The 115,343-nt window shown below is 48.8% G+C and carries 106 protein-coding genes and 1 other RNA gene (1 of these 107 running past the window's edge); 51 read left to right on the top strand and 56 right to left on the bottom strand.

The window, feature by feature from the left end:
• The 4 genes from argA to radC all read right to left on the bottom strand — a co-directional run.
• A protein-coding gene (gene argA / locus L2713_RS16780) for an amino-acid N-acetyltransferase (RefSeq protein WP_248968650.1) crosses the window boundary here: on the bottom strand, positions 1–884 show its 5' portion. It extends 436 nt beyond the left edge of the window; only the first 884 of its 1,320 coding nucleotides appear in the window; the start codon lies at positions 882–884; the stop codon falls past the left edge of the window.
• Positions 885–1,208: 324 nt separating this feature from the next.
• Positions 1,209–1,382: a 50S ribosomal protein L33 gene (rpmG, locus tag L2713_RS16775; RefSeq protein WP_006079871.1), complete on the bottom strand. Its 174-nt coding sequence runs from the start codon at positions 1,380–1,382 to the stop codon at positions 1,209–1,211.
• Between the two features lie 6 nt (positions 1,383–1,388).
• Positions 1,389–1,625 carry a 50S ribosomal protein L28 gene (gene rpmB / locus L2713_RS16770; protein ID WP_006079870.1) on the bottom strand — a complete coding sequence of 79 codons (237 nt, stop codon included), beginning with the start codon at positions 1,623–1,625 and terminating at the stop codon, positions 1,389–1,391.
• Positions 1,626–1,747: 122 nt separating this feature from the next.
• Complete coding sequence (gene radC, locus L2713_RS16765; RefSeq protein WP_011624904.1) at positions 1,748–2,425, bottom strand: RadC family protein; 678 nt, start codon at positions 2,423–2,425, stop codon at positions 1,748–1,750.
• 121 nt (positions 2,426–2,546) lie between these two features.
• Here radC and coaBC point away from each other — a divergent pair, with 121 nt between their 5' ends.
• The 5 genes from coaBC to folE all read left to right on the top strand — a co-directional run bounded on the left by coaBC (position 2,547) and on the right by folE (position 8,155).
• Positions 2,547–3,764, top strand: a complete 1,218-nt coding sequence (gene coaBC, locus L2713_RS16760; RefSeq protein WP_248968669.1) for a bifunctional phosphopantothenoylcysteine decarboxylase/phosphopantothenate--cysteine ligase CoaBC — start codon at positions 2,547–2,549, stop codon at positions 3,762–3,764.
• Entirely contained in the window at positions 3,765–4,223 is a 459-nt protein-coding gene (gene dut / locus L2713_RS16755; RefSeq protein ID WP_011624324.1) for a dUTP diphosphatase, read from the top strand. It begins immediately after the preceding gene.
• A gap of 30 nt (positions 4,224–4,253) precedes the next feature.
• On the top strand, positions 4,254–4,847 hold the full coding sequence (slmA, locus tag L2713_RS16750; protein ID WP_011073926.1) for a nucleoid occlusion factor SlmA: 594 nt from the start codon (positions 4,254–4,256) through the stop codon (positions 4,845–4,847).
• Positions 4,848–4,982: 135 nt separating this feature from the next.
• Complete coding sequence (locus tag L2713_RS16745; RefSeq protein WP_248968649.1) at positions 4,983–6,971, top strand: alpha/beta hydrolase family protein; 1,989 nt, start codon at positions 4,983–4,985, stop codon at positions 6,969–6,971.
• A gap of 533 nt (positions 6,972–7,504) precedes the next feature.
• A complete protein-coding gene (gene folE, locus L2713_RS16740) occupies positions 7,505–8,155 on the top strand; it encodes a GTP cyclohydrolase I FolE (RefSeq protein WP_248968648.1) in 651 nt (216 codons plus the stop codon).
• Positions 8,156–8,249: 94 nt separating this feature from the next.
• On the opposite strand, the gene pyrE is transcribed toward folE, so the two are convergent.
• Entirely contained in the window at positions 8,250–8,897 is a 648-nt protein-coding gene (gene pyrE, locus L2713_RS16735) for an orotate phosphoribosyltransferase (RefSeq protein ID WP_011624328.1), read from the bottom strand.
• Between the two features lie 96 nt (positions 8,898–8,993).
• The gene (gene rph / locus L2713_RS16730; RefSeq protein ID WP_011624329.1) at positions 8,994–9,707 is read right to left on the bottom strand and encodes a ribonuclease PH; all 714 of its coding nucleotides are present in this window, start codon (positions 9,705–9,707) and stop codon (positions 8,994–8,996) included.
• A 213-nt stretch (positions 9,708–9,920) separates the two neighbouring features.
• Here rph and L2713_RS16725 point away from each other — a divergent pair, with 213 nt between their 5' ends.
• Positions 9,921–10,784: a YicC/YloC family endoribonuclease gene (locus L2713_RS16725; RefSeq protein WP_248968647.1), complete on the top strand. Its 864-nt coding sequence runs from the start codon at positions 9,921–9,923 to the stop codon at positions 10,782–10,784.
• Positions 10,785–10,842: 58 nt separating this feature from the next.
• On the opposite strand, the gene yjjG is transcribed toward L2713_RS16725, so the two are convergent.
• Positions 10,843–11,559, bottom strand: a complete 717-nt coding sequence (gene yjjG, locus L2713_RS16720) for a pyrimidine 5'-nucleotidase (RefSeq protein ID WP_248968646.1) — start codon at positions 11,557–11,559, stop codon at positions 10,843–10,845.
• Positions 11,560–11,917: 358 nt separating this feature from the next.
• Between yjjG and L2713_RS16715 the strand changes: the two genes are divergently transcribed.
• Positions 11,918–12,814, top strand: a complete 897-nt coding sequence (locus tag L2713_RS16715; RefSeq protein WP_248968645.1) for a LysR family transcriptional regulator — start codon at positions 11,918–11,920, stop codon at positions 12,812–12,814.
• A gap of 103 nt (positions 12,815–12,917) precedes the next feature.
• The gene (locus L2713_RS16710; protein ID WP_248968644.1) at positions 12,918–13,394 is read left to right on the top strand and encodes a PD-(D/E)XK nuclease superfamily protein; all 477 of its coding nucleotides are present in this window, start codon (positions 12,918–12,920) and stop codon (positions 13,392–13,394) included.
• Positions 13,395–13,429: 35 nt separating this feature from the next.
• Here L2713_RS16710 and L2713_RS16705 read toward each other — a convergent pair whose 3' ends face one another.
• The 3 genes from L2713_RS16705 to L2713_RS16695 form a co-directional block, all read right to left on the bottom strand.
• Positions 13,430–15,385 (bottom strand): DUF2075 domain-containing protein, encoded by a 1,956-nt coding sequence (locus L2713_RS16705; protein WP_248968643.1) that lies wholly within the window; start codon positions 15,383–15,385, stop codon positions 13,430–13,432.
• On the bottom strand, positions 15,382–15,612 hold the full coding sequence (locus L2713_RS16700; RefSeq protein ID WP_011624886.1) for a helix-turn-helix domain-containing protein: 231 nt from the start codon (positions 15,610–15,612) through the stop codon (positions 15,382–15,384). Before L2713_RS16700 ends, L2713_RS16705 begins: the two co-directional genes overlap by 4 nt.
• Before the next feature lie 119 nt (positions 15,613–15,731).
• Positions 15,732–16,889: a Fic family protein gene (locus L2713_RS16695; protein ID WP_248968642.1), complete on the bottom strand. Its 1,158-nt coding sequence runs from the start codon at positions 16,887–16,889 to the stop codon at positions 15,732–15,734.
• A 304-nt stretch (positions 16,890–17,193) separates the two neighbouring features.
• Between L2713_RS16695 and L2713_RS16690 the strand changes: the two genes are divergently transcribed.
• On the top strand, positions 17,194–17,997 hold the full coding sequence (locus tag L2713_RS16690) for a sulfotransferase family protein (RefSeq protein ID WP_248968641.1): 804 nt from the start codon (positions 17,194–17,196) through the stop codon (positions 17,995–17,997).
• A gap of 19 nt (positions 17,998–18,016) precedes the next feature.
• Here L2713_RS16690 and L2713_RS16685 read toward each other — a convergent pair whose 3' ends face one another.
• The 4 genes from L2713_RS16685 to L2713_RS16670 form a co-directional block, all read right to left on the bottom strand.
• Entirely contained in the window at positions 18,017–19,441 is a 1,425-nt protein-coding gene (locus L2713_RS16685; protein ID WP_248968640.1) for an MFS transporter, read from the bottom strand.
• 99 nt (positions 19,442–19,540) lie between these two features.
• Positions 19,541–20,605: an aminoglycoside phosphotransferase family protein gene (locus tag L2713_RS16680; protein ID WP_248968639.1), complete on the bottom strand. Its 1,065-nt coding sequence runs from the start codon at positions 20,603–20,605 to the stop codon at positions 19,541–19,543.
• Complete coding sequence (locus tag L2713_RS16675; RefSeq protein ID WP_248968638.1) at positions 20,589–21,470, bottom strand: nucleotidyltransferase family protein; 882 nt, start codon at positions 21,468–21,470, stop codon at positions 20,589–20,591. The genes L2713_RS16680 and L2713_RS16675 overlap by 17 nt, the downstream gene beginning before the upstream one ends.
• Positions 21,471–21,615: 145 nt before the next feature.
• Positions 21,616–23,112: a hypothetical protein gene (locus L2713_RS16670; protein ID WP_248968637.1), complete on the bottom strand. Its 1,497-nt coding sequence runs from the start codon at positions 23,110–23,112 to the stop codon at positions 21,616–21,618.
• 373 nt (positions 23,113–23,485) lie between these two features.
• Here L2713_RS16670 and gmk point away from each other — a divergent pair, with 373 nt between their 5' ends.
• From gmk to L2713_RS16625, 9 genes are all read left to right on the top strand, one after another.
• A complete protein-coding gene (gmk, locus tag L2713_RS16665) occupies positions 23,486–24,109 on the top strand; it encodes a guanylate kinase (protein ID WP_248968636.1) in 624 nt (207 codons plus the stop codon).
• Positions 24,110–24,167: 58 nt separating this feature from the next.
• On the top strand, positions 24,168–24,446 hold the full coding sequence (rpoZ, locus tag L2713_RS16660) for a DNA-directed RNA polymerase subunit omega (protein ID WP_007651394.1): 279 nt from the start codon (positions 24,168–24,170) through the stop codon (positions 24,444–24,446).
• A gap of 43 nt (positions 24,447–24,489) precedes the next feature.
• Positions 24,490–26,592 (top strand): bifunctional GTP diphosphokinase/guanosine-3',5'-bis pyrophosphate 3'-pyrophosphohydrolase, encoded by a 2,103-nt coding sequence (spoT, locus tag L2713_RS16655; RefSeq protein WP_011624879.1) that lies wholly within the window; start codon positions 24,490–24,492, stop codon positions 26,590–26,592.
• A gap of 22 nt (positions 26,593–26,614) precedes the next feature.
• Entirely contained in the window at positions 26,615–26,998 is a 384-nt protein-coding gene (locus tag L2713_RS16650; protein WP_011718553.1) for a RidA family protein, read from the top strand.
• 232 nt (positions 26,999–27,230) lie between these two features.
• On the top strand, positions 27,231–28,895 hold the full coding sequence (locus L2713_RS16645; RefSeq protein WP_248968635.1) for an AMP-binding protein: 1,665 nt from the start codon (positions 27,231–27,233) through the stop codon (positions 28,893–28,895).
• Between the two features lie 169 nt (positions 28,896–29,064).
• Entirely contained in the window at positions 29,065–30,015 is a 951-nt protein-coding gene (locus L2713_RS16640) for a calcium/sodium antiporter (RefSeq protein WP_248968634.1), read from the top strand.
• A 176-nt stretch (positions 30,016–30,191) separates the two neighbouring features.
• Positions 30,192–30,881, top strand: a complete 690-nt coding sequence (locus L2713_RS16635) for a hypothetical protein (protein ID WP_248968633.1) — start codon at positions 30,192–30,194, stop codon at positions 30,879–30,881.
• 98 nt (positions 30,882–30,979) lie between these two features.
• Positions 30,980–32,059 carry a sensor histidine kinase gene (locus L2713_RS16630; protein ID WP_248968632.1) on the top strand — a complete coding sequence of 360 codons (1,080 nt, stop codon included), beginning with the start codon at positions 30,980–30,982 and terminating at the stop codon, positions 32,057–32,059.
• Positions 32,059–32,655, top strand: a complete 597-nt coding sequence (locus L2713_RS16625; protein ID WP_248968631.1) for a response regulator transcription factor — start codon at positions 32,059–32,061, stop codon at positions 32,653–32,655. The genes L2713_RS16630 and L2713_RS16625 overlap by 1 nt, the downstream gene beginning before the upstream one ends.
• Position 32,656: 1 nt before the next feature.
• On the opposite strand, the gene L2713_RS16620 is transcribed toward L2713_RS16625, so the two are convergent.
• Positions 32,657–33,778: a DUF1963 domain-containing protein gene (locus L2713_RS16620; RefSeq protein WP_248968630.1), complete on the bottom strand. Its 1,122-nt coding sequence runs from the start codon at positions 33,776–33,778 to the stop codon at positions 32,657–32,659.
• A gap of 217 nt (positions 33,779–33,995) precedes the next feature.
• Here L2713_RS16620 and L2713_RS16615 point away from each other — a divergent pair, with 217 nt between their 5' ends.
• From L2713_RS16615 to yihG (L2713_RS16605), 3 genes are all read left to right on the top strand, one after another.
• A complete protein-coding gene (locus L2713_RS16615) occupies positions 33,996–35,522 on the top strand; it encodes a YifB family Mg chelatase-like AAA ATPase (RefSeq protein WP_248968629.1) in 1,527 nt (508 codons plus the stop codon).
• Positions 35,523–35,888: 366 nt separating this feature from the next.
• On the top strand, positions 35,889–36,791 hold the full coding sequence (gene yihG, locus L2713_RS16610) for a 1-acylglycerol-3-phosphate O-acyltransferase, YihG family (protein ID WP_089066754.1): 903 nt from the start codon (positions 35,889–35,891) through the stop codon (positions 36,789–36,791).
• A gap of 7 nt (positions 36,792–36,798) precedes the next feature.
• Complete coding sequence (gene yihG / locus L2713_RS16605; protein WP_248968628.1) at positions 36,799–37,740, top strand: 1-acylglycerol-3-phosphate O-acyltransferase, YihG family; 942 nt, start codon at positions 36,799–36,801, stop codon at positions 37,738–37,740.
• Positions 37,741–37,772: 32 nt separating this feature from the next.
• Here yihG (L2713_RS16605) and L2713_RS16600 read toward each other — a convergent pair whose 3' ends face one another.
• A complete protein-coding gene (locus tag L2713_RS16600; protein ID WP_248968627.1) occupies positions 37,773–38,246 on the bottom strand; it encodes a 2-thiouracil desulfurase family protein in 474 nt (157 codons plus the stop codon).
• 331 nt (positions 38,247–38,577) lie between these two features.
• Between L2713_RS16600 and L2713_RS16595 the strand changes: the two genes are divergently transcribed.
• The 6 genes from L2713_RS16595 (at position 38,578) to L2713_RS16570 (ending at position 50,491) form a co-directional block, all read left to right on the top strand.
• Entirely contained in the window at positions 38,578–39,366 is a 789-nt protein-coding gene (locus L2713_RS16595) for a GntR family transcriptional regulator (RefSeq protein ID WP_109287226.1), read from the top strand.
• A 66-nt stretch (positions 39,367–39,432) separates the two neighbouring features.
• Positions 39,433–40,311 (top strand): methylisocitrate lyase, encoded by an 879-nt coding sequence (gene prpB, locus L2713_RS16590; protein ID WP_011624869.1) that lies wholly within the window; start codon positions 39,433–39,435, stop codon positions 40,309–40,311.
• Positions 40,312–40,544: 233 nt separating this feature from the next.
• Positions 40,545–41,672: a bifunctional 2-methylcitrate synthase/citrate synthase gene (gene prpC, locus L2713_RS16585; RefSeq protein ID WP_248968626.1), complete on the top strand. Its 1,128-nt coding sequence runs from the start codon at positions 40,545–40,547 to the stop codon at positions 41,670–41,672.
• Positions 41,673–41,810: 138 nt separating this feature from the next.
• Entirely contained in the window at positions 41,811–44,414 is a 2,604-nt protein-coding gene (gene acnD, locus L2713_RS16580; RefSeq protein WP_248968625.1) for a Fe/S-dependent 2-methylisocitrate dehydratase AcnD, read from the top strand.
• An 86-nt stretch (positions 44,415–44,500) separates the two neighbouring features.
• Positions 44,501–45,694: a 2-methylaconitate cis-trans isomerase PrpF gene (gene prpF / locus L2713_RS16575; protein ID WP_248968624.1), complete on the top strand. Its 1,194-nt coding sequence runs from the start codon at positions 44,501–44,503 to the stop codon at positions 45,692–45,694.
• Between the two features lie 279 nt (positions 45,695–45,973).
• Entirely contained in the window at positions 45,974–50,491 is a 4,518-nt protein-coding gene (locus tag L2713_RS16570; RefSeq protein ID WP_248968623.1) for an EAL domain-containing protein, read from the top strand.
• A 59-nt stretch (positions 50,492–50,550) separates the two neighbouring features.
• Here L2713_RS16570 and L2713_RS16565 read toward each other — a convergent pair whose 3' ends face one another.
• Both L2713_RS16565 and L2713_RS16560 read right to left on the bottom strand, forming a co-directional pair.
• Positions 50,551–51,642 (bottom strand): branched-chain amino acid aminotransferase, encoded by a 1,092-nt coding sequence (locus L2713_RS16565; protein ID WP_011624359.1) that lies wholly within the window; start codon positions 51,640–51,642, stop codon positions 50,551–50,553.
• A 156-nt stretch (positions 51,643–51,798) separates the two neighbouring features.
• Positions 51,799–52,614, bottom strand: a complete 816-nt coding sequence (locus L2713_RS16560) for a DUF1223 domain-containing protein (protein ID WP_248968622.1) — start codon at positions 52,612–52,614, stop codon at positions 51,799–51,801.
• Positions 52,615–52,684: 70 nt separating this feature from the next.
• Between L2713_RS16560 and L2713_RS16555 the strand changes: the two genes are divergently transcribed.
• Both L2713_RS16555 and L2713_RS16550 read left to right on the top strand, forming a co-directional pair.
• The gene (locus L2713_RS16555) at positions 52,685–52,951 is read left to right on the top strand and encodes a Rho-binding antiterminator (RefSeq protein ID WP_248968621.1); all 267 of its coding nucleotides are present in this window, start codon (positions 52,685–52,687) and stop codon (positions 52,949–52,951) included.
• A gap of 17 nt (positions 52,952–52,968) precedes the next feature.
• A complete protein-coding gene (locus L2713_RS16550) occupies positions 52,969–53,304 on the top strand; it encodes a hypothetical protein (RefSeq protein WP_248968620.1) in 336 nt (111 codons plus the stop codon).
• A 126-nt stretch (positions 53,305–53,430) separates the two neighbouring features.
• Here L2713_RS16550 and L2713_RS16545 read toward each other — a convergent pair whose 3' ends face one another.
• Together L2713_RS16545 and L2713_RS16540 are read right to left on the bottom strand one after the other, a co-directional pair.
• A complete protein-coding gene (locus L2713_RS16545) occupies positions 53,431–53,787 on the bottom strand; it encodes a RidA family protein (protein ID WP_037413739.1) in 357 nt (118 codons plus the stop codon).
• A gap of 56 nt (positions 53,788–53,843) precedes the next feature.
• The gene (locus L2713_RS16540) at positions 53,844–55,349 is read right to left on the bottom strand and encodes a Na+/H+ antiporter NhaC family protein (protein ID WP_248968619.1); all 1,506 of its coding nucleotides are present in this window, start codon (positions 55,347–55,349) and stop codon (positions 53,844–53,846) included.
• Between the two features lie 179 nt (positions 55,350–55,528).
• On the opposite strand from L2713_RS16540, the gene L2713_RS16535 reads away from it, so the two are divergent.
• Entirely contained in the window at positions 55,529–55,750 is a 222-nt protein-coding gene (locus L2713_RS16535) for a cell division protein ZapB (RefSeq protein ID WP_089066742.1), read from the top strand.
• On the opposite strand, the gene L2713_RS16530 is transcribed toward L2713_RS16535, so the two are convergent.
• From L2713_RS16530 to L2713_RS16500, 7 genes are all read right to left on the bottom strand, one after another.
• Positions 55,747–55,959, bottom strand: a complete 213-nt coding sequence (locus L2713_RS16530) for a DUF1107 domain-containing protein (RefSeq protein WP_011624366.1) — start codon at positions 55,957–55,959, stop codon at positions 55,747–55,749. The two genes, L2713_RS16535 and L2713_RS16530, sit on opposite strands and share 4 nt — an antisense overlap.
• Before the next feature lie 450 nt (positions 55,960–56,409).
• The gene (locus L2713_RS16525; protein WP_011718574.1) at positions 56,410–57,021 is read right to left on the bottom strand and encodes a thiol:disulfide interchange protein DsbA/DsbL; all 612 of its coding nucleotides are present in this window, start codon (positions 57,019–57,021) and stop codon (positions 56,410–56,412) included.
• Between the two features lie 127 nt (positions 57,022–57,148).
• Positions 57,149–58,186, bottom strand: coding sequence for a serine/threonine protein kinase (locus tag L2713_RS16520; protein ID WP_248968618.1), 1,038 nt, complete (start codon positions 58,184–58,186; stop codon positions 57,149–57,151).
• A 10-nt stretch (positions 58,187–58,196) separates the two neighbouring features.
• Complete coding sequence (locus tag L2713_RS16515; protein ID WP_248968617.1) at positions 58,197–58,490, bottom strand: DUF3630 family protein; 294 nt, start codon at positions 58,488–58,490, stop codon at positions 58,197–58,199.
• Positions 58,491–58,501: 11 nt separating this feature from the next.
• Positions 58,502–59,956, bottom strand: a complete 1,455-nt coding sequence (locus L2713_RS16510) for a protein adenylyltransferase SelO (protein ID WP_248968616.1) — start codon at positions 59,954–59,956, stop codon at positions 58,502–58,504.
• Positions 59,957–59,967: 11 nt separating this feature from the next.
• Positions 59,968–60,318, bottom strand: coding sequence for a hypothetical protein (locus L2713_RS16505; RefSeq protein WP_248968615.1), 351 nt, complete (start codon positions 60,316–60,318; stop codon positions 59,968–59,970).
• A 177-nt stretch (positions 60,319–60,495) separates the two neighbouring features.
• The gene (locus L2713_RS16500; protein WP_248968614.1) at positions 60,496–61,410 is read right to left on the bottom strand and encodes a hypothetical protein; all 915 of its coding nucleotides are present in this window, start codon (positions 61,408–61,410) and stop codon (positions 60,496–60,498) included.
• A 250-nt stretch (positions 61,411–61,660) separates the two neighbouring features.
• On the opposite strand from L2713_RS16500, the gene L2713_RS16495 reads away from it, so the two are divergent.
• The 4 genes from L2713_RS16495 to L2713_RS16480 all read left to right on the top strand — a co-directional run bounded on the left by L2713_RS16495 (position 61,661) and on the right by L2713_RS16480 (position 64,234).
• The gene (locus tag L2713_RS16495) at positions 61,661–62,020 is read left to right on the top strand and encodes a DsrE/DsrF/TusD sulfur relay family protein (protein ID WP_011624373.1); all 360 of its coding nucleotides are present in this window, start codon (positions 61,661–61,663) and stop codon (positions 62,018–62,020) included.
• A gap of 104 nt (positions 62,021–62,124) precedes the next feature.
• Positions 62,125–62,526 (top strand): nitrous oxide-stimulated promoter family protein, encoded by a 402-nt coding sequence (locus tag L2713_RS16490; protein WP_248968613.1) that lies wholly within the window; start codon positions 62,125–62,127, stop codon positions 62,524–62,526.
• Positions 62,527–62,581: 55 nt separating this feature from the next.
• On the top strand, positions 62,582–63,514 hold the full coding sequence (locus L2713_RS16485; RefSeq protein WP_248968612.1) for a hypothetical protein: 933 nt from the start codon (positions 62,582–62,584) through the stop codon (positions 63,512–63,514).
• A 138-nt stretch (positions 63,515–63,652) separates the two neighbouring features.
• The gene (locus L2713_RS16480) at positions 63,653–64,234 is read left to right on the top strand and encodes a YSC84-related protein (RefSeq protein ID WP_011624854.1); all 582 of its coding nucleotides are present in this window, start codon (positions 63,653–63,655) and stop codon (positions 64,232–64,234) included.
• Positions 64,235–64,312: 78 nt separating this feature from the next.
• On the opposite strand, the gene L2713_RS16475 is transcribed toward L2713_RS16480, so the two are convergent.
• The 6 genes from L2713_RS16475 to L2713_RS16450 form a co-directional block, all read right to left on the bottom strand.
• Entirely contained in the window at positions 64,313–64,915 is a 603-nt protein-coding gene (locus L2713_RS16475; protein ID WP_380823576.1) for a hypothetical protein, read from the bottom strand.
• Between the two features lie 88 nt (positions 64,916–65,003).
• Positions 65,004–66,041: an acyltransferase family protein gene (locus tag L2713_RS16470; protein WP_248968611.1), complete on the bottom strand. Its 1,038-nt coding sequence runs from the start codon at positions 66,039–66,041 to the stop codon at positions 65,004–65,006.
• A gap of 1 nt (position 66,042) precedes the next feature.
• Positions 66,043–67,440, bottom strand: coding sequence for a hypothetical protein (locus L2713_RS16465; RefSeq protein ID WP_248968610.1), 1,398 nt, complete (start codon positions 67,438–67,440; stop codon positions 66,043–66,045).
• A gap of 178 nt (positions 67,441–67,618) precedes the next feature.
• Entirely contained in the window at positions 67,619–67,969 is a 351-nt protein-coding gene (locus L2713_RS16460; RefSeq protein ID WP_248968609.1) for a YkvA family protein, read from the bottom strand.
• 31 nt (positions 67,970–68,000) lie between these two features.
• Entirely contained in the window at positions 68,001–68,759 is a 759-nt protein-coding gene (locus L2713_RS16455; RefSeq protein WP_248968608.1) for a helix-turn-helix transcriptional regulator, read from the bottom strand.
• 17 nt (positions 68,760–68,776) lie between these two features.
• Positions 68,777–69,325, bottom strand: a complete 549-nt coding sequence (locus L2713_RS16450) for a YbhB/YbcL family Raf kinase inhibitor-like protein (protein WP_248968607.1) — start codon at positions 69,323–69,325, stop codon at positions 68,777–68,779.
• A gap of 739 nt (positions 69,326–70,064) precedes the next feature.
• Here L2713_RS16450 and speFL point away from each other — a divergent pair.
• The 4 genes from speFL (at position 70,065) to L2713_RS16435 (ending at position 75,339) form a co-directional block, all read left to right on the top strand.
• A complete protein-coding gene (gene speFL / locus L2713_RS20575; protein WP_374897525.1) occupies positions 70,065–70,181 on the top strand; it encodes a leader peptide SpeFL in 117 nt (38 codons plus the stop codon).
• Positions 70,182–70,492: 311 nt separating this feature from the next.
• Positions 70,493–72,655, top strand: coding sequence for an ornithine decarboxylase SpeF (gene speF, locus L2713_RS16445; protein ID WP_248968606.1), 2,163 nt, complete (start codon positions 70,493–70,495; stop codon positions 72,653–72,655).
• 85 nt (positions 72,656–72,740) lie between these two features.
• Entirely contained in the window at positions 72,741–74,060 is a 1,320-nt protein-coding gene (potE, locus tag L2713_RS16440; protein ID WP_248968605.1) for a putrescine-ornithine antiporter, read from the top strand.
• A gap of 124 nt (positions 74,061–74,184) precedes the next feature.
• The gene (locus tag L2713_RS16435) at positions 74,185–75,339 is read left to right on the top strand and encodes a porin (protein ID WP_248968604.1); all 1,155 of its coding nucleotides are present in this window, start codon (positions 74,185–74,187) and stop codon (positions 75,337–75,339) included.
• Between the two features lie 204 nt (positions 75,340–75,543).
• On the opposite strand, the gene L2713_RS16430 is transcribed toward L2713_RS16435, so the two are convergent.
• Together L2713_RS16430 and L2713_RS16425 are read right to left on the bottom strand one after the other, a co-directional pair.
• On the bottom strand, positions 75,544–77,889 hold the full coding sequence (locus L2713_RS16430) for a YgiQ family radical SAM protein (RefSeq protein WP_248968603.1): 2,346 nt from the start codon (positions 77,887–77,889) through the stop codon (positions 75,544–75,546).
• Between the two features lie 212 nt (positions 77,890–78,101).
• Positions 78,102–78,500, bottom strand: coding sequence for an MAPEG family protein (locus L2713_RS16425; RefSeq protein ID WP_109287273.1), 399 nt, complete (start codon positions 78,498–78,500; stop codon positions 78,102–78,104).
• Positions 78,501–78,655: 155 nt separating this feature from the next.
• Here L2713_RS16425 and L2713_RS16420 point away from each other — a divergent pair, with 155 nt between their 5' ends.
• The 3 genes from L2713_RS16420 to L2713_RS16410 all read left to right on the top strand — a co-directional run bounded on the left by L2713_RS16420 (position 78,656) and on the right by L2713_RS16410 (position 82,329).
• Positions 78,656–79,876, top strand: coding sequence for a threonine/serine exporter family protein (locus L2713_RS16420; RefSeq protein WP_011624395.1), 1,221 nt, complete (start codon positions 78,656–78,658; stop codon positions 79,874–79,876).
• A 173-nt stretch (positions 79,877–80,049) separates the two neighbouring features.
• Complete coding sequence (locus L2713_RS16415; protein WP_248968602.1) at positions 80,050–81,690, top strand: BamA/TamA family outer membrane protein; 1,641 nt, start codon at positions 80,050–80,052, stop codon at positions 81,688–81,690.
• Between the two features lie 132 nt (positions 81,691–81,822).
• Positions 81,823–82,329, top strand: a complete 507-nt coding sequence (locus tag L2713_RS16410) for a hypothetical protein (protein ID WP_248968601.1) — start codon at positions 81,823–81,825, stop codon at positions 82,327–82,329.
• A gap of 133 nt (positions 82,330–82,462) precedes the next feature.
• Here the strand turns inward: L2713_RS16410 and rnpB are convergent.
• Both rnpB and rsmI read right to left on the bottom strand, forming a co-directional pair.
• An RNA gene (rnpB, locus tag L2713_RS16405) (RNase P RNA component class A) lies at positions 82,463–82,816 on the bottom strand.
• 64 nt (positions 82,817–82,880) lie between these two features.
• Complete coding sequence (rsmI, locus tag L2713_RS16400; RefSeq protein WP_126512126.1) at positions 82,881–83,726, bottom strand: 16S rRNA (cytidine(1402)-2'-O)-methyltransferase; 846 nt, start codon at positions 83,724–83,726, stop codon at positions 82,881–82,883.
• 88 nt (positions 83,727–83,814) lie between these two features.
• Between rsmI and L2713_RS16395 the strand changes: the two genes are divergently transcribed.
• The 4 genes from L2713_RS16395 (at position 83,815) to dolP (ending at position 87,287) form a co-directional block, all read left to right on the top strand.
• Complete coding sequence (locus L2713_RS16395) at positions 83,815–85,701, top strand: penicillin-binding protein activator (RefSeq protein ID WP_248968600.1); 1,887 nt, start codon at positions 83,815–83,817, stop codon at positions 85,699–85,701.
• Positions 85,698–86,024 carry a YraN family protein gene (locus L2713_RS16390; RefSeq protein ID WP_248968599.1) on the top strand — a complete coding sequence of 109 codons (327 nt, stop codon included), beginning with the start codon at positions 85,698–85,700 and terminating at the stop codon, positions 86,022–86,024. Before L2713_RS16395 ends, L2713_RS16390 begins: the two co-directional genes overlap by 4 nt.
• 106 nt (positions 86,025–86,130) lie before the next feature.
• Positions 86,131–86,724 (top strand): phosphoheptose isomerase, encoded by a 594-nt coding sequence (locus L2713_RS16385; RefSeq protein WP_011070670.1) that lies wholly within the window; start codon positions 86,131–86,133, stop codon positions 86,722–86,724.
• Positions 86,721–87,287, top strand: coding sequence for a division/outer membrane stress-associated lipid-binding lipoprotein (gene dolP, locus L2713_RS16380; RefSeq protein WP_011624409.1), 567 nt, complete (start codon positions 86,721–86,723; stop codon positions 87,285–87,287). The genes L2713_RS16385 and dolP overlap by 4 nt, the downstream gene beginning before the upstream one ends.
• Positions 87,288–87,305: 18 nt before the next feature.
• Here the strand turns inward: dolP and L2713_RS16375 are convergent, their stop codons facing one another.
• On the bottom strand, positions 87,306–88,226 hold the full coding sequence (locus tag L2713_RS16375; protein WP_248968598.1) for a DMT family transporter: 921 nt from the start codon (positions 88,224–88,226) through the stop codon (positions 87,306–87,308).
• A 120-nt stretch (positions 88,227–88,346) separates the two neighbouring features.
• Between L2713_RS16375 and L2713_RS16370 the strand changes: the two genes are divergently transcribed.
• Positions 88,347–89,219 (top strand): LysR substrate-binding domain-containing protein, encoded by an 873-nt coding sequence (locus tag L2713_RS16370; protein WP_011624411.1) that lies wholly within the window; start codon positions 88,347–88,349, stop codon positions 89,217–89,219.
• Positions 89,220–89,315: 96 nt separating this feature from the next.
• Here L2713_RS16370 and trpS read toward each other — a convergent pair whose 3' ends face one another.
• Genes trpS through rpe form a run of 3 tightly spaced genes read right to left on the bottom strand, consistent with a single transcriptional unit; the run spans position 89,316 to position 91,711 of the window.
• A complete protein-coding gene (gene trpS / locus L2713_RS16365) occupies positions 89,316–90,314 on the bottom strand; it encodes a tryptophan--tRNA ligase (protein ID WP_011624823.1) in 999 nt (332 codons plus the stop codon).
• Positions 90,315–90,350: 36 nt separating this feature from the next.
• Entirely contained in the window at positions 90,351–91,034 is a 684-nt protein-coding gene (locus L2713_RS16360) for a phosphoglycolate phosphatase (protein ID WP_109287262.1), read from the bottom strand.
• A complete protein-coding gene (gene rpe / locus L2713_RS16355) occupies positions 91,034–91,711 on the bottom strand; it encodes a ribulose-phosphate 3-epimerase (protein WP_011624821.1) in 678 nt (225 codons plus the stop codon). The genes L2713_RS16360 and rpe overlap by 1 nt, the downstream gene beginning before the upstream one ends.
• 262 nt (positions 91,712–91,973) lie before the next feature.
• Here rpe and L2713_RS16350 point away from each other — a divergent pair, with 262 nt between their 5' ends.
• Both L2713_RS16350 and L2713_RS16345 read left to right on the top strand, forming a co-directional pair.
• Positions 91,974–92,339 (top strand): hypothetical protein, encoded by a 366-nt coding sequence (locus L2713_RS16350; protein ID WP_011624415.1) that lies wholly within the window; start codon positions 91,974–91,976, stop codon positions 92,337–92,339.
• Positions 92,339–92,524 (top strand): DUF2970 domain-containing protein, encoded by a 186-nt coding sequence (locus L2713_RS16345; protein ID WP_011624416.1) that lies wholly within the window; start codon positions 92,339–92,341, stop codon positions 92,522–92,524. Before L2713_RS16350 ends, L2713_RS16345 begins: the two co-directional genes overlap by 1 nt.
• Positions 92,525–92,548: 24 nt before the next feature.
• Here the strand turns inward: L2713_RS16345 and L2713_RS16340 are convergent, their stop codons facing one another.
• From L2713_RS16340 to L2713_RS16300, 9 genes are all read right to left on the bottom strand, one after another.
• Positions 92,549–93,388, bottom strand: coding sequence for a Dam family site-specific DNA-(adenine-N6)-methyltransferase (locus L2713_RS16340; RefSeq protein WP_011624417.1), 840 nt, complete (start codon positions 93,386–93,388; stop codon positions 92,549–92,551).
• A gap of 48 nt (positions 93,389–93,436) precedes the next feature.
• Entirely contained in the window at positions 93,437–94,852 is a 1,416-nt protein-coding gene (locus L2713_RS16335) for an AAA family ATPase (RefSeq protein ID WP_248968597.1), read from the bottom strand.
• Positions 94,853–94,870: 18 nt separating this feature from the next.
• Positions 94,871–95,950: a 3-dehydroquinate synthase gene (gene aroB / locus L2713_RS16330; protein ID WP_248968596.1), complete on the bottom strand. Its 1,080-nt coding sequence runs from the start codon at positions 95,948–95,950 to the stop codon at positions 94,871–94,873.
• A gap of 5 nt (positions 95,951–95,955) precedes the next feature.
• On the bottom strand, positions 95,956–96,471 hold the full coding sequence (gene aroK, locus L2713_RS16325) for a shikimate kinase AroK (protein ID WP_011624420.1): 516 nt from the start codon (positions 96,469–96,471) through the stop codon (positions 95,956–95,958).
• 219 nt (positions 96,472–96,690) lie between these two features.
• Complete coding sequence (locus tag L2713_RS16320) at positions 96,691–98,745, bottom strand: type IV pilus secretin PilQ (protein WP_248968595.1); 2,055 nt, start codon at positions 98,743–98,745, stop codon at positions 96,691–96,693.
• A 21-nt stretch (positions 98,746–98,766) separates the two neighbouring features.
• Positions 98,767–99,282 (bottom strand): pilus assembly protein PilP, encoded by a 516-nt coding sequence (locus tag L2713_RS16315; RefSeq protein ID WP_011718625.1) that lies wholly within the window; start codon positions 99,280–99,282, stop codon positions 98,767–98,769.
• Complete coding sequence (locus L2713_RS16310) at positions 99,282–99,908, bottom strand: type IV pilus inner membrane component PilO (RefSeq protein WP_248968594.1); 627 nt, start codon at positions 99,906–99,908, stop codon at positions 99,282–99,284. Before L2713_RS16310 ends, L2713_RS16315 begins: the two co-directional genes overlap by 1 nt.
• Positions 99,905–100,489 (bottom strand): PilN domain-containing protein, encoded by a 585-nt coding sequence (locus L2713_RS16305; RefSeq protein WP_086904089.1) that lies wholly within the window; start codon positions 100,487–100,489, stop codon positions 99,905–99,907. The genes L2713_RS16310 and L2713_RS16305 overlap by 4 nt, the downstream gene beginning before the upstream one ends.
• On the bottom strand, positions 100,477–101,556 hold the full coding sequence (locus tag L2713_RS16300) for a pilus assembly protein PilM (protein ID WP_086904088.1): 1,080 nt from the start codon (positions 101,554–101,556) through the stop codon (positions 100,477–100,479). The genes L2713_RS16305 and L2713_RS16300 overlap by 13 nt, the downstream gene beginning before the upstream one ends.
• A 191-nt stretch (positions 101,557–101,747) precedes the next feature.
• On the opposite strand from L2713_RS16300, the gene L2713_RS16295 reads away from it, so the two are divergent.
• Positions 101,748–104,267 (top strand): penicillin-binding protein 1A, encoded by a 2,520-nt coding sequence (locus L2713_RS16295; protein ID WP_248968593.1) that lies wholly within the window; start codon positions 101,748–101,750, stop codon positions 104,265–104,267.
• 61 nt (positions 104,268–104,328) lie between these two features.
• Here the strand turns inward: L2713_RS16295 and argH are convergent, their stop codons facing one another.
• The 5 genes from argH to argC all read right to left on the bottom strand — a co-directional run bounded on the left by argH (position 104,329) and on the right by argC (position 109,776).
• The gene (gene argH, locus L2713_RS16290; protein WP_086904086.1) at positions 104,329–105,696 is read right to left on the bottom strand and encodes an argininosuccinate lyase; all 1,368 of its coding nucleotides are present in this window, start codon (positions 105,694–105,696) and stop codon (positions 104,329–104,331) included.
• An 83-nt stretch (positions 105,697–105,779) separates the two neighbouring features.
• A complete protein-coding gene (locus tag L2713_RS16285; protein ID WP_248968592.1) occupies positions 105,780–107,003 on the bottom strand; it encodes an argininosuccinate synthase in 1,224 nt (407 codons plus the stop codon).
• 60 nt (positions 107,004–107,063) lie between these two features.
• A complete protein-coding gene (locus L2713_RS16280; RefSeq protein ID WP_011624429.1) occupies positions 107,064–107,969 on the bottom strand; it encodes an ornithine carbamoyltransferase in 906 nt (301 codons plus the stop codon).
• 12 nt (positions 107,970–107,981) lie between these two features.
• Positions 107,982–108,764, bottom strand: coding sequence for an acetylglutamate kinase (gene argB / locus L2713_RS16275; RefSeq protein WP_011624812.1), 783 nt, complete (start codon positions 108,762–108,764; stop codon positions 107,982–107,984).
• A gap of 31 nt (positions 108,765–108,795) precedes the next feature.
• Positions 108,796–109,776, bottom strand: a complete 981-nt coding sequence (gene argC / locus L2713_RS16270) for an N-acetyl-gamma-glutamyl-phosphate reductase (protein ID WP_011624431.1) — start codon at positions 109,774–109,776, stop codon at positions 108,796–108,798.
• Positions 109,777–110,440: 664 nt separating this feature from the next.
• On the opposite strand from argC, the gene ppc reads away from it, so the two are divergent.
• On the top strand, positions 110,441–113,110 hold the full coding sequence (gene ppc / locus L2713_RS16265) for a phosphoenolpyruvate carboxylase (protein ID WP_248968591.1): 2,670 nt from the start codon (positions 110,441–110,443) through the stop codon (positions 113,108–113,110).
• Positions 113,110–113,655 (top strand): YceB family lipoprotein, encoded by a 546-nt coding sequence (locus tag L2713_RS16260; RefSeq protein ID WP_086904083.1) that lies wholly within the window; start codon positions 113,110–113,112, stop codon positions 113,653–113,655. The genes ppc and L2713_RS16260 overlap by 1 nt, the downstream gene beginning before the upstream one ends.
• A 98-nt stretch (positions 113,656–113,753) precedes the next feature.
• Here L2713_RS16260 and L2713_RS16255 read toward each other — a convergent pair whose 3' ends face one another.
• Positions 113,754–115,028 (bottom strand): CinA family nicotinamide mononucleotide deamidase-related protein, encoded by a 1,275-nt coding sequence (locus tag L2713_RS16255; RefSeq protein ID WP_248968590.1) that lies wholly within the window; start codon positions 115,026–115,028, stop codon positions 113,754–113,756.
• Positions 115,029–115,343 lie beyond the last annotated feature (315 nt).

Below are 115,343 nucleotides of genomic sequence, written 5' to 3'. Positions count from 1 at the left end.
AGACGCTCAGCGCTTTCAGTCACGATTTGCGTGCCTATGCCTTCACGGGAGAACAACTCCTGCAGCAAGGCACCGTCATCGAGGTAACTGACCAAATGACAACGGGGCACACCATTGCGGCATGCATCAATACTCGCCTTGAGGAAGGCCATAGTACCAATACAGGCCGAACCTTGCTCAGCGAGCTTCGTCAGAATGTTTTGCGCATCATTTGGCATTAATTCGGCAATCACATCGCCATTGCGATCGAGGATGCCGTTTTGCGAACTAAAGCCGATCATCTTGTCGGCCTTAAGCTTAATCGCAACCTGAGTGGCAATCTCTTCGGCCGTGAGGTTAAAGCTTTCGCCAGTAACGGATGCGGCAATCGGCCCCATCAACACGATACAGTGATTATCGAGCTGACGCTTAAGCCCTTGTGTATCGATACGGCGTACTTTACCGCTTAAACAAAAATCCACCCCGTTGTCGACACCAAGAGGCTGGGCGATCACAAAGTTACCGCTGACTAAGTTAATTTGCGCGCCTTGCATCGGCGTATTACTTAGACTCATCGATAAACGTGCGGTGATATCAAACTGCAATGCACCCGCAACCTGCTTAATCACTTTGAGTGAGTCTTCATCGGTGATACGTACACCTTCGTGGTAGGCGGGTTCAATCCCATTGGCCGCTAATGCCGCATCGATTTGCGGCCTCGCGCCATACACTAACACCACTTTAATGCCTAAACTGTGTAACAGGGCCACGTCATTTAATATGCCGCGAAATTGATTTTGTGCTAAAGCCTCGCCACCCAACATCACCACAAAGGTTTTCCCTCTATGGGCATTGACGTAAGGGGCAGAATGACGAAATCCATCAACCAGTTCAGTGGTACGCACGCGTTGTTTACACCTCATATTTGAGCTGGCAAAGCCGATATGGCACACCAGGAATGAATGACTAAATCACGCGTATAGTATTGCATTTTAATTCACCAATAAAGAATTTATTCTCATTAAAATGCAGTTTTAATACAATAAAGTGCTTATATTTTCAAAAAATTGCATTTTTGATAAATGATCACATTTTTTTAACCAAATGCGATTTCGCAGCACTGGCCGAGTATGGGACAGATTTATCTCAACTTGATGACGAGAAGCCGGAAAAAGACCAAAAAAAAAGCCCCTTAGATAAGGGGCTTTTCTCGAAACACTAAACAAGGATTACTTGATTTTTGCTTCTTTGTAGATAACGTGCTGACGAATAACTGGATCAAATTTTTTGATTTCCATTTTTTCTGGCATGTTACGCTTGTTTTTTTCAGTTGTGTAGAAGTGACCAGTTTTAGCTGTAGAAACTAATTTGATCTTCTCACGATTACCTTTAGCTTTAGCCATGATCTATTACACCTTCTCGCCACGGGCACGAAGTTCAGCAACAACAACTTCAATACCTTTCTTATCGATCAGACGGATACCTTTAGTAGATACACGTAACTGTACGAAACGTTTTTCTTCTTCTAACCAGAAACGGTGGTTTTGCAGGTTAGGTAAAAAACGACGACGGGTCGCGTTTTTTGCGTGCGAACGGTTGTTACCAACCATCGGCTTCTTGCCAGTAACTTGGCATACTCTTGACATGTCAGTCTTCTCCAAAAAACAATTTTAACGCTCGAGCATTAATGTACCTCGTATGGCCGTCGCCCGAGGCACAAAGAGGGCGCATTTTATACACGATCATAGAGGTAAGATCAAGCGTTAGATTAATTAATCCAGCCTCGTTCCGCGAAGGAAACTATCTCTCGATCACCAACAACCATATGGTCCAGTAAGGATACGTCTATGGTTGCTAACGCATTTTTTAATCGCTCAGTTATTCGTCTGTCAGCCTGACTGGGCTCGGCAATACCAGACGGATGATTGTGACACACTATGACGGCAGCAGCCTTTTTCTCCAGCACTAGGCTCACCACTTCACGTGGATACACCGAAGCTGAATCTATTGTTCCGCGGAATAATTCGACGAATTGAATCACTCTATGCTGGCTATCCAGCAGCAAAATTGCGAACACTTCATAGGAGCGGTCAGCTAATTGTCTCATTAAATAATCCCGAGTTAAATCGGGATTTGTCAAAACCTGACCTCTCTGCAGGTTTTCTTGTGCCACACGCCTCGCTAATTCAGCCGCGGCTTGAAGCTGGGCGTATTTTACAGGTCCCACGCCCGGAAGTCGACACACCTGATGCTTTGGTGCGCAAAGTAAGCTTCTTAATCCACCAAATTCATGGATCAGTGAGCGTGCAAGGTCGACCGCATTCAATCCACTCAACCCATTTCGCAGTAAAACGGCCAGTAATTCTGCATCCGAGAGATGGGCGGCGCCTTTTACTAATAATTTATCCCGTGGGCCTTCACCCTCGGGCCAATCCTTAATCGCCATACGACCTCCCTGTCAGCGCGAATTTTTACTTTAGACAAGTATGGACGAGATTTTTTGAACTGGGACAGTCACGCCAATTAGTCGCTTTGTGGTATGGTTGGCAACATTATTTCAATCTCGGATGATGTCTGTGAGCCTGATAACGAAAAACGTCCTACTGGGTATTGGTGGCGGCATTGCGGCCTACAAAAGTGCGGATTTAGTGCGCCGCTTAAAAGAACGCGGCTTTGATGTGCGTGTGGTGATGAGCCAGAGCGCCATGGAATTTATTACCCCACTCACTCTGCAAGCCTTATCAGGCCATCCCGTGGCATCAAGTTTACTCGATCCCGCTGCCGAAGCGGCAATGGGTCATATCGAGCTGGCGCGCTGGGCGGATTTAGTAATTATCGCCCCTGCCACCGCGAATTTGCTGGCACGTATTAATGCGGGCATGGCGGATGAGCTTATCACCACCACTTGCCTTGCGACCGAAGCGCCGATAGCCCTGTGCCCCGCGATGAATCAGCAGATGTATCGCAATGCGGCCACTCAAGCCAATTTAACCAGTTTACAAGGCCGTGGTTATACCCTGTGGGGCCCCGCCAGTGGCAGCCAAGCCTGCGGCGAAGTCGGCCCCGGCCGTATGCTCGAACCGCTTGAGATTGCCGAGCTGGCAACAGACTTTTTTGCAACAAAAGATGTCTCCTCACAGCCCCTAGCAGGCCAGTCGGTGCTCATTACCGCAGGGCCAACCCGCGAAGCAATTGATCCAGTGCGTTATATCTCTAATCACAGCTCAGGCAAGATGGGATTCGCCTTAGCGAAAGCCGCCGCCGAGATGGGCGCCGCTGTGACCTTGGTCGCAGGACCAGTAAATTTAGCCACGCCAGAAGGGGTGACGCGAATCAATGTTGAATCGGCGCAAAACATGCTCGATGTTGTGATGGATAATGTTGATAAAAAAGATATTTTTATCGGCTGCGCGGCGGTTGCCGACTATCGCGTCAGCGATATTGCGGACTGTAAGATCAAAAAGTCCGCCGAAGAAATGCAACTTGCGCTGGTGAGGAATCCTGATATCTTAGCGACGGTCGCAAGCTTGGCAAACCGTCCTTTTGTGGTGGGATTTGCCGCCGAAACCCATGATGTAGAAGCCTACGCCCGCGATAAACTCAAACGTAAAAATTTGAATATGATCGCCGCAAACGATGTATCCGTTGCTGGTCTTGGCTTTAATGCCGATGCCAATGCCCTGCGTGTATTCTGGCCGCAGGGTAGTCAAGATTTGCCTGCTACCGATAAGCTCACGTTGGCTCGGCAATTACTTTCGTTGATAGTGAAAGAAAAAACAAAATAAATGAAAACACCGATTGAATTAAAGATCCTCGATTCCCGTATTGGCTCTGAATTTCCCCTGCCCGCCTACGCCACACCAGGCAGCGCGGGAATGGATCTTCGTGCCATGATAGATACCACAATGACGATAGCCCCGGGTGAGACTCAGTTAATCCCTACTGGCATCGCCATCCACGTGGCAGACCCAGGCCTTGCCGCCGTGATCCTGCCCCGTTCAGGCCTTGGCCATAAACACGGTATCGTACTCGGAAATCTGGTTGGGCTTATCGATTCAGATTATCAAGGTCCCTTGATGGTCTCTTGCTGGAACCGCAGCGATACCCCATTCACTTTAGAAATTGGTGATCGTCTCGCACAACTGGTGTTTGTTCCTGTGGTACAAGCACAATTCAAACTCGTTGATGAGTTCGACAGCTCAGATCGTGGTGAAGGTGGATTTGGCCATTCTGGCACTAAATAACCAGCATCGATATTGAGCAAGGATACTGCAATGGCTGTAAGCCCAAAAATTAATCGTCGTGAACACATACTGCAATGCCTAGCGCAAATGCTAGAAACCAGCCCAGGACAACGTATTACCACCGCGAAACTCGCCTCTGAGGTCGGTGTATCGGAAGCGGCACTCTATCGCCACTTTCCGAGTAAGGCGCGAATGTTTGAAGGGTTAATTGAGTTTATTGAAGAGTCATTACTCTCCCGCATCAACATCATCATGGACGATGAAAAAGACACCATGAAACGTTGCCAATTAGTGCTACAACTGCTGTTGATTTTCGCCGAGCGCAACCCTGGGATCTCTCGGGTACTCAATGGCGATGCACTCTTAGGTGAAAACGAGCGTCTACGCAGTCGTATCAGCACCCTATTTGCTAAAATTGAAACCCAACTCAAGCAAATCCTGCGGGAAAAAACCCTGCGTGAAGGCAAAGGCTTTAATTTAGATGAGGCTATTTTAGCTAATTTGCTGTTAGCCTTCGCCGAAGGGCGAATTGCTCAATTTGTGCGTAGTGAGTTTAAACTAAAACCGACACAACACTTCGATGAACAGTGGCGCTTTATTCAGCATCAGCTGTTACAAAGCTAATGATTTTTCAATACAAAGGACGGTAATCACCGTCCTTTCTTTTATCCCCTACTCCTTGTATCGGTATTTCTTTTGTTTTAATCTCGAGTAAACATTTACAAAACAAAAACCACAATAATATTACAAGGATGTCAGATGAAATCTTTGCCATTTGCTGCATTGGCCGTAATTTGCTTGCCTATTATACCTTTCAGCACATTAGCGGCCGAAACCTCGGCGACAAATGCCCTGTCACAATCCCAATTATTCAGTCGCGGTAACGAGTACTCTAACGTAAAAATCTCGCCTACCGGCAAATACTTAAGTGCAATCACCAGCGTGGAAGGCAAGAATGTCCTCTTAGTACTCGATGCCCAAACCAAAAAATTGCTTAACGCAATTCGCTTCCCGAGCAACGCGCAGGTAGGCACCTATGAATGGGCTAATAGCGAGCGCATTGTACTGGCAAAAGAATATCTTAAGGGCTGGACCGATGTACCCCAATACTACGGCGAATTAATGGCGGTCAACGCCGATGGTTCTCGCAAGGCGTACCTATTCGGCTATAACAGCGGCGAGCAACAAACCGGCTCGAATATCAAGAAAAACACCCCAATGCGCGCCACCGCCTTTATTCTCGATCCTCTGCCTGATGACGAGCGTTATATGCTGGTCAATGCGATTCCTTGGAATAATGAATCGAACTTAAACTTTGAACTGCTACAGGATGTCTACCGCGTAGATCTATTTAACGGCACGCGTAAGCGGATTACAGGCTCTCCCATTGGCCGAGCACGCTTTATGACTGACCATGAGGGTGAAGTCCGCTTTGTGGCTGGGGAAGATGGCAAAAACATTACTAAAGTCTTTTACCGCAAAGATGGCGAATGGGTAAACACCGACAAACTCAACCTTGGCTTAAGTGATTTTACGCCTATCTCCTTCGCCGATAATAAAAATAGCATTTATGCCGCAGGCCGCGTGGGTAATGAAACCTTAGGTGTCTATCGCATCAATCTCGAAACAGGCGATAAAGCGGAAATCATTCAAGATGAAGTAGTCGATCCGAGCAACTTCTGGATCAATGGCACAAACAAACAGCTCTATGCCGTTGAGTTTGAAAATGGCTACCCCAGTTATGCCTTTGTCGATAGCAACGATAACCATGCCAAACTGCTTAAGGATTTACTCGCGGCCCTGCCGGGGCATCAAGTGCAAATCGTCAGCGAAACCCGTAATGGCGAACAATTGGTGGTGATTGCATTTAACGATCGCAATCCAGGTGATTACTATTTGTTCGATACGAAAAAGCTCAAGCTAGAGTATCTAGCAGCCGCCCGTAAATGGCTCGACCCAGAAAAAATGGCAGAGGTTAAACCTATTAGCTTCACCAACCGCGATGGCCAGAAAATCCATGGCTACTTAACCTTACCCAATGGAAAAGAAGCCAAAAATTTACCTCTGGTCGTCAATCCCCATGGTGGCCCCCATGGTGTTCGTGACTGGTGGGGGTTTGACTCACAAAACCAACTACTTGCTCAAAATGGTATGGCGGTGTTGCAGGTAAATTTCCGTGGCTCAGGGGGTTATGGCGAGCGTTTCGAGCAAGCTGGCTATCAAAAATGGGGCTCGGATATTCAGCACGATATTATCGATGCTACTCAATATGTGATTGACCAAGGCTTTGCCGATAAGGAACGGGTGTGTATCGCAGGGGGTAGCTTTGGCGGCTATAGCGCACTACAAAGCGCCGTATTGGCGCCCGATATGTTTAAATGCGCGGTTGGGTTTGCTGGTGTGTATGATCTGGAGTTGATGTTTGATGAAGGTGACGTCGCCAGAACACGTTCAGGCACAAGCTATCTTAAGGACGTACTTGGCCAAGATAAAGCCATCCTAAAAGCCATGTCTCCCTCTGAGAACGTAGCTAAATTAAAAGCGAACCTCTTACTGGTGCACGGCGGTGACGATGAGCGAGCGCCGATTGAGCAGCTTGAATCACTCGAAAAAGCCCTCAAGGCCCATAATTATCCCTATCAAAAACTGGTGATGGATAACGAAGGCCATGGTTTTTATGATGATAGCCATAGAGCCAAGTATTACGATCAGATGCTTAGCTTCTTAAAAACCAACCTGAAACTTTAGTACTCACTAAAATAACTAGGGCGTGTTGACGTTTCGAGATTAAATTTTGTTCGTTCAGGCAATCACGTGCTCGCGAAACGAGGAATGATGTGTAGTTATTCTACTCAAATGACGAGTGACAAAGAGCAAGGGCTTGCCAGACGAACCCTTCGGGCAGCATTTGGCTGGCTTTTCTGCCGCGTTATCGTCCGTTTATGTAGAATAACTACACTGCACGGACTTTGCCTTGCATACAAGCCAGCCACATTGCTGCAAAAATAACCCTGAAACGTCGACACGCCCTATTCTCTTCATCAAGATAATGATGTTTTAGCGCCTCAAGGAGCCGATAATCGATAAGGACTATCGGCTTTTTCATCTTCAGCGTGAGCGTTTTTTGGTATGAATTATCCGCAATTCGCGCTATTCTCCCCCACCTTGTTCTTACCCAGATAAGAACCAGTCGATTTGTACCTGAGTTCACCCATTGTATAAACTCAGTTTAGGGTGCTAGGTTTTCAGTGATAGCCGCTACTGTAGTAGTGGAGGATAAGATGGCATTAAGTGAAGCAGCAGTAAAAGTACAAGCCGCCCTACAAGAACGCGGACTTGAAACCCCCATGCTCCCCAATGTGTTTACGCCTGAAGAGCGTAAGGACAAGATTGAATTCCATATGAGGGAAATCCTGACGCTAATGTCACTGGATCTTTCCGACGACAGTCTTGCCGATACTCCACGCCGCATTGCCAAAATGTATGTCGACGAAATTTTCTCCGGCTTAGACTATGAGAACTTCCCGAAGATCACTGTCATTGATAACAAAATGGGCTTCGATGAGATGGTGCGCGTGCAGGACATCAGCCTGACCAGTACCTGTGAGCACCACTTAGTCACTATCGATGGCACAGCAACAATCGCTTATATCCCACGTAAAAAAATTATCGGTTTATCAAAGATTAACCGCATAGTACGTTTCTTCTCCCAGCGTCCACAGGTGCAAGAGCGTTTAACTCAGCAAGTGTTAGTTGCCTTGCAAACGCTGCTCGAAACCAAAGACGTGGCCGTAAAAATGGATGCGGTGCATTACTGCGTCAAATCCCGCGGCGTGATGGACTCCACCAGCTCCACCACGACCACCGCCCTAGGGGGGATTTTTAAATCTAACCCCGCCACCCGTGCCGAGTTTTTAAATCAATCCAAATAAGCTGTTAGATTTAATCAATGCATAAAAAAACGCTGCCATTCTTGATGAATCGCAGCGTTTTTGTTTTAGCGGTTTATAACCCACTTAAGCCTTATTAGGCCTCGATGCCATACTGCTCGCGGTACTGGCTTACCGCTGCCAATTGCGCTTCCATACCCGGTTTTTCTGACAGATAGCTGATCAGATCCGCAAGTTTGATGATCGCCACAATACCGCAGCCAAAATCACGCTCAACCTCTTGAATGGCCGACAGTTCGCCCTTGCCCTTCTCTTGTCTATCCAGCGCGATTAATACGCCTGCCAGCTGTGCCTGATGGGCCTCGATGATTTCCATCGACTCACGAATCGCCGTACCTGCGGTGATCACATCGTCCACCAGCATTACCCGACCTTTAAGCTCGCTACCGACTAAGCTGCCGCCTTCACCGTGATCTTTTTTCTCTTTACGGTTAAAGCAGTAGGGAATATCGATATCATGGTGTTCGCACAAGGCCACCGCAGTCGTGGTCGCAATCGGAATACCTTTGTAGGCAGGGCCAAACAGCAGATCGTACTCTATGCCTGAATCCACTAACGCCGCCGCATAAAAACGTCCTAAACGCGCAAGGTCTCGTCCAGTATTGAATAAACCCGCATTAAAGAAATAAGGACTGATACGGCCCGATTTAAGGGTAAACTCACCGAATCGCAGTACCTGACGCTCTAGGGCAAATTCAATAAACTCACGTTGATAGGCTTTCACAATCTCTCCTTACGACTTTAACGTTCTATTTTTATTGGGTTATAGCAATATTGATTTAATAAAAAGCCCCATAACGGGGCTTCTTATCAACAACAATTAATTTAATGCGGCTTTCTGCACATCGACGATTTCACGAATACTGTTCTTCGCCAATCCGAGTAGCTCAATCAATTCTTCATGGCTAAACGGCTCACCTTCGGCCGTACCTTGGATTTCAATAATCTTACCGGTTTCCGTCATGACTACGTTCATATCGGTTTCGGCCGCGCTGTCTTCCACATATTCGAGATCGCTGATGGCTTCACCGTTGTAGATACCTACGCTGACCGCTGCAATCAAAAACTTCAGCGGGTTAGACTTGATAATGCCCTTACCACGGGCCCAGTTCAGTGCATCCACAAGAGCCACACAGGCACCTGTGATAGATGCGGTGCGAGTACCGCCATCGGCTTGGATCACATCACAATCGATAACGATAGTGTTTTCACCAAGGGCTTTCATATCGACGCAAGCACGCAGCGCACGGCCAATCAGACGCTGGATCTCTTGAGTACGGCCAGATTGCTTGCCGCGAGCCGCTTCACGGTCCATACGGCTGTGGGTTGAACGTGGCAACATACCGTATTCCGCCGTCACCCAGCCTTGCCCCTGACCTTTAAGGAAACGTGGCACACCCTCAGTAAAACTGGCGGTACAAAGCACTTTGGTTTCGCCAAACTCAACTAACACAGAACCTTCGGCATGGGCCGTAAACTGGCGAGTGATAGTGATGGGACGTGTTTGTGCTGGCGTTCTGTTACTTGGACGCATGCGAGATTCCTGTATTCTGAGTCATTGACCGATTTTGGCTGCATATTATAGGGATTTGTGCCTGAGGATGCCATGCCTAGGGCAATTCTCTGGCAAACTCCGCCATTTACAATGCAAGCTTCCCCTTCGCAGTATACTGTATGCCTTTAATCCTAAAGCCATTGACTCTATAATCGCCTATCAATATGACGATTCAACCATTAGGACAATCCCATGATCCAAAGCATGACAGCCTACGCTCGCATCGAGCACAAAGCACAATGGGGCACTGCCTCTTGGGAAATTCGCTCAGTCAACCAGCGTTATCTCGAAACTTACCTACGTCTGCCAGAACAATTCCGCAGCTTCGAACCCGTACTGCGCGACCGTCTGCGTAAACGCCTAAGCCGCGGTAAAGTCGAGGTCAATTTACGCTACGAGCTAGCCGACAACAGCAATAATGAACTCAAATTAAACCAAGGGTTAGCTAAGCAGTTGCTCGATGCTGCCAGCTGGTTAAAACAAGAAGCCGGCCAAGGCGAAGTCAGCCTAACTGACATTTTACGCTGGCCAGGCGTGCTCTCAAGTTCAGAGCAAGATATGGATGCCATTGGCGCCGAGCTATTAACGGCTTTCGATTTAGCGATAGACCAGTTTATCGAAGCCCGTGGCCGCGAAGGTGCTGCGATTAAAGACATGCTGTCAAGCCGTTTAGAAGGCGTCGAAGAACAAATCGCTATCGTGCGCGAGCACATGCCTAAAGTGATGGAATATCAGCGCGATAAACTCACTAACCGCCTTGCTGAAATCAAAGGCGAACTCGACCCGGCCCGCATCGAGCAGGAGATGATCCTGTTAGCACAAAAACAAGATGTGGCCGAAGAGATGGACAGACTCGAAGCCCATGTCACCGAAGCGCGCCGCATCCTCAAAAAAGGTGGCAGCGAAGGCCGTCGCTTAGATTTTATGATGCAGGAATTTAACCGCGAATCTAACACCCTCGCCTCAAAATCCATCAGCACCGAAATCACCGCCGCCGCCGTCGAACTTAAAGTACTCATCGAACAAATGCGCGAGCAGATCCAAAACGTTGAATAATGTTGCTTGTGTTATCTAAAACCAAAAGCCCTTTTTAAGGGCTTTTGGTTTTTGGAGGCTAACCGAGTAATGGCATGAGTTTCTGCTGTAACTCATGGTGGGAGGCGACTTGAAAGTGCGGGCGAATACCTGCGGGGACAGCGTGTCCATGGACGTTATACCAACAGGTGTGGAATCCCGCGTTGATGCCGCCTTGAATATCTGAATGTGGGTTATCGCCCACCATCAACACTTGTTCGCGCGCTGGCTGGCCCATCAACTCGAGGGCATATTCAAAGATACCGACATCGGGTTTAGCCATGCCCACTTTTTCTGAAATCACTAAAATATCAAAATGATGCTGTAAACCAGTACGCTCTAAACGCACTGTTTGCAACTCGGTAAAACCATTGGTGATGATCCCCATTTTGGCTTTTCCCTGCAGCGCGGCCAGTAATTCTCGGGCGCCGGGCAAAGGCGCACAAATCTCGGCCATCGCCGTTAAAAATGCACTGTTTAAGGTTTGCGGTGTCAGCGCAAGCTTTGCCGCCCATGGCTCGAAACGTATGGTTTGCAGTTCGGCGGCGCTGATCTTGCCATCCTGATACGCAACCCATAACGGCTTGTTTACACTTTGATATTCTTCGAAATCGGCCCGAGTAAAATCGACGCCAAAGCCTGAAAACATTCGCTTAAGCCCTTCGAAAGCATCGAAATAAAAGAGAGTTTCATCTGCATCGAAAAGCACCCAAGTATAGGGTAAAGCGGCAGCATGATTCGGGATTAAAGATGACATACGACTCCTAACAACACACTAAAGGCACGGCTTAATCCGTCAAGACAAGCAGCACAGTACTATACAACACCCAAAATCTAACGCGAAGGCACACGAAAAACAGAGCATAGTTAGCAAGTCTATCTGCCAATAATGCTTTAGCGCCTTCAACTCCAAGGGAATAGGTTTTTAGTTGCAAAATAGTCTACTATCTTGGTTTAAGATTGATAATACCGCATACATGAAACCCATTGTTGAGCATATCTCAACAGTAATTAGATTAGGCACCTGTTTCCAGAGAGGAGCTCCAAAACGGGTTATCATCGCCGCTGATCGGCCTGAGCATAAAAACTCACAGCCACAACATTGGAGCCCTTTAATGGATCATTTTTCTGCCCTGCCCATTTTTGTCACTGTAGTGGAATGCGGTAGCTTTTCCGCCGCAGGACAAAAACTTGGGCTGAGCAAATCGGCCATCAGCAAGCGTATTACGCAACTGGAGCAACACTTAGGAATTCAACTATTACAACGTACCACTCGCAGTTTGAGCCTGACGGATGCTGGCGCGCGCTATTTCGAATATATTCGCCCCGCAGTGCTGCTTACCCAAGAAGGATTGGATGCAATCTCCGAGCTGCAGCAAACGCCTAAAGGCAATCTGCGAATTTCCGTGCCTATGGTGTTTGGCCGCTTGTATATTGCACCTTTAATCGCTGAGTTTTTAAAACGTTACCCCGATATTCAGCTGCAAATGCAAATGGATGATAAGACCACTGATTTAATCGCAGGCGGCTTCGATCTGGCCATTCGAATTGGCGAGCTTCCCGACTCCAACCTTATCGCCCGCAAAATTGCCCCTTGTTTGAGCGTGATTTGCGCGTCACCCGCATATCTAGCTCAGCACGGTTTACCCATAGTTCCTAACGAGCTAACTCAACACAACTGCTTGTTTTACAGTTACTTTCAAGACGGTGTGGAATGGAGCTTCCACAGTCCCAATGGCATGCAACGCATCCAACCCAAAGGCAACTATCAAGTGAATAATAGCGATGCCATTCATCGAGCCTGTCTCGATGGTCTTGGCATCGCCAACCTACCACGCTTTATTGTTGAGCCCGATCTACAGGCAGGGCGCTTACAAACGATACTGACTGACTTTCCACTCCCCGAACACGGTATTTATGCCGTATATCCGCAGCGAAAATACCTCCCAACCAAAGTGACGGTTTTGATTGAGTTTTTAATGGAGAAGTTGGCGAGTGGCAAGTTTGGATAAATTTCAAAGTGATAGAACAATTTTGAGTAGTTGATCTAACTGATTGAAAATCAGCCACTCTCAATGCTAGATTAAAGGGCGATTTAATAACCAAGGATGGAGAATGAACCAAGAATCACTTTTTGAAGATTTACCTGAAGTAGACTCAGGTAAATATGAAGCAAGCATGTTATCCAATCAGAAATTTTGTGATCAAGTAGAACAATCCCTTGTAGCGCTAGGCTTCCGTGAAGCACAAGGTGTTCCATCTCAAAACGAGTTCCTTAAAAGTGCGCCTTATACAGATATGTATGGTGGAATTCGAAAGGCAGCCTTCTTAGTACAACATCAAACACTAGGAGCTGTCCGAATTGAAGCTCACAAGCAAGAGCAAAGCGGTTCTGTCGATCAAAAATTTCCTTTTTTCCTAGAGTCTCTTCGCCTCGCGCCAGAGTACAATTTAGTCATTTTACTAGGTGGGAAAGGCTATAAACAAAAAGCTTTTGACTGGATAAAAACTGCTGCAAGAAATATTCAAGACAAACAAATCAAGGTCTTTAGCGACCTTGATGAATTTATTAGTTTTTTCGTTTCAAAATAACCCAAAGGGTCGAACAATTCCGACCCTTTCTTTTACTAAACCACACCAATCCCGCAATCTATCAAATACTTATAAGTATTATCATAAAAATTGGGATTTCGAGTCTCATCTGATTTATCGCCTTTAGGAACGAATATCACCATGCCCTGACGAGCCCGCGTCAACAATACGCGATAAGCATTTTCAAGGTATTTTTGCCGAACTAATTGGCTTCGTTTTTGCCATTTTGTTCCTACAAACTGCCAATGCTCAAATGCTTGAGCATTGAAACGGTAATCTGCATCCCAAGCCACAACACACCAGTCTAGCTCTAGTCCTTGTACATCAAATTCAGTAGCAACATCCTCTAAAAATTCGGCAGAACGAATATCTTCAGCACCACTTAAAAACCACTTAGCAGGGTCTATCTCGTTCTTAACGAAAATACCCTCAGCTTTAAGCCTAATGCCGTTAGAAGAAGCAAGCAGCCCCATAGACTCATTGGCTCGTTTGTGAAGATTAACCCAAGCTTTAGCTTTAGCTATATCCCGAGTGACTTTGATAGGGTAGACATGCTCTAGATCTTTATAAATGCTAAGAGCAAGCCCGCATTGCCCAGCAACCAAGTAATGAATAAAACTGGACAAATTTTCAGCACGGAAAGACCGCATGGATGTGGCAAGATGTAAGTTAGGTAAGACATTCGCCCTTGAAACCGCATTCAGATCTACCCCTAGCGAAACATACTCACCGGACAATAAAGCAGTGGAAAAATAGACATCCCAATCTAAGAACTTGGCCTTAAGCGCATCCAACCAACCAGCTAGCCCTGCCTCACCTTTATTAATCTCCTGTCCACCACCAACTAGCGCAATAATAAACGCCCAGTCTTGACGACGGTCCATTACTTCGATGAAAAATTCAGGCTCTGATTTATCAAAGTCGACAATACCTCGCTTACGACGCATAAAATCGCTTGCCTGCTCTTTATCCCACGCCCGTTGAGCCTCATCAAATATGGCCACTTTTTCAGGCGGCACGCCACCATGCAGGTATTCATCTCTAAAGCGATGGATATTTTGAATAAATGATTCAGTCTCCTTTCTAGTTGCGCTGATAGAATCACCAGTTCTAGAAGATCTATCCCTAGCCAAGGCTTCCTGTAATACCGCCACCAAGGGGCCATTACCACTGAGGAAAACAGAATACTCATTCTCTTCCCTGTTTGCGTGAATACTCGCAATATTAAGCCCTACAAGGGTTTTACCCGCTCCCGGAACGCCGGTAACGAAACAAATTATTTTTCGCTTATTGATCCGAGCATCGTGAATTAAATGAAGTAATTGCTGGCTCGTTTGCCCAAGATTTTGTGTATCCGCTTCACTACGAGCAATATCTTCGACATCGTGCGACGCATATAGCGCTTGTGCCGCTTCGATAATGGTTGGCGTCGGCAAATAACCTGAATCAGCCCACAAGTTTGGATCAAAAGGAGCTTGATTCAACCGCTCAGCGATTAGGCGCATTCTTGAAAACAATTCACAGGGCGAAATACACAAGGTCGAAGCAACATTATCGCCTGCGAATACTGGATTTTCCGATTGGCTGGTCGCTTTGGTGGCGACCAGCAGAGGAATTAGATATTTATCATGGCTACCACGATGAAAGTTCTTTAAATCTAAGGCATATCCATGAGTTTGCCTTATATCCGCAGCGGTAAATGCTGTTGCGCCCACTTTAAACTCTACTACAAAAACAATCCCTTTAAATATCATCACGACATCGGCACGTCGTCCCATTCGTGGGATCATAAACTCGATGAAAATATGCCCTTCTTGCTCAACACTCTCGGTCAAGGAGCGTTTGAGAACTTCAATTTCAGTCAACCAAGCGCGGGTTTGTGAATGCAATAAATGCTGAGTATGGAAACGTGATATCTGTCCGGTAATCGCATCGGGCTCTGCTGATAGAAAATCTTTAAAACTCGCCGAATAAAATGCTCGCTGAGTCATAATGATCCCTCAACGGTAAAATCTAGAAGTTGTTTCGCGGGAATATCTAAGGCTTTAGCGAGCTTGAATATATTAATCAAACTCACATTACGCTGACCACGTTCAATACCGCTGACATAGGTTCTGTCCATGTCAGCTTTTAATGCGAGCTGCTCCTGCGAAAACGATCTCTCAAGTCGCAAACTTTTTAGATGAGTACCAAATGAGGTAAGCAAATGATCTTCCATGAATAATCCTGCTAAGAGTTTTCATGATGATCTTTACTTGTAGACAATACGTCTACGGACTATGAGTCACATTCAATATCTAGCACATAATGATTTGGACATAACATCACACAGAGTAATCACTCACAAAATGCAAAATGATTATTGGCGCTGAATCCATCTACTGCTCTATTCGGCAATAAGTACCTTGTACTTCGGCCGCCGGCGTCGGCTTTCACTAAAAAGCCTTGCTCGACCATTTGCGCAAGGTGACGGGTGGCGGTGGCGCGGCTCACCTTAGCGACCTTTTGATACTGGCTACTATTCATCCCTAATTCAAAATCGCCATCTAACATCCGATTGAGCACTTTGGCTTGCTCTTGGCTCAATAAGGATTGATCGAAATTTTGCCAATACTGCGTTTTCCGCAGAGTCTTGTTCACCTCTGCCATCGCATTGAGTAAGCAATTATTGAGGGTTTCAAAAAACCATACTAACCAAGGAGTAATATCGACATCGCCCCTTTGAGTGGACTCTAAAATGTCATAGTAGGCTTGGCGACGGGCCAGAATACTGACCGACATAGCGTAAAAACAAATCGAGCGTTTTTCCGCTTGCGCCAAAGCTAAATCAGTCAATAAACGCGTAATGCGCCCATTACCATCATCAAGCGGATGCAGAGTTACAAACCAAAGGTGAGTTATCGCCGCACGGATAAGCGGATCTATACCCAGATCTTGCCTTGATGCATTAAACCATTCGATAAACTGTGAGAGTTCAGCGTCCAAAGTGGCTCGAGAGGGGGCCTCAAAATGCACCCTTGGTTTATCAATCCGGCCTGAGACAACTTGCATAGGCGTATCGCCACGTAGCGCTCCACCAATAACGGGGTTAAACAGCGTATCACCCTGGGGAAATAACTGTTTATGCCAACCTAATATCCGCTCAAGGGTTAACTCTGTATCTAAATTTATTAAGGCATCGAGCATAATGTCGGCCAAGCCATCGGTTTGTGCCGTGGTCGGATACGGTTTGTCTTCGGACACACCGAGTTTCTTAGCCAAGGATGAGCGCACCGAAGCCGCATTGAGCTTTTCACCTTCAATGGCACTGGAGTGGATAATGTTAGCGAGTAAGGTGTCGAGTGCAGCCGCTGACGTTAACAGGCTGTCGTCGTGACTTAGCATTTGCTTGCCAAGCAGCTGGCCCTGATTGAAATAAACCTGACGCAGCAAGGCATCAATGCTGCTGGTATTCCAATGAAACTTAGGCCAATCGGCTTGCTGCCAAATCCACATATCTTACCCCACGAGTCAAATAACAAGCCTATTCTACTCACACAATGAGGCGATTAACAAACCTATTCGCCTCACTAAATGAGCCAAATAATACAAGTAATCGCCTCACCTTGCCCAACTGCTTCTAGCATAAAGGAATTTATGCTGTTGATTGCCTCTACAACGCAATACCGACGCAACGCCAGCTTTGCGCTGCCAAAACCTGTGCACTGCGATATACTGCCAACGTTGATAAAACGCTAATGTTAAACCCCAATTTACCTACCCATCGCGACCACGCTGACAAGAATGCCGAGCCAAATCCATGCCTGATAACGCAACTATTGCCACCCTTCCCGATTCTCAAGGGCATAACCATAGTGAAGATGTGCAGCTCAATCAGCCACAGTGCGATTCGACTAAATCAAATGACACTAGGCCAAGTACAATCGAGCCGAGTGCAGTTAAGCATGAGTCGGTGATTGCCGAGCAAAAACATAAGGTTATTTTTATTGGTTTGCCCCGCACTGGGACGACGAGCGTGAGCGTGGCCTTATTGGAGCAAGGCTTAAAAGTGGCGCATATGGCGTTTACCAAAGAAGCCTTTATGCAGGCGGATGCGATTTCCGATGCGCCTTGTTTTAGCGATTTCAAACAGTTGGATGGATTATTCCCCAAAGCCAAGTTTGTCTATCTTGACCGAGAGCTAGAGTCTTGGGTGCCGTCGATGCAGATGTTACTCAGTCGAATGCTGCCACATTTAGATGCACAAACCGGCCGATTCCACCCGATTATGAAACGCAGTTTTCGACATAGCTTTGGCGTAGGTGTAGTTGAAAACCCGCAAGATGCACAACATCTTATCGATTGTTATCTGCGCCATAAACAAAGCGTGTTCGACTATTTTGCCGGCCGAGATGACTTCTTATCAGTCGATGTGAGTCAGCAAGGCGTCCTCGGCCAGCTATTAGCATTTATCGGATTAGCCAACGCCGAAAACCAACAGAACTTTCCTAAGCTCAATGTCGGCCGCAATGTCGCCAGTTGGGATGAATATAAACATCCGAATAAGATCAGCGCTAATGCCTCGGGGCCGGAAAAACGTAAGTTCTTCGATTATAAGCTTTAAAACTCAACGGTTGGGAAAGCTAGTCAGGGGTATTTCGGCGTTTTACCACAGTTAACCAGTCGAGACTCACGCCCGAAATCGCGTTAAAACCGCGGATACGGAAGATAAGTTGCAGCAACTGCGGCCTAGGCCTGACTTTAGGTTCGACCGAGCGCGGAATAAACCACAGCGTCACGAATGCGCGCAGTATGGTCGACACCAAAAACACCACAAAAATCGGGCTACTGAGCCAGGTATTCCAACCCGACCAGACTAAAAAGTCCGCCGCATGGGAGGCTATCGTTCCACCGACCATGGCCCCCACAAACACCAACCCAGCGCTGAGTGACGCTTGCAGCGCCGCGTAGGTGGCAAAATCACTGCGAAAGGGACGAATATCATAAAGGTAATTGGCGGTACTTAAGGTAAAGCCGCTCCACGCTAGGCCCGAGAACGCCTGAATGAGGAGAATATACAGATAGTTATCGGAAAACAGCCATAACAACGGCAAGCTTGGGATCATGCAACTGGTAATAATCATCACCAAACGATTGCCGAATTGATCGCTAAATCGTCCCCAAAACTTCAGCGTCACAAACTGGGTGGCTATCGATGCCACACTGGCTAGCACAAATTCAATGTAGCTAAACTTCAAGTCTTCCAGCATATATACGGCGAAAAACGGCGCCGAGATGGCTACCATCGCCTGCATACTGGCCACAAATAGGCTGTATTGGCGGAAGGTTTTATCCTTCCATGCTCCGCGAAAATTGCGGATAGTTTGGATAAATACGCCCCGCTGCTTGGCTTCGCGCGGATCCGGGTCGTGCATTTGCAATAACAACCAAGCCGAGACAAAACGTCCCATAGCCGCTATCGAAAACAACAAGGTAAAGCCTAGCCAGGCCATTTGCAGCGAATCAGTAAGGGTAAGAATGCCACCGCCCACAAAAAATACACTTAAGGATGCGCCCATGGTTAAGCGGGTACGCGCCGCAAAGAAGGCGCCACGGCGACGTTCGGGCACGATAGACCCCATCCAAGCGCGCCAATGGGGTTGGATAAGATTAATAAACCCATGGTATCCCACGGCGAGCGCGATAAATATCCATACCGCATGTTCGGGACGGAAGGCCGCTAACGCGCCCATTCCCAATACCACCAACGCCTGCAAAGCTGCGCAGTAGACGATAAAACTACGGCGGGAAAAGTGACTCGCTAACCAGACCGAAACCAGCTGCGACATCGCCCCAAAAAGCTGTGGCAAACCGGTAACAAAGCCCATTTGTGCAAGACTGGCACCGAGAAAAATTGCGTAGGCATTGAAAAAGTTATCGCTCGTCGCCGTCATCATTGACGAAGCCACGGCTTCCTGCTGCGAGCGACGCAGGGTGCATCTTAACCAGAGATTTCTAGCGCTACGGCGCGAACACGTTAATGCAGAGGGAGCTTCGAGGGTGCCCATTCCAAGCCAAATCCATATGAGACTAAAGGGTTTTGATGTTGCAATTATGTCGTATATAAGCCAAAAACAAAACGCCCCAAATGGGGCGTTTGATTAAAGCTAAAAGCAAGCCTTTAACTCGGCTTCTTGATCTAACAGACTTTGATACAAGGTAAATTGATTCGCAGCCCTATCCAAATTGTGGCCTTCACGGTGCACATGGAAATACACGTCGCCATTGAGATAATCCGTTAAAAAACGCACGCCGATCATCAGGCAAATCACTCGCGCCCCGAGCCAGAGGCTACGTTTTTCAACCTCAGTTAACACCTCGCCCAACTCACTCAAATAACCACGACAAATGGCGGCAAAGATTGATTGGCGCACTTTAACATTATCAAGGGCGGTCGAATCTTCGGCTTCGGGCGAACAGAAGGTACGCACCATATCGCCAAAGTCATACATCAAATGCCCTTTCATGCACGTATCGAGGTCGATAATTGCCATGCTCGACATGTCGCGCTTATCAAACAGCATATTGTTGATTTTAGTGTCGTTATGGCAAATACGCAGTGGGAGCTGTGGCGAAATCTCGGCCAGCGCATCTAATAAACTCTGCTGTGACAGGGCGTAATCGACCCAGTTACGGCATAAATCCAACCGCTTGGCTTTATCCTGTTGCACCGCTTGGCGCAGCATTTCCATCCGTCCCGGCAAATGGTGGAACTGCGGGATCACATCCTCAAGCTGAGTTGCATCGAAATCACTCAAGGCACAGGCAAAATGACCAAAGGCCTTAGCCGCCATTTCGGCTTCGGCTTCAGACTTCACCACTTCGATACTTAAACTGTGGGGCAAGTAACTGATGGCACGCCAAAATCCCTGCTCACCTAAGTCGATCGCCAGCTCCCCCTCTTGGGTAAGGCACGGACTCACCACTTGAAGACCATATTGCTGTTGTAATGCCTTAGCGCATAAATGATGGCTTATCTTATCGGCATTACTTACCAATGCCTGCGGCGTCTTAAACACTTGGGTGTTAATACGTTGCAGCACTAATTCACCCGAGGGCCAACGCACTAACAAGGTATCGTTAATATGACCATTCCCTAACGCTGAGATTTTTGCCTCGTCAGCTTCAATTCCAAAATGAGGCAACACTGACTGCCTAATGAGTTTTATCACTCAATAACTCCATTAATTTTTGCTTTACCCAGACAGTATCCTGCGGATAGGTCACACCGAGCCAAGGTTCGCTGGCCACATCGACAAACACGGGCACACCTTGCTCAATTCCCGCCTGAACCACTGCGGGCAAATAGCATTCAGATTTAGGCAATTGGCCTTGCTGTTCGATAAATTCGATTAATTCACGTTTAATAACATCAAATATGCTTGGCGAGAAGCCCCAACAGGTCATAGAGACCAGCGACTGCGAAGGAAGAGGTGCCAATCCCTCAGGACCTTCACCGATAAAACCATGATCTTGGGCTTGAATATTCAACCATTCGGCGACTGAGAGCAGTTGCCCCTGCTCCACTTGGCATAAGCCACGATTCACGCCACCGTGCTCGGACAAAGTCAGCTCAATCGGATAAGCCACCATCATCCAATCATGGGGCCTTGCGGTTAATCCCTTCGCTAAAGAAGCAAAGGCGCTGTCGCCGTAAAAATCATCGGCATTGATCACCGCCATTGGCCCATTAACACAATCGCGGGCACACCACAGGGCATGAGCCGTTCCCCAAGGCTTTAAACGATGGCTCACATCCGCAAGCTGCGCTTCGGCGGGCAAATCGGTGAGCGACTGATAACAGAAGTGATACTCGAAGTCCGCCGGCAAAAAGCGTATCAACAGCTCGCGGAGTTCCGCTTCCAATTCGGGGCGGATAACCAGCACGGCACGCTTAAATCCGCTGCGGATCGCCGACTGTATCGATAACACCAACATGGGTTCGCCCGCAGGACCGAGGGAGGCCAATTGCTTATCGCCGCCAAAACGACTACCTAGCCCTGCCGCCATAATGACTAAGGTCAAATCTGTATTCATGTGGGATTAGTGTTCAGTTCGTATTAAAGATATTTTCCCGAACCTCGCCGCAATCGGCTATACGAGCGCATTTAAAACAAGATTGGAGAAAAAGAGGAGCAAAAGTGTAATCTACCCCTCTAGTCCTGACTAGAATTTTATCGATTTAACGGGCTAAATAATTACCAAAATTGCGATTAGGCTCTAAAACCGCTTGGCTGCCCTTGAGGCTGAACTTGTAACCACATAAACCGATGCTGCCACGGCGAGCCAGATCTGTGATGATATTGGCCGTATCCAACGGTGTGAAACGCGCCTCCGTTGCCGAATCGGCAAGCAAATCGACGCTGATAGTGCGATACTCAGTGCCATTATTAAACACCAGCGCGCTACAACTCTTATCGCCCTTGGCCGTGGCAATCGACCACAGCTGTTGCGGCTTACCACGTTCACCTAACCAGCGAATAATTAACACATCTTGCTCTAACGCCACCGAAAAACCATCGGGCATATCCAAGGTCACACGATCGCTTGCAGCAATAGGCGCAGAGGGCACGACAGGAGCAGCTTCTTCAGCCTGCGACTCATCGCTATTAGGCCATAATCCCCATACCAGTAAGACTAACAACACAGCGCCCACCCCACCGCCGACGGGCAACCAATAACGGCGCTCAAGCTTAGGTAAAGAGGGCAACTTAACAAAACGTCGATAGGGAGCAAAAAACTCGGCAACGCCTCTAAACAACTCAGTCATTGAGCCCGACTCTTTCGCCTCGGCGCGGCGACGACGCACTTCTTCAGCATGCTCAGTATCGTTAAAGGCCGAGGTATCTTCATCGGGGTCGAAACGCCATACCGGCTCATCACTGTGCTCGGCAGGGTCGAGCGGTGCCCGCTTAAACTCCGCGCCCTGTAAATCGACTTGGGCTAAATCCACATCGGCGATATCGATGCGGGTTTGTTCGACTCGACTCTGATTGGCAGGACGAAAATCGGCGTGGCCCTCGAGTAACGCATCTTGCACGACAAAGTCTGCAGGATTTTGCGTCATTTTAGTTAACGCATCGAAACGTAGTTCATCTTGGCGCAAGGCATCCAACTCGGCGTCCACAACGGGGGAAGCACTCGTTGGTTCAGTATGAGAATAGGTTTCAGCCTCTGTCGATACCGGAATATCCGGCGCAGCATGGGAGACACTGGCATTTTGTGCCGCTGCGGCCCTTGGCGTTAATACGGGCTCGACTCGGCGACGGGGAACGGCCTGCGAGGTTGGGATATCTAGAGCTGGACCATAATAGCCCAAACGATACTCCACTAAGGTGGGAGAAGTTAAACGCGTGCCCCAAAAGGTCGCACCAGCGCCCAAGACCAGCCCAAGAATGGCGACTACGGGCGGCGCAGCCACTATATACAGCGCCAGTAAAATCAGTAGCGGCAGAATAAAGACTGCAACCAAGGCCTTAGGCTTAGCCGCATCATTTAAACGGCGCAGCGCAGTAAGGGCGAGCAAAGGTAAGCCCACCAACGCTAAAAGATACATTAAAAAGTTCGCCCCAAACGCGGCGACAGCCAGTGAAATGCCCAAATACACACCAACACTGATGGCCACAAAGCGGGGACGGGAATCACGCCCATGAAGGCAGAAAAGAGATTTTAACAGCACGACCCTTCCTTTATAGTGAAATAATCCTAGCGCACACGACTCTCAATGTCGCATAGGCACGAGCGTAACGAATTTAGCCGCAATTGTCAGTGCAATAAGACGCTAGATAAGCAAAAATGCTGATTATATCCATCTAAAGCTAAATCAGGCTTAATTGTCAGGCTCAGCAAGGCTTAGGGACGCAGAGATTTTCAGTATCCGATCTTGGAGTCACAGTAAACCGTAAAAATGCACCAGCGGCAGCGCTAACTGTCGCAAAACATAAATAGACAACAATTGCGGGCTAACAAGCCCTAGCGTTTTTAAGGTCAAAATCTGTATAATGCTCGGCTTTCTGGGCCCTTCTTGCGTTAACCAACTGGATATTTTGCTCATGACCGCACGCGGAAATTTATTTATTGTTTCAGCCCCGAGTGGTGCTGGTAAATCCTCGCTGATTTCGGCGCTGCTGAAAGACAAACCCGCCGACATGCAGGTTTCAGTGTCGCACACTACCCGTGCGCCTCGCCCTGGCGAAGTGAATGGTCAGCACTACCATTTTGTTAATGTTGAAGAATTTAAAGAGCTGATCGAGCAAAATGCCTTTTTCGAGTGGGCCGAAGTGTTCGGTAACTACTATGGCACTTCGCGCCACGTCATTGAGCACACTTTGACTCAAGGTATCGATGTTTTCCTCGATATCGACTGGCAAGGCGCCCAGCAAGTCAAAGCCGTGATGCCAGAGGCCATTGGTGTATTTATTCTACCGCCCTCACGGGATGAGCTAGAACGTCGCCTCACTGGCCGTGGCCAAGACAGTCAGGAAGTTATCGCCAGCCGTATGGCACAGGCGGTTTCTGAAATGTCGCACTATAAAGAATATGATTTTATTATCGTCAATGACGATTTTGACACAGCACTGGCCGATCTGCGGGCGATCATTCGCAGCCAACGCTTAACGGGTGCTAGTCAGATCCACGCGCAAAATGATATGCTTAACGATCTGTTGGCAGGCTAACTGCCATAGTGTACAATTTTGCGTCATTTTTTCCCTAGATAAACTGGAGTTTCAACACATGGCTCGCGTAACTGTAGAAGACGCCGTAGAACAAATCGGCAACCGTTTTGATATGATCCTGGTTGCGGCGCGTCGTGCTCGCCAAATCGCCGTGCAGGGTAAAGACCCTATGGTTGAAGAGATGAACGACAAGCCAACGGTTATCGCCCTGCGTGAAATCGAACTAGGTTTAGTGAATGCTCACACTTTAGATGCCGATGAGCGTCAAACCGTGCGTGAGCGCGAAGCTGCTGAAATCGCAGCGGTTGCCGCCATCGCTGAAGGCCGTTCACTATAAGTCTAATTGAGTCACACCTGTTTGGGTAAAGGAGAGCTGCCACTTGTATCTGTTTGAAGGTCTAAAGGAGTCTGCTTCCGGTTACTTAGAACCCGAACAGGTAGAATTGCTCAAGCAGGCGTACCAAGTTGCGCGTGATGCCCATGAAGGGCAAATGCGCACCAGCGGCGAACCTTATATTACCCATCCGGTTGCGGTTGCCCGCATCCTCGCCGAGATGCGTCTCGATCACGAGACGCTGATGGCTGCTTTGCTGCACGACACCATCGAAGATACCTATGTCACCAAAGAGGACTTAGCCGAACAATTTGGCGAAGCCGTGGCAGAGTTGGTTGAAGGGGTGTCTAAGCTCGACAAGCTGAAATTTCGCGATAAAAAAGAAGCCCAAGCGGAAAACTTCCGTAAAATGATGATGGCGATGACGCAGGATATCCGCGTTATTCTCATCAAGCTTGCCGACCGCACCCACAACATGCGTACCTTAGGTGCACTGCGCCCCGATAAACGCCGCCGCATTGCCCGCGAAACCTTAGAGATTTACGCGCCGATTGCCAACCGACTCGGTATTCACAATATCAAGACGGAGTTAGAGGATTTAGGCTTCCAAGCATATTATCCGATGCGCTATCGGGTGTTAAAGGAAGTGGTCAAAGCTGCCCGGGGTAACCGCAAAGAACTCATTCAAGGCATTGAAGCTGCGGTATTAACTCGCCTAAACGATGCGGGCATTAAAGGCAAAGTGAAAGGCCGCGAGAAAAACCTCTACTCCATCTACAACAAGATGCAGAGCAAGGAACTGCAGTTCCAAGAGGTAATGGATATCTACGCCTTTCGCGTCATCGTTGACTCCATCGATACTTGCTACCGCGTGCTCGGTGCCATGCACGGCCTGTATAAACCGCGTCCGGGTCGCTTTAAAGATTATATCGCTATCCCAAAAGCCAACGGTTATCAGTCGCTACATACCTCATTATTCGGCCCACACGGCGTGCCCGTCGAGATCCAAATTCGTACCGAAGATATGGATCAAATGGCCGACAAAGGGGTTGCGGCCCACTGGGCTTATAAAGGCGGCGCCGATGGTCAAGGCACTACCACGCAAGTGCGTGCCCGTAAGTGGATGCAAAGCTTGCTGGAACTGCAACAGAGCGCCAGCACCTCGTTCGAATTCGTTGAAAACGTTAAAACCGAACTCTTCCCCGAAGAGATTTACGTCTTTACCCCCGAAGGTCGCATTTTAGAATTACCGGTTAACGCCACCGCCGTCGACTTTGCCTATGAAGTCCACACCGATGTGGGCAATACCTGTGTCGGCGCCCGCGTTAACCGCCAAGCTTATCCGTTAAGCCAGCCCTTAATCTCCGGCCAAACCGTTGAGATCATTACCGCCAAAGGCGCGCGTCCGAATGCCGCTTGGCTTAACTTTGTGGTGACGGGTAAAGCCCGCGCCAAAATCCGCCAAGTGCTTAAGAGCCTAAAAGCAGACGATGCTATCGCCCTTGGCCGCCGTTTGCTTAACCATGCGCTGGGTAAAACCAAACTCGATAGCATTCCTGCCGAGCAGATTGATAAAGTCGTGCGCGATACCAAGCACGCCAATTTAAATTCCTTACTCGCCGACATCGGCCTTGGCAATGCCATGAGCATAGTCATCGCCCAACGTTTGATTGGCGATAATTTAGAGAATCAAGAGAGCCGCGATTCTCACCTGATGCCAATCCGTGGCGCCGAAGGCATGTTAGTAACCTTCGCTAACTGCTGCCGCCCCATCCCAGGTGATGCGGTGATAGCCCACGTGAGCCAAGGTAAAGGCCTAGTCGTCCACATGGAAAACTGCGCTAACATTCGCGGTTACCAAGGCGAGCCAGATAAATACATTCCCGTACAGTGGGACAATGTCGAAGGCGTCGAATATCAAGCCAATCTGCGGGTGGAAATTGTTAACCACCAAGGCGCGCTGGCGAAGATCACCTCGATTATCGCCGCCGAAGGTTCGAACATTCACAACCTTAGCACCGAAGAGCGCGATGGCCGCGTTTACTTGATTAACCTGCGAATTTCGGTGAAGGACAGGATCCATTTAGCTAACGTGATGCGCCGTATCCGGGTACTGCCCGAGGTGTTGCGTACATCCCGTAATCGTTGATCATTACTTTAGAGAGAGCGTCATGGCAGAAAAAATCATTATCGCGACCGAAAACGCCCCAGCGGCAATTGGCACTTATTCTCAAGCGGTTAAAGTCGGCAGCACAGTGTATTTATCCGGCCAAATCCCACTGGTGCCAAGCACAATGCAAATCGTGAGCGATGATTTTGAGGCGCAAGTTGTGCAAGTGTTTGAAAACTTAACGGCCGTTTGTACCGCAGCTGGCGGCACGATCAACGATATCGTTAAGCTCAATATCTTCCTAACGGACTTAAGCCACTTCGCAAAAGTGAATGAAATCATGAGCCGTTACTTCAGCCAACCTTATCCTGCTCGCGCCGCTATCGGTGTGAAGCAGCTGCCTAAGGATGCACAAGTCGAAATGGACGGCGTGATGGAGCTGTAAGCTTCCACCGATTTTACGAGGCGCTTAGGCGCCTTTTTTATTGCCTAATACGCCCACTGCTCCTGCTCTGACCTGTGATTAAGTTCATTTTCATTTCATACTCAAACGATAGGCTAGTCCGCCAATTTTAAGATTTTACAATCTTGCAAACTATTTGCGTGGCCTCACAAAACTCGCCATACTGGGCACCTATGTTGGGGTTAAAATAACAATAAAGAACAGGGAATTGCCTATGGATAATGCGATTAAGACGCCAGTTGAAATGTTGGCGCACTGGGCGAATACACGTGGGGATGAGATCTATTTGCGCCAGCCCATCAAGGGTCAATACCTTGATTTCACGTGGAATGAAGTGCAAGAAAAAGTGCAGCAACTCGCGGGTGCACTGCGCCATTTAGGCTTAGAGCCGGGCGATAAGATTGCCGTGCTCTCTAAAAACTGCGCCGAATGGTTTATTACCGACCTCGCCTTGATGCACGGCGGCTATATCAGCGTTCCCATCTACCCCACCGCCAATACAGATACTATCCGCTATGTGTTGCAACATAGTGGTGCCAAAGCGATTTTCCTCGGCAAGCTCGACCACTGGGCCGATCAAGAAGCCAGCGTTGGCGGCGAATTACTCCGCCTTGCCATGCCCTATGAGACCATGCCGGCCCAATATCAGTGGGAGCAACTGCTCAAGATGGGCAACCCTCTGATTGAAGCGCCGTTACCTGAGCTTGATCAGACCATGACCCTGATTTACACCTCGGGCTCAACGGGCCAACCTAAGGGCGCGATTCAGACGTTTGCCAGCTATGGCTGGACTTGCCAAGCGGTGGTGCGCGATCTGCGTACCAACGGCAACGACAGATTATTGTCCTACTTACCGTTAGCGCATATTACCGAGCGTGTGGCGATCGAAGGCTCGTCTTTTTATTCTGGCAGCACAGTTGCCTTCGTCGAAAGCTTAGACTCCTTCGTTGCCGATGTGCAGCGCGCTAAACCGACGGTGTTTTTCTCGGTTCCGCGGCTGTGGAGTCTGTTCCAGAAGAACATTATCGACAAGATTGGTGTTGGCAAACTCAATCTATTGCTAAAAATCCCACTGATTAGCAGCCTAGTAAAACACAAGATCCACAAAGGGTTAGGACTCAACCATTGCCGTTTACTCGGCTCTGGTTCTGCGCCTATTCCGCCCTCACTGATTCACTGGTACCACAGCATTGGCTTGGATATTTGTGAAGCCTGGGGGATGACGGAAAACTGTGCTTACTCCATCATCAACTATCCCTTCGATGTGCGCAAAATCGGCACTGTGGGTAAACCCGTGCAGGATTGCCAAATCCGCCAAGGTGAAGACGGCGAACTGCTGCTGAAGAGTCCCGGCCTGATGACGGCCTATTATCTGCAACCCGAAGCGACAGCGGCGGCCTTCGATCCCGATGGTTTCTTCCATACTGGCGACCTCTGCGCTATCGATGCCGATGGCTGTGTGACTATCACTGGCCGCGTGAAGGACAACTTTAAAACCGCTAAGGGTAAATACGTCGCCCCAGTGCCAATTGAACGTAAGCTCGCGCAGGATCCCCATGTGGAGCTGATTTGCGTCATTGGTTCTGGTCTGCCGCATCCCGTCGCATTAGTACAACTTTCCGAGGGCGCGACCTTACAAGCCCGCGAGGAAGTTCGTGCATCTTTAAAAGCGACCCTCGATAGCGTGAACCCACATTTAGAGTCCCATGAGCATGTGGATGCAATTGTGGTTGTGAACGAGCCTTGGACCATCGAAAACGATGTGTTAACTCCGACACTGAAGATCAAACGTCATGTGCTCGAGAAGGCATTTAGCGAGCGTGTCGACGGTATTCGCGGTGCGCAAGTACGCTGGGAAGATGAGTTATCTGCAAAATAACCCATCGAATCCTGACATAATGACATTCACCTCTAAAGCACACCTTTCGGTGTGCTTTTTTATGACATATTCTGTCAAAGCGGTTGAAAAACACGTATCATGTGCGCCTGTCAGCGTAAGGTGATACACCTTAAATCAATTCACTTAATTAGGTTTAACAGAGTCTAAAATGCTCATTGCACTTTCAATTATCGGCGGCTTTATCATTTTAACCTTAGGCGCAGAAGCCTTAGTCCGTGGCGCGAGCTCCATCGCTCTACGTCTTGGCATTACGCCACTCATCATCGGCTTAACCATTGTGGCCTTTGGTACCAGCGCGCCCGAACTTGCGGTGAGTGTCAAGTCAGCACTAGCAGGCAATAGCGGCATTGCGCTGGGTAACGTGATTGGCTCTAACATTGCCAACATTGGTTTGATTTTGGCGATTACCGCTCTTATTCGCCCGATTCAAGTACAGTCACAGATGGTAAGACGGGATATCCCCTTGATGATCCTCGCCTCTATGCTGTTTTGGGGATTGTTATTGGACGGCGAACTCAGCCTGATTGACGGCGTGATTTTATTATCACTGCTTGTTGGCTACCTCGTATTCAGCTATTTCAGCTCGAAAAATACCACAGATGCCGATGGCGAAATCATCGAAGAAGGTCCTAAAAACCCATTACTCTCTGTGGCCTTTATTGTCGTGGGTATCGGCATGTTAGTCGGTGGCGGGATTTTATTTGTAAACGGTGCGGTCGAGTTAGCCAAAGTGTTTGGCGTGAGCGAAATCATTATCGGCTTAACTATTGTCGCTATTGGCACCAGCATGCCTGAGCTAGTGACCTCTGTTTTAGCGGCCCTAAAAGGTGAGAGCGATATCGCTATCGGTAACGTGGTTGGCTCTAACCTATTCAACATTCTGGGTATTTTAGGTGTGACGGCGATTGTGCACCCAGTATCTGCCTTAGGTTTCCAATCCTTCGACTTTATCGTGATGCTCGCCCTAGCCGTAGTGATTTTACCCTTCGCTTGGTCAGGACTACGCATCGGTCGCCGTGAAGGTGCCACACTGCTTGTCGCTTACTTAGGCTACATGGTTTACCTCGTCAACCAAGCCAGCACTCAAGCCGTCGTTTAACGCGCTGCGCCTTGCCTTACAAAACACCGGAGCCTCTCCGGTGTTTTGCTTTTAAGCTTAAGACATGACATTTGTCATGCTCAATTGATGACCTTTGTGCCTGCACTCAGGCCAAGGTATTTTTGATAATGAAGCCGTCCCCAAGCAATGGGTTATCACTTCAATAAGGAAATACCATGAAAACATTCTTACTGTTATCAAGTCTTGCCCTCGCCTGCGCGCCCGTATTCGCGGCTTCCAACTCGAGTATCAATATCGCAGAAATCGACAAAGCCGCAAGCACCTTGAATATCGATAAATTACAACAGCTCAGCACGACAACACAGGATTACGAAGCAGCCTATGCCAACTATCGTTTAGCCATCAGCGCCAATGTGATGGGGCAAAAAACCTTGGCGGAACAGGCCTTAACTTCGGCGCAAACCAGCTTAGAAGCCCTCAACAATACCCAAGCTGATGCCGAGTCCCTCGCGCTATTATCGTCCGTTTACGGCATGCAAATCGCCTTGGATAACAGCAAAGGCGCCGAGCTTGGGAGCAAATCCACCCATGCCATCGCTCAAGCCGAACAGCTGGCACCGCTTAATCCGCGGGTGGCATTAGTAAAAGCGATTGCCGCCTATAATACGCCCGCGATGTTTGGTGGCAGCATGCAACATGCAAAGACGCTCGCCAGCAATGCGATTGAACGATTTAATCAACCTTGCGAGGACATTTGCTGGGGTGAGGCCGAAGCTTACACTTGGCGCGGACTCGCAAAACAGGAATTAGGCGATGCCCAAGGGGCGATTGAAGATTGGCAACAGGCGCTGCAAGTGGAAAAAGATTACGGTTGGGCTAAGTTTTTACTTCAGCAAAATCAGTAAATAAGTGCTAAATAACCCCAGAACAGGCAAAAGGATTGGCTGACGTTTGCGGCCAATCCTGCCATCGGTAGCCAGCTATTGGCCTTAGGCGAAGCGTTATGACTCAACACTCAGTGCAAATAGAACAAAAAATCGCATGGATTTACCTGATAAACCTAGCGTTTTATTTGATCCCGCTGTTTGTCACGCCCTATCCGAGCTGGCAGATAGGACTCATTTTAGCCGTACTTATTCCCTTTATTTACAGCTACTTTTGGGCCTATCGCTGCCATACTCGTGTGGCTTATAGACCCATCAGCGTCATGCTATTACTGGCGATTGCCATAACGCCCATCAATCCTGGTTCTATTTCTCTCTTTACCTTTGCCAGCTTCTTTATTGGCTTCTTCTATCCACTCAGAGTCAGCCTGTTAAGCTGGTTTGGAATTTTGGCTTTATTGTTCTTACTCAACCACTTCAGTCAGTTCAACAATCTGTATTTTCCGCTGTATGGCTCGGCGTTAGTTTTCGGCGTTGGCATGTTGGGGATTGCCGAGCAAAAACGTTATCAACATAGATTAAAGGAGCGACAAAGCGCGCAGGAGATCAGCACCTTAGCGACCATGGTTGAACGGGAGCGCATCGCCAGAGACTTGCACGATATCATGGGACACAGTCTGTCATCGATTGCCCTAAAAGCTGAACTGGCGGAAAAACTGCTCGCCAAACAAGAATATCAATTAGCGACCACTCAGCTGCAGGAGCTAGGACAAATCGCTCGGGAGAGCTTGAGCCAAATTAGGCATACAGTCTCAGATTATAAACATAAAGGGCTGGCCAGCTGCGTCACTCAATTATGTCACTCCCTGAGGGACAAGGGCATCGCGGTGGAGCTGCTAGGCGAGTTACCCAAATTGTCCGCCAGAGCAGAGAGTCAACTCAGTTTAGTGTTAACTGAGCTGGTGAATAATATTCTGCGCCACAGCAGCGCCAGCCAATGCCGCATTCAGTTTCGCGAGCAGGCCGATAGCCTTATCGTCGACGTGCAAGATAACGCCCCAACAAGCCCTATTATCGAGGGTAACGGCCTAACAGGGATCCGCGAGCGGCTCGCTAGCCTTGGGGGACATTTAAGCTATGATCTTGAACAGGGATACGCCTTTAGCGTCAGTTTACCTTTGCAGGGAGCAACAGATTAATGCACATTCTTCTCGCGGAAGATCAGGCCATGGTGCGCGGCGCGCTCGCAGCACTGTTAACCCTAGCGGGCGGTTTCACCATTACCCAAGCCAGCAATGGCGATGAAGCCTTAAACCTGTTGAAACAACAAGATTTCGATCTACTGCTAACAGATATCGAAATGCCGGGAAGAACAGGTTTGGAGTTGGCTACTTGGCTTAAAGAACAGCATAGCCATACCAAAGTTGTCGTTATTACCACCTTTGGCCGCGCAGGTTATATAAAACGCGCCATTGAAGCAGGCGTGGGTGGCTTTTTACTGAAAGATGCGCCCTCGGAAACCTTAGTCCATGCCATTCAACAAGTGATTGCGGGTAAGCGGATTATCGATCCTGAGCTGGCAATCATGGCGATTGGCGATGTCGACCCCCTCAATGATAAAGAGCGCCTCGCCCTACGTTTTGCCAGTGAAGGCAAATCCACCGCCGAGATAGCCGAGATGCTGTTTATTGCCGAAGGCACAGTACGCAACTATTTATCCGAAGCCATTGCCAAACTCAATGCGAGCAACCGAATCGATGCCGCCCGCATCGCCAAGCAAAAAGGTTGGTTATAGCTCAGTTGTAGTCATAAATGCAGTAAATGCGGTCGAATTTTCCTAAGGCTAAATCATCCCGGAGGATAATAAAATTCAACTGCATAGAGTGCTCACTATAGACGGCTTTGAACAGCACCAGATAATCTTCGGCATTGCCGCCTAATTCAGCCGCAGCGTGGAGTTCGGGGGCTTTATAGCGGCTATCACCATGGCCATTAATGCTGGCGATACCATTGTAATACGGCAGCGGCTGCTCGGGGACGAGCAATGCCTGCAAGTTGGATGACTGCCAGTCGGGCAATGCTGCCCATTGTGCTTGAGTGAGAATCTGACCGGGGATTAACCCGTGTTTATTCATTTGCATTAGATCAAAGAAATAGAGCTGATCTTGCCACTCTGGTACCAATTCATCATCCACAACCGCTAGGGCCTCTAGCACCATAGCTTGTTGCGGTTCAGGTAGCGCTTGTAAACGGGCCTTGGCTAACCTTACTAAATGCGGGTTGTCACTATTAATCATGTCAGGGGCTATCATCTTTATGCTGGCAACTCCCTGAAGTTGATAAGCCTCTTCATACTCATAGTTTGCACATACAGCATCGTCGAACTTAGGTTTGGCAATCGCTTTCCCAGAGTTCAGTTGTTGATCCTCAGCGACATAATAGACATGGCCGCGAAGCATTTCCGAGAATCGCCAGCGCTCCAAAAAGAACAACAATCGCCCTTCTCGGGGCAAATAAGATTGAAACGTCTTCAGGTCGCGACAGTTGAGCTGTGCAATAAATTGCATGGGCACACGGAAGGCCTGCGCCGCCTCGTCCCAGTCCCAATCCTGCGACCAACAATAATGCTCCTCGATATACTCGCGAGTGTGGTCGAATTCCTCAGCGTAAGCATCCAGCATCTCCAATCGCCCAACCAGAGTCACCGGATAATCCATGCCGACAGGCAAATCTGGCAATCCACCTAGTCGGCTGTTACCTAACTGGGCATAGTCTTCGTCTGCACAGGGATAGAGGTCGACACTACTGCGAATAAACGCCGAAAGAACGTTGGCAAGCTTGGGGTCTTTAAACTGTGCCAGCTTTTGCTCGAGTAGCTGCTGACGCATGGGGGAATTTTCTGCTAACAACATATCCATATTTACCTCACTGCTCCAATATTGGCTTTTTATCATTTCTATCAAATATTTGCTATCTTCCAATATGGCAAATTGCCAAAGCTATTACAGGAATCACAAACTCAGAGTAAAGGGTTTGCTAATGGGGCAAGCAACAACCTAGGCGATAGAAAACTCCTTGCGTTAATTACTGCTACACTCAAATTCTGCGCAAAAAGATCAACAAAAGGATTTGTTTATGGCGATAGCCTGCGTGCATACCCGAGCCAGTAGCGGTGTTGAGGCTCCAGAAGTCATAGTGGAAGTGCATCTCAGTAATGGTCTACCCGCCTTTAATCTGGTGGGCTTACCCGAAGCCTCGGTCAAAGAAGCGCGCGAGCGTGTACGCAGCGCCTTGATCAATGCGGGATTTGAATTCCCCATGCGACGGATAACGGTTAATCTCGCGCCGGCGGACTTGCCTAAACAAGGGGGCCGTTACGATCTGCCCATCGCCATAGGCATTCTGGCGGCTTCGGAGCAAATCCCCGCCAGCAGCCTTAAAAATACCGAATTTGTCGGCGAGCTCGCACTCTCGGGGCAGATACGCCATTGCCAAGGATTACTGCCCGCCATCATTGCGGCTAAACGTCATAATAATCAGTTAATTCTTCCCTTAGAGAATCGCCACGATGCCGAGCTTGTGGGCTATCACGGGGTCTATTTTGCTTCCCATTTGCAAAGCCTAGCCGCGTTTCTCCACGGACAAGCGCCACTGCCTATGCTCGAACAACAACTTGAATGGATTAACGATGAGGCGCCAACCACCCAGCCTTGCCTCAGCGATGTCATAGGCCAATATCAAGCTAAACAGGCCCTCGAAATCGCCGCGGCCGGAAACCATAACCTGTTGATGCTCGGCCCGCCGGGCACGGGTAAAACCATGTTAGCCAGCCGCATTATGGCGCTACTGCCCATACTCAATTATGAAGAGGCATTAGAGGTCGCCGCCATCCATTCGGTGGCGGGCATTAATATCAAACCGCAGGATTTTCTAAAGCGGCCATTTCGGGCGCCGCACCATACCAGTTCATCCATCTCCTTGGTCGGCGGCGGCAGTATTCCTAAACCAGGGGAAATCTCCCTCGCCCATCGCGGCGTGTTATTTTTAGATGAAGTCGCCGAGTTTCCCCGCAAGGTACTCGATTGCCTGCGTGAACCCATGGAAACGGGCGAAGTAGTGATCTCCCGCGCCGCCGCTAAGTTAACCTTTTTGAGCCGCTTTCAGTTGATCGCCGCCATGAATCCCAGTCCCAGCGGCGATATTGAAGGGGCGAACCGCGCCACACCCGATCAGGTTCAGCGCTATCTCGCCAGACTCTCGGGGCCTTTTTTAGATAGGTTCGACCTCACCATCGAAGTCCCCAAACTCCCCGCAGGTACACTCACACAACCAACAAGTACCAGCGAAACCAGTGATGAAATCGCTAAACGAGTCAAACGCGCCCGCGATAGCCAACTCGCGCGAGCTGGCGTGCTCAACAGTGAACTCTCGGGAAAACAGCTAAAGCAATTCGGCGGCCTTAGCGACGCCGACTTAGGCTTTTTAGAACAGAGTGTCGTCAAGCTTGGGTTATCCGTTCGCAGTTTTCATCGCATTCAACGTGTTGCCCGCACCATTGCCGATCTGGAGCAAGCGCCCAATACCGAACGGCGCCACCTCGCCCAAGCCTTAGGTTATCGTGCCATGGACAAGTTATTAGCTCGCTTATCCCAGCAGTATTGAGGCTCGAAATGTTATACCAATCGTATTAAATATCTGTTCATTCAGCGGGAGTTAAACGGGCTTTAGACAAGGCGAAGGCTTGAAGGCATAGTGGCGCTCTGTCGAAAGCCTTAAACGCAGTATAAAGCCCGTTCAACCCCGCCCTTCGGGAGCCTCACAAGCATCTCACTCCCGTGTTACATTGACTTAAAAGGGAATAACCATTTCTGCGTCAATGCGCCTTGGATTGAGATGCCTGTGAGGCTCTGAACTGATTAGATATTTAATGTGATTGGTATTAACAAATGCCCCGACCAGCTGCCGTAAGATTGAGCCAAACGCCGACACCGAGTAACATAGGCCTCCAATTTTTATCAGGAGGCACTAATGGGGACGCTGTTTTCGCAATTAAAAGGCTGCATTGCCTTCTTAGGCTATGTCGTGAATACCTTGTTTTGGGTTATACCTATAGTGCTCGGTAGCCTGATAAAGCTTATCCCTCTGCCACCATTGAGAACGGCCATCAGCTACTTTCTCGACTTTTGCGCGAGTGCTTGGATCAGCGTCAATGGCGTGATAGAACGAGTGCTGCACCCAGTCGACGTCGAACTCACGGGTGACACCCAATTCTCGACCAAAGAATGGTATATGGTTATTGCTAACCATCAGTCTTGGGTAGATATTTTAATCCTGCAACGGGTGTTTAACCGCCGCATTCCCTTCCTGAAGTTCTTCCTCAAACAGGAACTGCTTTATGTACCAGTATTAGGACTGGCGTGGTGGGCATTGGACTTCCCCTTTATGCGCCGCTATAGCACGGCACAGCTGAAGAAAAATCCGAAGCTCAAGGGCAAAGATATTGAAATTACACGTAAAGCCTGCGCGAAATTTAAGACAAAGCCCGTCAGTGTGATGAACTTTGTCGAGGGCACACGCTTTACTAAGGCGAAACATAAAAAGCAAAACTCACAGTTCCAACATCTGTTAAAACCTAAAGCGGGTGGCATGGCCTTTGCGCTATCGGCGATGGGAGAACAGATCCACAAGTTAGTGGATGTTGCGATTTACTACCCGGGCCCAGTCCCTAGCTTTTGGGACTACCTGACAGGCAAGCTGCCAAAGGTTAAAGTACACATCAAAGTGAGTGATATCGCGCCGGACATGCGTGGCGACTACATGAATGACCGTGATTTCAAAATTGGCTTCCAAGAACAATTGAACGACATTTGGCTCGCAAAAGATCAAGTGATCAGCCAACTGGCTGGCCAAGCGGACCAAGAAGTAAGGTAAAACCTCTATGTTGAATTTCCTTCCCGGCCCAGTGCTGTTTATTCTCAGTCTGAGCCTGCTGATCATTAACACCGCCCTTTGGGGAACCTTGGTTTGCCTCGGTGGTTTAGTGAAAATGCTGATGCCAGCTCAAAGTGCACGCAACGCAGTGACCGCACTGATGAACCGTTTTATGTGGGCATGGGCGAGCTGCAATGGTGGCATTTTATATTTGATTGCCAAAATTGAGTGGGACATCCAAGGCCTCGAAGGATTGGATAAAAACGGCTGGTACTTGTTAATCAGTAACCACCTCAGTGGCTTTGATATTGCCGCGCAGACCTACCTGCTGCGTAACCATATTCCTATGCTGAAGTTCTTCCTTAAGAAAGAGCTGATCTATGTGCCTATTATGGGCCTAGGTTGCTGGGCGCTCGACATGCCCTTTATGGACAGAACTAGCCCGGCAAAACTTAAGAAAAATCCAAAGCTTAAGGGTAAGGATTTAGCCACCACTCGCCGCGCCTGTGAGAAGTTTAAAAATATGCCTACCTCGATCATCAACTATGTTGAGGGCAGCCGTTTTACCGAAGACAAACGCCAGCGTCAGGATTCACCTTACCGCCATTTACTGCGTCCTAAGGCGGGCGGCATTGCCTTTACCCTGTCGGCCATGGGTGAGCAATTTACCAATCTGTTGGATGTGACCTTAGTGTATCCCGATGCGCCGGATGATGTGTTATTCGGCGTGATGAATGGCAAAGTACGGAAGATTGTGGTGCGGGTACGCGCCTTACCAGTGCCCCAAGTCGATGCCACTCGCTACTTTTCAGAATCTGAATATCGGGTCGAGTTTCAGCGTTGGTTAAACCAAGTTTGGGCCGAGAAAGATGAGCAAATCGATGCGCTATTACTGCAACATCGACAGCTGACGGACAGCGCCACCAGCACCCACACTCAGCTTCACTAACGTAAAGTGAGTCGATAGCGGGTTAGGCTTACCTAGCCCGCTGATTCCGCCTCAAGCTGCCCCAGCCTTGTTGCCACTTGCGCTAATTCCGTTTCATTAAACACACTCACACCCGCCGCCTGCAGTAATTCCGCCGTCATTCCTTGCCCTGCGATTAAACGTTTACTGAAAGTGCCATCATAAATATGTTGATTGCCACAGGAAGGACTACGCGCCTTTAAAATCGCAATCTTAATACCTTGCTCCTGAGCCAGAGCAAGCGCCTTTTGCGCTCCCAACTGAAAGGCCGCAGTCACATCCTCTCCCTGCGCCGTTAGCACTGCCTCGCCGACACGTTCGGCCGCAGGCCTTGGTGTGGGTAATCCGCCCGCGCATTCAGGACAAAATGCCACGATACGACCTTCTCGCTGCCATCGCTGCATCCACTCGTCTTGCAGCAGATTATGACCGCCGTCATAACGTACCGCCTGCCCGAGCAAACAACTGCTAATGAGGATTTTCTCCATCTTGCCCCTCGATACCTTCACCCTGTAGTGCCGACCCATACTTCTTCAGCATTGTACTCAATAAATCGCTATGGGGTAAAAGCTGTGATTGATCGGACCATCAGACATCACTCAACACCAAAATTGTCGACAATTATCAATTACAAAATAGAGAAGATAAAATTATCAAAATCAAATTAATATAAAAATAATCAATAAATACAACAACAAAATAAGAATCCGCCAGAAATATAGACTTACGTCTAAGTAAACACATTGTTGACAATAACCATTAACAGGACTATTTTTTACCCATTGTCGACAATCCAGCAATCAACGAGTGATGCGCAGTATGTTGAAGCAAGAGACCATATTCCCAACAGATGACACCCCAAGCTCAGTGGCTCATGCCGCGACGAGCCCAACGAATAAGGTGAAATCCCTCGCCAGCGAAAAATCGTCGACCACCTTAGCCGATCAAATTTTGGTGCAAATACAAACCAGCATCATCAAGGGCGAGCTGCCTGCGGGCAGTAAGATCAACGAGCAAGCCCTCGCCGAAAAATATGGCATCAGCCGCGGCCCGACCCGTGAAGCGCTGCAAACCTTAGAAAGACAACGTCTCGTTGTCCGCGCGCCCCATGTCGGAGCCCGAGTCGCGCAGCTCACAGTGAGCGAGTTAAACGATTTATATCAATTACGTAGCGTGCTCGAAGGCATGGCCTGCGAACTCGCCGCCAGCCGTATTACCCCAGAACAGCTGGCGAAGTTGCAAGACCTGCTCGCCGTGCAAGAAACCGCACTGGCCAATGGCGATACCTATTTCCAAGAGGAAGGCGATGTCGACTTCCACTACCAAATCATCCAAGCCAGCGGCAATAAGCATCTGCAAGAAACCTTAATTGGTGGGCTTTACCACCTGCTGCGGATGTATCGCTATCAATGCACCAATAAGAACCGCCCTGTAAAAGCCATTGCCGAACATAGGCGTATCGTCGAGGCCATCGCCCAGCGTGATGGTGAACTCGCCAGTCTGTTGATGCGTCGCCATATTGAGCAAGGCCGTAAAAATACCGAATTACGCTTGATTGAATTACAAGCTAACGCCGCCGCGAAAGAAACCTTAGCCAATATTAACTAAGGCGTTGCGGCCCATAAGCATCCAATGCTGAACACTCAGTACCCTAAATAGGATAAGGACAAGACCATGACCCAAAGCGCAGGATTACGTTTTCGCCAAGCTCTTGCTAACTCAAAACCGCTGCAAATCGTCGGCACCACTAATGCTTATTTCGCCCTGATGGCGGAGCAAACGGGTTTCCAAGCCCTGTATTTGTCGGGCGCGGGTGTAGCGAACGCCTCCTACGGTTTACCGGATTTAGGTATGACCTCGATGAATGACGTGCTGATCGATGCCGGCCGTATCACCTCAGCAACTCAACTGCCACTGCTGGTCGATATCGACACAGGTTGGGGCGGCGCTTTCAACATCGCCCGCACCATTAAAGAGTTTGAAAAAGCAGGTGTTGCCGCGGTGCACATGGAAGACCAAGTGTCGCAAAAGCGTTGTGGCCACAGACCCAACAAAGCGGTCGTCAGCACAGAGGAAATGGTTGACCGTATCAAGGCCGCCGTCGATGCCCGCACCGATCCTAACTTTGTGATCATGGCGCGTACCGATGCGGTTGCCGTAGAAGGTTTAGAAGCAGGTATCGAACGTGCAAAAGCCTATATCGCCGCGGGTGCCGATATGATTTTCGCCGAAGCCTTAACTGAGCTGGACCAATACCGTCACTTCAAGGCTCAAGTTAACGCACCGATTCTGGCGAACATGACCGAATTTGGCCAAACCCAATTGTTCAACAAAGAAGAACTCGCCGAAGCGGGCGCCGACATGGTGCTTTACCCACTCGGCACTTTCCGCGCCGCTAACCAAGCCGCACTGAAAGTGATGCAAGCGCTGATGAATGATGGTCATCAACGCAATGTCTTAGACACTATGCAGACCCGTGCGGATCTGTATAAGTACTTGGGCTACCACGCCTTTGAAGACAAGTTAGATCAATTATTTAGCCAAGATAAGTAAAGGATAAGTACAGACCATGGACGTCAGTAGAAGCTTAGGCTTCGCGTTGTTACTGATACCCAGATGCGCGAGCTGTGACCTCAAATAACGGCTCACGCATCACCGACACGCTGCAACCCTACATAAGGTCGAAACGAGTATTTCGCCAACAATATGCAGCTTTAACCAAAAAGGTAGACGGCCAATATTGGGCCTGTCTGCAATAACCATAGCGTTAACGGAAGGGAAGGATTATGTCAGACGCAAAAAAATTAAGTGGTGCAGGATTACGTGGCCAGAGCGCGGGTGAGACCGCATTAAGTACCGTAGGTGTATCGGGCAGCGGCCTGACCTACCGTGGTTACGATGTGAAGGACTTGGCCGAAAACGCCACCTTCGAAGAAGTCGCCCACCTCATCCTCTACGGTGAGCTGCCAACCACTGCACAACTCGAAGCTTACAAGACCAAACTTAAGGGCATGCGCGGCCTGCCACAGGCATTAAAAGAAGTGTTAGAGCGTATTCCTGCCGACGCCCATCCAATGGATGTCATGCGTACCGGTTGTTCTATGCTTGGTAACCTCGAAGCCGAGCACAGCTTTAGCGAGCAAAGCCAAATTGCCGATCGTTTACTGGCGGCCTTCCCATCGATCATCTGCTACTGGTATCGCTTTAGCCACGATGGTGTACGCATCGAAACCGAAACCAAGGATGAGCAAATCGGCGCTCACTTCCTGCACCTGCTGCACGGCAAAGCCCCATCGGCGCTGCACGCTAAGGTAATGGACGTATCGTTAATTCTGTATGCAGAGCATGAGTTTAACGCTTCAACCTTTACCGCCCGTGTGTGTGCATCGACCCTGTCGGACATGCATTCCTGCGTCACTGGTGCTATCGGCTCACTGCGTGGTCCGCTACACGGCGGCGCTAACGAAGCGGCGATGGAACTGATCCAAGACATGAAAGACGAAGCCGATGCCCGCGATGTGCTCATGGGTAAACTCGAGCGTAAAGAGAAGATCATGGGCTTTGGTCACGCCATTTATCGTGAGTCAGACCCACGAAACGCCATCATCAAAGAATGGTCTGAAAAGCTGGCCGCCGATTACGGCGATGATCGCCTCTACCGTGTGTCGGTCGCCTGTGAAGCCCTGATGTGGGAACAGAAGAAACTCTTCTGTAACGCCGACTTCTTCCACGCCAGTGCTTACCACTTCATGGGCATTCCAACCAAGCTGTTTACCCCGATCTTCGTTTGTTCACGGGTAACTGGCTGGACCGCGCACGTGATGGAGCAGCGTTCAAACAACCGCATTATTCGTCCAAGTGCCGACTATGTGGGTGTAGCGCTACGTAAAGTCGTGCCGATTGCAGAGCGTTAATAACACAACAGGAACTGGCGCTAAGCGTCAGTTCCGCATGAGCTCTTTAGGTCTAATGCCTTAATAAAAGAGCCGAATTTACCCTATGTGGCTGCGATAGCGGCCACCGAAGTACAAATAGGTACGGACATTACCACTATGACCACAGCTATGAATCGCCTCTATCGCAAGCCCTTACCCGGCACAGCACTCGACTATTTCGATACCCGCGAAGCCATTGAAGCCATTGCCCCCGGCGCCTATGCGAAATTGCCTTACACCTCGCGCGTGTTAGCGGAAAACTTAGTGCGTCGCTGCGAGCCAGAAGCACTCACAGACTCGCTAAAACAAATTATTGAATCTAAACAGGAACTGGATTTTCCATGGTTCCCTGCGCGCGTCGTGTGCCACGATATTTTAGGGCAAACCGCGCTGGTAGACTTAGCGGGGCTGCGTGATGCGATTGCCGCTAAGGGTGGCGATCCGGCGCAGGTTAACCCAGTGGTTCCGACCCAGCTGATTGTCGACCATTCCCTAGCGGTGGAATATGGTGGTTTCGATAAGGATGCCTTTGCGAAAAACCGCGCCATCGAAGATAGACGAAACGAAGACAGATTCCACTTTATCAACTGGACTCAAAAAGCGTTTAAAAACATCGATGTGATCCCACAAGGTAACGGCATCATGCACCAGATTAACCTGGAGCGTATGTCACCAGTGGTCCATGCCCGTGATGGCGTGGCCTTCCCAGATACCCTAGTGGGTACCGACAGCCATACGCCACACGTAGATGCGCTGGGCGTTATTGCCATCGGCGTGGGCGGGCTTGAGGCCGAAAGCGTGATGTTAGGTCGCGCCTCTTATATGCGTCTGCCCGACATTATCGGCGTTGAGCTCACAGGCAAGCTTCAGCCGGGCATTACCGCCACCGATATCGTATTAGCCTTGACCGAATTCCTGCGTAAGGAAAAAGTGGTTTCTTCTTACCTCGAGTTCTTCGGCGAAGGTGCAGAGGCTTTAACACTTGGCGATCGCGCGACTATCTCTAACATGACGCCAGAATTTGGCGCCACCGCCGCCATGTTCTATATCGACCAACAAACGCTGGACTACTTAACCCTCACGGGTCGTAGCGACGAGCAAGTTAAGCTGGTTGAAACCTATGCCAAGACCACAGGTTTGTGGAGCGATGATCTCAAGCAGGCCGAGTACCCACGTACCCTGCATTTTGACCTGTCATCGGTAGTGCGTACCATTGCTGGCCCATCGAATCCCCATGCTCGCGTTCCGACTTCAGAACTGGCCGCGCGCGGCATCAGTGGCGTGGTTGAAAACGAGCCTGGCCTAATGCCAGATGGCGCCGTGATTATTGCGGCGATTACAAGCTGTACCAACACCAGTAACCCACGCAACGTGATTGCGGCGGGCCTACTGGCACGTAACGCCAATGCCAAAGGCTTAAGCCGTAAACCTTGGGTGAAAACCTCACTCGCCCCCGGCTCTAAGGCGGTACAACTGTATTTAGAAGAAGCCAACTTGCTGCCAGAGCTGGAGTCATTAGGCTTTGGTATTGTCGGTTTTGCCTGCACCACCTGTAACGGTATGAGCGGCGCACTCGACCCAGTAATTCAGCAGGAAGTGATCGACCGCGATCTTTACGCCACCGCCGTATTATCCGGTAACCGTAACTTCGACGGCCGTATTCACCCTTACGCTAAGCAGGCTTTCCTTGCATCACCGCCATTAGTCGTCGCCTATGCAATCGCAGGTACCATCCGCTTCGATATCGAGAAGGATGTACTCGGCCAAGATAAAGACGGTAATCCAGTTCGCCTTATAGATATTTGGCCAACGGATGCCGAAATCGATGCCGTGATTGCAGCAAGCGTGAAGCCAGAGCAATTCCGTAAGGTCTACGAGCCGATGTTCGACCTGAGCGTCGACTATGGCGATAAAGTCAGCCCACTGTACGACTGGCGTCCACAATCGACCTATATCCGCCGTCCACCTTACTGGGAAGGCGCTTTAGCGGGCGAGCGTACACTCAAGGGCATGCGTCCTCTAGCCGTATTAGGCGACAACATCACCACCGACCATTTATCACCATCGAACGCGATTATGATGGACAGCGCGGCGGGCGAATACCTGCACAAGATGGGCCTACCAGAGGAAGACTTTAACTCCTACGCGACCCACAGGGGCGACCACTTAACGGCCCAGCGCGCGACCTTCGCCAACCCTAAACTCAAAAACGAGATGGCGGTTGTCGATGGCAAGGTGAAGCAAGGCTCACTGGCGCGTATCGAGCCAGAAGGCCAAGTGACCCGCATGTGGGAAGCCATTGAAACCTATATGGATCGCAAACAGCCGCTGATCATTATCGCCGGCGCCGACTACGGTCAGGGTTCATCCCGTGACTGGGCGGCAAAAGGCGTGCGCTTAGCGGGCGTTGAGGCCATTGTCGCCGAAGGCTTCGAGCGTATTCACCGCACTAACTTAGTCGGCATGGGCGTGTTACCGCTGGAGTTTAAGGCAGGCGAGAATCGCGCTACCTATGGCATAGATGGTACCGAACTGTTTGACGTTTATGGTGAAATCGCGCCAAGAGCGGATCTCACGGTCGTGATTAGCCGTAAAAACGGCGAGCGTGTCGAAGTGCCAGTAACTTGCCGTTTAGATACCGCAGAAGAAGTGTCTATCTACTCGGCAGGCGGCGTGTTACAGCGTTTTGCGCAGGACTTTTTAGAGTCGAATCTGAAGTAAGACTCGCGCTAAAAGGCGGCAATGCCGACAAGCTTGCCGCCTATATCAACGCTAACCTTTTCGCTATTCCCCTTGGAGTTAATAGCATGAGCAAGAATCCGTTTCCGCCCCAAATTAAAGTTGCCGCCACCTATATGCGCGGCGGTACCAGCAAAGGGGTGTTTTTCCGTTTACAGGACTTACCCGAAGCAGCCCAAGTACCCGGCCCAGCTCGAGATGCCCTGCTCCTTCGCGTGATTGGCAGTCCTGACCCCTATGGCAAGCAAATTGATGGCATGGGCGGCGCCACCTCAAGCACCAGCAAAACCGTTATTCTGTCGAAAAGCAGCCAAGCCGACCACGATGTCGACTATCTGTTTGGCCAAGTCTCAATCGACAAACCCTTTGTCGATTGGAGCGGTAACTGCGGTAACTTAACCGCCGCCGTCGGTGCCTTTGCCATCAGCAATGGTCTGATTGACGCTGCGCGCATTCCGCAAAACGGCGTCTGCACAGTGCGTATTTGGCAGGCCAATATTGGCAAAACCATTATTGCCCATGTCCCTATCACAAATGGTGAAGTACAAGAGACGGGGGATTTTGAGCTAGATGGTGTGACCTTCCCCGCCGCCGAAGTACAAATCGAATTTATGAACCCCGCCGCTGACGAAGACGGCGATGGTGGCAGCATGTTCCCTACGGGTAACTTGGTGGATGTGCTCGAAGTGCCTGGTGTTGGCAGCTTTAATGCGACCATGATTAATGCAGGCATCCCGACCATATTCATCAATGCCGAAGACTTAGGTTACACGGGCGCTGAGCTGCAGGACGATATCAACAGCGATAATGCCGCTCTAGCCAAGTTTGAAACTATTCGTGCCCATGGCGCGGTGCGTATGGGGCTTATCAAGCATATTGATGAAGCTGCTTCGCGCCAACATACCCCTAAGGTGGCCTTTGTTGCTAAGCCGAAAAACTATGTGTCATCCAGTGGAAAAGCCGTCGCGGCGGAGGAGATCGATCTTCTGGTACGCGCCCTATCCATGGGCAAATTGCACCATGCGATGATGGGCACAGCCGCCGTGGCGATTGGCACAGCAGCGGCGATTCCCGGCACTTTAGTCAATCTCGCGGCAGGCGGTGGTGAGAAGGAAGCGGTACGTTTTGGCCACCCTTCAGGCACCCTTCGCGTCGGCGCACAGGCCATGCAAACAAACGGCGAATGGACTGTCGTCAAAGCCATTATGAGCCGCAGTGCCCGCGTGCTGATGGAAGGCTTTGTACGCGTACCGGCGGCTTAAGCCAAGAAAAGCGTTCAACCAAAGACCTTGCCTCTCCCCCTTCCGGCAAGGTCTTTTTTTATTTCGTTATTAGGCAAATCCCAATATGTTGGCATTCGGTAAAAACTGCTAAACTCCCCCTCGATAGCAAGATAATCACAAGCCGCATTTTGCGTCCTGTAAATCCGTGAATATACTGATTATTAATTTGATATTTAGCTGAGCTCGCGTCTTTGTTGCACTATACGCGGCATCCCCAAGGTAAATGCACTATACCGCCCAGTTTTGGGTTAATGGGTTTTGATAGGGGTAACTTTGAGCCATCCAATCCTTAAACTTTTCTTCGCCGCGCTCTGTCTTCTTGGCTTATCTGGAGCGCCGCTTACAGGCTTGGCATTACCCTTAAATGCGGCTAACACACAGCTGAAATTTGAACATATCCGCAGCGAAGAAGGCTTAAATCAAAATACCATTACCAGCCTGTTTATGGACAGCGCAGGCATGCTCTGGATTGGTACTCAGGATGGATTACACAGCTACAACGGTTACAACTTCAACCTCTTTATCCACTCGCCAAACGATCCTAAGAGCATTTCCGAAAGCTATGTATCAGACATTATTCAAGATGCACATGGCTATATCTGGGTAGGCACTTTTAGCCAAGGGATCAATCGCTTAGATTTAAAAACCGGCACCTTTGAACGCTTCGGTGTCGAGCAAGGCCTAACCGACCCTAGAGTCACTAAACTCAACATTGTGGGCAATACTCTGTGGATTGGTACACAGGGCGGATTATTTTCGCTCTCCACCCGTACCAACAGAATTACCCAAGTGTCATTGGGGACGAGCATCGAACCCCAAATCACCAGCTTAGCCAATGTGGATAACACCTATTTGCTGGCGGGCACGAAGGCCAGTGGCACCTTTGCCGTGACGGCCAATACCATCACCCGACTCAATGTACCTCAGGATGTGGTGGCCTATCAGATCAAGGCGAATTCTACCCGTGCCATTACCTTGGCCCTTGGCAATCAGCTCTGGCACTATGATCTGGTATCACAGCAGGGACAAGTACTCTGGCAAACAGAGCATAATGTACCTTACATCAAAGACTTTATCCAAACACCCCAAGGGCAGTTTTGGGTCGTGGGGCCTGAGGCGGGTTTGATCCAGCTAGATCGTGAAGGTGAACATTTTGTCGCGGCCTACCATAAGTACGATACCAAGCGCCCCACGAGCATCAGCGAAAACAATATGCTTTGTCTGTTAGAGGACCCGTTTGGCAACCTATGGATTGGCGCGAGTTATTCGGGGCTGAATAAGATCAATACCCGTCGGCAGTATTTTCAGCATTTATCTGAATACTCGACAGAATTTCCCCTGCAAAGTAATAATATTCGCTCCATTTACCGCAGCCAAGATAACGCTTTATGGATAGGGACCGAAGGCGCAGGACTCAAGCGGCTCGCCTTCAATCACACTCAGTACGAGCATTACACTTCCTTTTTTGCCAACGCCTTAGGCCTAAAGGTGCAAAACTTAAACCTGACCGTGCGTTCCATTGTTCAAGACCAGCAAGGCACGCTCTGGTTTGCCAGTAACTATGGGCTGGGCCGCCTAAGTTCTAGCGGTGACTTTAGTCTGTTAAAGGTTTCCGATAATCAAGATACCTCCACAGAAGCTAATCATATCCGTAGTTTAGCGCTAGATGACCACAACAGGCTGTGGGTTGCGACTACCCATGCCCTGTATCGAAAAGCCTCAGAGAATGATGAGTTTACACCCGTCTCTATCACCAATATTGATAACTTTCACCCCGAGCAAAATATTCTGCTCACCCTAAGAGTGGATAACACCACACTGTGGATTGGCTCACTCAATGGTTTAGTTAAACTGGATATGCAAACGGGGAAAGGGGAAGCGTTTTACCACGACCCCCATGACAAAAATAGTATTATCAACAACCGTATAAGAGACATTTTAGTCGCCAGTAATGGCGACATCTGGTTTGCGACCCATGGCGGAATGAGCCGCTTATCGGCACAAGCCGACACTCCGATATTTAAGGATTATACCCGTGAGCAAGGTCTGCCCAGCGACACCATTTACGCCCTGCTGGAGGATGCCGAGCATCATATTTGGTTTAGCAGTAATGCGGGCATCGGCAAGTTAAATCCCGTTAGTGGCAAAGTCATCAATTTTAACGAGCAAGAAGGCCTGCAGGCGCTCGAATTTAACGGTGGCGTGAAACTAAAAGATCAAGATGGCGACCTCTGGTTTGGCGGCATTAACGGGATCAATCGCTTTAATCCTAAAGCATTGCCCGACAAACGGGGCGAAGCTCGAGTCGCACTCACCGCCTATAAGATTGCCGGTGAAAAACACACCATCCTCGATCTTAGCCACCCGCCGCAAATCGTGATGAACTACACCGATCAATTGGTCAGCTTTGAGGTCACCTCGCTGGATTTTAGCTACACGGGCAAAAACCGTTTTAGCTACTACCTCGAGGGTTTCGATAACCAATGGCACGATTTACCCACGGGGAATGAAATCACTTTTACCAATATCGAACCAGGCCATTATGTACTGCATGTGCGACATTCCTTGGAGTACAACAACGAAGGCAACTATGCGTTGCTGGTCGATTTAAGTGTAAACGCCCCCTTCTACCGCACTCAATTTGCCTATGTGCTTTATGGGTTGCTGACGTTAGCCTTGTTGGTCATTCTCTATCGGTGGCGTAAGCAAAAACGCCAACAGCAACAAGAGTTTGAAACCAGCATCCGCGCATCAGAAGAGCGACTAAAATTGGCACTCTGGGCTTCGGGCGATGGCATGTGGGATTGGAATATCCAAGAACAGCAGGTCTATCGTACCCATACAGATATTCCGGTGCCCCAGTGGAATCGACATAATCTGCTGCACGACAATGCCCACCCTGAGGATAGGGAGCGGTTTAAACAAGTCTTGACCGACCATTTACAGGGGCGCACACCATTTTTTGAAATGGAATATCGTATCGAGCATTCACCGGGTAACTGGCTGTGGATCCTCGAGCGCGGCAAAGTGGTCGAAACCAATGAGCTGGCCAGACCCGTGCGTATGACAGGCACCACCCGTAATATCACTTCGCGTAAGTTGATCGAAAACGAGCTAGTGCTCTCTTCTCAAGTGCTTAACAGCATGAACGAAGCCGTTGTGGTGGCAGGTTTAGACTATCGTATCCGCTCAGTAAACCCCGCCTTTAGCGCCATTACCGGATATTCGGAGCGGCAAATCAGCGATAAGTATTTAATTCACTTAGCCTACAGCCGACAACAGCGAGATCTTTTCAATAGCATTGAGCAGCAACTACTGCGCCATAAACATTGGGCGGGTGAAATTTGGATCCGCAACAAGGCACGCAAGGCGATTCTAGTATGGCTTGAGATCAACCAAGTTATCGATGTGAAAGGGGAAACCAGCCACTTTGTGGCGGTGTTTACCGATATTACAGAACGTAAAAAGGCCGAAGAGGATCTTCGCTTCCTCGCCAGCTTCGACACCTTGACAGGGCTGCCGAATCGCACCTTGTTCCAGGACAGGCTCAACCACGCCATATCTCAGGCCCATAGATCGAATAATATCGTCGCCCTGCTGTTTTTAGACCTCGACCGCTTTAAGCATATCAATGACTCAATGGGGCACCATATTGGCGATCTGCTGCTCAAAGCCGTGGCCCACAGGCTGCAAAGTGCTGTTCGCGAAGGGGATACGGTGGCCCGTTTAGGCGGCGATGAATTTACCATTATTTTGGAAGGTGTGGCGAAAACCAAGGCGGCGACGCTGATCTCAGAGAAAGTGCTCAAAGCCTTTCAAGCGCCCTTTTTACTCGATGATAAGTCCCTGACTATCTCAACCTCGATTGGTATCAGCCTCTATCCCAATGATGCGGAAGATGTGGATTCGCTGATCAAGTTTGCCGACACCGCCATGTACCACGCCAAGGCGCTAGGTCGGAATAACTTTCAGTTTTACACCAATAAACTCAATGAGATGGCAACTCGCCATGTGCAACTTGAGGCAGGGCTTAAACAGGCCATCTCACGCAATGAGTTAAGCTTGGTGTATCAGCCCAAGTTTTGTTTACGCAATGGCTCACTCACAGGGCTTGAGGCGTTACTGCGCTGGCATCATTCCGAACTAGGCCCAATCTCGCCCGCCGAGTTTATTCCGTTGGCGGAGGAAACCGGCATCATTAACCAGATTGGCCATTGGGTGATCAACCACGCTTGCCAGCAACTCGCTGAGTGGAATGAGCTAGGTCTTGGCGATATCAGCATGGCGGTGAACCTTTCGGCCAGGCAGTTGAAGGCCGATATTATCTCGACCATCGAAGTGGCTCTCGCGGTATCCGGCCTACCCGCCAAGGCGCTCGAGCTGGAATTAACCGAGTCGATGATCATGGGTAATCCGCAGGAGTCGGTTAATATCCTATCTAAACTCAAGGCACTAGGCTTAACCATCGCGGTGGATGATTTTGGTACTGGTTACTCTAGCTTGAGTTATCTTAAACGTTTCCCTATCGACACCTTAAAAATTGACCGTGAGTTTGTGCGCGACATTACCAACGACCCCGACGATGCGGCCATTACCAGCGCGATTATCGCCCTCGCCCACAGCCTAGAGTTAAATGTGGTGGCGGAAGGGGTTGAAACCCAAGAGCAGCTGAACTTCTTAGCGCTGCAAGGCTGCGATCAAGTACAGGGATTCCTGTTGAGTAAACCACTCAGCGCCCAGGATTGCTTAGCGCTGTTGCAACAACGGATAAAATAAAACCAGATAAAAAAATAAGGCTCCCTAAAGGAGCCTTATTTCATTGAATCATTTAATGATTAAGGTGCGACACGCTCAACACGTTTCACCCAGCCATCCGGGCCTTGGATATGGCCTTTCTGGATATCGGTATACAGCTTGTAGATGCGTTGAATATGCTCACCCACTTCACCGTTGCCCACGGTCACCACTCGGCCATCTTCAAAAATATAGGAACCGACAGCTGATACCACGGCAGCCGTACCAAAACCACCCGCTTCGATAATCTCACCAGATTCGATATCGGCGATAAACTTATCCAGCATGACAGTCTCTTGGCGCACTTCGCAGCCGAGTAACTCACCCAGCTCCATAATGGATTGCGAGGTAATGGATTTTAAGATGGTATCAGTGAAGGTTGGGATGATCACTGTGCCGTCTTTCAGAATGTGGAAGTGGTTCATGGCGCCCGCTTCTTCAATCTGTTGGTTGTTCGCATCTAAATACAGCACCTGTGATGCACCAAACTGCGCGGCAGCCTTACCGGCACGCAATGAGGCAGCATAGTTACCCGCCGCTTTAGAGGCGCCAGTACCACCCGATACGGCGCGATGGTAAGTCTTGCTGATCAGCAGACGAATACCTTTATTCACCCCCGCCGCGTAGTAAGCACCACTAGGGCTTAACACCACGCAGAATGTGTAGCGCGTACTTGGACTCACAGACAGACGGTCTTCGGTCGCAAAAATAAAGGGGCGAATGTATAAACAGGCACCTTCTTGCATCGGGAACCAGAGACGGTCTACGTCGATCAAGGCGTTGATCGCATCGATTTGCATCTGCTCATCGATATTAGGAATACAGACAATATCCGCAGAACGATTCATACGCTCGGCGTTTTTGTTGATACGGAAAGTGTAAATTTCGCCATCTTCATGCATAAAGGCCTTGGCGCCTTCGAAGATTGACTGACCATAATGCAGGGCCATCGCACCCGGCGCCATTTCAAACGGACCGTAGGGCACAATACGTGGATCGCGCCATTCACCATCGCGATAATCCATTAAAAACATATGATCGGTTCTGAGGCTACCGAAGCCCACATTTCCTTCGGGCTTGAATTGCTCAGTACGGCGTTCGGACGCAGGTTTTAAATCGTATTTTATTTCCATCGCATACCACCTTGATTACTGAACAAGCAGACTAGGTAGCGGCAGGAATAAAGTCAATAGGTGAGATTCATCTAAAAGTCTTAGCCGATAAAATAAGCGGTTAAAAAGATGTCTTAACAACTTGCCGTTAGGGCAAATCGCTTCATTTGCCTCCCCTTATTGACTTTGGATTTCGTCCTGCTGCGCCTCAAGCCAGCCGCCCACGGCTTGTATGGGCTCTTCATTTAGCGTTAACCAGGCCACCCACGCCAAACGGGGCGCGATAAACGCTGATGTGGGAATGGCATCTAGGGATTGGGTAAACTGCAGTGCTGGGTCTGTGGCGCCCTCATGCACACTACTTGCGGGCAAAGATTGCAAACTCAGCACCACAAAATCATGGGGTAATTGTTTATGGCGATTCTCGCCGCGTTTTATCTCAGTCGTAAAACCCGAGCCGACCAACGCCAAATGCAAACGTGCTCGATGCAAGTCTTTATCCTGCGCCCAAGTGGACAGCGGCTCAAAACTCGCCTCAAGCTGCTGGTTGGCGATACGCACCTTAAACACACCCACCTCAGGTTGAGGCATAGCAAAGATCCCATTTAACTCACCCGAGAACCAACCACGCCACTCCTTAGCATTAATCACAAACTGTGGTGTATACACTTGCCGCGTATGCTTTTGGTTTAAATGTTGATATTGGCGCTCACTGAAAGCCCTTTGGCCAAAAATATCCTTCCATCCTAGGTAATCCCAATAGGTCACATGAAAGGCTAACGGAAAATATTTCTGCCATAGATCGGTCTTATTAAAGTGCTCAGATAACCAAGCCTCGGCGGGTGGACAACTACTGCAGCCCTGTGACGTATAAAGTTCGATAATATAAGGGCGGGTCACGGCACTCTGCGCTTGAAAAGGCGTCAACGACTGAGCAAGCACGGGTTGCAACAGCGGCCAGAACAAGATGCTCACTAATAGGATGCGTTTCATTATTTTTCCTCCCTTAATTGAGAAGAAGACCTTGAATCGCATCCAAATCATTCACACTAGAGGAAAGATGATGTCTGACTACAAAATGATCCCCTGTGCCCACTACGACTACCTTGAGCTGGCCTGTATGCACGGCTATCGCCTCGACATTGAGTTGCAGGACGGCAGCCTGTGCCAAGCACGGGCAATCACGACCCAGACCCACGCCGATAAGACTGAATGGCTGGTCGTCGAACATCAAGCTGGCCAGCAAACACTGAGACTAGATAACATTATCGCCATCACACCCACAGATCCCCATGCCAGTTTTGGCCGTGTTATGATTGCGAGCCAGTAGTAATGGAGCATAAATAAATGACAAGGATGATACTGTTGCTGGAATTAGGCGATTGGGTTGGCGGCCATCACGGTCAGTCCCCCTACTTGGTTGAGTTTGATAGCGAGCGACTCGATTCCCCCTTTGACGTTAGCGAAGGTTGGGGACATGGATTAGGCGGTAGCAGTTATTCGTTGGCACGGTTTGTTGAAACTGAACATTATACTCAACTCAAGCACCACGCACCTTGGGCCGCGACCATCATAGAGCAAGGTTTACCAACGCTGAATATAGAGGCCATCGCTCAAGGCTTGCTGGCGCAGTATCCCTCGCACCGCCCCAGTATTCCGGCGAACTTGGCCCGCTATTTCTAACTGAAGATCGCGTGGCGTAGCCTTGTCACGGTAGATGTGCCGTAGCATTTAAGGCTGCAATGGTTGAGGGGGCGAGTAAAGCCAAGTTCGACTTAGCTTTACTGCTTACTGAGATTAGATAGCGAGTTACGCCTTAGCGACTGCGGCAATCACTGAAACTTCAACCAGATATTCTGGCTCGGCAATGGCCGCCTGCACACAAGCACGGGCAGGCGCATGGCCCTGTGGCACCCAAGCATCCCAAACGGCATTCATGGCATCGTAGTCATTCATATCCTTTAGATAGATAGTGGCTGACAACAAGTGTTCCCGAGAGCTGCCCGCCTGCGCTAACAGAGTGTCGACTTCCTCTAGCATAGTCGTCGTTTGTTCGGTGATGTTTTGATACTTATCCTTAGCCACTTGGCCACATAAGTACACTGTGCCTTGGTGGATCACTATGCTGCTCATACGTGTACCAACATCTAAACGGGTAATGCTCATAGGGATAATCTCTTAAATCAAATGGTTAATTCTGCAGGCATTCTACCCCGAAAGGCTCAGTTTGTCTGCGAACGTGCGCTCAGCCAAGGTGGATAAAAGCGTGTCATTAAGGCCAATAACCCTAGCGCAGTGCCTATGACCCCAAACCACACGAATAAGGTTGCAACCGATAAGTTAACTAACTGAAATCCCACTAATGCCGCACCAGCCCCGATTAATGCAAACGGCAGTTGAGTCACCACATGGTCATGGGGTAAACAACCTGAACTCGTCGCGCTCAGCACGCTAGTATCGGAAATCGGCGAGCAATGATCGCCAAACACCGAGCCCGCCATGACCGCACTCAATACAGGTAACAGCAAGCTGACATCCATGTTATGGGCAATTTCCCCACCGATGGGGATCATAATCGCAAAGGTGCCCCAGCTTGAGCCTGTGGCAAAGGCCATGATAGCGCAGAGTAGAAACATCCCCGCCACCAGCAGACTCGGGGATAAGTACAATTTAGCCCAAGCTGCCAACAAGCTCGCCACGCCCAGATCTTGGATCACCGCGCCTATCATCCAAGTACAGAGTAAAATCGCGATGGCAAAGGCAATCATCCGCACGCCATGCGCCAAGTCCGCCAGCAGTTTCCCTATACTTCGGCCCGACAACATCAACAACACTAGCGTGACTAAGGTCGATAACAGACAAGCATCGCGCATCGCAGCGCCAATATCGGCTTTAGCTAACCAGGCCGAAATATCCCATGACGGCACCTGCTGCGCACCAGACCAGAGAGTTAAACCGACAGAGGCGCACAGTAAGGTCAGCATGGGAATCGCAAGCAGCCAAGGATTGCCTCGGGAGGGAGTTAAACTTGGCTCAACAGGCTCTGCCGCCAATACTGCATTCTCGATGGGGCGAAACCCCATCCCAAACCAAGCCACAATCAGCGACAAGCCTAAGGTGGTTATCGCATAAAAATTGGATAAGGCGACCTCGATAAAGGCCTCAAGGGCGGAGACGGGTAAAAAGCTTAATCCCGCCAAGAGCGCCATCACATAGGGACCCCAGCTAGAAAAAGGTAAGAGCGAACAGAGCGGTGATGCATTAGAGTCGACTAAATAGGCCAACTGCGTCTGACGGATGCCATAACGCTGGCTCAGAGGTTGGCACACATGCCCTACGGCGAGGCAACTAAAAATACCGTCGATAAAGACTAGCCAGCCCAACAGCACCACACCAATACGCGCCTGTCGACCCGTACGAATACGTCGATATAGCCAATCACCAAATTGCTCTACCGCACCGCTTCTGGCGAGGAGCTGCGTCATGCTGCCCAGCAGCAACATGGCCATCAGCACGTTTAAATGCCACCACTGCCAAGCGCCTTGGCTGTAAAACTGCTTAGCACCTATCTCCAAGAGATAGCCCAAGCTTTGCACTATATCGAAGTGGGCAATGATTAAGGCGCCCGAGAGGATACCGACACCCAGCGCCACTAAGGTACGCCGCAGCCAAAGGGCTAACACTAGGGTTAATAACAGGGGAAGTATCGCAAGCAGATTCGGCGACATGGGCCTTTCCGATAATAAATAAACCCAAGAATACTAACGAGTTAGTAACAAATGCAAAAAAACTTAAATTCGTACGCGGTTATCGGGCATTTTTTAACCAAACGACAAAGACTGCTATTCCTTATGCTATTGGCACTGCTAGAATCACAGTCCCATCCAGAAACTATAGGACTCTCCAGATGAGCCTTGAATTACTGTCCAAACTGGAAACCAAGATCCAGGCTACACTCGAAACTATCGAGCTTCTAAAAATGGAGCTAGAGGAAGAGAAGCAAAAGACGTCGACCTTGAGTGAGCAAAATCAACAATTATCTGAGCAAAACCAACAACTGCAACAAGAACTCGCTTCTTGGAACGACAAAGTCACCGGACTTGTTGGCCTGCTCAACAGTGAAATCTAAGCTGTTTTAGTTTGATGATTCTGCGATTCAATCAGTTCGTTCAGCTCTAAGATAGCCTGCTTCACTTTTGGCAGGCTTTTTCTTGGCAATAAAAAACGCCCCTTTTCAAATTCTAATCGACCTAAGTCTTTAACCCATATCACGCCAGTGAGAAAAATACGCGCATGCTTTGCAATCAGCTTCGGTGCGTATACAGGGAAAACTCTCATACAACCCCCTACATGCTTTCTTGTTGTTATTGACTACTGCTATTTGACAGAAAGATTACCAATTGAGTTTCATCCTTTAAGTAATATTTTCAAGATTTACATTTCAAAACCGTTAGTCATTTGATTTTCCTAGATAATGGAAAACTCCACGACAAGTTAACTCAATAGTCAAAATTTTGACTATTGACATTATTTTGACACCCCCTTAGAATCATCTGCGTTACTCAGGGTAAAAATGAGTCATATGACTCAAGTCCGTACTCTCCATCATCGGAAGTACGGTTTTTTTTTGCCAAATTTCGGCCAAGCACAACACGACCCAATTGCGCTCTGCAGACTAGGCAATCACACCGAATAAAAAAGGAGCGCTAGGCTCCTTTAATTTTATGCTCGCAGTATCAATCAGTTAGATTACAAAATGATGATAAAACAGCGGCAATCTGGTGATCATTACTGTTTCTTAGCTAAATAGTAAGCGATATCTAACAGTTCATCGTAAGACTTGATCGCACCTGTTTCGACGCGGTACTTGCCATTCACCACTAATGCAGGCACACCTGAAATCTTCGCGTTTTCAGTATCACGCTTCATCTTCGCCATTTGCGCTTTCACCATAAAGGAGTCAGCGGCCGAATCGAAGGCCTTACCGTCAACGCCGTTAGCCACGAACAGGGCGCGCACGTCATCACGGTTAGTGAAGTGTTGTTTCTTCTCATGGATAGCAGAAAAAAGAGCCGCATCCATTTTATCGTCCACATTCAGTTGGTGCGCTACCGCAAAGGCGCGAGACATTTCTACGCCCATTTCCTTGCCGATAAAGTCTACGTGGGCTTGATTGAATGCCACACCTTCTGGCTTCTCAGCCAAAATTTTAGGCACCACTGTTTTAGAGAAGTTGTAGCAATGTGGGCAATAGAAAGAGAAAAACTCGGTGATTTCAGGCTTAGCTGTCGCTGGGCCGTCGTTAATCACTGTGTAGTGTACGCCTTCTTTGTATTCAACTGCCGATACAGTTAATGGAGCCAATAACAGCGCTGCCACCATAAGTAATGCTTTTTTCATGAATTTTCCTTAAATCAATTTTCAAAACTAGCTGGAGCCTAACATATTTCATTTTTTGAGTGTAACTCAAGCCGAGAGTTCAATCGGTTTGGGCTAAGAGGTGCGTAATTCCAACCTGTTCACACATTTAGTAGGGGATCAGGCTCAGCGGCGGTTCATCGAGTGCCGCGAGTTGCTCCTTAAAGGCTAAGATCTGCTGCTCCCAATACTTTTCATCCCCAAACCAAGGGAAATGCATAGGGAAAGCAGGATCTTGCCAACGCCTGCCAATCCAAGCGTTATAGTGCACCATCCGTAATGCGCGTAGGGGTTCAATCAGCGCCAACTGCCGAGTATCGAACTCACAAAACTCTTCATAAGCCTCGAGTAATACCTCGAGTTGCAGTTGCTGCTGCGCTCTATCGCCCGTCAGCATCATCCATAAATCTTGAATAGCCGGTCCCATACGGGCATCGTCTAAATCCACAAATCCCGGCCCATCGGGCGTCCAAAGAATATTCCCCGGATGTAAGTCCCCGTGCAGACGAATGGGCGTAAAAGCTTGCTGCGCCCAACGCTGATTCACCTTCGCCAGCACTTGCTCCACCACGGTAAAAAACGCGGGGCGCAGTGTGTTGGGTACTAAGTCTGACTGCTTTAACCAGGCTAAAGGTTCATCGCCTAAAATCTGCGGATTCAGCGGCTCACGGGCTTTAAATGTCGACTGGGCACCGTACTGATGTATACGACCGATAAAACGCCCAACAAATTCCAACTGCTCTAAGTTATCCACTTCGAAGGGGCGACCGCCGATGGAGGGAAACAGTGCAAACCGAAAGCCGTGGAAATGATGCAAGGTCTGCCCTTGCTCGGATGTGGGCACCGCCATCGGGATTTCCTGCTCGGCAAGCGCGATGGCATAGTCGTGTTCTTCTTGGATCTGCGCATCGGTCCAACGATCGGGGCGATAAAACTTCACCACATAGCGTTGCCCTTCATCGCTGCGAAATTGATACACACGGTTTTCGTAACTATTCAGCGCGAGCAGGCCAGTCTCTGGGTATATCCCAAGGCTCTCGATCGCATCTAAAATCAAATCCGGCGTTAAGGCCTGAAAGTCAAAGGCTGCGCCCGAATGCGTATCATCGACGGCCCCCTGAGATGGAACTAACTTATCTTGGCTCATTGCGACTCTCTCATACATAGGACTTTAACAGTGTGGCAAGGTATTCCAATACCTCAAAATCGGCCTCACGCTCCACACTCAGCCAACAGATATTGCCGTAAAACTCATAATTGAGCCAAAGCGAGGTGCCCTCAAACTCCAATAGCCATTGATGGCGATCCGCGCCCCATTGGCGCTCGCGCACTTGGCAATCTAAGGCATGGGCTAATGGTTCGGCAAAGGCCTCGAAATGATCAAAATCGATATCGCCGCCCACACTTAAGCTTAACGCGGCTCTATCTAACTGAATGGCTTCTAATTTCATTTTTACTTCCATCAACTGCTGCACGACATAATCAGCCCTTGTCCCCAATCGGGTGGACGCTTGGCCAGATCTTCATGCTCAACTTGTTCGGCAAACGGCTGGTGCAATACTTGGTGCAGACGCTCTAGCGGCGCCAGATTCCCCTCCTCCACGGCAATAATGGCCTCCTGAGCCAAATAATTGCGTAGGATGTATTTGGGATTAACGCTATTACGCGCCTGCTGCCAGTCCTCAACATCGGTAACTTTACCCAACCGCGCCTGATATGCCTGATACCAAGCATCAAACTCATTAAGGTCGATAAAATCATCCCGTAGCGAAGAATGCACACTACTCGGGTCAAGCTGACCGAAGCGGCGCCAGGTGTTGCTGTAATCCAGCTGATTTTTCTCCATCAACACGGTAAAACGGCCAATCAGTTCTAAGTCCTGCTGATCCTGCTCGGCTGTCGAATCCGCTCGCTCAGCCAGCCCTAACTTAGCGCGCATCAGCATCAAATAATGCTGCACTAGCGCATGCTGATATTGATTCAAGGCGGCAATTAAATCATCGGACGGGATCACGGGTGTCAACGCCTGCGCTAAACGTTGCAGGTTCCACAGGCCAATGCCGGGCTGCTGACCAAAGGCGTAACGCCCTTCTGGGTCGGAATGATTGCAAATAAAGTCTTCTTGGAAGGTATCGAGGAAGGCAAACGGACCAAAATCGAAACTATCCCCCAGAATCGACATATTGTCGGTATTCATCACCCCGTGGGCAAAGCCGATAGCCTGCCAATGGGCGATGAGCTTAGCGGTATCTTGTACTACCTGCAAAAACCAGGCTTTATAGCCCGCCAGATCGCAGCTCAAATGCGGATAATGCTGCTTCAAGGTAAAGTTGAGTAACTGCGTGAGCTTATCGGCTTGACCACGCTCGCTATGGCAGAAAAATTCGAAATGACCGAAACGGATATGGCTGCGGGCCAAACGTACTGTAATGGCTGCGGTTTCTTGGCTCTCACGCCAGACGGGCATATCAGAGCCGATCACCGCTAAGGCTCGGGTCGTCGGCACGCCTAAATGATGCAGCGCTTCGGAGACAAGAAACTCCCGCACCGCTGAGCGCATCACGGCTCTGCCATCGCCATGGCGAGAATAGGGTGTCGGCCCGCCGCCTTTGAGTGCCACATCCCATGCACCTTGGGGGCCTAATGCCTCACCCAAAATAATCGAGCGACCATCGCCTAATCTGGGCGTGTAACCACCAAACTGATGACCACTGTACACCTGCGCATAATAACTTGCGCCCTCAACAGCCGCGTTACCCGATAATCCCTGCAATAAGGCATCCGTAGGCTGCTGTAAGTCGATTAATTTGGCGGCATCCTCACTCCACGCCAGCCAATGGGGATTGCTTATCCCCTGTGGATAGACTGGAGCGTAAAACTCAGGTAACTGGGTAAAAAAATCCTGTTTAAACTTCATCAATGCTTTCCCTATTGAACGAGCTGCTTACACACGAGCACGGACTTGTCGTTAAGCTCACACTGTTGGCCGCATTGATAGACGCCAGCGCCGCTAGCCTCGAAGCCACTCACACCCGATCCGGTTAAGCGTTGTAATCCTTGGGCTTTGCGCTGGCACTGCTCGAGAGTGTCGTAATAACCATTGATATCATCGGTTTGTAATGGCGTCGTTGGCAGTGAGGTCGCCGCAGGATAATAAAATAGCGTCCATTCGGGGGTTTTAGTGCAGCCACTCAACCCAAGGCTGAGGCTGGCAAATAAGATGGCCAAGGATAATTTCATTTTGCCGATTCGGTTAAAACAGCTCGCAATATACTTCATAAAAATAGCCCATAAAAAAAGCGAACCTTAGTTCGCCTTTTGCGCGGTAAGTATCAGGATTCTACACGGCTTTACCCGGTTAAATAACCGCTTTTCGGCTAAGGGTATCTCAAGTGCATTGTTAATCGCGTTTGAGCACTAAAGCTTGAGTTCTATTCTCGCGGTCAGACAGCAACCTTAGGCCGTCGTCGCTTTCGCCTGCGCCTTCTCGATACGGCTAATTCGTCCTTCGAATCCCGTCACTGTGCCATCGGTTAAACCGAGTTTGAGTGCCTCTTGGCAGAGTGCAATCGCTTTATCAAAGTCTTGGGTATCGTTTAGCAAGGTCGCGAGCTGCATAAAACCTGGGGTTTTAAGCTCAAGCTCTTTGGGCTTTTCGGCATTAGCACTGTGGAATAACGCAAGATACAGCCCATGTAGCGCTGCGCCATAGGCTAAATATTCGGTCGATTTACGCTGCTTGTAGCACTCTGCAATCACGTTTTGTAAGGCGTTATAACGAGCCAAGGCAGTCTCTGCACTTTGGTATTCTTCTGCCGCGCGCGCTAGAGTCACATTCGCCCATGAACCAAGTGCTGCAAGCGACTCGTCCTTCGCCAGAGGAGTGCTTGCCACCTCAGGTGAACTCTCGGCGCTTTCTTTAGCCTTAACGGGCACATCGACGGCTTCCGACTCTTCTTTAGTCTCACTCGCCTTAGTGGTCAAAGTGTCATTCTCAGGGATGGCAGAGTCTTTATCGGCATCCGCAGAATGAGTATCGGCAAGGATAATCACATTCTCGTCATGGGTTGCAGCGGGGATTTCAACGTCGATAATATCTTCGCTCAGCTCAACGCGGCTCGCCGGCTCAACGTCCCTTGGCATTAATTCAACCTCGGGCGCTTTGGCCGCAGCGGCTTCTGACTCGTTCGTCGCAGAAGGAGCAAGGTCAGGCGTAGGTTCAGCCTCATCGGGCGAAGCGCTTGTATCCCTTGTCTTTTCGGTTGATTTCTTCGCCATCATTGCCTCTTGTTCTTCCTTCGCCAAACGCTGGGCACGACGAAATAAAAACACTCCGATAGCGATCAGTATAAAAACGACAACGACCTTCATTCTTCTTCACCTTTAATGGCTGCTTCCCATCAGAAGCAATTGCAGTTGGCTTGCCAGGCGACTCAAGGGTCTGAAGCTGGCAAGGGATTCTGTCCAAAAGTTGAGCAGAGATTAACCGCTATTAAAGTCCATAGTGTCTGTGTAAATCAAGTATTTATGCCGTTTTATCCGATCTTGCACGCAAATCGATAGGCGCAATTCGGCTAGACTGTTAGGGTTTATGACCATTTGCAAAATTAAGGAAAGCCTAATGCAAAACATTCTGATCGTTGCCCACGCCAGCCCCTATGGCACAGAAAAACTCTTCAATAGCCTACGTATCGCTTTGGCGCTGAAGGATCAAACAGAGCAACAAGTTGATTTAAAAATCTTTTTAATGTCAGATGCGGTGTTTGGCGCCCTTAAGCATCAAACGACTCCAGACCTCAGTTACAACCTACAACAGATGTTTGAAATCCTAAGCGCTCAGCAAGTCCCTATTTTACTCTGTAAAACCTGCGCCCAAGCGCGGGGCGTTAACCCCGAAATGCTGCTCGAAGGCGCACAAATAGGCACTCTGCAGGATCTCACCCGCTGGACGCTGGCCGCCGATAAGGTGATGCATATTTAAAGTCTCATTTTGTGCGCATCTTCATAAATTGACACTTCAGTTTTGAACAAGCCCGCGCCGCTGCTTATGATGGGATTATCCGAGTGACAGACTAAGGTATTCCCATGGACTCAGCGGCACTACTTACAGGTAAACTGCGCTACGAGCATGAAACCATTAGCGCGATGGCGAAAATCTATTGTAAAGCTAAGCACCAAGGCCAAACGGCATCCGGCCTGTGTGAAGAATGTTTAGCGCTGCTAGAATATGCCGCCGTTCGCCTCGATCGCTGCCCCTACGGACAAGATAAACCCACCTGCAATAAATGCCCAGTGCACTGCTATAAACCAGCACAAAAGGCGCAGGTCAAAGAGATCATGATTTTCGCCGGCCCACGAATGCTGTTACCGCATCCCATTCGCGCAATCAAACACTTACTGGCAGAGCGTCAGCCGGTTCCTGCATCTGTGCCAGAGGCGGCGTCTAATCGCCATCAACGCATCGCAATTTCACAGAAAAACCCTTAGTAACACTTTTGCGCCTCGAAATTCCCTGTTATAACAGGGCGTCGAGGTGTTAAAAATGAACGAGTTTAATACGTTTTTTGCTCAAGCCTATTGGTGGTTATCCCTATTTGGTGGCTTACATTGCCTCGCGTTAGCTATTTATATTCGCTACTTCTACCACTCCAACAATAATCAAAGACTGCTCGCGGGTTTCTTAAGCCTTGTTGGCCTGTATTTCCTCACGGGCATGCTCAACCGCGATAACACCCCGATCCCTATCCATGTGTTATTTAACCTGATCACCCCGATTTATTTTTTACTCATGCCGCTGCTCTACCTCTACTGCAAACGCAGCCTAGAGCAAAGCACTGAGCCTGTGGGATTCTCACGGCATTATTGGCCAGCATTGATCACACTGTTTCTCGCCATGCTGGATATGGTTGTACGGCTAAACTTGCACAAAAATGCCCTTTGGTTTCAGGCAGAATTTTTTAAACATCGCCAAGATATCGACCTCAGCCACTGGAGTCTGGCCTTGCCTCTGTTGCTGTTTATCCAAACGGCGATCTATTTTTTTGCACTCTGGCGACTATTCCAACGGCATAAGCTGCGCCAACAACAGCGTAACGAGGCGCCGCAGCAAACCTTAAAGTTAATCCGTTTTCGCTGGTTGTTCGGCCTGACCTTGGCCATGCTATTTAACTGGCTGTTAAGGGTATTTGTGGTGGTGCTTCCCTTTTATCTTGGAGATTCGCTCTCGACCCTATCCCATGCGCTGCCACGCTTAAGCCTGCTGTTAAGCTTTTACCTACTGGCGGCATACGGCCTGAAGCAGATCACCCGTACCGCCTATCTCAAGGGGCATATGTCTGCCCCTCAACCAAAGGCGGAGTCTCAGGCGGGAGAGATACTCACCCCTGAAGAATTTGAATTTATTCAACAACTACAGCAGGAATCGAACGAAGGCTCAGAAAAAATCAACAATACGCCCTCTCGCTCGAAGAACTAATTCGCCCTAAAGCACTCAAAACTGGCACACTGTCGCCCAGTAAAAACTGAACCCCAGCTGACATGAACTCAGCTTTAGGCTGTCATTTGTTAAAACAAAGGGTAGTCTGATGGAACCGAAGCATTAAGGAGGAACGCCATGAAATCATTTTTATCCCTTATCGTCGCATCAACCTGTCTGATTGCCAGCTTTATGGCACCCGCAGCTCAGGCCGACGATAGCTACACCGAGGCTTTAAATAATTTTCACCAAGCAAAGGAAACGCGCAAATTTTTTGATACCGCCTATGGTTATGCCCTTTTCCCCACTGTCGGTAAAGGCGGAATAGGTATTGGCGCCGCCTACGGCAAAGGTCGCGTCTTTCAAGCGGGTCAATATATGGGAGACTCTAGCCTGACCCAGCTCTCCATTGGTTTTCAGTTAGGCGGACAAGCCTATAGCGAAATCATCTTCTTTAAAGATGCCAAATCCTACAACGAGTTCACCAGTGGCAGTTTTGAGTTCGATGCACAGGCCTCGGCCGTTGCGATTAACATGGGCGCAAATGCGAAAGCGGGCACCACAGGTAACTCGGCAGGCGCTGGCCAAGCGGGTGGTAATCAATCGGCAACTGCCGCCTATATCAATGGTATGGCGGTATTTACCGTTGCCAAAGGTGGATTAATGTTTGAAGCGGCGCTGGCGGGACAATCCTTCTCCTTCGAGCCCAGAGGCAACTAAGTTTTAGTCCATGTCGTCCCCATTAAAAAACCTCCTATCCCACAGGGTTAGGAGGTTTTCTTTTATCCCCGATGACGCTTACTTATGTCCCCAAGGGGTCGGCGGCAACGGTTGCGGCTGGCTCAAGTCAAAATTTACTTGGAAATGACGATTCTCGCGGGTCAGCAGGTAGCTGAAGGTTCTAGGCGTAACCTCCATATGCCACACATTGGTGACAGACTGAGTCAGGCCATTTTGCATAAAGTTATCAATCGATGCCTGATCGATAGGGAATGACTGCTTTTGGCTACTGCCGACACTCGCCGTATCGCCGCCATACATAGTCACTTTATCTTCCGTCCCGTCTTGATGGCGGTGATCATGCTTTAACCTTAAGCCTTGAGCCGTTTTCGTGATCACCCAAGTACGGGAGTGGTCATCACCTACATGGAACGGAATTTTCAGCTCAGTATCACTGCATTCGCGCACATGCATCACCAGCGCTTTATCACGAAAAGCCGCATCGGCGCTGTCCGTTGACACCACTTTGCCCGCAAATTCTTTACCACAATGGGATGCTAATTGATTGAAGAAAGTCTCTTGCTCTATGGCAAGTGCAGGTTCGGTAGCCGCATTGGCAAATACCGGCGTCGCCATCATAAGGCCGACGATTCCAAGGCGTGGTAGGGTGATAGTTTTCATTATGTTTTCCATGGAAAATTCGATGAAAACCACGCTAACACAGGGGAATAAATTTAAACTTAATTCCCCTGCGTAAGCTCGCTTGGCGTTACCAACCGATATACAGACGTGAACGGTTGCCTAAGCGTTTTTTGATAAAACGTGCCGTGATAATACTGCCCACCATCAGGAAGATAAAAATCCCTGCCGAGAACAGAATACTGGTGACCCAAGACCCCGGTGGTAAGCGATAACGGAACACTGTGGCGACCGTATTAAACAACATGTCGAATAACGGATGGATGAAGAAAATCGCAAAGCTCATCTCGGCGGTTTCGACTAACCAAGGGATGCGACTGCGTTTCGACAACCAATCACAGAAGTTAAGCACTAGCACACACAGACTCAGCTTTTGGATAAACTGCCAATCGATGCCGTTATATTCAAACGGCGCCTTATGATAGTTACCAATGTGCTGCACTATGTAGCTTTGCTCGACCAGACTCACGATCAGGAAGATCACCGCTAATGCACTGAAAATTGAGCCATAGCGCGTCACAATATGTTCATCTTGGGAATATAAAATACCAATCAAATAGAAAGGCATAAAATACACCACTGAGTGGATAAAGTTGACGTTACCTATGGGTCTGTGGAGCAGAATCGCTACCACACAACTCAGCACGAATAGGGTCCAACGCATCTGCTGCGAGCAGCGGATAAACCACAAAAACACTGGCGAGAATAAAAACACCGCCATGATAAACGGGATATACCAGTGCGGATACAGGATGTAGCCATTACGCACGGTATAAAAAATACTGAGCAACACCTGTTCAAGCGGTTGATGCTCTAGGAAAACCCAACGTAAACTTAAGCAGAACAAGCCAATCGCAGAAACGAATAAAAAGGGATAAAGTACGTTTTGTACCTTATTCTTCATAAACTTGCCGTAATCGAAATCCTTATAAAAAATCCGATGGAAAAAATAACCAGAGATAAACACGAACAACGCCGTGCCACCCCTGAGTAAATTTTCTAGCAGTAACGGAAACCCTTCCCCAGAGTTATAAATACTGTGGCCAAGCACGATAAAAATAATCGCGATGCCGCGCATGTAGGTAAATTCGAGCTGATTTTTTCTCATATTAATTCATCGCACAGTAGAGGGTTCTTCCCTCAACAACACTTGCAGAAACCCGGATGGTGCCATGGATTTCCGGCTCATTGAACACCAAATACTGACCTTCGCGCTGAAAGGTGAACCCCAAAGGTAACAGAGTTGCGGCTTCAATGCCCTCACAATAATTCTGTAAGGGCACATCCAACAACGGACTGCCACTCACATTTAAGTTACTGAATTGTGAACTCATACCTAAATAGGCTTGGGTCATTTCTTCTTGATAGGGCACCACATAAAACCCAGAGCGCACCTCACCCACGTCGATAAAACTGCTGCTATCGCTCACACTCGGCATCACCAATAACGGCACTTTCGGGTCTTGCACATCTTTAAGTAACTGGGTCAGTTTTTGCTCAGTCGCCGGATAGTAGGCCAGCATGTCCTGCAACGGTTTCTTCTGCGCCATATTCTGGGCAACGGGCGGAGCAATCGGCTTGATGCGACTCAGCAGTAAATCCACGGGCAACATGCCCGACATCACTGACTCTTTCCACACATAGGCATCTTGAGTGCTATCGAGCAATATGCCAGCCAGCGCGCCGATATTCTCGGCCTCGGCCGTCCAGCCGCCGAGCATTTGCTGCTGTTGATAATAATCCTGCACGTACTGCAACAGGATTTGCTGATAGCCGAGGTAGGACTGGTTTTGACTTAAGAAGCGCGCACCCGCGATTAACTCGACATATCTGGCGCTGCCTTCGACTAAGTCATTTACATAACTGACTTTATCTTCGTTAGGCGCCGTTTGCCGCCACACTTGTAGCCAGTAAGCGGCATAGCCTAAATACTGCGCCTGCTGCTCGGGTTGTTTTAAGGCCGCCATTAAGGCATTAAACAGTTGTAAGCGGTAATAACGGGCATCGAGGTTGAGTGGATAAACCTCGCCTTCATAACGACGCGCATCTTCTAACACCCGCCATTCGGATTGGGCATAAAAATGAAACGCCTCGTGCACACTGTTGCCAGCCCAAATCACAAAAGGTAAATCGGCGGTTTTAGTCGTGCTTTCGAATTGAATCGTCGGCGACTCGAGCTGGATAAGCACGCCCGCTTGCCCTTGATATTGGGGAAAACCAAAGTTAATCGATAACCCAGAGTGCAAGTTAACCGACTCTAACACGCTGTTGTCTTGGATAATTTCACCGCCGGGTTGGCGCAACCAAACATTGCCTGCGTAGCTAAAGAGGTGCACTTTATCGTCGAGACGAAATCCTGGCCACAGGGCTTCACTCTGGCGACTGGTCTGAGCCATAAAATCGAGGTACAGGCGGGCGAGTTGTTCTGGCGAGGCCTTATCGGCGAACACGGGAGTGGCGGCAGAGACTCCTAAAAACCACAGGATCACCGCCATAATATTTTTCATTTATTTGCCTAAACACACACAATGGGTTCACAAAACAGCGCTAGCATATAGCGCAATTAACCAATAGTGAAACGTTTCACAAAAAATATTTTTACCCTTAAAAAACTAGGGGAAAGCCTATTCATTAACCACTAATGAAATCATATTTTTAGCCTAAAAGATGCCGCTATTTTCGCGACTAAGACTTAGGCTCAGCAGGCTCATCGCCAAACCACAGCGCCAACTTATCCGCCGCTTGGGATTTCACCTCATCATCAATATAGAGCATAACCATAGTGAGCGCCGCCGCTAAGGCGCCCAAGTCATCGGTAAAACCCACTAAAGGGGTCAAATCCGGGATCGCATCCAAGGGCGAGATAAAGTAAGCCAAGGCCCCAAAAATCACCGACTTGGCCCACTTAGGCGTATTGGGCTTTTGCGCCACATAGTAAAGCCACAGGGCACGCTCAACCACTTCACGCCCTGCTTGGCGACCGAAAATTTTGATTTTGTTCCAAAAACCAGTCTCAGTGAATTGTTCCTCTGCCATGTCGACTCCTTGTAATGACGATTAACGCTGCTCACAGTGTACGGCGATACGCGGCGGGTGTCAGGCCAAAGGCCTGCTTAAAGCGCGCCGAGAATTTTTCTGCCGACAAATAACCGCAGGCCAAGGCAATTTGTAGCACGGAATCCGTAGAGTTTTGTAGCAGGGTTAAGCCCTGACACAAACGCACTTCGGCGAGCAATTGCCTAAAGCTGGTGTCTTCCTGCGCCAGTTTACGTCTTAAACTGGCAGTGCTCATATGCAACTTGTCGGCGATGTCCTCTTGCTGCCATGGGGCTGAAGGATGTTGCCCCAGCAAGCCCAGCACCGCTTGGCTCACGTTTGCAGGTTTATGACTGTAAAGCCAATTGACACTCGCTTGCTGCGGCAGACTCAGCAGCAAAGCGGCTAAATAATGCATCTGCACCGATGTGGGTAGGGCTAAGGTCAGGCTGTGCAGTAACGCATTCCAGGCAAAATCGACCGAGCGTGAAATCGTTTGCGTGGGTTTTGGTATTACTCTATCTGTCGCCGCTAGCATAACGCCCGAGGGTAACTCATAGGGTAAGAGGAGTTGCACCGCTCGATAGCGCCCGCTCATCGGTCGATTAACGAAGCTGATATGGCTTCCGGCGGGTAACAATAATAGCTGCTCAGCATTCACGGCCAGGGCATCATCTTGCCAGAGCAGCGACTTCTCGCCTTGAATAACGCGGATAATCGAGGGCTGATGCACTGGCACCCGCGAAAGTGACTGCGCCAGTTTAGAGTCGTATTCAAACATGCGGATCATGCATCAGCCCTGCACGATTAACGCTGATACACAGCGGTCAGCTTAGCGCTACCTAAGGCCTGCGCATTGAGCATAAAGCCTAACAACGCGGGAGATGCCTCTTTAGGTAACTCTAATGGCGAAGGTAACGCCCACACAGTAAAGACATATCTGTGCATGCCATGCCCCTGCGGCGGACAAGCGCCACCAAATTCGGTGGTGCCAAAATCATTCTTCAGCGCAATCGCCCCTTTAGGTAAGGCGTTGGCTTTAGAGCCCGCACCTTGGGCTAACTGTTGTAGCTCGCCGCCAATATTGTAGACGGCCCAATGCCACCAACCACTGCCTGTTGGCGCATCGGGATCATAAGCCGTCACCGCATAGGCTTTTGTGCCTTTTGGCGCATCACGCCAAGTGAGTTCGGGAGAAAGATTCTCGCCATTACAGCCAAAACCATTAAAAACAAATTGATTCGATAATTGCTGACCTTCGCCAATATCTTTACTCGATAAGGTCATGGCCTGCGCCGAGCTGAATGCCGCCGTTAATAACCCAAGTCCGACTATCCACTTATGTAAATGCATCATCATTATCTCCTTTAGATTAGGGCGTGTTGACGTTTCAGGGTTATTTTTGCAGCAATTTGGCTGGCTTTTATGCAAGGCAAAGTCCGTGATGTGTAGTTATTCTACATAAACGGACGATAACGCAGCAGAAATGCCAGCCAAATGCTGCCCGAAGGGTTCGTCTGGCAAGCCCTTGCTCTTTGTCACTCGTCATTTGAGTAGAATAACTACACATCATTCCTCGTTTCGCGAGCACGTACTTACCAGAACGGACAAAATCTAATCTCGAAACGTCAACACGTCCTAGTAACAGAGCTAATTTACGTCAGTCTTAAGTGGCAAACCTGCCTCAAAACGCCAAGTTTCTTCCCTAAATGCTCAAAATTGAGAAAAAGTGGCGGATTTTTGTCATCTTTAAGCACCCAAGTGATTTTGTAAAGACTTTATCTGCATTTTTATTCAAATATAGCGTACCTTATAAATCACCAAGCAAATTAATACTGTGGTTTGCGAGCAATTAGATATTTATCATTTATTAAATTATGCATTTTTTAATTTTCATTATTTATTTTACAATATTTACTTTCGTTATTTAGATAATGATACTTAAGGATGATTGACTGTATTTAATTTGGTAAAAATATTGAAATAAATAATTACAGCTAATTAAAAATACGACACTGATCATATTTTTATTGATAACACACAGATAAACTCTATACCGTAATAAAACGTATCAATCATTTTCTCTAATCTCATAATGGAGTTGTATATGAAGAGGAAATCAAAAATCATGGCTCACATCCGGCGCACCAGACATATCATGATGCCAAGCCAACGTGACTATTTCGACCATTCATACATCTTCCTTCGCTAATCCTCGCGTAGGTAGTAGGCCAATTAACAGGTCTAAAGTGGTATTGCCCTTGTAAGCGAATACACTTATCGTACTGTTTTTACAGGTTTATTATCTCGCACCTAAATCAAAGCATTCTTTAGTCAGTGCAGCCAAGCTGCGGCCAAATGATTCTCTCAGAATAAATCTATCTATTTTATTCTTGGACTATTTTTAGCCTCATCATATCTGCACACGGAATAGCCATATCTAATTTAATGCCATTAATATTTTTTAATTAGGTATAGGCCAAGTTGTATCCAAAACTTTTTAAAGTAAAAGGGAAATTAACGATGAAATCATTAAAAGTTGCCGCCAGTTTATCTGTTAGATCATGTTTTGAAATAGACAGAGAAGTCGTCAATGTATTAACCACAGATTTTTGCGATGTGGGTGCGGCTGTAGTCTCTGTTGATGATGTTAGAAATGGTATTGTTGAAAAAATTAAAAATACCGGATTGAAACTGCCTATTTTCGTATCAGTTTGTTGTGAAGAAACCTTCCCAGATGATATTTGCTCTTCTATTACCGGGGTATTTGAGCTCTGCGGTAGCAATACCGATTTCTATGGCAAACAGGTCGAAACCGCCGTCCAAAAATATGAGCAAGCCCTATTACCGCCGTTCTTTGGCACACTGAAAAAATACGTGGAAATGGGCAACTCCACCTTCGCCTGCCCAGGCCATCAGGGTGGTCAATTCTTCCGTAAACATCCTGTGGGTCGCCAATTTTTCGATTTCTTTGGCGAAACCATTTTCCGCTCCGATATGTGTAATGCCGACGTTAAACTCGGCGATCTGTTAATCCATGAAGGTGCACCGCTGGATGCACAAAAATACGCGGCCAAAGTCTTTAACGCCGATAAAACCTACTTTGTGCTCAACGGAACTTCTTCTTCAAATAAAGTGGCGACCAACGCACTGCTGGCGAAGGGTGACCTGGTATTATTCGACCGTAACAACCATAAATCCAACCACCATGGCGCGTTAATTCAAGCCGGTGCGACACCGATTTATTTAGAAACTGCCCGTAACCCCTTCGGCTTTATTGGCGGTATCGACGCCCACTGCTTCCAAGAGTCTTATTTAAGGGAACAAATCCGCGCCGTTGCACCTGAGCGTGCCGATGAACAACGTCCATTCCGTTTAGCTATTATCCAGCTGGGCACCTACGATGGCACTATCTACAATGCTCGCCAAGTAGTTGATCGTATTGGACATCTATGTGATTACATCCTGTTTGACTCAGCTTGGGTTGGCTATGAGCAATTTATTCCTATGATGAATGACTGCTCGCCTCTGCTGCTCGAACTGACACCTGAAGATCCCGGTATTATCGTGACTCAGTCAGTGCACAAACAGCAGGCTGGCTTCTCACAAACCTCGCAAATTCACAAAAAAGATAAACATATCAAAGGCCAAGCGAGATACTGTAACCATAAACGCTTCAACAACGCCTTTATGATGCACGCCTCTACCAGCCCCTTCTATCCGCTGTTTGCCGCATTGGATGTGAACGCTAAAATGCACGAAGGCGCCAGCGGCCGTTATCTATGGCGTGAGGCGGTAAAAGCCGGTATTGAAGCTCGCAAGCTACTGCTCAAAAAATGTAAATATATCAAGCCATTTATCCCAAGCATGATCGAGGGACGTCCATGGCAGGATTATCCAACCGAACAAATGGCCGATGATTTACGTTTCTTCGAGTTTGAACCCGGACAAAAATGGCACTCCTTCGACGGTTACGAAAAAGGCCAATATTTCGTTGACCCTTGTAAGTTCCTATTAACCACACCGGGTATCGATGCCGAAACGGGTAAATATACTGAATTTGGTATTCCAGCAACTATTCTGGCTAACTTCTTACGTGAAAATAATATTATTCCCGAGAAGTGCGACTTAAATTCGATTTTATTCCTGATGACGCCTGCGGAAGATATGGCGAAGATGCAACACTTAGTGTCGCAAATATCTCGCTTCGAGAAATTAGTCGACGAAGATGCGCCATTATCTGAAGTATTACCTAACGTCTATAACGCCAATAAAGCCCGTTATAAAGACTATACCATTCGTCAACTCTGCCAAGAAATGCACAATCTTTATGTCAGCCATGACGTAAAACAACTGCAAAAAGAAATGTTCCGTCAAGCGCATTTCCCAACAAAAGTGATGGACCCACAGGAAGCCAACCTCGAATTTATCCGTGGCAAAGTGGAGTTAGTGCCACTGTCACAAATTGAGGGACGCATTGCCGCAGAAGGTGCATTGCCTTACCCACCAGGGGTGTTATGTGTGGTTCCAGGTGAAATATGGGGCGGCGCGGTACAACGTTATTTCTTAGCCCTTGAAGAAGGTATCAACTTATTACCCGGATTTTCCCCTGAATTACAAGGTGTTTACCTCGAAAACACCCCAGAAGGAAAAATCCAAGCCCTAGGTTATGTATTAAATAAATAATTGAAACCCGACTGCAGAGTTAATTAACCCCGCTCTGCAGTCAATTTCAAACTTCTATAATGAATAACATTATTAGGTCATTATTATGAGTAAATCAGCAAATAAAATTGGTGTCGTCCAATTAACTATTATCACCATAGTCAACATGATGGGTTCAGGTATTATCATGTTGCCTACCCAATTAGCCCAAGTCGGTACTATTTCTATCCTTTCTTGGTTAGTCACGGCGGCGGGTTCTACGGCGCTTGCCTATGCCTTTGCCAAATGCGGTATGTTCAGTAAAAAATCGGGTGGTATGGGCGGTTACGCCGAATATGCCTTCGGTCGTAGCGGTAACTTTATGGCGAACTACACCTATGCGGTATCGCTTTTAATCGCTAACGTCGCCATCGCTATCTCTGCCGTGGGTTATGCCGCGGTGCTACTCGAAGTGAACTTAAGCCCAATGGCTATCTGTCTTGCCACCATTGGCGTGCTTTGGTTAGCAACCGTGGCTAACTTTGGTGGCGCCCGCATTACAGGTCGCGTGAGTAGCGTTACCGTGTGGGGGATTATTCTGCCCGTGATTGGCGTGTCGTTAATCGGTTGGTTCTGGTTCGACATCGACCTCTACAAAGGTGCTTGGAACCCACATGAACTGCCTTTCTTTAAAGCCTTAGGCGGTTCAATCGCGATGACTTTATGGGCATTCCTTGGCTTAGAATCAGCTTGTGCTAACTCGGAGACAGTTGATAACCCTGAGAAAAACGTTCCTATCGCCGTAATGGGTGGTACCTTAGGTGCAGCGCTTATCTATATCGTTTCAACCAACGTGATTGCCGGTATTGTGCCTAACGCCGACCTTGCCAACTCAAACGCACCTTTCGGTCTAGCCTTTGCGCAAATGTTTAACCCTGTGGTCGGTAAAATCGTGATGGCCTGCGCCATTATCTCCTGTACTGGCTCACTGCTGGGTTGGCAGTTCACTATCGCGCAAGTGTTTAAAGCCTCTGCCGATGAAGGTTTCTTCCCTAAAGTGTTCTCTAAGGTCAGTAAAGCCGAAGCACCAATTTGGGGTATGACCATCATCGTTTCGATTCAAACCCTGCTGTCTTTGATGACTATTAGCCCATCACTGAGCAAACAGTTTGAAGCCCTAGTTAACCTCGCCGTGGTGACTAACATTGTGCCTTACATCCTGTCGATGGCAGCTTTAGGTGTGATGCAAAAACAACTCAAAGTACCAGCGAACAAGGCCCGTGTTGCCAACGTGATTGCGGTTATCGGCGCCCTGTATAGCTTCTACGCCCTCTATAGCTCTGGTGAAACCGCAGTGATGTTAGGCGCTATCGCGACCTTCTTCGGTTGGACCATCTACGGGGTGATTTCCAATAAAACACCAACAGCTGAGATCAAAGCAGCGTGAGCACGTCTCCCCTGCGATTCTCACCCATTACTAGATAAGAAACATAAAACCAATCCGTCTTCAGGGACCTTAAGCCACAGTGCTTAAGGTCCCCAGACAAAACTTGCCTAATTTCGGTGGAACTATGAAAAAAACATGCATCGCTCTAATGCTACCAATGCTGTTGGCCGCCACCAGCAGCCAAGCGGTTGAACTCTATAACGATCAAAAAAATTCATTAGATTTAAGTGGTTGGTTAGGCTTCGCGGCACTCAACGACAGCCACGATACCTCAGTAATTGATGACTCCTCCCGAGTACGATTTAGCTTTGAACGCAGCGAGAGAAATGGCTGGACCGCCTTTGCCACCACGGAATGGGGCATCAACATGGTGTCCAGCGATGACAGTTTAGTGATGCAAGGTGGCAAACTGGCCGCCGAAAAAACCGAAGACTTCCTCTATAACCGTTTAGGTTATGTCGGTATGTCGCACGATGAATGGGGTAGCCTCAGTTTTGGTAAGCAATGGGGCGCTTACTACGATGTCGCAGGCACAACGGACTTACCGAACGTCTTCGCCGGATATAGCGTCGGTGCTTACGCCTTTAGCGATGGCGGGCTAACAGGAACTGGCCGTGCCGACTCCGCGTTTATCTACCGTAATAGCTTTGGCCCAGTGCAAATTGCCCTGCAATACGCCGCCAAAACTAATGGTGATGTCACCTTAAAAAACGATGACGGCAGCGAAATGACCAACTCAGAGCTCAATTTCGACAGCAGTTACGGTGCCAGTCTGACCTACTCACTCACCGATAAATTTAAACTGCTCGCCGGCTTTAACCGTGGCGACTTTGAAGGCCATCTAGGTAACACTCAAGTCGATGAAACCAACGAAATCGTCGGTATCGGCGCCATGTATGGGGATTACTATCACTACGCCGATAACCGCGAAGCCAGCGGTCTCTACGTCGGCTTTAACGCCCATCAGAGTAAGAACAATGAACTGGTTGGCGGCGAACTCTACGATGCTACTGGCGCTGAGCTGATGACGGCCTATCAATTCGATAACGGTTTTGTGCCTATGATTGTCCTCAGCTATTTGGACCTAGATACAGATGCCAGCACGCCCATCCAAGGCAAATGGACCCGCCAATTCGCCATGCTTGGCCTGCACTACCGTTACAGTAACGACACTGTGATGTTTGCCGAAATGAAGTTAGATTTCAGCAACATGGATGCCCCTGCACTCGAAGCGCAGGAAGATAATGGCTTTGCGGTAGGGATTAACTACTTCTTTTAGGAATGGAAAGTCTTCATCAGGCTCTCCCGTACATTGAGGGATAGTGGCTCACGTTCCTCATATCCGTGAGCCCATTTGAGACTGAGGTGCGGCGCACGTTCCGTCTACAAACGCTCGCCACACACTCATTGGATGGTACCGCTGGTTTACCATCATCTCTGCGCCACTCCAAATAGGTTTACTGGAGTGGCTTTTTTTTCGCCGTTACTTGGCGTGCTGACGGCCTGAAGCGGCTTTGTTTCCGCGACCTTGGTGGCCAGCCTTACCCTGCTCAGATTTTCCCTTAAAGCCCGACTGACCAAAAGGCGCCTTAGCTCCCGGACGGCTGCTCTTAGGCTGCTGACTTTGCGTTGCATTCGCCCCAGACTTAGGTCCCTTAGGCTTGTTTGCGCTCGGTTTGCCCTTGGCATCGCCTTTACCCTTACGCTCATCGAACTGATTGCCCGAGAAACGCGTCAGGGCTTTTTGCCCTTGGTTAGCATCCTTCATCCATTTTGGGCCACGTTCGTTGCGCCCTTCAGGTGGAACGAGGTGATTCGGACTGTTACCAATCAAATCTTCACGTCCCATGGCAATCAAACCTTCGCGAATAATTGGCCAACCCGCTGGATCATGGTAACGCAGCAGCGCCTTATGCAGGCGGCGTTGGCGGCCCTTCTTCGGCACTGGCACCACTTCACTGGTGTGCTTCACGTTTTTCAGCGAGTTCAACTCAGTGTGATAAATGGTCGTCGCATTCGCCATTGGCGATGGATAAAAGTTTTGCACTTGGTCGAGCTTAAACTTACGCTCCTTCAACCAGAGCGCGAGGTTGAGCATATCCTCGTCGGTCGTGCCCGGGTGCGCCGAAATAAAATAAGGGATCAGGAACTGTTCTTTACCCGCTTCCTTAGAATACTTGTCAAACAGCTCTTTAAACTTATCGTAGGCGCCCATGCCGGGTTTCATCATCTTGCTGAGCGGCCCTTCTTCGGTATGCTCAGGGGCAATTTTCAAATAGCCGCCCACATGGTGCTGGACCAACTCTTTGACATAGGCCGGATCTTCAATCGCTAAGTCGTAACGCACGCCCGAAGCAATCAAGATTTTCTTAATGCCGGGCACGGCACGAGCGGCGCGGTACAAGTCGATAGTGTGTTTATGATCTGTGCCTAAATGGCCGCAAATCGATGGATACACGCAGGATAAACGGCGACAGGTTTTCTCCGCTTTTTCGCTGGTACAGCCGAGGCGATACATGTTGGCGGTGGGGCCGCCTAAGTCGGAAATCACCCCAGTAAAACCGGGAACCTTATCCTGAATATCTTTGATTTCTTTAATAATCGATTCTTGCGAACGGCTCTGGATAATTCGGCCTTCATGCTCGGTAATCGAGCAGAATGAACAGCCACCAAAGCAACCGCGCATGATGTTGATCGAGGTTTTGATCATGTCATAGGCGGGGATTTTGTCCTTACCGTAGGCAGGATGCGGCACCCTTTTATAGGGTAAATCGAACACGGCATCCATCTCGTCGGTATTGAGCGGCCAAGCCGGTGGGTTCACCCACACACCACGGTCACCGTGGGGCTGGAACAGCGCTCGCGCACAACCCGGATTTTGCTCTTGGTGCAAAATCCGCGAGGCATGGGCGTATAAGTATTTGTCCTCAGAGACCTTTTCAAAGGCTGGCAGCAGCACATAGGTTTTATCCCAAGGCTTAGGGCGTGGTGGCTGCACACTGATAGGTTTTGGCGCATCGTTATCGAAAATTTTAACATCCGATGGGCCAGATAAATTGGCACAGCCCACATCGTCGGCACCATAGGGGTTCGGGATAGGATCGATCTTATGCAGTTGATCTATCTTGCGAGAATCCATCCCACGCCACTCGGGCATAGGCTCTTTACGGATAACGGCAGTACCGCGCACATCCTGAATATCCCCAATGGCTTCACCCGCGGCTAAACGACGCGCCACTTCAGCCAGCGGACGCTCGGCGTTGCCGTACATCAAGATGTCGGCCTTGGCATCGAAAATCACGCTGCGACGGACTTTGTCCGACCAATAATCGTAGTGCGCGATACGGCGCAGACTCGCCTCGATTCCGCCAATGATCACTGGCACATCTTTAAAGGCTTCTTTACAACGTTGGGTATAAACGGTCACTGCACGATCGGGGCGCTTACCGCCCACATCGCCAGGAGTATAAGCATCATCGCTGCGGATACGACGGTCGGCGGTGTAACGGTTGATCATCGAATCCATATTGCCGGCGGTGACACCAAAAAACAGATTCGGGCGACCAAGCTGCATAAAGGCATCTTTGCTTGACCAATCGGGCTGAGAAATAATCCCGACACGGTAGCCTTGGGCTTCTAACATCCGGCCAATGACCGCCATGCCAAAGCTTGGGTGGTCCACATAGGCATCACCAGTGACAATAATAATGTCACAGCTGTCCCAGCCTAATTTCTCCATCTCCTTGCGAGACATAGGTAAGAAAGGCGCGGTGCCGAAGGACTCGGCCCAATACTTGGGATGGCTAAACAGTGTGGATTCAACTTGCATCGATTTTGACCCAAAAGCGTAATGTCAAACAAAGGTGCAGGCAAAAACAGGCCGCACCGATTTAGGGACGCGGAGTATAGCAGGCAAACAGGGATAAGTGCGATTAAAAAAACAGCAGCCGAGGTGTTTTTCGGGGTATTTGCACCAATGTGTTCAATACCCCTAAAGTGGCTAGGGATATGGCTTAGACGGCCATAAACCTATCTCAGCCATTACAGACTTTGGGCAAAATGCACTAAGTTGACTAAGGCTAGGCTGATAGTCACCAACCAAGTGAGCAACACGCCCCAAAAACGGCCGAAATGATAACCGCCTTTCCCCTGTGTTAACCCTATCGCATGGAGCAAGCGCGCCACAATCCACACGGTACCAAAACAATGCAAATAGAAATGCGCTAAGCCACCCGCCTCGGCCACCAGCATTAAAATCAATACGATGGGCGCATTCTCAATCAAATTCGCATGCACCCTGCCCGCCAGCGCCAAGGCATTGTTACCACCATCGCCGATACCGATTTTTTGGCTTCGTCTTAATTTCACCACTCGATAAGCCAGCGCGATTATCAACAACCCAGTCAAGCTGGCGTAAAACCCTGTTACCATCAACGGCATAGCGATTCCCTTTTGATTAACATCACCGCGGTATAGACCGCAAAAATTCAGCAATTTATTTGTATTAAGCTTAAAAGCCATTAACCTTTTAGCGACAAGATAGGTTAATATGCGCGCGTGATCTCTTACAACTTTTTATACAGTGAATAGCCCGATTGGATAACGAACAGTTTCTCGAAAAGCGTAAATTTATCATTAAGCTAGGCAAGGCTTTACATAAGTTTGGCACACCCGCTTACCGTCTTGAAACCCATTTGCAAACTGTCTCACGGACGCTCGGAATCGAAGGTTATTTTTTAATCTCGCCGACCTCGATGACCTTCGTATTACAACACGATACCGATCAAGAATATAACCATGTTGCGCGGGTTAAACCCGGCGAATTGGATTTAGGCTCCCTCGCCCGCACCGATGAACTGGTAGATGAGCTCACCTCGGGTAAACGCACACTCACCGAAGCCTTAGACAGGCTAGAGGAAATTGCCAACAAACCCAACCCCTACGGCCCAGCATTAACCTGTTTCTCCTTTGGCACCTCGGCGGCCGCCTTTGCCATGTTGATGGGCACGGGTTGGAACGATGTCTTTTGGTCAGGCTTGTTAGGCTTGCTAGTTTATGGCTTTGTGTACCGCGCAGAGCGCTCGACGCGCATGGCAGAGGTGTTAGAGCCCTTCGCGACGATTGTTTGCGCCATTGCCGCCTGCGCCATTGCCCGCATCGATCCCAATATTAATATTCCCGTGGTGATCCTCTCCTCCATCATCATCTTTATTCCTGGCTTAGCCTTAACCTTAGGATTGGCAGAACTGGCGGCACGCGACCTGATCTCGGGCACAGCGCGGATTATGGACGCTAGTATGTTGTTGTTTAAGCTGTACTTTGGCGCAGTGCTGGGGATGGCGATTGGTAAAGCCTTCTTCGGTGAAGCCATTCATATCGAACCTGAGGGCTTACCACGCTGGGCGATTTGGTCGGCGGTGCCCATCTTGTCGATGGCGTTGGTGTTTATCTTTAAGGCACGGATGCAAGATTCACCTTGGGGCGTACTGGCGGGGATAGTGGCATTCTTCTCCGCCATGTTAGGCGGGCACTTTTTTGGGGATTCAGTGGGGATCTTCTTCGGAGCCTTGGCGGTAGGGGTTTATTCCAATCTCTATGCCCGTTGGATGAAGGCGCCCGCCTCGATTGCACTGCTGCAAGGTATTGTGATCTTAGTGCCCGGCAGTAAAACCTACATAGGGCTGAACGCGCTGATCTCCGGCGAAACCATGCTCAACCAATCCCATATTGGGTCGCAGATCTTTTTGATCTTTATGTCGCTTATCGCTGGACTGATTTTTGCCAACGTCGTGGTACCACCAAGACGTACGCTGTAACATCTCCTCTCAGGGCTGGCGCCAACTCCAGCCCGATTCTTAAAGCAACCTTAAGTAAAATCATAATCTTATTAAAATGTTTCCTTGACTAATTGCCACTTCCCGTGTGTTATTAAATTGTGAAGCACAGCAGAACCTTAAGCTGTCGCCATCCAGTTTACGGGAGTGGTTTTATGCAGAAGTTTACCCTGTATGCATCGATTCTACCTTGTTGCCTCTGTGGTCTAGTCAACCTAGCCAGAGCGGATGAGGCTTTGCCTAAAACGCCCCCCAAGGAAGCCCCTAAAAAGGTCAGCAAGATTGTCGTGGTGAGCAACCCGATTTTCGATGAGTCCGATCCCGACGCATTTTTTATCCACCGCTGGGCAAACTATCTGCATATCAACACCAAGGAATATGTCGTTCGCGACAAGCTAACCTTTGGTGAAAACGATACTGTTACCCAAAAAGACCTCGATGAGTCACAACGTTTACTGCGCGCCGAACCCTATATCCGCGATGCTAAAGTCTATGTCAGCGAGAAGGATCCTGAGTCCGACGTCCACCCAGATGATGAATCGATTGTTATCGAGACCTGGGATAACTGGTCACTGCTCCCCACCACCAGCTTTAGTAGCTCGGGCGGTGACACCCGTTACTCCTTTGGCGTGAAAGAAGACAACCTCTTCGGCACAGGCATACGCACCCGCTTAAAATATCAATCCGATGAATCCCGTACTGGCTATAAGTTTGCCTTCGAAGCGCCCATTAGCATTATCGACCACGGTATTGTCGCTGCCGAGTTTTACGATAATAGCGACGGCCAAGCGAAGCATGTGTATGTCAGCAAGCCTTTCTATTCATTGAATACTGAGACCATGTACTCGGCGGAGTTTTTGGATGATAGCCGCACCGATATCTTGCGCCAGAACGGCCATGAGGTGAACGAGTTTGAACACACTGTCGACTATCTCAATCTGCAATATGGCTGGTTAATTAATAAGAATAACGAACACTTATCGCGTTTTATCACCGGTTTTACCCAAGATAAGCACGAGTTTGCCAATTCAGAGGTGTACCCGACTTCCGAGTTACCGCAGGACAGGGACTTTATGTATCCTTGGGTCGCCTATGAGTTTATTCAGGACGACTTTCAGGTACTCAATAATGTGCACCTTATTCGTAATAACGAAGACTTTAACTTAGGTTGGCACCACTATATTCAATTGGGTATCGAAACCAATGATATCGGCGACAATAACCCAGTGGGCTACCACTTCAAATGGCAAACCACCCGCGGGTATAAGTTTGATGAGCATTTATGGTTACTCGAAATGGGCGCCACCAGCACCTTAGGCACTACCCCAAAAGATACTTATCAAGCCAATGTTCAGGCCGAATACTTCTATCAAATCAATCCTAAATGGATAGCCTATGGCAAGGCGTGGGCGAGTGTGTCGAATAACACGTACCTCGATCTCACCGAAGGCCTCGGCGATGAAACTGGGGTACGCGGTTATCCCAACGAATATCAACAGGGCGACAACCAATGGTTACTCACCGCCGAAATCCGTAATTATCCCAATATCAACCTATACCAATTGGCCGAACTCGGCTGGGCGGTATTTGCCGATGTCGGCCAAGCTTCGGGTGGTCCGTTAGCAGCCAATAACGAGGTCAGCGGCCCGCTTGCCAGTGTCGGTATTGGCGCACGGATTTATTCCTCTCGCTCCAGTTATGGCAACGTCGCCCATATTGACCTCTCAGTGCCCTACACAGGGGGCGATTCGGTCAACAGTTGGGAATGGCGTTTTCTGGTGAAGCGCAGCTTCTAATCCATGGTTTATCACGCATCGGATATGCGCCTCGTTTTATCGCTGAGCACGCAGTTTTAACAGTAAACGCTTGTCAGCCATCGACAAAGCGCATAGCGTAACTTAAGCGTTTAACGGGAATAAGGGACTAAAATGAAAAACTTCGCCGCTGGGCTTAACAACTTTTGGGTGGGATTATTCACGGGGATCATGCTGCCACTGATTATCGTCGCGGGATTGTTATACGCCACCGTCGATAAATTCACCGGACTCATAGAAGACGCCGCCATAGCGCCTTTAATTAGTCGCAGTGAACAGACCTTCGATAGAGTCGATAATCTGCTCCTCACCTTAGACAATAAAGTCGACGACGCAAATTTAAAGGACGTAGCACTTTTAGCCCCGTTAAAAAACGCGCAATTGCTCCCAGAGCTACAGGCCCTCGCCAGTGGAGTCACCAACCTCAAACAGACAGTCACAGATATCGATAAGCAAGCCGTATTAGCAAACCTGCAGGAAAAACTGCAAGCCTCACTGGCGACCAAATTCCCCGAGGATAAAGCGAAAGAACTCGCTCAGAATCTTATCAATATTGCGCAAGTGCTTGCGAGTGAACAAAAACACTTATCGGCAGCTGTAGAACAAACACCGAATAATTAAGCCCATAGCGACAGATAGACAGGGAAGAGCCCTCTTTTATTGCTATCTAATCCGCTAACAACTCAGCAAATAAAACCACTCTGCAAATAAAAAGCCCGTTTACCTAATTAGATAAACGGGCTTTTTACTGAATTTGGTGAGTTGGCCGATAAGCCGGGTCCTGTCTTGGACAGTCATTCATCTAGGCCTGCAATCGCTCGCAGGCTCAAGCGACCTACCCGGTTCCAACGCGAGCCACGCCATACGGAACCCTATTTGGTCTTGCTTCGGGTGGAGTTTACCTTGCTACGGACTATTGCTAGCCGCACGGTGCGCTCTTACCGCACCCTTTCACCCTTACCACCTTAGCCTAAGCTATGATGGCGGTCTCCTCTCTGTTGCACTTGTCGTCGGTTCGCACCGCCCAGGCGTTACCTGGCACCCCGCTCTTTGAAGCCCGGACTTTCCTCCCCGCTCTTGCGAGCGCAGCGACTGTCTGGCCAACTCGGCGCGGATTATAGCCTAAGCAACCTGCGTGTACCACTGTTAATCCCGCCCGTGTGCACCAGTGCTTATAAATCAGACTCTAAACCAAACTTATACAGGGCATTCTTTTTAAGGCCGTGAATTTGCGCGGCAATGGCAGCAGCCTTTTTGAGGGGCAATTCTTCACAGAGTAATTTCAAAGTGTTGATGGCGACAGTCGGAATGGCGTCATCATCCTCCGCGGCGCGGTGACCATGCACCATCAGCACTATCTCGCCTTTTTGCTGGTTAGGATCGCTGCTGACCGTGGCCAACACCTCGGCCACAGGGCCAGAGAGGAAGGTCTCGAAGGTTTTAGTGACTTCCCGAGCCATCACCACTTGCCTCTCGCCGCCTAACACTTCGACCATGGTCGTCAGGCTATGCTCGATGCGGTGCGGTGATTCATAAAAAATCAGCGTGCGGGGGTCTTCCTTAAGTTCGAGTAACTTATCGGCGCGCGCCTTCTCTTTAGAAGGTAAAAAGCCTTCGAAGGAGAAACGATCCGACGGTAAACCCGACGCGCTTAATGCGGTAATCGCCGCACAAGGGCCGGGCAATGGGATCACTCTAAAACCCGACTGGCGCACATGGGAAACTAAGTGATAGCCGGGGTCTGAAATCAGTGGCGTGCCCGCATCGGAAATCAGCGCAATCGATTGCCCTGCGGCTAACTGCTCAACAATCCATTGGGCGCGAGCGCGCTCGTTATGGTCATGCAATGCGATAGTTTTGGTAGAAATACCAAAATGACTCAATAACTTGCCACTGTGGCGCGTATCTTCACAGGCAATCAATGCGACCTGAGTGAGCACTTCGATAGCACGTGGGCTCATGTCCCCCAAGTTACCAATGGGAGTGGGAACAATGTAGAGTGCGACGCTTTGGTCCATATATACCTCGGTAATGACAGTGCCAAGACTTTCGTCAAGCGCAAGAGAAGGTTAAACTAGAGGTAGCATCTTACCAGAGTGAAGCCCAGTGTTAAAAAGCCTGAATACAACTAAGTTCGTTTCCGTGGCCATTTTATCCGCAGTGTTGGCGGGTTGCGGCAGCCAAGCGCCCAGCTCAACCGGTACCGCCCCCACAGTGGCCACCTCTTTAGCCTCTGCACCATTGGCGCCCAATGTGTATTTAGCACAGGCCGCGAATAGCAAAGATCCGCAGCAGCGCGATACTAACCTGCTGCTGGCGGCGCATGCCTATATCAATGCCAATGACTATGCGGCGGCGCAGAAACTGCTGAAGTCGATGCAACCAAGCCTGACTCAGACACCCACTCTGGTGGCCGAGCATAAATACCTGACGGCGCGGGTATTAGAGCATACATCGACCTATGTCGAGGCGCTCAAGACTCTGAGCTATCCAAGCACTTGGGTTTTACCCGGCTGGCAAATGGCCGCGTATCATCAATTTAGAGCGCATTTGTTCCAGTTGAATAAGCAACCTATCGAGCAAGTGCGCGAGCTGAGTTTATTGACCACCTATTTACCGCCCGCCGAGGCGAGTGAAGTCAATAACCAAATCTGGCAAGTGTTGCAGCCAATGCATGAGCAAACCCTGCAAACCTTTATCCGCGATGCCAACAACCCAGTATTTGCCGGTTGGTTGCAACTCGCCTATATCGCCAAACATTATGCGGTCGACCCCAACCAACTGGTTCGTTACTTAGGCGACTGGCAAAAGCAAAATCCTTATCATCCAGCGGCGGCCAAATTACCGACCGATTTGGATCGGGCGCTCAATGCCAAGCCATTTATGCCGAAGAATATCGCCGTTCTGCTTCCGCTTACAGGCCAGCGTGCGGGTGCCGCCAACGCGATTCGCCAAGGGATTTTGGCCAGCTATTTAGCCAAACCGAACGATCAGGTTGCGGTTAATTTTTACGATACCGCCAATGATGCCGTAGCGGCCTATCAGCAAGCGGTGAACGCGGGCGCCGAGTTTATTATTGGCCCATTACTGCCAAATGAAATCGATCAATTGCTGGCACTGAACAGCAACACCAGCCCTGCGACCAGCACGCCATCGAGCTCTGCACCTGCCACGCCCGCAGCACCGACTGCACCGATCCCGCAGCTATTTTTGAATCAAACTGATAAGTTTGTGCCCGATATCAATAAGTTCTACTTTGCGCTGTCACCAGCCCAAGAAGCTGCCGATGCCGCAACGCGCATGTATCAAGATGGTGTGACTATGCCATTGCTGCTCGCCAGCAACGATGCCACAGGCAAACGCATGGCAGAAAGCTTTATCCAAGCTTGGAAAAAGAAAAGCGATACCCCTATCGAAGTCTATTACTACGATGGTGGCGATAAGATGAAAACCACAGTACAGGATGCACTCGGTGTTCGCGATAGCCAAGCGCGTATCGCGCGGATAAAGGAGCTGCTCGGCAATTCGGTACAAGCCGATTTTCGTTCGCGCCAAGATATCGATGCGATTTATATGATCTCGACGCCGCAGGATTTAACCTTGCTCAAAGCCTTTATCGATGTGAACTTCAGCGTCTTTACTCAGCCAGTGCCGCTATACACCTCAAGCCGCAGCCGCATCGACAACGAGTCTAGCCAAACGGCGCAGGATTTAAATAACCTGACCATGAGCGATGCACCTTGGCTAATGCAAAACAGTGAAGAAAACCTGATGGTTAACACTCTGTGGTCCGGCTGGAATAACGGCCAGAAACGCCTATTCGTGATGGGCTATGATGCCATGGATTTGATCAGCAAACTGGCGCAGATGCGCTCATTCACGGGTTACCAGTTCAATGGTCGTAGCGGCGTGTTATCCGTCAATCCTGACGGCGTGATTAACCGCCAATTAAGCTGGGGACGCTATCAGAGAGGCAGTTTCCGTCAACTATGACACTCGGACAGCAGGCAGAGTCGCTCGCTCAAGGTTACCTCGAACATCAAGGGTTAACCTTTGTCGAGCGCAATGTCCGCTATCCCTTTGGTGAAATAGACCTCGTCATGCGCCATAAACACCACTGGGTATTTGTTGAAGTAAAATATCGCTCAGCAAATCAATTTGGCGGCGCAATACAAGCACTTAGCAAAGCACAAATCGGCAGGATCCGCATGGCGGCCAGCCATTATTTACAGACGCATAAACTGGATGTGCCGTGCCGATTCGACGTTGTCGCCATCGAAGACGCGCAAATCCACTGGCTAGTCGATGCCTTTTAAACGAGGCCTTCGACTCAGCTAATCGAATAATTTTTAACGCTTATGCCTCAACTCCACCGTGGAAATATGGCATCATAGCCACACTTTATCCTGAAAGGATGTATCCATGTTAGAACGCATTAAAGACAGCTTTACTGAATCTATCCAGACCAAAATCGATGCAGCCGAAGCACTGCCAGAATCCATCGCCAAAGCGGCCGAGATGATGGTGCAATGTCTTTTGGGCGGCAATAAAATTCTTGCCTGCGGTAACGGTGGCAGTGCCGGTGATGCTCAGCACTTCTCGGCCGAGCTATTAAACCGCTACGAAATTGAACGTCCACCATTGCCCGCGATTGCGCTGTCAACCGACACTTCAACCATCACTGCGATTGCCAACGACTACAGCTATGATGAGATTTTCTCAAAACAAATCTTAGCTTTAGGTCAACCCGGTGACATTCTGTTAGCGATTTCCACCAGCGGTAACTCAGGCAACGTGATTAAAGCTATGGAAGCAGCCCTGAGCCGCGATATGACTATCGTTGCCTTAACCGGTAAAGACGGTGGCGCGATGGCGGGATTACTGAGCGTTGGCGACGTGGAAATCCGTGTACCTTCTAACGTGACAGCACGTATTCAAGAAGTGCACTTATTGGTTATCCATTGCCTGTGTGACAATATCGACCGCACGCTCTTCCCGCAGGACGAACAGCAATGAGATATGCTGCCCCACTGTTAATGGTTTGCATGCTGCTGCAAGGTTGCGCCGGTGCCGTTATGGTGGGTGCAGTCAGTGGTGCCATGATGGCCAACGATGAGCGTTCGGTGAAGACTCAGCTCGACGATACCAATACCGATTTTAAGATCACCAGCGCCCTACTGGAGCATGAAGATCTGAAGAAACAAACGAATATCACGGGTGTTTCGGTTAACGGTAATGTGCTGATGATTGGCCAAGCCCCCAATTCTATGTTGAGGGATAAAGCTATTAAGGTCGTACAAGATCTTAAGCTTGGCGGTAAAATCCACAATCAGATCCGCATCGGTAACCCGACCTCTTTCACCACCCGTAGCAATGACACTTGGGTGACAACGAAAGTGAAGGGACGCATGCTCAACGAGAAAGAGTTGGATGTCACCCGCATTAAGGTCATCACTGAAAACGGTGAAGTCTTCCTACTCGGACTCATTCACCGCTCTCAGGCCGACATGGCCGTCGATATCGCGCGCAACACTGCGGGCGTGCGTAAAGTCGTTAAAGTATTCGAATACATCGAATAACCCATTGAGCCTAAGCCCTTAGGGTTTAGGCTCGCCTTCTACCGCTTCTAGTCCTAACGCTTTTACTTGGATGTTATCCATAACCTTGGGTGACTTGGCCATCCACATGCCAATCCAAGGTAAAAACAGTGATGGCAACACAATCAGCGCCGCGCCCAGCCAACTTAGGCTATCTAACCATTCATCGAATAACAGCCAGCCCAAAAAGACGATAAATAACAGGCCAGTATATTCGGCAATCGCAATATCGCTCGCCTGCGCGCGACGATAGGCCAGCACGCAGAACCAGTGATAAATCAGCAAAAAAGCATTACTGAGTAGTGCTACGGCTAACAATCCCCAGCTCAGCCCCGCAACTCCTTGAAAGGCCGCGATGATTAAAGTCGCAGGAATACCTAGCAGGTTATACAACATTAAGGTTAATACTGGATGCTCAGTATTCGGGACTTTTTTCAGGGTCAACTGGTTGATGGCAAAGGTAAACGCCGAGAATAACACTGCCAATCCAAACCAGTTCATCTCACTCGGTCTGAGGATAATTAAGATCCCAACAAACCCGAGTAATGTGCATACCACTTGCCCTGTGGTGATCCGCTCCTTTAAAAACCAATAGCCCATCAGAATAATCATCAGCGGCGCCGAGTAAAACAGGGAGCTGACCGTCGCCAGCGGCAAAGCCATTAGGCCAATAATTAAAAAAAGCGCGCCAACCGAGCCTATGTTGGCACGCCAAAGGTGGACCGAAATATGTTCCGTCTTGGGTCGCTGCGAGTACAACCAAATGGGGATTAACATCAATACTGAAGTGATTTGTCTCACGAGTAGAAAAGTGGCCGCATTTGCATCTTCTGGCAGCCATTTGATCGATACATCGTAAAAAGCACTAAATAGATTACCCACTATCAATAAAATCAAACCGATAACTACAGGGCGCTGCATTTTTTACCATCCGCAAATATCAATGCTGGCATGATAATCCTCGCAAAACTTAAGCTGAAATGATGCTTTCTCATGCTAGATGAATTAAATTCATACTAAATCTTTTAGGCGTTGAAAATCATGAGAAAGCTTCCTCCATTACGCGCACTACAAGTCTTTGAGACCGCCGCAAGGCAACAGCATTTTTCCAAGGCTGCCGCCGAACTTTGCATTACCCAAAGCGCAGTTTCACACCAAGTGCGTGTATTAGAGGAATATTTTGGCGAGCAGCTTTTCGACCGTCAGGGGCGAAAATTGCAACTCACGCCTAAAGGCCAAAGCTTATTTATTGAGTTAGAAAGGATTTTTAATGAGTTAAGCGATCTTAATCTCAAGATCCGCGACACCCCAAACCAACAACTCTGTTTGGCGGTGTACAGCTCTTTTGCGGTGAAATGGTTGATCCCAAGATTAGCGGATTTTAGGCGCCAGTATCCCAGCGTTAAAATTCGCCTCGAGATGATCACTCAAGACCCCGATCTCAGCACTAGCACGGCCGATATCTTTATCGCGGGCAAACTCAATCAACGGGGCTATTGGCAGCAGCTACTGCATAAGGAGCGGCTCATCCCAGTATGTAGCCCGAGTTTTTACCCCAAGTGGCGTGATATTAACTTAAGCAATTTCCAGCAACAGGCACTGCTGATTGTGGATGAGGGGCCGCTGGGACTCGATTGGCACAAATGGTCATCAGCTCACCAGATCCCGCTGAATAACGAGCAGCAACATATTTTTAGTCATATCGTAATGGCGATTGAGGCCGCCATTGCGGGCCAAGGCCTCGCCCTCGCCCCCGATTTTATGGTGGCAGGTGATATCAGCACCGGCAGACTGGTGGCGGTTAATCTGCCCGATGTTCATACGGGCTTTGAGTTTAGTTTTATCTGTAAGCAGCGTCGTCTCACAGAGCCTGCCATAGCCGCCTTTTCCTCCTGGCTAAAATCGCAGGCCTAAACACTTAACCAGCCCAATGAGTAACAGACATAAAAAAGCCGACCTAAGAATAGGTCGGCTTAATAACGTGTTGTGTAATGGACTTTTTAGGGCAAATTACACTAACAAACCAATCTTCTCGTACACCTTTTTAAGCGTCACTTCGGCGCGAGCCTGGGCATTTTCAGCGCCAGCTTTCATCACTTGGTCGAGGTAAGCACGGTCGGCACGCAGCGCACGGTAACGCTCTTGCAGCGGCTCTAACATGCCCACTACCGCCTCACCCGCGGCACCTTTTAAGTGACCATACATCTTGCCTTCAAACTCGGCTTCGAGGCTGGCAATGCTTTGACCCGTGATACCCGACATTAAACTCAGCAGGTTAGACACGCCTGGCTTGTTTTCCATATCGAAACGCACGACTGGCGGCTCATCACTGTCGGTCATGGCTTTTTTCAGCTTTTTCATGACCGCTTTTGGATCTTCAAGCAGGCCAATCACGTTGTTACGGTTGTCGTCCGACTTAGACATCTTCTTCAGCGGATCCTGCAGCGACATCACCTTAGCGCCATGCTCAGGGATAAAAGGCTCAGGAATGGTAAACGTCTCGCCGTAAGCGTTGTTAAAGCGAGTCGCGATATCACGTGTTAACTCAAGATGTTGTTTCTGATCTTGGCCAACGGGGATTTCATTTGCTTGATACAGCAGAATATCCGCCGCCATCAGTACAGGATAACCAAACAGACCGACGTTAATGTTGTTGGCGTGCTTTTGTGACTTATCCTTAAACTGCGTCATACGGCTCAATTCACCCATTTGGGTATAGCAATTTAACGCCCAACCCAGTTGGGTATGCTGTGGCACTTGGGATTGGATAAACACCGTACTCTTCTTTGGATCGACACCACAGGCTAAATACAGTGCAAGCGTATCTAAACAGGCTTCACGCAATGCTTGAGGGTCTTGGCGCACGGTAATGGCATGCAAGTCCACCACGCAATATAGGCAGTCGTGGCTATCTTGCATGGCAACCCATTGACGCAATGCACCCATGTAGTTACCTATGGTTAATTCGCCGGACGGCTGTGCACCGCTGAGTACTATGGGTTTGGTCATTACGTCATTGCTCCAAATAAAGATAAAAAAATTCGATTAAACTGGCTGAGCGAGATTTAGCCAGCGCAGGATCTCGACAAACTGCTCACATACAGCGTCAGGGCCAGTGAGCCCAATATCTTCACCGTAGTTGTAGCCATAGGTCAAGCCGATTGATGCAACACCCGCCGCTTTCGCCGCTAAAATGTCATTTTTAGAATCGCCCACCATCAACAACTCACTTTTATCCAGTTGCCATTCGGCTAATAGATGCTCGAGCGGTAATGGATCGGGCTTCATCTTCGCCAGCGAATCGCCACCAAGCACTAAGCTAAAGAAGTCATTAATCTTAAAGGCTTCAAGCAAAGGCAAGGTAAAGCGATAAGGTTTATTGGTCACCACAGCCAGCTTAAATCCCGCATCAAACAGGATTTGCAGCACTTGATGCACATCGGCATAGAGTGCACTGTGCTTCTCAAGGTTTTCTTGATAGTGATGCATAAAGATGGGCATAGCCGCATCCAATGCCGTTTGCTCAACGTCTGTACCTAAAGCGTGACTCATGGCGCGGCGCATCAGCATTTCTGCCCCATTGCCCACCCAAGTTCTCACCTGTGCCTCGGTACACGTTGCTAAACCTAATTCGGCGAGTGCCGCCTGGGTCGCGACCGCAAGATCAGGCACACTGTCAATCAGTGTGCCGTCGAGATCAAAGGCAATCGCTTTAATCTGTTCCCGCATTATTTGACCTCAACTTTCGCCAACTCGGCGCGCATCTCGTCGACGACGGCTTTATAGTCTGGCTTACCGAAAATGGCAGAACCTGCGACAAACATATCGGCGCCTGCGGCGGCGATTTCAGCAATGTTATCCACTTTAACGCCACCATCGACCTCTAAGCGAATATCGAAACCACTGGCATCGATACGCTCACGCACTTGGCGTAGTTTATCTAAAGTCGAAGGAATAAAGGATTGCCCACCAAAACCTGGGTTGACCGACATCAGCAGAATCACATCTAGCTTATCCATTACATGGTCAAGATAGTGCAGTGGTGTTGCCGGGTTAAACACTAAACCCGCTTTACAGCCCGATTCTTTAATCAGTTGCAGGGTGCGGTCGATATGCTCAGAGGCCTCGGGATGGAAAGTAATAATAGACGCACCCGCCTTGGCAAAATCAGGCACGATACGATCAACAGGCTTAACCATTAAATGCACATCGATATCGGCCGTGATGCCATAGTCACGTAACGCTTTGCACACCATAGGGCCAATGGTTAAGTTGGGCACATAGTGGTTATCCATCACATCAAAATGCACTACGTCAGCCCCTGCATCTAACACGGCTTTAACGTCATCCCCTAAACGGGCGAAATCGGCGGATAAAATCGATGGAGCAATTAAAAATGGGCGCATAGGACACTCGCTGCTATTGAACAAAAAGTGCCTTATTTTACCCTTAGCTAGGTCATGCCTCTATAGCAAATGCCACATTTATCGCGATTGAAACCCAATAGAGGCGCAATTGGCGCACTCATAACGTACGGTAAACTCAAGGAGATGCTGAATCGTTAGAAAGATTTTAGTGAAGATTGATAAATTATTGTTCATAAACTAAGCGAGTTTGTTATACTCGGGTCGCTATCGTGGATCATTTAGTGGTTGCAAAGGAAGTATCATGAAGGGGCGGTTAACACAGTTTTCACACATTTTAGGCTCGGTGACCTTTAAGTCATCGATGATGTTGGCATTTACCGCAGTGGTAGTCGCCTCCTTAGCCTTTGGCGTGGAAAAGCTCACCGCAAGTAACGATACCTCCGCCTGCGCTTGCAGCAGCGATACCCGTTACAACAACAGCTTACCTAGCAGCCATCCAAATAACCGCTGTGCCGAACAGGCGCAAACCTTAAGCTGGAAGACTTGGCTCACTGGCAAAAATCGCTCTAGCCAGTTCCATTTTGTCGACTTGCTTGAATTACTCCATGGTCATCAAGACAAACCTATCGATGACTTGAAGCCTGCTAATTCACAACAGTCCTATTGATGCTAAGCCGGATCTGGCAAGTCTTTCACAGTACAATAGCCGCCTTCTTTGGGGTGCAGTCAGATAGAAATCGTCAAAAAGACTTCCAGACCAATTCACCATTACCGTATATTTTGATGGGAATCGTGTTAGCGATAGCCTTAGTTGCCAGCCTTATTTTGCTGGTTAGCCAAGTCGTTGGTTAAACCACTCGATACGACCACTTAGTATCAATCATCCTGCGGATCATAATTCTCATCGTACAACGCAATCAGCTCATCAACTTTGTTACGACCACTGCCATTTTGGCTAATGTTGCGCTGCACTTGGATCTTGGCAAGGTGTGCACCGCGATACAACTCACGTGTCAGTGGAATATCATGGTTACTAATCACGACAGGAATGCGTTGCTCTAACGCCATATGCCGCGAATAACGCGCCAGCAGCGCCTGATCATCCAGACTAAAACCGGCACCAACATAGGTGGTAAAACTTGCAGTGGTCGATAGCGGCGCATAGGGCGGATCGCAATAGATTACATCGCCAGTGCGGATTTGCTCGAAGGCTTTTTCATAGCCGATGCACTTAAACTCGGCGCGCTGAGCTTTCTTTGAAAAGGCTAGGATTTCCTTCTCAGGGAAATACGGTTTCTTGTAGGAGCCAAAGGGCACATTAAAGCCCCCTTTGCGGTTATAACGGCACAGACCATTAAAACCATGGCGATTCAAGTACAAAAAATAAACCGAGCGCAAAAAAGGATCGCGGGATTTATTAAAGTCTGTACGCACGCGGTAGTAGGCATCCTTTTGATTCATCTCATCGACGAATAGCTTCTTGGCCGCCTCAATGTATTCGGCGGGCCTTTCTTTCACTATGTTGTAGAGATTAATCAGATCTTGATTGATGTCGCAGAGTAAATAGCTGGGGTAGTCAGTATTTAAAAAGACTGAACCTGCGCCGACAAAGGGCTCAACTAAACGCTCACCTGTCGGTAAGTAGTTCGCTAGCTCATCCACCAATTTAAATTTTCCGCCGGCCCATTTCAGGAAGGCTCTATGTTTTTTGATCATTTAACTTGATGAATGCCGACAAAAATAAAGGCCATGATTGTACTCTGTTTATTCTGAAATTTCACCGCTTGAGCGCGTTTCTTGTAGTTGATAACCGCCGAGTTCTGCCCATTTTTTTATCAGGGGTTGGCTAAGATGATACTCTTTGACCAATTCTGCGGCCGCCTGCTGCGCCGATTGACTGTCGTTAAACTGCCCTACCAACACCACCCAAAAATGTTTGTACTTGGCGACTCGCACCTCTGGCACATTATGCAGTTTCTTAAGGAGTGACTGCACAGTTTCACGCTGGGAGACTGTAGCGATTTGGATGGCATAGCCCGTTTTTGGCCGTACCGATACGGGTGATGCAGGCTCAGGAGTTGCATTCACCACCTGAGTCGCTGAGTCTTCTTTCGCGTGCTCTGTAGGAGCTGGCGCAGGCTCTGCGTTATCAACCTCGGTGACGGTGCTGTCGCCCTTACTTGTCGCTTCATCGACTGGTGGCGCTATGCCACTCTCACCTTCCGCTTGAGGCTCTTCCCCATGGAACTTAGCCAATGGGTCCGCTTGTTCCACCGCTTCCGCTAATAATGCCTGCGTTAACGACTCGGCTTGCTGCTTAAAATACGGCGCTAGTATCTGTTTGCCATGGGCAAGAAACTCTGCGGAATCCACAGCAGGATAAGTCACGACCTCAGGAATTGGCTCACTGGAAAAGGGTTTAGCCAGACCAAGCCAAATTACTATGGTAATCAGCACACTGGCGAGCCCAATAAGCGCGACTATATATTGTGTCCATACTGATTTTTTCTCACCTTGGCCGTGAAGAGCCAGCTCCAGTAAGGCAACCACCTCCTGAGGAGTGCCCGTTTGCTTCTCAAGCTGAGCGCGCACTATGTCCCTTGGCGTAAACGGGTTTTGGTCACTATATCGTAGCAAGGTTTGATACAGTGCTTCGCGCTCCGGCAGGCTTAAGAGATCAATACTGACCGGCAGGATTTGTCGTCTTAACGACTCTGGCAGCTGGGGAAGTAAGTCGGCTAAAAATGCAGGCGGGACTGCCAATGTCACGGCGATACGCTGACCCGCACATTGCACTTGATTGAGTATGATGCACTCGGCCCACAATTCTTTAGAGAGTAAATGAGCATCATCGATAATGATGTGCAGCGGCTTACTTTGTTTCGGCGCGACGCGCAGTATGGTTTCAGCGAGGGAGATTTCGTCATCAAAAATCGGAGATGACACCAATTGCACTAAAATCTTGCGACGAATTTCAGCATTGTCGGCGTGCATAGGACAAATGACTAACGCAGCATTCGACTCATCAAAATCTGTGGCTAACGCCGTGAGCAGAGTCGTCTTCCCCGAACCGTGCGCGCCCACAAGCACCAGCAGCTGGTCGCTATAACTGGCCACATGATGCAATCTTTCTACGAGGGCTTCCTGTGAAGGAAGCAAGACTTGCCCCTGAAACGTCACTCATCCACCACACAAGGTTTATGCGCAGCAGATAACCTGTTCTAGGGTAGATTCAGGAACTTGGCTAAAGACATCAGCTCGACCAATGGCCGTCGGGAGTACCAGCCGGATCTGACCACCTAAGACTTTCTTATCGCGACGCATATGTTTAATAAAACTGTCGAAATCCATCGATTCCGGCGCTGTTACAGGCAGATCGAAAGCGTGGAACAATTGCACAATACGACGAACAATTGACTCATCAATCAATCCCATGGACTTAGCCGTTTGTGCAGCAAGGACTGTGCCAGCCGCAACCGCTTCACCATGCAGCCAATTACCATAGCCCATCTCGGCTTCAATCGCATGGCCAAAGGTATGCCCAAGGTTTAATAATGCGCGGACGCCCTGCTCGGTCTCATCCTGGCTCACGACATCAGCTTTAATCTCACAGCAGCGAGAAATCGCATAGACCAAAGCTTGAGTATCTAGGCTTTTCAATGCTTGAACATTGTTCTCAAGCCATTGAAAAAACTCAGTATCCCACATGATGCCATACTTAATGACTTCTGCCATCCCCGCAGCGAATTCACGTGCGGGTAAGGTCTGTAAGCATTCAGTATCGATAATGACGATCTGTGGCTGATAAAAAGCCCCGATCATATTTTTGCCAAGCGGATGATTAACGGCAGTTTTTCCGCCAACGGAGGAATCTACTTGTGATAATAGCGTGGTCGGAATTTGAATAAAATCGACACCACGTTGGTAACAGGCTGCGGCAAAACCCGTCATGTCACCAATAACTCCACCACCGAGAGCCACCAGCACTGAATCACGGCCATAATTGCGTTGCAGCAAAGCCGTAAAAATAGAATCTAAATGCGTTAAATCTTTAAATTGCTCGCCATCGGGAAGGATGACGCTAGATACCTCACCAAACGAAGCCATCGTGTCTTGGATCTGCTTAAGATACAAAGGCGCGACAGTTTCATTGGTGACGATAAGGATACGTTTTTTCAGCAGGTAGCGAGACAAGGTCTCGCTATCACTCATCAAACTCTGGCCAATATAAATGGGGTAACTGCGTTCACCTAAATCAACCTGAATTTGTTGTGTCATTCTGCCTAGAAACCTAATTTCTCTATGATTTGATTCGCAACAACCTTTGCACTTTGATCGTCAGTTTTAACGATCACATCAGCAATTTCTTCATACAGAGGGTTACGGATTTCTGCGAGGTTCTCTAATACTTCTCGCGGATCATCTACTTGCAGTAATGGGCGACGCTTGTCTCTTTGAGTACGCGCAACCTGTTTGTCGATAGTGGTTTCGAGATACACCACGATACCGCGAGCAGATAAATGATTACGGATATCTTTGCTCTGAACTGAACCACCACCAGTGGCAAGGACAATACCCTGTTTTTCAGACAGATCAGCAATAACCTGAGCCTCACGACGGCGGAAACCCTCTTCGCCTTCGACGTCAAACACCCAAGCAATATCTGCGCCTGTGCGTTGCTCAATCTCTTGATCTGAATCGTGGAATTCTAAATGCAGCATTTGCGCCAGATGGCGACCAATTGTGCTTTTACCTGCGCCCATTGGGCCTACCAGAAAAATATTACGTTTTTCAGCCATTTCTTGTACGTCTGAATCTTAATGAAAAGTATGCCTATATCGACTCACGATCAAGCCGACCTACTGTATGTTACCTTGCTCTTATGAGACTTGACCGGGGATTATCTCAGTTTCATGTCTAGTCTGGCAAGTGATGCACGCTATTTATGATAAGAATTGTATTTCAGACACAATAAAGCCAGCAAGGTATGCTGGCTTTATTCGACTCGTAACAAACGATTAGAGTTTCTCGTTCACAATTTTAGGTGTCACGAAAATCAACAGCTCTTGGCGCTCATTCTTGTCGGTAGTGTTACGGAATAAGAAGCCAACTAAAGGAATGTCACCCAGGATAGGCACCTTGCTCACGCGGCTGATTAAATTCTGCTGATAGATACCACCGAGCACAATGGTCTCGCCATTATCCACTAACACTTGCGTACCAATGCGTTGAGTATCGATAGCAACTGCCGGACCTGTGGGTGTATCCACCGTTTTACCCTGAGAGTCTTGAGTGATTTCAAGATCCAGAATCACGCGGTTATCAGGGGTAATTTGTGGTGTCACTCTTAATGACAATACCGCCTTCTTAAAGGTCACCGACGTCGCGCCACTGGAAGTGGATTGCACATAAGGGATTTCCACACCCTGCTCGATATACGCCGCTTTTTGGTTAGAGGTGGTAATGCGAGGGCTCGCGATAATCTCACCTTTGTTTTCCTGCTCAAGCGCACTCAGCTCTAAATCTAAGATGGTGCCATCGGCAAGCTTTGCCACATGGAAAGCGATGCTGGTTGGGTTTGTCACCGCCGCAGGTAAATTCACGTTCAAACGGTTATCCAGCGTTGGCACAGTACCATTGGCAATGCTTCCAGCACCCTCAAGGGTTCCTGACGTCCCTTTGCTACCCTGCTGATCAGTCACGCCCCAACGGATACCTAAATCTTCAGACACGTCGTCTTTTACCGTTACCATGCGAGATTCAATCAACACTTGGCGGATAGGAATATCGAGCACTTCAACCAAACGATGGATATTCTCGATGATTTCAGCGGTATCTTTCACTAACACTGTGTTGGTACGCTCATCGACGGCCACTGAGCCACGTGGTGACAATAGACTTGAGTCCGCCCCTTTGAGTAATTCGGCAATATCAGTCGCCTTAGCATAGTTGATTTGCAGATACTCAGAGTAGAGTGGCGCAAGCTCTTTTACTTCCTGCTTATTCTTTAGGTTTTGGCTTTCGCGAATCGCCAGTTCTTCACTTGGCGCCACCATCAGAATATTACCTTCGATACGCTTGTCGAGTCCTTTGGTTTGCAGGATCAAATCCAATGCTTGATCCCAAGGCACGTCATCGAGTCTTAAGGTGATATCCCCCTCAACCGTGTCACTAGTAACTAAGTTGAAGTTGTTGTAGTCGGCAATAATCTGCAACACAGTACGGACTGAAATATTCTGGAAATTTAACGAAAGGGTTTTTCCGTTATATTTCTTTACCTCTTTGGTCGCCGCAGCGCGCTCTACTTTGTTAATTGAGAGCCTAAAGAGATTATCTTCCTGTTTGTAATTGAACTCATAGTTACCCGAGACATCGACTAAAATCCGGGTCGTTAAATCGTCCTTAAAGGTTTCAAAATGCTTTACCGGTGTGGAGAAATCCTGCACGTCCATCACATATAACAAGTCGCTGTTAATATCTGTGTTGTAAAGCTGAACCTCAAGCTTGGCACCAATTTGTTCAACGTTCGCCGCAACCGAACGATTATTCAAATAGACTAATAACTCACCACCACCATTTGCATTGCGACGAAAATCGATATTTTTAACGCTATTAACGAACGGATTATTAGCAGCTTGTGAGCCCGCAACCTCATCGTTAATCGTTAAACGATAAGAATTACCAACGACACTACCTTGATACGGTTTAACCTTAGATAAGCCCAATGTCACCATTAAATGGGTATCTTGCTGCGCCGTCACTATGTCCTTCACACCGACTTGGTTAATCGGCAGACGATCCTTAGACAAGCCAGAAATACTGTCATCGAAGGTTAATACCAACTGAGCAGGAGAAGCATTAGAGTCAATTGTGGGCGCGCTAATTGCCTCCTCAAATACTAACTCGACTTCTAATTGATGATCGACAAGAGCATGGTATTTGACATCCATCAACCTATTTGCCGCAAAACTCGATGGCAAAAATCCAAATACTAATGCGATCCCAATAACAGACTTAGCTAAGCCTGAAGATAAAAACGATAACGGGATTTTTATCGCGGCAGAAGATTTCATTATTCCCTCATCCTTCGCTTGTTATTTTCCAGAAAGTTCGATGTTGTTTGTGCGTTCAGACCAACAACCAGAACCATCAGGAATTAATTCTACAACTTCCACATTTTGAGAAGTCACTTTCGCTATATGTCCATTAAACAATCCAAGATACTCACCTACGCCCATCCGATATACACTGCCATCATTGGTCTCAATAAGCGCCCAAATCGAATTACCTTCGCTTAAGGTGCCGCGCATTTTTAGATTGTCTAAAGCATAGGTTTCTAAACGGCCTTTGCGACGTTTTAAATCCGGCTGTAAGCAGTTTTTGCTGGTATCAACCACTTCTTCCGTTAACTCTCGAGAAGGTGGGACAAAAGGACTACGCATTAATTCGGCTTGATACGCAAAATGCTCAAATTTAGGTGGCTCTTTTAAGGGTGGAATATGCGCCACATGCTGTGCCTTGGTAGTAGTAACAAATAGCTCTAAATCACTACGATCGCCAACACAACCCATTAAAAAAAGACTTAATGCTAACAGAGGTAAGAGTTTCATTATTTCTTCCCCTTGTTATTGGCAGGCTTTTCGGGTGGTAATTCTGCTCCCTCTTTAAAGCGATAGGTTTTGGCCAATATATCCATGGCCAGATTACCGCTCTCGTCGCGCTTAATCGTAAAGTCGTGCAAGCTGACGATACGAGGCAGTTTAGCCACGCCGCTGACCATATTGCCGATTTGGTGATAATCACCTGTGACCGACATTTTTATCGGGAACTCAATATAGAAATCCCGTTGAATTTCAGGTTCCCAATTTAAGCTATTAATCCGTAATCCTGCGTCAGTGGCCACAAAGGTTAAGTCATCTAGCAGCCCTGGCATCTCATTCTCAGAGGGCAGCATTTTGAGTAGCTCGGCAAATTGCTCCTCCATCACAGCTAACTGTTCACGGTATAATTTAAGGTTGGCGGCAAGCTGATATTTAGTCTTAAAATCCTCTCTCAGCTGCTCTTCCTTTCTTTGCTCCGCGTTATACACATCGATAGCATCCGAAACCACGAGAAAATAACCCGCAGCGAAAACGCAAAGCGCCAATAGCACAGCGAAAAATACTTTGACTTGATTTGGCCAACCGCCGATGTTCTCAAAATCGATATCATTAAACTGACTTAGATCGAGCTTCATTTACTCGCTCCTTTTGCCGTTTTAATAGGCTCATCAGCCATGGCACCTTTAATGCTCACTCTTAAGCTAAAGCGTTGTAATTGTCTTAGCTCATCATCTTGAGACACGATAGATTGCATATTGGGATCGGTTAACCATTCGGATGCCTTCACCTTACGCATCATGTTGGCCACGTTGTTGTTCGATTCACTGCGACCTTCAATCAGTAATAAACTGCCTTTTTTCTCTAGACTAGATAGATATATTCCAGGCGGCACGATACGCACCAGCTCATCTAATACGTGTGTCGGCAAATTACGGGATTGCTGAAGGTTCAAAATGATCTCGGTCCGACGCTCAATATCTTTCTTACGCTCGGTGATCTTTTTAATCTCGGCGATTTGAGCATCGAGTTGTTGAATTTCAGACTGTAAATAAGCATTACGTCCGCGCTGTTCATCGGTCATCATGTCGAGTAAAGACAAGGCTACATAGACTAAAACTGCTGAGCCTAAAAATACCGCCGCTAATATTCCAATATAATCGCGCTTCTGCTTTTCTCTTGCTTCTTCACGCCAAGGAAGCAGGTTTATGTTCGCCATTGACCGTAGCTCCTCAGCGCTAAGCCACAAGCAACCATATATTTGCTAATGCTAGGTTGCAGTATATTTTTAACGGATTCATCCGCGTGCAGACACCCTTGGAAAGGATCGGCAATAATCGTGTGGACGCCTAACTCATTCGTTAATAAGTTAGCCATGCCTTCCAGTTTAGATGTTCCACCGCATAATACGAGATAATCGACTTTATCTTTACCACTCGACGTACAATAAATTTGTAGCGTTCGTTTAATTTGTTGCAGCAATTGCGTTTGGAAGGGAGATAGCACTTCGAACATATAATTACGTGGCAAATCGCCTTCAATTTTAGCTTTCTCAGCTTGTTCGTAGGACATGCCATAAAAAGACAGAATCGACTGCGTAAATAACTCACCGCCAAAGGCTTGCTCACGAATAAAGGTTGTTTCGCCCGACTCCACCACACTGAAGGTCGTCATGTTGGCGCCAATATCGACCATGGCCACCGCCTTCTGCCGAGCGCCTTCGGGTAACTGTCCTAGCACCAACTCAACGGCTCTGCCCAAAGCATAACCTTCCACATCAACAACTTTGGTTTCGAGCTCAACTTCATCGAGCGCATCGACTCTGGCATCAATATTGTCAGTGCGGCACGCGCTAAGCAGCACATCAACCTTAGAAGGATCGGTGCTATTGACATTTAAGGTTTCAAAATCAATGCTAACTTCATCGAGGGAGTATGGGATAAGGTTATCGGCTTCAATCTCAATTTGCGCTTCCATTTCCTCCTCGCTCAGCGAGGCATCCATGTAGATAACCTTAGTCATCACCGCAGAACCTGAGACCGCAACCGCTGCATATTTAACCGACTTTGGCAAAATACGCTTAATCTGTTTGAGACATTCAACAACGGCATCGGCATCACGAATATCATGATCGTTAATAGCCCCCTTTTTTACGGGAACCGCTGCATGACTTAGTATTTTATATCCATCAGCAGTCTTACTCAGCAGAATAGCCTTTACTTCATGGGAACCAATATCAATCCCGACCATTTGCGGAGCCTGACGCTTCCATAAATTTGAAAGCATAGTCCGTTGTCACTTTATTATTTGTATTCAGTAGTAAAAGAGATTAGCACAAAATCAACCCGTTATACGTATTTGTATAGAATGTTTCAAGATTTTACAAACGCTATTTTAGAGACGTCACGTTTTTGCTTCACCCAAACGTGCGCGCCTTATATACTGTCGCACTTAACTGAACATTAGGATCAATTTAGGTGAAGTGGTTAAAACGTATTGTTATAGCTCTATTCAGTCTAGCCCTTTTGGGCGTAGGCGCCATTGTTGCAGCATACTTTTATGTTTTGCCGGATCTGCCGGATGTATCGACACTAAAAAATGTGCAATTACAAACACCTTTGCGCATTTACAGTAGCGATGGCAAGCTCATCTCTCAGTTTGGTGAGAAGCGTCGCATTCCGCTGAAACTCGAAGAAGTGCCTAAACCGCTGCTCCAAGCCTTCCTCGCCACCGAGGATGCTCGCTTTTATGAGCACGGCGGTATCGATCCTGTTGGGGTGATGCGTGCCGCAATAGTCATGCTCACCACGGGTGAAAAGAAACAAGGCGCGAGTACTATCACCATGCAGGTGGCGCGTAACTTCTTCCTGACCCGCGACAAGACCATTATTCGTAAAGTGAAGGAAATTTTTATTTCCTACCACATCGAGCAATTGTTAACTAAAGATGAGATTTTAGAACTCTACGTTAACCGTATTTATTTAGGTCAGAGAGCCTATGGTGTCGGCGCGGCTGCTCAAGTGTATTTTGGTAAAAACGTTCAAGATCTGACGCTTTCCGAAATGAGTATGATTGCGGGACTCCCTAAAGCACCGTCCACCCTAAACCCTATTACCTCCCCTTCACGCGCACTTGCACGCCGCAACGTGGTATTGATGCGAATGAACGAAGTGGGTTACATCAGCAAAGCTGAATACCAAGCAGCAGTGCAAGAGCCGCTCGTCGCCAAATACCATGGCGCTGAAATCGACCTTTACGCCCCTTATATCTCTGAAATGGCTCGAGATTACATGGTGCAAAAATACGGTGAAGAAGAGGCCTACACGAATGGCTATAACGTCTACACCACAATTTCATCAGAGCAGCAACTGCTAGCACAGCAAGCATTACGCAATAACGTCTATGCCTATGATGAGCGCCACGGTTACCGTGGTCCCGCGGCGGTTCTTTGGACCGATGCTAAGCCGGATGATGCACAAATCAAAGCCGAGCTCGCAAAAATTACGCCTGTACAAGAGTTGCAACCTGCTGCGGTATTAAACATCGATGGTCAGCAAGCCAGCGTGTTAACCGCCAAGGGCGAAACCAAAGTCATTAAGTGGGATGGCCTAAAATGGGCGCGTAAATTTATCACCGATAAACGCCAAGGCTCGGTGCCAAAATCGGCTTCAGATATGCTAAAAGTCGGTGAGCGCATTTGGATCCGCGATAACGGTCAATACTTACAATTATCGCAAGTGCCAGAAGTGGCAAGTGCCACTGTTGCACTCGACCCAATAAATGGTGCAATCCGTACCTTAGTGGGTGGCTACAGCTTCAGCCAAAGCCAGTACAACCGCGTGACCCAAGCGAAACGTCAATTAGGTTCGAATATTAAACCTTTCATCTATGCTGCGGCATTAGAGAAAGGCTTTACGCTCGCGACTCTGATTAACAACGCACCGATTAACAAACCCGATATTAGCCAAGGTACTGCGTGGCGCCCTAAAAACTCGCCCGATATTTATGGCGGTCCAACCCGTCTGCGTGTGGGCTTAGCGCAATCAATCAACGTGATGTCAGTTCGTGCCATGCGCCATATTGGTTTAGATGCAGCCATCGCCGAGTTGACTAAGTTTGGCTTTGATCCTAACGACTTACCTCGTAACGAGTCGTTAGCCTTAGGTTCTCCTTCGGTCACCCCGTTGCAAGTGGCAACCGCTTTCAACGTGTTCGCAAACGGTGGCTTCTTGGTTGAACCTTACTATATCGAACGAGTAGAAGACTCCTTCGGTAATGTGATTGAGAAGGCAAATCCGACCTTGGCCTGTAAGCCTAACAACAGCTCTGTGCAGCCTAGCAGCGATCCAATGGGTTTTGGTGAGCCAACCACTCAAACCGATGAGCCTGTCGCCCATTGCTTCGAGCAAACAGGCCGTTATGCTCCGCAAATTATCTCTGAACAAACGGCATTCCTGATCACCGAAGCGCTGAAGAGCGTGATCTGGGGTGGTGGCGATTGGAGTAAAGGCACAGGCTGGCAAGGTACAGCTTGGCGTGCAGCGCAATTAATCAAACGTCATGATATTGCTGGTAAAACGGGTACAACCAACGAATCACGGGATACTTGGTTCAGTGGTTTTGGTCCGACACTGACCAGCACCTTCTGGGTAGGGTTTGATGACCATGGTCGTCAGTTAGGCAGAACCGCATGGAACTCTAATGGTGAGAAGGATCAGATCACGGGTACAGAGGCGGGCGCTAAGACCGCAGGCCCAGGCTGGAACGAGTTCATGAATAACGTGCTGAAGGGCGTACCCGAAACCACAGCGATTCCACCAGAAGGGATTGTCTCTGTGCGAATCGATCTGGCGACCGGCAAGCTGACTCGCAAGACTGACTATACTAGCGCATTTGAATACTTTATCTCGGGCACTGAACCTAAGGAATACATCAGTGAAAGCCAAGATGAAAACAACCTATTCATCGATGCGCCGACAGACGATTTATTCCAATAAAATAAATCACCATAAAAAACGCGACCCTAGAGTCGCGTTTTTTTATTACTCGATTAAAGCATTAAACAACTTTCTTTGCAGCGATGGCTTGCTTCACCTGAGTTAGCGCCGTACCACCGAGGACATCACGTTTTGCCAAACAGGCTTCGATAGTGAGGTTGGGATACACATCCGCCTCGATGATATCGGCAAAGGTTTTAAACTCAGCGAGAGAGAAGGCTTCTAACGGGATCTTCTTAGCGATCGCGGCAACGACAGCCACACCGACCACATGGTGCGCTTCGCGGAATGGCATGCCTTTAGACACCAGATAATCCGCCAATTCGGTCGCGTTGGCATAACCTTGCTGCGCGGCTAACAGCGCATTCGGGCGGTTAACGACTAAGCCAGATAACACTAATGCCGCCATATCCAAGCAGATTGCCCAGCTGTCGACCACATCGAACAAGCCTTCTTTGTCTTCCTGCATGTCTTTATTGTAGGCCAGAGGTAATGCCTTCATCGTGGTGAGAATACCCACTAAACTGCCGTACACACGGCCCGTTTTACCGCGAATAAGCTCCAGCGCATCAGGGTTTTTCTTTTGTGGCATTAACGATGAACCCGAGGTCACTTCATCACTTAATGAGATAAAACCCGCTTCACCCGAGTTGAAGAAAATCAAATCTTCGGCCATACGGCTTAAGTGCATCATGCTGATTGAAGCCGTAGAACATAGCTCAACTACATGGTCGCGGTCCGACACGCTGTCCAAACTGTTTAAGGTTGGCGATGCAAAGTTCAGTGCCGCTGCCAGCACATGTCTATCCATTTGATAGGCTGTGCCCGCCAAGGCGCCCGAACCGAGCGGACAGGTATTGGCGCGCTTTAAGGCATCGGTTAAGCGGCTAAGATCGCGCTCAATCATCTCCACATAGGCTAAGCACCAGTGGCCAAACGTGACTGGTTGAGCACGTTGCAGGTGAGTATACCCCGGCATGACAGCATCGAATTCACGCTCAGCAAGCGCGATAAGTTCGCTGCGTAAGGTTTGCAGGCGAGCCACTAATGCCGCACCTTCGGATTGGCACCAGAGCTTTAAATCGGTAGCGACTTGGTCGTTACGGCTACGGCCCGTATGGAGTTTTTTACCCAGATCACCGACTTTAGCAATCAACGCCGACTCCACGAAGCTGTGAATATCTTCCGCGCCCGATGCGAGAATAATCGCAGGATCGCCCTTCACTTCCACCAGCAACTCGTTCAGTGCTTTCTTCAAGTCGCTGCATTCAGTAGCAGTGATAATGCCGACACTGGCAATTGCATCGGCCCAAGCGATAGAGCCGACAACATCCTGCTCAAACAAACGGTAATCCACAGGCAGTGAATCGTTGAATAATTTAAATAGCGCGCTGGTTTCGCCCTGAAATCTTCCACCCCATAAAGCCATGCTCAATCCCCTCGGTCACTGCTTTGAATACGTTAAAACTTAAGATATAAAAAAGGGCGCTAGGCGCCCTTTGAGTCTGCCTATTACTTAGCGTTGAGCGCGCGAATGCGGCTTGCTAACGAGTACAGACGGATAAAGCCTTCAGCGTGTTTTTGGTCATACACTTGATCTTCACCGAAGGTCGCAAACGCTTCAGAATACAAGCTGTTTGGCGAACGTTTCTTAACGGCAATCGCGTGACCTTTGTAGAGTTTAACCACAACTTCACCGTTAACAGACTCGGCTAATGACTCAGATGCCGCCAGCAGCGACTTACACAGAGGTGTAAACCAACGACCGTCGTACACTAAGTGCGCCATTTGGGCGCCCACTTGCTCGCGCCAAGTACGGCTGGTTTTATCCAGCACTAACTCTTCAATTGCGCGCAGCGCAGCAAACATCACAGTGCCGCCTGGAGTTTCGTAGCAACCACGAGACTTCATGCCCACTAAACGGTTTTCGGTGATATCGATACGACCCACGCCATGTGGTGCAGCGATGGCATTCAACTTCATCAGTGCAGCGTAAGGTGTTAATTCCTCACCGTTTACTTTGGTCACACGGCCATGTTCAACTTCGAGTGACACATATTCTGCTTGATTTGGTGCATCTTCTGGATCGGCAGTCAGCGTCCACACACCTTTGCTTGGCTCGTTCCATGGATCTTCCAACTCGCCACCTTCGTGGGAAATGTGGAATGCGTTAGCATCACGGCTGTAGATCTTAGTCGCAGAAGCCGACGTTTTGATATTACGCTCAGCTAAGTAAGCCAGCAGATCTTCACGGCTCTGCATGGTCCATTCACGCCATGGTGCAATCACTTTTAAATCAGGCGCTAATGCCGCAAAGCAACCTTCGAAACGCACTTGGTCGTTACCCTTACCGGTACAACCGTGGCACAGGGCATCGGCCCCCACTTTACGAGCCACTTCAACCTGCGCCTTAGCGATGATTGGACGCGCCATTGAAGTACCTAACAAGTATGTACCTTCGTAGATAGCACCCGTTGCCATGGTTGGGTAGATGTAGTCTTTAACGAATTCTTCTTTCAGATCGACGATATGACATTCCGATGCGCCAGAAGCTAATGCCTTTTCAGTCAGACCCACTAATTCTTCTTCACCCTGACCTACATCAGCGCAAAAGGCGATGATTTCACAGTTGTCGTAGGTTTCTTTTAACCAAGGAATAATGGCCGAAGTATCTAGACCACCCGAATAGGCTAAAACGACTTTTTTCACGCCAGTGTTTTTGTTCTCGATAGACATCTTAAATTCCTATAACTCGTTTCTCACCTTGGAGAAAGTAGGCTGCTAAACAGGGTTAAATTAACTAAATAGGGTTACCAGTACTGCGTTTTGGGCGTGCATCCGATTCTCTGCTTGTTGCAGGATCAAGGAGCCTTCGCCATCCATCACTTCATCGGTCACTTCAACACCGCGGTGAGCGGGTAAGCAGTGCATAAAGAAGTGAGCACCCGCTTTCGCCATCAAGCCCTTATTGACCTGATAAGGTGCAAACTTATCCTTAATTTCCGCTAACGGTGTTGGATCACCCATGGAAATCCAGGTATCAGTATAGATAGCATCGTGACCTTCGATAGCACCAATATCTGAAGTCAGTACAACCTTGCCGCCATATCGGCTGGCAAGTTCTTGTACTTCGGCCACGACGTAGCCATCAGGAAAGTGACCCGCAGGGCAGATCACTGTCATGGTGGCACCGAGAATGGCCGCGCAATACATCAATGAATTCGTCACGTTATTACCGTCACCTACGTACGCTAGCTTAACATCACTGATATTTTCAAAATGCTCGGCCAAGGTTAAGAAATCGGCCAGCGCTTGGCAGGGATGATATAAATCCGAAAGCGCATTTATCACAGGCACAGTGCCAAACTCGGCTAATTGTTCGATGGTCTTGTGGGAGAAAGTTCTCGCCACAATAGCATCGGCCCAACAGGATAGGTTAGAAGCAAAGTCAGCGACCGATTCCCGCTTACCTAAAGCACCATTTTGTTGGTCTAGGTATAAACAGTGGCCGCCGAGCTTGTTAATACCGATATCGAAGCTAACACGAGTACGCAGGGATGGCTTTTCAAATAACATCACCACACTCTTACCGTCCAGCGCATGACGATACTCAGCGGGATTCGCTTTAATCGTCTTGGCTAAGGTAATCAGATCCAGCAACTGTTGCTGGGTTAACTCTTTTATCGATAGTAAATGCTTCATAACCTACTCCGCTTATGGTTGGATTTGTGTGCCCACGGCCTCACCTTTTGCTAATGCGACTAATTGGCTTGCATCACGCCATGAGGCAACTTGAACCGCCTGCCCCATCCACTGCGCCACTTCGAGCGCAGCTTCTACTTTTACTTTCATTCCCTTTTCGATCACGCCTTGCTTCACCAACTCAGCAATCTGTTGGCCTGTCAGCGAAGGGATTAATTGACCTTTACCATCGAGCACGCCAGACACATCCGATAACAGCACCAACTTGCCACCGACCAACTTAGCTAATACCGTCGCCGCTTGGTCAGCGTTCACGTTCAGCATTTGGCCATCGTCCATCATGGCAATCGAGCTACAAATCGGCATCCAACCTTGGGACAGAATAAACTTGAGGTAAGTGGCGTCTTTAGGAGAAACCTCGCCCACTAAGCCTAAACGCTCATCTTTGATCTTGGCCGATACTGTGTTGCCATCGGCTAAGCTCATACCCACACTCACAATCCCAGCCTTTGTCGCTGCACCTTGGAGGATCTTGTTTGATGTTCCGGCCAGTGCACCGGCAATAATCGGCATTTGCTCCGGCGGGGTCACCCGCAGGCCTTCTAACTTGACGGTTTCCATGCCGTTTGCGGCTAATTGCTCATCGACCAAACAGCCGCCGCCATGCACCATCAGCACTTGCTGACCATTAGCGATCATTGCTGCGGCGGTATCCATTAAACGCGCCATCCCCATTTCGCACTGCAGCAGGGCGCCGCCGACTTTAAGAACTAATACTGAGTTGTTGGTAGACATCTTGACGACTCTCTTAAATAATGATGAACGGTTAAAGGTTAAAGTGAATCTTTATGCATTGCAGGGCTTGGCTCGCCGCGCCTTTCATCAAATTGTCGATCGCACTGGCAACCACTAAGTAGCCACTGTTCTCATCAAACTTCCAACCTAAGTGGCAATTCGGAGTCAGCACCACATCATCCACTTTCGGGAACTGGTTCTGTTTCACTGTCACCAGCGGAGCTTGGTCATATACACTGTATGCCGCAGCCACATCGGCAGTGGTAGTGCCTGGTTTTAGCTGTACCGTGATGGTAGCTAAAATGCCGCGCTTGAAGTTGCCTAGGTGCGGCGTGAAGATCACCTCTTGCCCCAGTTGAGTGGCAATCTCGGGTTGATGTCTGTGGCCTAATACGCCGTAGGGTGTGAGGCTCACTTCGCAAAAACTAGTATGCAGTTGCGCCTTACGACCCGCCCCCGTCACACCGCTGACCGCATTGATCACTGGATAGGCTGAGGTCAGTAAATTCTTTAATGGTTTCAATGCTGTTAATGAAGCTGTTGGATAACAACCTGGCACAGCAATCATCTTAGTGGCGGCGACTTCTTTGGCATTCCACTCGGCCAGACCATAGACTGCCTTGGCCAACACCTCGGGATATTCATGCTCAAAACCGTACCACTTAGGGTACTGCGCCACATCGCTGAAACGATAGGCACCGCTCAAGTCAAACACGGCTAAACCTTGGTTATAGAACCACGCCGCTAAATGCAAACTCACCGAATGTTCGGTCGCTAACACCACGGCATCCGCCTCGGCGACGATCTTAGCCTTCGCTTCTTCAGTCAGTGGTGACAGAGCTAAGTCAATGTGGCTATAGACAGGGTACAAATCTGCTAAAGCTCTACCTTTATCTAAACTATTTTCAGAGACATACAGACCTTGAATCGATAATTCAGACTCCGCATGGACTAAAGCTGTTAGTTGTGCACCTGTGTAACCACTGGCACCGATAATGGCGATGTTTTTCATATGTATTTTATAAACCGAATCAAAGAGACTTAAAGAATAGATGAATAGCGTACACGCACCAGCGTATATCTATGATGACAAGACTATCGTCGTAGGAAATCGTAATGGGTCGTTATTTTATTCACTGACGGCTTAACGCTATACATCATGATATTTACTCTACAGTTCACAAGGGGTGACTCATCTCAACTGCTGGCTAGACTACCACAAAGATCTATTTATGCAATATATGTGAATATATATTTTTATTGAATTTTGCATTTTATCTGCGTTCAAGCACGCTTAGCAAATAACACAATACTTCACTAACTGCTTAATAACTCAGTTATCTATGGATGAAAGACTGAAAAATCAGTCCTTTTTATTAACACCGAATACACATACCCGCAAAGCCGCAAATAATGCAGTTCATATTCACTTCCACTAAACATAATAAAATATTGCGTTAGCTCGCATTTATATTGAATATTCTTCAACAATTATCGCGATTAGTTGCATATAAGATAAGCCAGTCGTATAAGTTATAAGTTCTGCTGTTGACCATTGCCCTCAGTGGTGGGTATTGTGCTAGCGGGCTATATACCCAAGCGACCTGAAGACTCTCATCACCTACAGGTTGTTTGGGTATATTGCGGATTTTTATATTTTTCAATTCGGAGTAACTATGGCAGGTAATGTGGCAGACAATGTGACCGACATGTATGCGTCGTTAAGATCGAACGTGAGTATGTTAGGGCAGATCTTGGGCGATACGATGCGCACCCACCTCGGCGATTCTTTCCTCGAGAAGGTTGAGCAAATTCGTAAACTCGCAAAAGATTCCCGCCGTGGCGACGAAGCGGCACGGGAGCAAATGCTAGAACTGCTCACGGCGCTCCCCGATGAAGAATTAGTGCCTTTTGCTAAAGCTTTCAACCAATTCCTCAACTTAGCAAACTTATCCGAACAATTTCATACTATTAGCCGTAACTGCGATGAGCTGGTTTGCGTACCGGATCCGGTCGAACAGTTGCTTGGCCGCATGCTTAATGGCCGTATCGATCAAACCAAGATGTTGGATTGCTTAAAAACGCTGGATATCGACTTAGTCCTCACCGCGCATCCAACGGAAATCTCTCGCCGCACACTGATCCAAAAATATGCAGCGATTGTGGATTGCCTCGCCGAGCAAGAAAACAATCAACTGTCGGACAGAGAGCGCCGCCAAATTAATCTGCGTCTGCGCCAGTTAATCGCCCAAATCTGGCACACTAATGAAATTCGCCGTGAACGCCCAACGCCAGTGGATGAAGCCCGCTGGGGATTGTCGACCATTGAAGAATCCCTATGGCATGCGGTACCCGACTTTTTAAGGCAGCTCAACGATCAAGTACAAGATCGCACCGGCCAGCAATTGCCTATCGATATAGCACCGGTGCGCTTCTCAAGCTGGATGGGTGGCGATCGCGACGGCAACCCTTTTGTGACAGCTAAAGTCACCCAAGAAGTGTTAGATCGTAATCGCCATGCCGCCGCCCGTTTATTCCTCAAGGATATAGTGTTGCTAGTTGGCGAGTTATCGATGGAAGAAGCCAACAGCGAGTTGATGGCGTATACCAACAATAGCTGCGAACCCTATCGTTTTGTACTGCGTTCATTAAGACAAAAACTGCGCGACACCATCGACTACTTAAACGCCCGCATCGAGGGCCATAACCCAGAAGTCGATAAATCGACGCTGATTTGGCAAGAAAGCGATCTGAAAGCGCCGCTAGAGATGCTGTATAAGAGTTTATGTGACTGCGGCATGCGTTTGATTGCTAACGGTTTACTCCTCGACATTCTGCGCCGTCTCGCTTGTTTTGGCATCCATATGTTACGGCTCGACATCCGCCAAGACGCAGGCCGCCACTGCGATGTACTTGCAGAGTTAACCCGCTATCTAGGTATGGGTGACTTTAATCATTGGGATGAAACCGAAAAACAAGCCTTCTTGCTGCGTGAACTCAGTAACCGTCGTCCGCTGATCCCAAGCAACTGGCAACCTTCTGCCGATGTGGCCGAAGTGCTTAACACTTGCCGCTTAATTGCCAAACACCCTGCTAAGGCATTGGGTTCCTACGTGATCTCGATGGCAAGCAAGCCTTCAGATGTATTAACCGTATTATTACTGCTCAAAGAAACCGGCTGTACTCATCCAATGCGCGTTGTGCCGCTTTTTGAAACCTTAAGCGACTTAAATAACGCCGCCGAGTGTATTACCGCACTGCTCGATATCGACTGGTACCGTGGTTACACCAAAGGCATGCAAGAGGTGATGATCGGTTATTCAGACTCGGCCAAAGACGCGGGTGTAATGGCGGCCGCTTGGGCGCAATATCGCGCACAGGAGCAATTAGTCGCCGTCTGTAAACAGGCTGGCGTTAAGCTGACGCTGTTCCATGGTCGTGGTGGTAGTATTGGTCGCGGCGGCGGCCCAGCTCACAAAGCGATTCTGTCGCAACCGCCCGGCTCAGTTGATGGCCGTATTCGCGTCACCGAACAAGGTGAGATGATCCGCTTTAAGTTCGGCCTGCCTAAATTGGCTGTGCAAAGCTTAGCCCTGTACACCTCAGCGGTGTTAGAAGCGACCTTACTTCCGCCGCCCGAGCCTAAGCAGGAATGGCGCAATTGCATGGAGCGAATTGCTGAGGAGTCAGTGAGTGCTTACCGCGGTATTGTCCGTGAAGAGCCTGATTTTGTGCCTTATTTCCGTGCAGCCACTCCTGAGGTTGAACTAGGCAAACTACCATTAGGTAGTCGCCCGGCAAAACGCCGTGTCGATGGCGGTATCGAGAGCTTACGTGCCATTCCTTGGATTTTCGCTTGGTCTCAAAACCGCTTAATGTTGCCAGCATGGCTCGGCGCCGGTGAAGCATTGCAGGCTGCCTGCCAACGTGGCGAAATGGGCTTGCTACAGGATATGGAGCGCGAATGGCCCTTCTTTAGCACGCGGATTTCCATGCTGGAAATGGTGTACGCCAAGGCGGAACCTAACTTGGCGCGCTACTATGAAACCTGCTTAGTTCCGCCCAATCTTCACCACTTAGGCGAAACTTTACGCCAGCGTTTAGATCTCGGTATTAAAGTGGTGCTGGAGCTGACTAAATCGGATACCTTAATGGCGCATACACCCTGGAATCGCGAATCAGTCAAACTGCGCAATCCCTATATCGATCCATTAAACTTCCTGCAGACCGAGTTATTGGCTCGTACTCGCAAGGAAACAACCGAAGCTCCCGCTTCCGAACACGTGCAACTCGCCTTAATGCTGACGATTGCCGGTGTCGCTGCGGGCATGAGAAACACAGGTTAATGAAAAAACTCACGCTTAGCCTTTGCTTAGGATTATCTGTACTGCTTGGCGGCTGCGTCACGCAGTACAGTATCAGCGAGCATGAAATGGAGCAGTATCTCAGCAAAGAGATCCATTTTGAGGTGAAACAAGGTAATCAACTCGTGGGCGCGCAAGTGCGCATTAACGACATCAGTGTCAGACTCGGCGAAAAGCCTGACACTATGAGCGTCAGTGCGGCCACTCAAGTGTCCATCACTAATCCTATTTTTCCGTTGAAGGCGCAGCTTTCAACCACCTTTGAGGCCAAGCCTTGGTATGACAGTGCCACCCACAGCGTCTACCTACGCCAGCTTGAATTGGTGAAAGTAGAATCAACGCCCAAGGATATCGAGAAAGCCATCAGTAGCGCGACGCCACAGGTTATGGGCTACTTAAGGCATTTCCTCGAGAATCAGCCCGTTTATGTGCTCGATACGAAGGACAGTAATCAAGCGCTGATGGCCAAGATGACCGAGAGCATTCAAGTCGTCCCTGGCAAATTAGTCCTTAAATTCACAAAATAGCGGCTCGTGTTGCAAACCATTCGCCATAAAAAATGCTCCCTCGGGAGCATTTTTGTTAATCCAGCTAGACTGACTAAAACCCTTCAGCATCCAAAGAGCTACTTGCTGAAACGCCCTATCGATTGATAATCCACAATCACAGCTTCTGTGAGTAATTCACGTCTTAACATATCGTAGGCCACTGCCGCACTTAAGCTGCGCACTAAATCCCGTGAGCGTCGCGGCAGTTTTATCATTTGGCTGTAGACGCCACTGCGAGTTGCCAAGGCAATTGCAACTGTTCCGACGGGCTTCTCTTCGGTTCCGCCATCCGGTCCCGCTATTCCACTGGTCGCTAAGGCAAAATCACTGTCTAAAATAGCACGCGCGCCCTTAGCCATTTCTTCGACCGTGGGAATAGACACTGCGCCGTGATCGTCTAACGTCGCCGGATTAACCCCTAACACTCGCACCTTAGACTCGTTACTGTAAGTCACCAGACCGTGTTGTAAATAGGAAGAACTACCCGGGAAATCCACTAACTGACTAGTAATCATCCCGCCCGTGCATGACTCGGCAACACTCAAGGTCAAGCCAGAATTCAGTAACTTAGCATGGATTTCCTCGGCAAGCGTCGCTTTATCTTCGGCGACAACCGCAGTTCCCAGCACCATTTTGATGTGCCCAGTCACCCTTGGCAGCAAAGCAATCGCCTTCTCACCGCGGGCAAAGATCTTAATCTCAATATGTGGCATTGAGGAGCGATAACCAATGGTAATCCCCTCAGGCAACTCCAATGGCTCAATTTTGTCGGCAAGGGAAGACTCGCCATGACCTATGGTCAGCAACTTCTTCAGCGACACCTTAGCATCGAGGTCAAACTCTTCACGGATAAAAGGAATAAATTGCTCCTTCACCATATGCTTGAGTTCAAATGGCACACCTGGGGTGAAGAATAACCAGGCTCGATTCAACTTCACTCTAAATCCACAAGCCGTACCGACGGGGTTATCCACCATCACCGCAGACTCGGGCAGCATCGCCTGCTTCAAATTACTGACTGGCATCTCACGGTTATTACGCGTAAACCAATCTTCTAGATGCTGACGCCACTCGCGATTCTCAACCAGAGACTCTCCCTTGGCCTTAGCCATTGCTTCGGCAGACATATCATCACTGGTCGGCCCCAAGCCGCCATTCACTAAGATGACATCGGCATGCAAGCTACGCTCTTGGAAAACCGCAATTAAATCCTCGAGGCGATCCCCCACAGTCACTCGTCGTTGGATCTCAATGCCATGCTCCATCATAGTGCTAGCAAACCAGGCCGCGTTAGTATCAACAATCTGACCCGACAGCACCTCTTCCCCAGTGCAAATCATCTCTAACTTCATCATAGATCCTTAGCTACCCCAATAAATTACTGCATAAGGTAAGTAACCTCTGAAGTAATAGCAAGAGTTGCCATCGACAGGTATGGCTCAGTAACGTGAAGAAAATAAGGCTACAAGTCGCTATTTAGCGCACATCAGGGGTCTGTGAGTGAAAGAGGCTGAAAATTGGAATAAATGATTTCAAAATCACAATTTAAAAATGGTAAACACGAAAAACAAAAAAGCCAGCTTATTCAGCTGGCTTCATTGTTTAATTAGGCGCTTGGCGATGACCTACTCTCACATGGGGAGACCCCACACTACCATCGGCGCGAT

This window comes from Shewanella seohaensis, assembly GCF_023283775.1.
Lineage (GTDB): Bacteria > Pseudomonadota > Gammaproteobacteria > Enterobacterales > Shewanellaceae > Shewanella > Shewanella seohaensis.
This window is presented reverse-complemented; position numbering and strand designations above follow the sequence as displayed.

What these genes read in the sequence shown, in the direction of transcription:
- L2713_RS16645 (WP_248968635.1), top strand. Translation starts at nt 27,231, where the DNA reads ATGGATAATGCGATTAAGACGCCAGTTGAAATGTTGGCGCACTGGGCG.
- L2713_RS16390 (WP_248968599.1), top strand. Translation starts at nt 85,698, where the DNA reads ATGACACTCGGACAGCAGGCAGAGTCGCTCGCTCAAGGTTACCTCGAA.
- L2713_RS16540 (WP_248968619.1), bottom strand. Translation starts at nt 55,349, where the DNA reads ATGTCGCCGAATCTGCTTGCGATACTTCCCCTGTTATTAACCCTAGTG.
- radC (WP_011624904.1), bottom strand. Translation starts at nt 2,425, where the DNA reads ATGGCGATTAAGGATTGGCCCGAGGGTGAAGGCCCACGGGATAAATTA.
- L2713_RS16350 (WP_011624415.1), top strand. Translation starts at nt 91,974, where the DNA reads ATGAAGGGGCGGTTAACACAGTTTTCACACATTTTAGGCTCGGTGACC.
- rph (WP_011624329.1), bottom strand. Translation starts at nt 9,707, where the DNA reads ATGCGTCCAAGTAACAGAACGCCAGCACAAACACGTCCCATCACTATC.
- L2713_RS16450 (WP_248968607.1), bottom strand. Translation starts at nt 69,325, where the DNA reads ATGATGCATTTACATAAGTGGATAGTCGGACTTGGGTTATTAACGGCG.
- speF (WP_248968606.1), top strand. Translation starts at nt 70,493, where the DNA reads ATGAAATCATTAAAAGTTGCCGCCAGTTTATCTGTTAGATCATGTTTT.
- L2713_RS16490 (WP_248968613.1), top strand. Translation starts at nt 62,125, where the DNA reads ATGGACTCAGCGGCACTACTTACAGGTAAACTGCGCTACGAGCATGAA.
- L2713_RS16370 (WP_011624411.1), top strand. Translation starts at nt 88,347, where the DNA reads ATGAGAAAGCTTCCTCCATTACGCGCACTACAAGTCTTTGAGACCGCC.
- L2713_RS16495 (WP_011624373.1), top strand. Translation starts at nt 61,661, where the DNA reads ATGCAAAACATTCTGATCGTTGCCCACGCCAGCCCCTATGGCACAGAA.
- L2713_RS16505 (WP_248968615.1), bottom strand. Translation starts at nt 60,318, where the DNA reads ATGAAGTATATTGCGAGCTGTTTTAACCGAATCGGCAAAATGAAATTA.
- L2713_RS16700 (WP_011624886.1), bottom strand. Translation starts at nt 15,612, where the DNA reads ATGGAAGATCATTTGCTTACCTCATTTGGTACTCATCTAAAAAGTTTG.
- L2713_RS16550 (WP_248968620.1), top strand. Translation starts at nt 52,969, where the DNA reads ATGACAAGGATGATACTGTTGCTGGAATTAGGCGATTGGGTTGGCGGC.
- L2713_RS16675 (WP_248968638.1), bottom strand. Translation starts at nt 21,470, where the DNA reads ATGAATACAGATTTGACCTTAGTCATTATGGCGGCAGGGCTAGGTAGT.
- L2713_RS16600 (WP_248968627.1), bottom strand. Translation starts at nt 38,246, where the DNA reads ATGGAGAAAATCCTCATTAGCAGTTGTTTGCTCGGGCAGGCGGTACGT.
- potE (WP_248968605.1), top strand. Translation starts at nt 72,741, where the DNA reads ATGAGTAAATCAGCAAATAAAATTGGTGTCGTCCAATTAACTATTATC.
- L2713_RS16305 (WP_086904089.1), bottom strand. Translation starts at nt 100,489, where the DNA reads ATGGCGAACATAAACCTGCTTCCTTGGCGTGAAGAAGCAAGAGAAAAG.
- argC (WP_011624431.1), bottom strand. Translation starts at nt 109,776, where the DNA reads ATGAAAAACATCGCCATTATCGGTGCCAGTGGTTACACAGGTGCACAA.
- rpoZ (WP_007651394.1), top strand. Translation starts at nt 24,168, where the DNA reads ATGGCTCGCGTAACTGTAGAAGACGCCGTAGAACAAATCGGCAACCGT.
- L2713_RS16510 (WP_248968616.1), bottom strand. Translation starts at nt 59,956, where the DNA reads ATGAAGTTTAAACAGGATTTTTTTACCCAGTTACCTGAGTTTTACGCT.
- rpe (WP_011624821.1), bottom strand. Translation starts at nt 91,711, where the DNA reads ATGCGCCCATTTTTAATTGCTCCATCGATTTTATCCGCCGATTTCGCC.
- trpS (WP_011624823.1), bottom strand. Translation starts at nt 90,314, where the DNA reads ATGACCAAACCCATAGTACTCAGCGGTGCACAGCCGTCCGGCGAATTA.
- L2713_RS16690 (WP_248968641.1), top strand. Translation starts at nt 17,194, where the DNA reads ATGCCTGATAACGCAACTATTGCCACCCTTCCCGATTCTCAAGGGCAT.
- yihG (WP_248968628.1), top strand. Translation starts at nt 36,799, where the DNA reads ATGTTGAATTTCCTTCCCGGCCCAGTGCTGTTTATTCTCAGTCTGAGC.
- aroK (WP_011624420.1), bottom strand. Translation starts at nt 96,471, where the DNA reads ATGGCTGAAAAACGTAATATTTTTCTGGTAGGCCCAATGGGCGCAGGT.
- L2713_RS16695 (WP_248968642.1), bottom strand. Translation starts at nt 16,889, where the DNA reads ATGTGGATTTGGCAGCAAGCCGATTGGCCTAAGTTTCATTGGAATACC.
- L2713_RS16310 (WP_248968594.1), bottom strand. Translation starts at nt 99,908, where the DNA reads ATGAAGCTCGATCTAAGTCAGTTTAATGATATCGATTTTGAGAACATC.
- L2713_RS16515 (WP_248968617.1), bottom strand. Translation starts at nt 58,490, where the DNA reads ATGAAATTAGAAGCCATTCAGTTAGATAGAGCCGCGTTAAGCTTAAGT.
- L2713_RS16555 (WP_248968621.1), top strand. Translation starts at nt 52,685, where the DNA reads ATGTCTGACTACAAAATGATCCCCTGTGCCCACTACGACTACCTTGAG.
- L2713_RS16705 (WP_248968643.1), bottom strand. Translation starts at nt 15,385, where the DNA reads ATGACTCAGCGAGCATTTTATTCGGCGAGTTTTAAAGATTTTCTATCA.
- L2713_RS16565 (WP_011624359.1), bottom strand. Translation starts at nt 51,642, where the DNA reads ATGGAAATAAAATACGATTTAAAACCTGCGTCCGAACGCCGTACTGAG.
- prpB (WP_011624869.1), top strand. Translation starts at nt 39,433, where the DNA reads ATGACCCAAAGCGCAGGATTACGTTTTCGCCAAGCTCTTGCTAACTCA.
- L2713_RS16745 (WP_248968649.1), top strand. Translation starts at nt 4,983, where the DNA reads ATGAAATCTTTGCCATTTGCTGCATTGGCCGTAATTTGCTTGCCTATT.
- L2713_RS16430 (WP_248968603.1), bottom strand. Translation starts at nt 77,889, where the DNA reads ATGCAAGTTGAATCCACACTGTTTAGCCATCCCAAGTATTGGGCCGAG.
- L2713_RS16360 (WP_109287262.1), bottom strand. Translation starts at nt 91,034, where the DNA reads ATGCGGGAACAGATTAAAGCGATTGCCTTTGATCTCGACGGCACACTG.
- L2713_RS16530 (WP_011624366.1), bottom strand. Translation starts at nt 55,959, where the DNA reads ATGAGAGTTTTCCCTGTATACGCACCGAAGCTGATTGCAAAGCATGCG.
- L2713_RS16560 (WP_248968622.1), bottom strand. Translation starts at nt 52,614, where the DNA reads ATGAAACGCATCCTATTAGTGAGCATCTTGTTCTGGCCGCTGTTGCAA.
- L2713_RS16435 (WP_248968604.1), top strand. Translation starts at nt 74,185, where the DNA reads ATGAAAAAAACATGCATCGCTCTAATGCTACCAATGCTGTTGGCCGCC.
- L2713_RS16340 (WP_011624417.1), bottom strand. Translation starts at nt 93,388, where the DNA reads ATGATCAAAAAACATAGAGCCTTCCTGAAATGGGCCGGCGGAAAATTT.
- argB (WP_011624812.1), bottom strand. Translation starts at nt 108,764, where the DNA reads ATGTCTACCAACAACTCAGTATTAGTTCTTAAAGTCGGCGGCGCCCTG.
- coaBC (WP_248968669.1), top strand. Translation starts at nt 2,547, where the DNA reads ATGATGTCTGTGAGCCTGATAACGAAAAACGTCCTACTGGGTATTGGT.
- argH (WP_086904086.1), bottom strand. Translation starts at nt 105,696, where the DNA reads ATGGCTTTATGGGGTGGAAGATTTCAGGGCGAAACCAGCGCGCTATTT.
- L2713_RS16650 (WP_011718553.1), top strand. Translation starts at nt 26,615, where the DNA reads ATGGCAGAAAAAATCATTATCGCGACCGAAAACGCCCCAGCGGCAATT.
- acnD (WP_248968625.1), top strand. Translation starts at nt 41,811, where the DNA reads ATGACCACAGCTATGAATCGCCTCTATCGCAAGCCCTTACCCGGCACA.
- L2713_RS16315 (WP_011718625.1), bottom strand. Translation starts at nt 99,282, where the DNA reads ATGAAACTCTTACCTCTGTTAGCATTAAGTCTTTTTTTAATGGGTTGT.
- dolP (WP_011624409.1), top strand. Translation starts at nt 86,721, where the DNA reads ATGAGATATGCTGCCCCACTGTTAATGGTTTGCATGCTGCTGCAAGGT.
- L2713_RS16520 (WP_248968618.1), bottom strand. Translation starts at nt 58,186, where the DNA reads ATGAGCCAAGATAAGTTAGTTCCATCTCAGGGGGCCGTCGATGATACG.
- L2713_RS16385 (WP_011070670.1), top strand. Translation starts at nt 86,131, where the DNA reads ATGTTAGAACGCATTAAAGACAGCTTTACTGAATCTATCCAGACCAAA.
- L2713_RS16300 (WP_086904088.1), bottom strand. Translation starts at nt 101,556, where the DNA reads ATGCTTTCAAATTTATGGAAGCGTCAGGCTCCGCAAATGGTCGGGATT.
- L2713_RS16620 (WP_248968630.1), bottom strand. Translation starts at nt 33,778, where the DNA reads ATGGATATGTTGTTAGCAGAAAATTCCCCCATGCGTCAGCAGCTACTC.
- yihG (WP_089066754.1), top strand. Translation starts at nt 35,889, where the DNA reads ATGGGGACGCTGTTTTCGCAATTAAAAGGCTGCATTGCCTTCTTAGGC.
- L2713_RS16685 (WP_248968640.1), bottom strand. Translation starts at nt 19,441, where the DNA reads ATGGGCACCCTCGAAGCTCCCTCTGCATTAACGTGTTCGCGCCGTAGC.
- L2713_RS16725 (WP_248968647.1), top strand. Translation starts at nt 9,921, where the DNA reads ATGATCCAAAGCATGACAGCCTACGCTCGCATCGAGCACAAAGCACAA.
- L2713_RS16415 (WP_248968602.1), top strand. Translation starts at nt 80,050, where the DNA reads ATGCAGAAGTTTACCCTGTATGCATCGATTCTACCTTGTTGCCTCTGT.
- gmk (WP_248968636.1), top strand. Translation starts at nt 23,486, where the DNA reads ATGACCGCACGCGGAAATTTATTTATTGTTTCAGCCCCGAGTGGTGCT.
- L2713_RS16535 (WP_089066742.1), top strand. Translation starts at nt 55,529, where the DNA reads ATGAGCCTTGAATTACTGTCCAAACTGGAAACCAAGATCCAGGCTACA.
- L2713_RS16545 (WP_037413739.1), bottom strand. Translation starts at nt 53,787, where the DNA reads ATGAGCATTACCCGTTTAGATGTTGGTACACGTATGAGCAGCATAGTG.
- L2713_RS16715 (WP_248968645.1), top strand. Translation starts at nt 11,918, where the DNA reads ATGGATCATTTTTCTGCCCTGCCCATTTTTGTCACTGTAGTGGAATGC.
- aroB (WP_248968596.1), bottom strand. Translation starts at nt 95,950, where the DNA reads ATGACACAACAAATTCAGGTTGATTTAGGTGAACGCAGTTACCCCATT.
- prpC (WP_248968626.1), top strand. Translation starts at nt 40,545, where the DNA reads ATGTCAGACGCAAAAAAATTAAGTGGTGCAGGATTACGTGGCCAGAGC.
- ppc (WP_248968591.1), top strand. Translation starts at nt 110,441, where the DNA reads ATGGCAGGTAATGTGGCAGACAATGTGACCGACATGTATGCGTCGTTA.
- rpmG (WP_006079871.1), bottom strand. Translation starts at nt 1,382, where the DNA reads ATGGCTAAAGCTAAAGGTAATCGTGAGAAGATCAAATTAGTTTCTACA.
- L2713_RS16460 (WP_248968609.1), bottom strand. Translation starts at nt 67,969, where the DNA reads ATGGCAGAGGAACAATTCACTGAGACTGGTTTTTGGAACAAAATCAAA.
- folE (WP_248968648.1), top strand. Translation starts at nt 7,505, where the DNA reads ATGGCATTAAGTGAAGCAGCAGTAAAAGTACAAGCCGCCCTACAAGAA.
- L2713_RS16640 (WP_248968634.1), top strand. Translation starts at nt 29,065, where the DNA reads ATGCTCATTGCACTTTCAATTATCGGCGGCTTTATCATTTTAACCTTA.
- L2713_RS16635 (WP_248968633.1), top strand. Translation starts at nt 30,192, where the DNA reads ATGAAAACATTCTTACTGTTATCAAGTCTTGCCCTCGCCTGCGCGCCC.
- L2713_RS16625 (WP_248968631.1), top strand. Translation starts at nt 32,059, where the DNA reads ATGCACATTCTTCTCGCGGAAGATCAGGCCATGGTGCGCGGCGCGCTC.
- L2713_RS16525 (WP_011718574.1), bottom strand. Translation starts at nt 57,021, where the DNA reads ATGAAAAAAGCATTACTTATGGTGGCAGCGCTGTTATTGGCTCCATTA.
- L2713_RS16615 (WP_248968629.1), top strand. Translation starts at nt 33,996, where the DNA reads ATGGCGATAGCCTGCGTGCATACCCGAGCCAGTAGCGGTGTTGAGGCT.
- L2713_RS16455 (WP_248968608.1), bottom strand. Translation starts at nt 68,759, where the DNA reads ATGATCCGCATGTTTGAATACGACTCTAAACTGGCGCAGTCACTTTCG.
- L2713_RS16375 (WP_248968598.1), bottom strand. Translation starts at nt 88,226, where the DNA reads ATGCAGCGCCCTGTAGTTATCGGTTTGATTTTATTGATAGTGGGTAAT.
- yjjG (WP_248968646.1), bottom strand. Translation starts at nt 11,559, where the DNA reads ATGTCATCTTTAATCCCGAATCATGCTGCCGCTTTACCCTATACTTGG.
- L2713_RS16465 (WP_248968610.1), bottom strand. Translation starts at nt 67,440, where the DNA reads ATGAAAAATATTATGGCGGTGATCCTGTGGTTTTTAGGAGTCTCTGCC.
- L2713_RS16410 (WP_248968601.1), top strand. Translation starts at nt 81,823, where the DNA reads ATGAAAAACTTCGCCGCTGGGCTTAACAACTTTTGGGTGGGATTATTC.
- L2713_RS16280 (WP_011624429.1), bottom strand. Translation starts at nt 107,969, where the DNA reads ATGAAGCATTTACTATCGATAAAAGAGTTAACCCAGCAACAGTTGCTG.
- L2713_RS16320 (WP_248968595.1), bottom strand. Translation starts at nt 98,745, where the DNA reads ATGAAATCTTCTGCCGCGATAAAAATCCCGTTATCGTTTTTATCTTCA.
- prpF (WP_248968624.1), top strand. Translation starts at nt 44,501, where the DNA reads ATGAGCAAGAATCCGTTTCCGCCCCAAATTAAAGTTGCCGCCACCTAT.
- L2713_RS16470 (WP_248968611.1), bottom strand. Translation starts at nt 66,041, where the DNA reads ATGAGAAAAAATCAGCTCGAATTTACCTACATGCGCGGCATCGCGATT.
- L2713_RS16630 (WP_248968632.1), top strand. Translation starts at nt 30,980, where the DNA reads ATGACTCAACACTCAGTGCAAATAGAACAAAAAATCGCATGGATTTAC.
- L2713_RS16425 (WP_109287273.1), bottom strand. Translation starts at nt 78,500, where the DNA reads ATGCCGTTGATGGTAACAGGGTTTTACGCCAGCTTGACTGGGTTGTTG.
- L2713_RS16475 (WP_380823576.1), bottom strand. Translation starts at nt 64,915, where the DNA reads ATGAAAACTATCACCCTACCACGCCTTGGAATCGTCGGCCTTATGATG.
- L2713_RS16255 (WP_248968590.1), bottom strand. Translation starts at nt 115,028, where the DNA reads ATGAAGTTAGAGATGATTTGCACTGGGGAAGAGGTGCTGTCGGGTCAG.
- L2713_RS16710 (WP_248968644.1), top strand. Translation starts at nt 12,918, where the DNA reads ATGAACCAAGAATCACTTTTTGAAGATTTACCTGAAGTAGACTCAGGT.
- rpmB (WP_006079870.1), bottom strand. Translation starts at nt 1,625, where the DNA reads ATGTCAAGAGTATGCCAAGTTACTGGCAAGAAGCCGATGGTTGGTAAC.
- rsmI (WP_126512126.1), bottom strand. Translation starts at nt 83,726, where the DNA reads ATGGACCAAAGCGTCGCACTCTACATTGTTCCCACTCCCATTGGTAAC.
- L2713_RS16260 (WP_086904083.1), top strand. Translation starts at nt 113,110, where the DNA reads ATGAAAAAACTCACGCTTAGCCTTTGCTTAGGATTATCTGTACTGCTT.
- L2713_RS16345 (WP_011624416.1), top strand. Translation starts at nt 92,339, where the DNA reads ATGCTAAGCCGGATCTGGCAAGTCTTTCACAGTACAATAGCCGCCTTC.
- L2713_RS16480 (WP_011624854.1), top strand. Translation starts at nt 63,653, where the DNA reads ATGAAATCATTTTTATCCCTTATCGTCGCATCAACCTGTCTGATTGCC.
- L2713_RS16485 (WP_248968612.1), top strand. Translation starts at nt 62,582, where the DNA reads ATGAACGAGTTTAATACGTTTTTTGCTCAAGCCTATTGGTGGTTATCC.
- L2713_RS16500 (WP_248968614.1), bottom strand. Translation starts at nt 61,410, where the DNA reads ATGAAGGTCGTTGTCGTTTTTATACTGATCGCTATCGGAGTGTTTTTA.
- L2713_RS16595 (WP_109287226.1), top strand. Translation starts at nt 38,578, where the DNA reads ATGTTGAAGCAAGAGACCATATTCCCAACAGATGACACCCCAAGCTCA.
- dut (WP_011624324.1), top strand. Translation starts at nt 3,765, where the DNA reads ATGAAAACACCGATTGAATTAAAGATCCTCGATTCCCGTATTGGCTCT.
- speFL (WP_374897525.1), top strand. Translation starts at nt 70,065, where the DNA reads ATGGAGTTGTATATGAAGAGGAAATCAAAAATCATGGCTCACATCCGG.
- slmA (WP_011073926.1), top strand. Translation starts at nt 4,254, where the DNA reads ATGGCTGTAAGCCCAAAAATTAATCGTCGTGAACACATACTGCAATGC.
- L2713_RS16285 (WP_248968592.1), bottom strand. Translation starts at nt 107,003, where the DNA reads ATGTCTATCGAGAACAAAAACACTGGCGTGAAAAAAGTCGTTTTAGCC.